Here is a 111,203-nt window from a genome sequence, read left to right as displayed (position 1 = left end):
CCTCTCCGGGCGGTACTTCCGGCGGACCGTCCTCCGGTGGCAACCCGCCCGCCCCGCAGACCCCGCCCCGTCCGGCCTCCTGCGGTGGCGCCAGCTGGGCCCGCATCGTCAGCGTCAAGGACGGCCGCCCGATCGGGATGCGCAACGACAACCTGAACGGCGACAACCCGATCGTCGTCGGCGGTGCCGACCAGTACGGCTGGGTGCGCTCGACCGATCCCGGCAGCTGGATCCTGTTCAACGCCTGCAACAACGGCGGCCCGCAGCTCGTGCAGACCATGGACGGCAAGGTCGTGCTGAGCAACGGGTTCAGCTTCCTGACCAGGTGGACGGTCCGCAACGGCAGCACCGCGGGCTCGTACACGCTGGCCGACTACCAGAACCAGTCCTGCATGACCGACAACGGGCCCGGCAACGAGATCACCATGGTCGCGTGCACACCCGGAAACACTGCCCAGGAATGGCGGTTCCAGTAATGACCCGGAACGACGGCGTGGTGCTCTACTGGCGCCCCCTGTGCTCCTACTGCATGAAGCTGCGCTTCGGCCTGCTCTTCACCCGGCTCCGCTACAGCCGGCGCTTCACCCGGGTGAACATCTGGAAGGACCCGGACGCCGCCGCCTTCGTCCGCTCGGTCGCCGACGGCAACGAGACTGTCCCGACGGTGACCGTGGCCGGCCGTCCGATGGTGAACCCCTCGCTCCGCCAACTGCTGGACGCCGCAGGGAAGTACGCCGAGTAAGCGGCCGTTCACCGGGCGGGCGGCGCTATCAGACCGCCGCCCGCCGGGCAAGGGTGGCCGGTGGCGGGACCTCGCCAACCGGGCGTCAAGGGTGTGTGTGGAAACTTCTACAGAGATGTAAAAGTCGATCGGTCGGTGATCGATTCCGATCGGCGGACCGGCGCCCATCGGTTGATCGGCCGTCAGTGCAGGCGGTCGGCCCTGGTTCGACCGGGAACCCCGTGCAAAGCGCTGCGGATTGCCCCGATTTGACCACCACTTGAATTCCTTTACCTTCTGGCGGGACCTGGCCAATAACTGAGGCAGACCTGTCAATTCACCTGCTGGATTGTCATGCTTCTGGTCACCCCCCAGCGGTAGCCCCCCACCCCCACCCCTCGGTGGCGAGCCGCTCGACCGCGCGGGGTTCCAGCACGTCAGCGCCCGTCCCGCCCCACAGGTGCCGACCCCGGCCCCCGGGACGCGGTGCGACCGCGCCCACACGCGGCTTCCCGGAAGGACTCGTACGTGAAGCGAAAGCTCGCTGCTGTCGCCGTACTCTCGGCCACGGCCATGCTGACCGGTGTGATCCAGGTCGCCACCACCGCCCAGGCCGCCCCCGCGGCCCCCTCGCTGCAGGCGCAGGCCGCCCAGCAGCACGAGGCCGTGCTCGCGGTGGCCAACGGTCAGTCCGCCCCGCTGGCCCAGGCGCTCGGCCTCGGCGGCCAGGAGAAGCTGGTGACCAAGGACGCCGTCGTCGACAAGGACGGCACCCGGCACCTGCGCTTCGAGCGCACCTACGCCGGCCTGCCGGTCATCGGCGGCGACCTGGTCGTGCACCAGAAGGCCGACGGTGCGGTCAAGTCGGTCGACAAGGCGGTCTCCGCCCGGATCGCGCTGCCGAGCCTGACCCCGAAGATCCCGGCGGACAAGGCCGCCGACCAGGCCTCCGGTGCGGTCAAGGCCACCGTCGGCCAGACCATCGACTCGGACGAGTCCCCGCTGGTGAACGTCCACCAGACCGGCCAGGCCCAGCTGGTGGTCTGGGCCACCGACGGCAACCCGCGACTGGCCTACCGGACCACGGTCGAGGGCACCCGCGCCGACGGCACCCCGAGCGCGCAGGTCCTCGTCACCGACGCGGCCAACGGCCAGGTGCTCTCCACCCACGAGAAGATCGAGACCGCCGCCGGCACCGGCAAGGGCATCTTCGTCGGCCAGGTCCCGCTCAACACCAACGAGAACGGCGGGCAGTTCGAGCTCAAGGACGCCAGTCGCGGCGGCCAGTCCACCACGGACATGAGCAACGGCCAGTCGGGCAGCGGGTCGCTGTTCGCCAACCCGAACAACAGCTTCGGCGACGGCACCAACAACAACCGCGAATCCGCCGCCGTGGACGCCCAGTTCGGCGCCGCCACCACCTGGGACTTCTACAAGAACGCCTTCGGCCGCAACGGCATCCGCAACGACGGCGTCGGCGCCCTCAGCCGGGTGCACTACGGCTCGAACTACGTGAACGCGTTCTGGAGCGACGACTGCTTCTGCATGTCGTACGGCGACGGCAGCAACAACAGCGCGCCGCTCACCGAGATCGACGTGGCCGGCCACGAGATGAGCCACGGCGTCACCGCGGCCACCGCCAACCTGAACTACTCGGGCGAGTCCGGCGGCCTCAACGAGGCCACCTCGGACATCATGGGCACGATGGTCGAGTGGTACGCCAACCTGCCCTCCAACCCGCCGAACTACTGGATCGGCGAGCTGATCAACCTGCGCGGCGACGGCAGCCCGCTGCGCTACATGGACCAGCCGAGCAAGGACGGCTCCTCGGCGGACTACTGGGACGCGAACGTCGGCAACCTGGACGTGCACTACTCGTCCGGCGTGGCGAACCACTTCTTCTACCTGCTGTCCGAGGGCAGCGGCGCGAAGTCGATCAACGGGTTCGACTACAACAGCCCGACGGCCGACGGCTCCTCGCTCGCCGGCATCGGTCGGGACAAGGCCGCGCAGATCTGGTACCGCGCGCTGACCGTGTACTTCACCTCGACGACCGACTACGCGGGCGCCCGTGCGGCCACCCTCAGCGCGGCGTCGGACCTGTACGGCGCGAACAGTGCCGAGTACAACGCGGTCGCGGCCACCTGGACCGCGGTCAACGTCAACTGACTCGGGCCTGAACCGGGCCGGGCCTGAGTTGGGCAGGCCCGTCCGGTATGCGCCCGAGCGGGGCCCGGTCGGACTGTGGGTGCCGAACGGTCGGGCCTGACGGCGGGGGCGACGGTGCGCGGACCACCGTCGCCCCCGCCGTCCTTCGTTCAGGACCGGTCAGGACACCTCGGATCAGGGCACGGCGGTAGAGGTCGCGTCACGACCAGGACGGCAGGTGCCGCTGACGGTGAATCAACTCGCGCTGCCGCCATGGCGTTCCTGGGCGGCCAGGACGGCGTCGCCGTGCACGGCCGCCCAGGCGCCGAGGGCGCGGACCGGCACGAGCAGGGCGGTGCCCGCCCCGGTCAGGGTGTAGTCGACGCGCGGCGGGGCCTCGGCGTAACGGCGGCGCTCCACCAGCCCGTTGTACTCCAGCCGGCGCAGCGTCTCGTTGAGCACCTTCGGGCTGAGCCCGCCGATCCGGTCGAGCAGGGCCCGGGGACGCATCGGCCCGCCTTCGCCGAGGACGTACACCACCACGCTGTCCCAGCGGTTGGCGATCACCTCGAAGGCCAGCCGGGCACGGCAGTCCGCGGCGAACAGCCCGCCGCCCAGGTCGTCGCCCAGCCCGCCGCCCAGGTCGTGGTCCGTCCGGTCCTCGCTGACGTCCTCGGTCCGCATGCGTCCATCCTGCCCGATCCGTTGCCTACCGGGCGGTGTGCATCGGCCCCTCTAGCGTCCGGAGCACGACATCGGACGTGATGAGGAGTGGATGCACCATGCGGATCGGCATTCTCGGTACGGGCTCCATGGCGGCCGCACTCGGCGGGGCGTGGGTGCGGGCCGGGCACGAGGTGCGGGTGGGCGGGCGTGACGCGGCGGTGGCCCGGAAGCTCGCCGCGCAGATCGGTGCCGCGGGCGGCGGCGAGGCGGCGGAGGCCGCGCGTTTCGGTGAGGCGGTGCTGGTCGCGCTGCCGGCCGGGGCGGCGGTGCCGGTGGTCGGGTCACTGGCCGGTGAGCTGGCCGGACGGGTGCTGCTGGACTGCACCGTACCGATGGCTCCGGGCCCGGACGGGCCGGCCCTGACCACGGCGGGGGCGACGGACTCCGTCGCCCGGCAGCTCGCCTCGGCGGCTCCGGCGGCGCGGGTGGTGAAGGTGTTCGGCATCTGCCACGAGAGCATCTGGTCGCTGCCGCGGCCGACCTTCGAGGGTGCGCCGCTCGGGGTGCCGTACTGCGCGGACGACCGGGGCGCCGCCGACCTGACCGCCGGTCTGGTGGGCTCGATGGGCTGCGTCCCGGTGCACTGCGGCGGCCTCGACCGGGCCGGGCTGCTGGAGGCGACGGCGGTGTTCGCGATCGGGGTGTGGTGGTCGGGCGGTGAGGCCCGGCACGTCTTCCCCTCGCCGGCGCTGGCGCCGGGGGCGGTGGATGACGCGGAGTAGGGGCGCGGGGAGGGTCGGGGGGCGGATGACGCCCGCCGTCACGCCAGGTCCGTCCGGATCCGGTCCAGGATCAGCCCGGCCCCCGTGTAGCCGATGCCCAGCATCCACAGGTTGTCGTCCACCTGGAAGACCCGGCCGTTGCGGACGGCGTCCAGGTTCTTCCACAGCGCGCCCCCGGTGATCCTGCCGCGGTCGGACTTCGCCTCGTCCCCGTACACCGAGTAGAAGATGACGTCGGCCGCCGCCTGGTCCACCTGTTCCGGGCTGATCTCCAGCGAGAACCCGGACCTGTCCTGGTTGGCCGGGCGGCCGAGCCCGAGGTCCTTGAACAGCGAGCCGACGAAGGTGTCGTCGAGGTAGAGCCGGGTGGGCGCACCGGCCAGGAAGCGGGCCATCTCGACCCGGGTGGCCGCCGCCCTGGCCGGTCCGCCCAGCGCGGTGACCACGTCCCGGAGCTTCGACCGGTACGCCGCGTCCGCCGCCGCGGCCTCGCCCTGGCGGCCCATCGCCTCCGCGTGCAGCCGGACGTTCTCCTTCCAGGTCGGCCCGGTGGTCCTGGACAGCACCGTCGGCGCGATCTCGGACAGCTGGTCGTACCGCTTGTCGTCGCGGACCTGGTTGCTCAGGATGAGGTCCGGCCGCAGCGCCGCGATCGCCTCCAGGCTGGGCTGGCCGATCGCGCCGACCGCCTTCGTCCCGGCCAGCTGCTCGGCGGGCAGGTACCCGGGGAACGGAGCGCCCTCGCTGACCGTGCTGGCGCCGACCGGGCTCAGCCCGAGGGTGACCGCCGAGTCCAGGGCGTCGGTGTCCAGCACCACCACCCGGCTCGCCCGGGCCGGTACGGCGCTCTCCCCGCGCGCGTGCCGGACCGTCCGGGTACCGCCGAAGCCGGACGGACCGCCGTCCGGCGCGGAGGAGCCGGACCCGCAGGCGGCGAGGGCGAGGCCCGGGGCGAGCCCGGCGGCGAGGCCGAGCGCGGTACGGCGGCTGAGGGTTCGGGGCACCGGCGACTCCTCCAACGGACGGACACCTCCAGCGGGCGGTCACCCCGGCGGACGGACATCACCACGGGCGGTCACCCGCCGGGAGCGGGGCGCGGCCCGCCGACGGCCGGACGGGGCGCCGGAACTCTGCCCGCCCGGCCGCCCCGCTACGCCTCGGAGCCGGACTCCCGTCGCTGGCGCAGCAGTTCGGCGTACTCGGCCTGCACCCGGCGGTCCATCGCCAGGGTGAACTGGGCGTCGGCGACCGTGCGGGCGAGCGGCCGGACCCGCAGGATGCGCTCGGTGAGCCGGGCCGCCTCGCCGGGCGGCAGCGGGGTGTCGCCGGAGAGCGCGCTGAGCAGGTGCTCGCTGACCACCTCGATGAAGATCTCGGCGATGGCGTCGACGTACTCCCAGGTTCGCCGGCTGGCGTCCAGGACGGCCGCGAGCGGTACGCCCTCGGCGACCAGCTCGGTGGTGGCGTCCATCAGCCGCCGGCTGATGTGGGTGATGCCGTCGTCCTCGATCGAGATGTAGCCCTGGGCGATCGCCTCGGCGGTGTTCTCCTCGGTGAGCTGGTCCCCGAACGCGGTCTTCAGCTCCTCCCAGTCCAGCCGCACCGGGGTCTCGTCCGACCACGGGGCGACGATCGCGGCCTCCAGCCCGATCAGCCCGGCGACGTCCCGGCCGCTCTCGCCGGCGCCGATCAGTTCGGCGATCCCGCCCAGGGTGTGGCCGCGTTCGAGCAGCTCGCCGATCATCCGCAGCCGGGCCAGGTGTTCCTCGCCGTACCAGGCGATCCGGCCCTCCTTGCGGGGCGGCTGGAGCAGTTTGCGCTCGCGGTAGAAGCGCAGGGTGCGGGTGGTGATCCCGGCCGCTTCGGCCAGTTCCTCCACCCGGTACTCGCGTTTTCTGTCGCCCGCAGCAGCTCTGACCTTGTCCACGGCGATCAGCATAGGTCCGTCACCCCGACGGGGGAGCCTCCGCAGGCCCGGGGAACATCCGGTGAATCCGGGCCGTCGCGCTTCTTCCATCCGGTGTCAGCAAGGGCTACCCTGCCAATCGCGCCAGTGATTACTGGCGCGATTGGCAGGGTTCCGAGGACGGTCCGGGAGGCCCCGGGGCCGCGACCCCCGGAAGTGCGTGACGACCACCGCCCCACCCTTCAGGAGGAGGCCGCATGGCATCCAGCAGCAAGCGCCCCCGCTCCGGCGCGTCCGCGGCGACCGACACCGGTGCCGCGACGGACGCCGGTGCCGCGACGGACGCCGGTGCCGCGACGGAGACCGTACCCCACGTGCGGGTGGCGGTGATCGGCTCCGGCTTCGGCGGCCTCGGAGCGGCCGTCCGGCTGCGCCGCGCCGGGATCACCGACTTCGTCGTCCTGGAGCGCGCGGACTCCGTCGGCGGCACCTGGCGCGACAACAGCTACCCCGGCTGCGCCTGCGACGTGCCCTCGCACCTCTACTCCTTCTCCTTCGCGCCCAACCCCGACTGGCCGCGCAGCTTCTCCGGCCAGCCGGACATTCGCGCCTACCTGGAGAAGGTCGCCACCGTCTTCGGGCTCCGCCCACACCTGCGCTTCAACACCGAGGTGCTGGAAGCCCGTTGGGACAACGAGCGGACCCACTGGCGGATCACCACCTCGGCCGGCCGGTGGACCGCCGACGCCCTGGTCTCCGCCGCCGGACCGCTCGCCGACCCGCAGATCCCCGACCTGCCCGGCCTGAGCACCTTCCCCGGCAAGGTGTTCCACTCCTCCCGCTGGGACCACGACTACGACCTGACCGGCAAGCGCGTCGCCATGGTCGGCACCGGCGCCTCCGCCGCCCAGATCATCCCGTCGATCCAGCCGAAGGCCGGAAAGCTGACCGTCTTCCAGCGCACCCCGGCCTGGGTCCTGCCGCGCCGCGACCGGGAGATCACCCAGCTGGAGAAGTGGCTGCACGGCAGGCTGCCGGTCACCGCCAAGATCCGCCGGGGCACTCTGTTCGCGCTCCGCGAGCTCCAGGTGGACGCCTTCGTGCGCCGCCCCGGACTGCTGCGCCTCGTCCAGCAGCTCGCCGAACGCCACATCGCCCAGGGCGTCCCCGACCCGGCGCTGCGCGCCAGGCTCACCCCGGACTACCGGATCGGCTGCAAGCGCATCCTGCTCAGCAACACGTACTACCCGGCGCTCGCCGCGGCCAACACCGAGGTCGTCTCCTCCGGCCTGCGCGAGCTGCGCGGCTCCACCCTGGTCGCCGCCGACGGCAGCGAGCACGAGGTGGACGCCATCGTGTTCGGCACCGGCTTCCACGTCACCGACATGCCCATCGGCACCCGGGTGTTCGGCGCGAACGGGACGAGCCTGGCGGAGGAGTGGAAGGACGGCATGGAGGCGCTGCGCGGCTCGACCGTGCACGGCTTCCCCAACCTGTTCTTCGTGATCGGCCCCAACACCGGCCTCGGCAACAGCTCGATGATCCTGATGATCGAGTCCCAACTGAACTACATGGTGGACGCGTTGACCACGCTCCACTCGATCGGCGCCGCCGCCATGCAGCCCACCGTCCGCGCCCAGCGGCAGTGGAACCTCGAACTGCAGCACCGGATGGACCGCACCGTCTGGACCACCGGCGGCTGCCGCAGCTGGTACCTGGACCCGAGCGGCAAGAACACCGTGCTCTGGCCCGGCTCCACGACCTCCTTCCGGCGCGCCACCCGCAAGGTCGACCTCGGCGAGTACGAGCTGATCATGCGCACCGCCCCGACCACCGCCCGAACCGTCCAGGAGGCCGCCGCATGAGCTCCGTCCAGCTCCCCGCCGAGTACGAACCGCCCACGCCCGTCGAGGAGTTGAGCATCCGCTCGGCGGACGGCGTCCGGCTGCACGTCGAGGTGCACGGCCGACCCGGAGCGCCCACCGTGGTGCTCTCCCACGGCTGGACCTGCTCGACCGCGTTCTGGGCCCCGGTGATCCGCCGACTCGCCGACCGCTACCGGGTGGTGGCCTACGACCAGCGCGGCCACGGGCACAGCGAGGTCCCGCCCAGCCGGGCCCGCTACTCCACCCGGGCGCTCGCCGAGGACCTGGCCGCCGTGCTCGCCCGGACCGTTCCGGCGGGGGAGCGGGCGGTGCTGGCCGGGCACAGCATGGGCGGGATGACCATCATGGCCGCCGGCGGCCGACCCGAGGTGGCCGAGCGCACCGCCGCCAACGTCCTGATCTCCACCGGTCCGAGCGAGCTGGTCGCCGAACTCACCGTCCTGCCGGACGCCGTCCGTGCCCCGGGCCTGCGGCGCTTCCTGCACCGGCAACTGCTGCGCTCCCGGCTGCCGCTCGGCCCGGTCTCGGCGGTCAGCCGGGCGGCGCTCAAGTACGCGACGATGGGACCGGCTTCACCCGCCGGCCAGGTCGAGGCGACGGCCCGGATCGTGCACGCCTGCCCCACCGGGGTGCGCTTCCACTGGGCCGGGGTGCTCGACCGGCTGGACGTCCGGGCCGGGCTCGGTCGGATCAGCGCGCCCACCGCGGTGGTGGTGGGCACCGCGGACCGGCTCACCCCGCCGGTGCACGCCCACCGGATCGTCGCCGAACTCGCCGACCCGCAGGGGCTGCTGCTGCTTCCCGGAGTCGGGCACATGGCGCCGCTGGAACGGCCGGAGGAGGTCGCCGCCGAGATCCACCGGATGGCCGCCGCGCACCTGACCGGTGCCGCCCCCGCTTCCGTCCCGGCTTCCGCCCCCGCTTCCGTCCCTGCCCCCGCCGTCGCCGTCGAGAGGACCACCGCCGCATGAACGCCATCCCGCCGTTGTCCGCGCAGGTCGTCGTCGTCACCGGGGCCGCCCGCGGGGTCGGTGCCTCGCTGGCCCGCAAGCTGGCCCGGCGCGGGGCCAAGGTCGCGCTGCTGGGCCTGGAGCCGGAGGAGCTGAAGGCCGTCGCGGCGCAGTGCGGCGCGGCCGCCACCGCCTGGGAGGTGGACGTCACCGACCTGGAAGCGCTCAACGAGACCGCCGACCGGATCAAGGAGCACTACGGGCGGATCGACACCGTGGTCGCCAACGCCGGGATCGCGATCGGCGGACCGCTGGCCGACAGCGACCACCGGGCGTTCAGCCGGGTGATCGAGGTCAACCTGCTCGGCAGCGTCGCCACCGCCCGGGCCTTCCTGCCGGCACTCGTCGAGAGCCGCGGTTACCTGCTGCAGATCGCCTCGCTCGCCGCGCTGACGCCCGCACCGCTGATGAGCGCCTACTGCGCCAGCAAGTCCGGGGTGGAGGCCTTCGCCCACTCGATCCGCGCCGAGGTCGCCTACCAGGGGGTCAAGGTCGGTGTGGGGTACCTGAGTTGGACCGACACCGACATGGTGCGCGGCGCCGACGAGGACACCGTGCTGAAGCAGATGCGCGGCCGGCTGCCGTGGCCGGCCAACAAGACCTATCCGCTGGAGCCCGCGGTGGACCGGATCGTCGCCGGGATCGCCCGACGGTCCGCCCACGTGTACGCCCAGGCCTGGCTGCGCGGCATGCAGCCGGTGCGCTGGCTGCTGCCCAGCCTGATCGCGGTGGTCGGCTCCCGTGACGTGGCCAAGCTCGCCCCGCAGCTGGCGGCCACCGCCGCCTCCCGCCTGCGTGCCGTCGGGGCCGGCGGCGCCGCCGACACGGCCGCGCGCGGGAGCCGGGCGGGGGCGGACGGGTGACGGGTGGCGGCGGACCGCTGACGGCGAACAGATGACAGCTGACAGGTAACAGCGAACAGATGACAACTGACAGATGACAGATTTCAGATTTCGAAATCTGTCATCTGTCAGTTGTCACTTGTCATTCGTCGGCGGTCAGCCGTCCGCGATCCCCGCCAGCACCCGCAGTGCCCACGCCAGGACCGGCAGCGGCGGCGAGGCCAGCCCCACCCGCACCGCGGACGGCGTGCTCCGCGGGTCCACCGCGAAGGCCGACGCGGGCGTCACCGAGATCCCCGCCCGCGCCGCCGCGGCGACGAAGGTCTCCGCCCGCCAGGCGCCCGGCAGTTCCCACCACAGGTAGTACGAGCACGGGTCCGCCCGCACCCGCTGGCCCGCGAGAGCCTCCCGGGCCAGCGCCTGTCGCGCCGCCGCGTCCGTCCGCTTCGCCGCCGTCACCGCCGCCAGCGTCCCGTCCCCGATCCAGCGAACCGCCGCCTCCAGCGCGAAGCCGCTCGGCGTCCATCCGCCGGTCCGCAGCGCGCCCGCGACCCGTTCGCGAAGCCCGTCGGGGACGACCGCGAACCCGGTGGTCAGTCCCGGTGCGAGCCGCTTGGAGAGGCTGTCGACCAGCACCGTCCGCTCGGGCGCGAGCGCGGCGAGCGGCGACGGTCCGGGGCGCAGGAAGGACCAGACGGCGTCCTCGACCACCGGCAGGTCCAGCCGCCGCAGCTCCGCCGCCAGCGCGACGGCCCGTTCGGGCGGCAGGCTGACACCGAGCGGGTTCTGCACCCGGGGCTGGACGTACACCGCGCTCAGCGGCGCCGCCCGGTGGGCCGTCGCGACGGCGTCCGGCCGCAGCCCGTGCTCGTCCACCGCGAGCGGCACCAGCCGGATGCCCAGACGCTCCGCCACCGCCTTGACCACCGGGTAGGTCAGCGCCTCGACCCCCAGCCGCTGCCCGGGCGGCACCAGCGCGGCGAGCGCCCCGGCGACGGCCTGCCGCCCGTTGCCCGCGAACAGCAGCCCGCGCGCGTCGACTTCCCAGCTGCCCTCGCCCGTGGCGAGCAGCCCGGCGAAGGCCTGCCGCGCCGCGTCCGTCCCGGCCGCGCCGACCGGCCGCAGCGCCTCGCCCAGCGCGTCCGCCCGTAGCAGCGGCGCCAGTCCGCGGGCCAGCAGCTCCGCCTGCCCGGGCGCGCTCGGGTAGTTGAGTTCCAGGTCGATCGGCGCGGCGGCCGGTTCGGCGAGCGCGATCCGCCCGTCCTCCGCGGACCGCCCGGCCCGGACGAAGGTGCCGCGCCCGACCTCGCCGACGGTCAGCCCACGCCGGACCAGTTCGCGGTAGACCCGTCCCGCCGTCGAGGCGGCGATGCCCCGGCTGCGGGCGAAGGCGCGCTGGGTGGGCAGCTGCTGGCCCGGCCGCAGCCGTCCACCGGTGATGTCGGCGGCGACCTCGTCCGCGATCAGCCGGTAGTCGTCCATCACGTGCCAACCCCTCATCCACCTGCGACCAGCATTGCACCGAGCGCAAAGTCATCATTGCATCGAGATCGCCCCGCGCCCTAGCCTCGACGCATGGACGAGCTGAAGAACGCCGCGGACGCCCTGGATGCGGTGGACGGCCACGCGGTACTCGGCATCACGGCCGTGGCGCTGGGCATGGTGCTGTCGCCGGGGCCGAACATGATCTACCTGGTCTCGCGCTCGATATCCCAGGGCCGCCGTGCAGGGCTGGTGTCGCTGACGGGAGTCGCCGTCGGGTTCCTGGTCTACCTGGTCGCGGTGACGGCCGGGGTGGCCGCGGTCTTCTCGGTGGTCCCCGTCCTCTACACCGCGATCAAGCTGGCCGGCGCCGGCTACCTGCTCTGGCTGGCCTGGAACGCGGTCAAGCCCGGCGGTACGGCGGTCTTCGCCCCGCAGCAGCTGCCCCCGGACCCGCCCCGCCGCCTGTTCACGATGGGCTTCCTGACCTGCCTGCTCAACCCCAAGATCGCCGTCATGTACATCTCGCTGCTGCCCCAGTTCGTGGTGCCCGGGCGCGGCCACGTCGCGGCGCAGAGCCTGGTGCTGGGCCTGACCCAGATCGCGATCGCGGTCGGCATGAACGGCCTGATCGCGATGAGCGCGGGCAGCATCGCCGGCTTCCTCAACCGCCGCCCGGCCTGGCTGCGCGTCCAGCGCTACGTGATGGGCACCGTCCTGGCCGGCCTCGCGGTCCGCATCGCCGCCGACCGCGCCAAGGCGGTGGCGGTCTAGGACTGGCCCAGGATAGGCCGAGGACCGGTCCAGGACCTGTCCAGGTCCTGTCCCCGGGGCGGCGCCCTCAGCCGCCCCGGGCGGCGGCCCGCAGCAGCTCGTACCCGGCCTGGACGAGCCGCCCGTCCAACGCCGGTGCCGTGTTGGCCAGGACGGCGACGGCGGCCGGGCCCTGGGCCGAGAAGCCGACGAAGCTGGTGAATCCGCGGGTCCCGCCGGAGTGGAAGTAGAGGTCCCGGCCGCCCGAGCGGCGGTGCATCCAGACGAGGCCGAGCCGGTCGGCCGAGCGGGGCAGCCGCAGTCGAGGTCGCTGGACCTCCCGCAGCGCGGCCCCCAACGCGCCCTCCGCGCCACGGGTGTGGGCGCCGAGGTAGCGCAGCAGGTCGGCCCCGGACGACCGCAGGGCGCCCGCGCCCGGCAGCCCGGGGATGCGCCAGGGCGGCAGCGGCCGTCCGCGGCGGTGTCCGACGGCCAGGCGCGGCGCATCCGCAGCGCATGTCGTGGAGTACAGCCCGAGCGGTCCACAGACGCGCTCGGCGAGCAGTTCCCCGTACGGAAGGCCGCCCGCCTCGGCGAGCACGCGCCCGAGGAGGCCGAACCCGTAGTTGGAGTAGCAGTACCGGCTACCGGGTCTGCCGCGCACCGTGGTTCGGGCCAGGCCGCGTTTCAACTGTTCCTCGCCGTAAGCGGCGTACGGATTGGTGAACCAGGACGGCGCGGCGCTCGCGAGCAGTCCCGGCGGCAGCCGGGGCAGCCCGGAAGTGTGGGTGGCCAGGTGCAGCAGCCGGATCGGTTCGTCCGAACGCACGGCGGCCGGGCGCCAGTCGGGCGGCAGGTGGTGCTCCAGCGGGTCGTCCAGGGCGAGTTCACCGCGTGCGGCCATCTCCGCCAGCAGCAGCGCGGTGAACGTCTTGCTGACCGAACCGAGTTCGAAGACCGTGTCCGGCTCGCACCCGGCCGCCGTCCGCCCGTGCCCGAGCCGCCCGTGGCAGCGCACCTCCTCGCGCTCCCCGTGTGCCACGGCGACCGTCACGGCGGTGGCGTACGGCCCGGCCGCCCGTGGCGTCGCCGCGAGCGCGGTGGTCAGCTCGCTCATGCGACCACCGGTGTGCCGCCGAGCGCGCGCGAGAGCGCGACGGTGGCCGCCACCACGCCCACCACGGCGGTGTGTTCGTGCTCGCGGAAGGTGTCCTCCGGGTCTGTGTCGACGGGTGTGGTGCCGTCACGCGGGATCAGTCCGTCCGCGTGCTGGATCGCGTCCAGGGCCTCCCAGCCGGTCCGGCCGGTGACCGGCTCGCCGATGCACGAGTCGACGATGAGCAACTCGCCGGCGAGGTCCCACTGCTCGGTCTCCAGCCAGACGTCGAGCCAGACCGGCAGCCAGTCGCTCAGGTAGTCGCGCACCGGTTCGGGCAGGCAGTCGGGCCGCGAGCCCCAGTCGGTGAGGTGGAACACGGTGTGGGTGACCTGGTAGCCGATCGCCCAGGCGATGGTCCACGGCTCGGGGCGGGCGCCGAGCCAGGTGTGCCGGGCCAGGGCGGCCCAGTCCGGCCGGTGTTCGAGTCCCGCGATCCGCCAGGCGTTGGCGAGGGCGAGCCGGCGGCTCCCCTGCATTTCGAGGGCGTGGACGGCCCGGAGGCGGCCGAGCGAGTTCAGCAGCTCCTCCAGGGCGGCGTGGCGGTAGCCCGCCCGGGCGAAGTGGGCGTAGGTCTCCAGCGGGTCGGTGATCACGACGTGGCGCAACTGTCGGTCGTAGAGGAGGTCGCCCCCGCGCAGTTGGGCCCAGGCGGTGTCGAGGAGTTCCTGCGCCGCCCGGGTGTCGCGGGGGCCGGCGACGCCCTCGCGGAGCACCAGGGACGCGGCCAGCGCGGCCTCGCAAAGCGGCTTGTAGGCGTCGTCCGGATCGGCCAGGTCGATGACGGTGCTGTCCGTGAGCCGTCCCCTGCCGTCGGTGTAGTGCGCGTGCAACCAGGCCAGCGCCCGGGTGCCGAGCCGTTGGGCGATGGTGAGCACCTGGCTGTCGGTCATCGCGAGGTCCTGCCCAACAGGCTCTGGGCCACGACGAGTTCGAGGCCCGTGCGGGCGCTGCCGGGGCCGGCCAGGCGGATCCGCTCCAGCACGGGGGCGACCTCCAGCCGGACCGGCCGGCCGTCGGCCCGGGCCCAGGCGAGCCAGCGGGCGAGTCGGACGGCGGTGGTGAGGTCGTTCCGGAGCATGGCGCGGGCCGTGCCGCGGGCGAGGCCCAGGGTGTGGCTGCGGGCGTCGTCGTGGACCGGGCCGTCCAGGCCGGGCAGTGCCAGGACGGACAGCTGTGCCATCCGTACGGACCAGGCCTGCCATCCGGCGGTTTCCGGGCCGGGCGACGGCGCGGGGAGCGTGGGCGGCGGAGGGGAGGGCGAGGCGGCCGCACCGAACGGTGTCCGGGCCAGCACCCGTTCGGCGGCCCAGTCCTGCCAGCCGATCACCAGCGCCGCTTCCCCGGATCGGGCCGCCGGAGGGGGAAGGGTGCGCCGGGCCTCGGCCAGCAGTTCGGCGGTGGGGCCGTCGGGTTCTGCCCCGGTGAGCAGTTGCGGGGCGAACAGATCCGGGCCGAGCACCCGTACGGCGGCCAGCAGCGGGCGGGGCGCGGGGGTGTCACGGGTCGTGAGTGCGGCCGGACCCCCGCCGTCCCGGAGGGCGTCGAGGGTCCGGCCCGCCACTCGCTCGACCGCTGCGGCGTACTCGTCGCGCAGTGACGTGTCGGCGAACGGCATGCGGAGGGTCCCTCCTTCGGGCATCCGAGAAGTGGTACTGGGCGCGAGCCCCTGGGCGGAGCGGCCCGGCTACCGGGCCGGCTTCTCCTTCGGCGCCTTGGGCGCCTTGGGGGAGAGGGTCAGCAGCCCGGCCAGCAGCAGCAGGCCCTGGGCTTCCGGCAGGTAGGCGGGCGCGTCGGACACCACGGCCTCGTCCTCCACCATCAGGCTCGCGAGGGTCTCGGCCTCGGTGGGCGTCGCACTGCGTGACGCCGAGGCGGTCTCGGTCCGGAGCTGGGTGAGCATCAGGTGTGCCTCCTCGTCTGGAACGCACCGCCCGGCCGGGCGATGCCCTCGTCCGACGGTACGAGCACGATCGATGGCCGGCATCCGCAGCCCGCCGACCAGGTGAGTCGCCCTGGGTGTGGGCGTGGCTGCGGTGAGTCGGTACCGTCAGGGGCATGACCACAGCCTTGATCACCGGCGCGACCGCCGGCATCGGAGCCGCCTTCGCCCGCCGGCTCGCCCGCAGCGGCTACCGGCTCGTCCTGGTGGCCCGGGACACCGAGCGCCTGGAGCGTTCGAGCGCGGACCTGCACGCCCGGTACGGCACCGAGGCGGAGGTGCTGACCGCCGACCTCGCCACCGACGAGGGCATCGCCGCCGTCGAGGCCCGGCTCGCCGACGCCGAGCGCCCGGTGGACCTCCTGATCAACAACGCCGGGTTCGGCAACAAGGGCGCCTTCGGGACCGTCCCGCTCCAGGGCGAGCTGGACATGCTGAAGGTGCACATCGAGGCCGTCCTGCGGCTGACCACGGCCGCCCTCCCGGGGATGCGCGAGCGCGGCCGGGGCGCGGTCGTGAACGTCGCCTCGGTGGCGGCCTTCCTGCCGCGGGGCACCTACGGGGCGAGCAAGGCGTGGGTGGTGAGCTTCACCCAGGGCGTGCTGCGCGACCTCGGCGGGACGGGCGTGCGGATGATGGCGCTGTGCCCGGGCTTCACCCGGACCGAGTTCCACCAGCGGGCGGGCATGGGCACCGGCAACATCCCGTCCTGGTCCTGGCTGTCGGCCGAGCGGGTGGTGGACGAGGCGATGCGTGACCTCGCCCGCGGCCGTTCGGTGTCCGTGCCGGGCAAGCGCTACAAGCTGGCCGTGGCGATCGCCCGGGTGCTGCCGTCCGGCAAGCTCGGCGGCCTGTCCTCGAAGGCTGCGCGCACCTACCGGACGAACTGAGGCGCGCGGCGGTCGGCCGGGCCGGCACGGCGAGGGGGAATAGAGCAACCCTCACTATTAGCTTGCCTAACTATGAGCTACTCTCGCTATGCTGAAGCCCGACCGACCGCCATGCCCGCCGCCGCGGCCACGCCCCCGCGCGCCCGATCCAGGGAGGCCCGTTCTTGAGGCCCGCCGCCATCGACTGGACCCCGCCCGAGCGCACCGAGGGCGACCCCCGCCCGCCGGCCCAGTGGCGGCGCATCCTCGCGCTGTTCCGCCCGTACCGGGGCCGCCTCACCACCGTCGGACTGCTGGTCGCCGCCTCGGCCGTGGTGTCCGTCGTCTCGCCGTTCCTGCTCAGGGCCGTGCTGGACACCGCCATCCCGCAGGGCCGCACCGGGCTGCTCAGCCTGCTCGCGCTCGGGATGATCCTCACCGCCGTGGTGAACAGCATCTTCAACGTGCTGCAGACGCTGATCTCCACCACCGTCGGCCAGCGGGTCATGCACGACCTGCGCACGGCGGTCTACGGCCACCTCCAGCGACAGTCGCTGGCCTTCTTCACCCGCACCCGCACCGGCGAGGTGCAGTCCCGGATCGCCAACGACATCGGCGGCATGCAGTCTACCGTGACCTCCACCGCGACCAGCCTGGTCTCCAACCTCACCGCGGTGATCGCCTCGATCGTCGCCATGGTCGCCCTCGACTGGCGGCTGACCGTCGTCTCGCTGCTCCTGCTGCCGCTGTTCGTCTGGATCAGCCGGCGGGTCGGCCGGGAGCGCAAGAAGATCACCACCGAGCGGCAGAAGCAGCTGGCCGCGATGAGCTCGGCGGTCCAGGAATCGCTGTCGGTCAGCGGCATCCTGCTCGGCCGCACCATGGGCCGATCCGACTCGCTCGCCCGGGAGTTCACCGAGCAGTCCGACCAGCTCGCCGGCCTGGAGGTGCGGGCCAGCATGGCCGGGCGCTGGCGGATGAACACCATCATGATCGTGATGGCCGCGATGCCCGCGCTGATCTACTGGGCCGCCGGGCTGACCTCGGCCGCGGGCGCCCCGATCGTCTCGGTCGGCACCCTGGTCGCCTTCGTCACCCTCCAGCAGGGCCTGTTCCGCCCGACCGTCAGCCTGCTCTCCACCGGCGTGGACGTGCAGACCTCGCTCGCGCTCTTCCAGCGCATCTTCGAGTACCTCGACCTGCCGGTGGAGATCGCCGAACCGCCGCGGCCGGTCGACCTGACCGACATCCGCGGCGAGGTCCGCTTCGAGGCCGTCGACTTCCGCTACGACCCCGAGCAGGAGCGCCCGACCCTGGCCGGCGTCGAGCTCAAGGTCCCGGCCGGGACCTCACTGGCGGTGGTCGGCGAGACCGGCTCCGGCAAGACCACCCTCAGCTACCTGGTGCCGCGGCTGTACGACGTCACCGGCGGCCGGGTCACCCTGGACGGCGTGGACGTGCGCGAGCTGTCCTTCGACACCCTGGCCCGCGCGGTCGGCGTGGTCTCCCAGGAGACCTACCTCTTCCACGCCTCGGTCGCCGACAACCTGCGCTTCGCCAAGCCCGGCGCCGACGACGCCGAACTGGTCGAGGCCGCCCGGGCCGCGCAGATCCACGAGACCATCGCCGCCCTCCCGGACGGCTACGACACCCTGGTCGGCGAACGCGGCTACCGCTTCTCCGGAGGCGAGAAGCAGCGCCTCGCGCTCGCCCGCACCATCCTGCGCAACCCGCCCGTGCTCATCCTGGACGAGGCCACCAGCGCGCTCGACAACCGCACCGAGCGCGCCGTCCAGCAGGCCGTGGACACCCTGGCCGCGGGCCGCACCACCATCACCATCGCGCACCGGCTCTCCACCGTCCGCTCCGCCGACCAGATCGCCGTGCTCGACCACGGTGAGGTGGTCGAACTCGGCACCCACGAGGAGCTGGTGGAGCTGGACGGCCGGTACGCGGCGCTGCTGCGCCGGGAGGCACCGGAGGTCGCGGCCCTGGCGGACGCCGCCGCGCTCGGTCACGCGTGACCCCGTGGGCCCCGGCTGTCGGCCGACCCGGTCGGGCACCGACGGTGCGTGGCCCCGCGGCCGTCGGCCGCGCGGGACCGGGCCGAAGGGCGGTCAGGCCGCCTTCGGGATCTCGTTGTAGCTCTCCACGACCTCCTGGCCGGAGAGCCGCTGGATCGCCGCCATCACCTCGTCGGTCACCTGCCGACGGGCCTTCAGCGAACGGGCCTGCCCGTGAAGCTCGTCGAAGTGCAGCGGCTCGCCGAAGCGGACGGTGACCTTCTTGATCCGCGGGACGCGCTTGCCGATCGGCAGGATGTGCTCCGGGCCCTCAAGGGCCACCGGCACCACCGGGACGCCCGCGGTCAGCGCGAGCCAGGCGACGCCCGTCTTGCCGCGGTAGAGCCGGCCGTCCAGCGACCGGGTGCCCTCGGGGTAGATGCCGAAGGCCTTGCCGGCCTCCAGGATCTCCAGCGCCGACTCCAGCGAGGCCTGCGCGGAACGGTAGGTGCCGCGCTCGACCGGCACCGCGCCGATCGCCTCGAAGAAGCCCTTGGAGACCCGGCCCTTGAGCCCGGTGCCGGTGAAGTACTCGGCCTTGGCGAGGAAGTGCACCCGGCGCGGGGCGGTGAGCGGGATCACCACGCTGTCGATGAACGACAGGTGGTTGCTGGCCAGGATCACCCCGCCCTTGCGCGGCACGTTCTCGATGCCCTCGATGACCGGGCGCCAGATCCCGCGTGAGACGGGTTTCAGCACCAGCCTGGTGGCGAGGTCGAGCACGGTTCCCTCCCTGGACGAACGACCGCCCGGGAGGAGCCCGGGTCAGCAATCAGACCCGCAGACTACGACACCCACCCCGGCGCCCGTCCACTCCCGGACACCGTGGCGCACACCACGGCCGGGTAGGGTACGGCCGTCCGAACCGCGCAAGACCCCGCAGTGCCCAGGAGGAAACGATGGAGAGCGTCGAGGCCATCAAGGAGATGTTCGACCGCTTCGACAAGAACGGCGACGGCAAGATCACCGCTGCCGAGTACGCGCTGGCCGCCAACGAGATGGGCGACCACAGCGTCACCATCTCGATGGCCGAGGCACTGATCCACGCGATGGACACCCGTCACCAGGGCTTCCTGGACTTCGAGGAGTTCCTGGCGGCCCGCCAGCGCTGAGTCCGCGCGGACGTGGCCGGGGCCGCCGACGGGGCGGTCCCGGCCTCGGCCGTCGGTGGCCCCGGTCCCGCCCGTCGGCGGGCCCCGGTCCCGCCCCGCCCGGCGGCCGCTCCGCTACCGTCCCGGGCCCACCGGGAACACCCGGCGCACCACCCGCTCCGCCGCCCCGCCGTCGTCCCAGACGCAGAACTTCGCCCGGAACCGCTCCCGGGCCCCCGGCTCCGGATCGCCCGCGCGCAGCGCCCGCGCCAGCCCGTCCAGGTCCACCGTGACGGCGCCCGGCGGCTCCGCGAACAGGTCGAAGTAGACGCCGCGTTCGCGCTGGTACTCCTCCCAGTCCGGGGCGAATATCACCACCGGCCGGTCCAGCACCGCGTAGTCGAACATCATCGACGAGTAGTCCGTCACCAGCGCGTCCGCCGCCAGGTAGAGGTCCTCCACGACCGGGTGCGCCGACACGTCCACGATCCGCGCCGCGTCCTCACCGGCCGTCAGGTCGCCCGGGCCGCCGGTGTGGAAGTAGTGGGTGCGCACCAGCAGCGTGAAGCGCGGGCCGAGGCGCCGGGCCAGCTCCGCCACGTCCAGCAGCGGCACGTAGCCGCCCTTGCCGCCGCGGTGCGTCGGCGCGTACAGCACCGCCGTGGTGCCCGGGCGCAGCCCGAGCCGCTCGCGCATCGCCCGGACCTCCTCCGGGGTGGCGTTGGCCAGCCGGTCGTTGCGCGGGTAGCCGGTGTCCAGCATCTCGTACCGGCCGGGGAAGGCCCGGGCGAAGTGCTCGCTGGTGTGCGGGTTGGAGGAGACCAGGAAGTCCCAGCGGTCGATGGCCTCCTGGAGCCGGTCGAAGTCCATCCCCTCGGCCGCCTCGGGGCGGCCCCGCAGGTCCATGCCCATCGCCTTGAGCGGGGTGCCGTGCTGGGTCTGGACGTGCACCGTGCCCTGGCGCTTCGCCATCGTGCGCGGGAAGTTGACGTTGTTGACGAAGTACTTGGCGGTCGCCATCGCCTTGAGGTAGGCGGGTGTGTTGACGATCACGTACGGGACGCCGGGCGGCATGGTGTCGGCCTGCCGGCGGTTCTCCACCACCCACACGCCGCGGATCTGCGGGGCGAGTTCCTTCGCCTTCTCGTAGATCGCCGCCGGGCTGCACGCGTAACCGCGGTGCCAGTACGCGGCGTAGACCGCCAGGTGCTCGTCCAGCGGGAGCCGGCGGAAGGCGTTGTACGCGGTGAACCGGGCGCCGCTGCGCACGCCCTTCTTCACCGCGGGCGCCACCGCCCTCGCCCCGCGCTTGAGTTCGCGCGGCAGCCGGCCGGTGCGGCGCAGCTCGGCGTAGGCGACCCGGGCACCGCGGGCGGCCAGCCGGTACTGCACGCCGCGCACCCCGCCGGGGAAGCGGTAGTCCGCCGGGCGGTGGCGTTCGAAGTGCAGGGCGATGCGGTGGAAGTAGTCCTTGCGCCGGGCGACGGGGACCAGCCCGGGGGTGTCGTAGATGTTCAGCGCCTGGCGGACGGTCCGGTCGAAGACCAGGGTGCGCAGTGACTCCGGGACGGGCCTGCCGGGGCGGTCGGAACGGTTGATGAAGGCGAAGATCGCGTCGTACTGGGCGAACACGTCGGCGTGCTTGGGGGAGGAGGTCGCGGTGATCGCGCCGTCCCGGCCGCGCCGGTAGAAGTAGCAGGGGCGGTCCAGGTAGCGCAGCCGCTCGGCGGCCAGCAGGGCGGGGTAGGTGACCGAGATGTCCTCGTAGTAGCCGCGGCCGAAGGCGACGCCGAGGCCCTCCAGGAACTCGCGGCGGAACACCTTGTTCCAGACCGACATCACGGTCTGGAACAGCGCCGGGTGCTCGGCCAGGGTGCAGCCCTCGACCAGCGGGGAGCCGACCAGCACGTGCCGCCAGGGGTTGGGCTCGCTCCCGCCGTCCGGATAGACGTGGGTGAAGTCGGTGAGCAGCACGTCGGCGGGCACCTCGCGGCGGCGCTCCTGGGCCAGCTCGTCGAGGATCACGCCGACCGTCCGCTCGGGCAGCCAGTCGTCGCTGTCCACGAACCAGACGTACTCGCCGCGCACCTGCGGCAGGGCGGCGGCCCGGGCGCCGCCGAGGCCCTGGTTCTCGGTGAGATGCATCACGCGCAGCCGGGGGTCGCGGGCGGCGTAGGCGTCCAGGATCGCGCCGGAGCCGTCGGGGGAGAGGTCATCGACCGCGATCACCTCGAAGCGGGTCTCGGCGGCGGGGGTCTCGCCGAGGATCGAGTCGAGGCAGCGCGGCAGGTACCGCTCCACGCCGTGGACCGGGAGCACGATGCTGAGGAGGAGGGACACGCTGGCCGAGTCTACCGATCCACGGGGTGCGACCTGCGGGGACGTCCGGCCGCGGAGGCCGGGCGGTGCGATCGGCGGGTGACCGGCCCGGAACCGCCGGTGCCGGGCCCCGAGCGGGGCGGCACCGGCAGTCTGGTGGCGGCCCGGCCGACCCTCTACGGCCGGCCGCCGGTCCGGGCACCGCGCGGGCCTGGCCACCGCAGCGTCGAGGTGGCCGGGCAGTGGCCCGCAGGAGCCGGAGTTCCTCATCGAGTCGTTTATCACTCGAACACGCGCATGGTGCGGTGCGGGCACCTGGGCGTGCGCATCAGATATTGCTTGGAGGATAGGCGGGAGTCAATCCCCCGAATGCGTTCACTTCATGAAGTCGGATGAAGTCGGACGGTGACGCGGGTGATCGCTTTGTCGACGTGGCGGCTGTCCCCTATATGGGGAGCCGTGCCGGAGCCGTGCTGGAGTGGCGCCGGAGTGACTCCGGAGTGGTAGGCGGGGCTGGGGGGAGGGGCAGCGGAAGGGGCTTGGGAAGGGGCACGCGAGGGGCCGGCGTCGGCGGTGCCACGGGCTTCCCGGCGGTGCCTCCGGAGGCGATTCGTCGACACGGCGGGCGCACCGTGCGCCCGCCGCGGTGCGCCCGGCGCGTGCCGCGGGTCCGGGCGCCGGGCCCGCACTTCCCGGCCCTGATGACGGGCGGCCGGTCGTGCACCATCATTGATGCCTAGTCGTGACCGCCCTGGCGGCCCCTGGTGCATCGTCAGTTGACGTCGCACGGTACGGTGGCACAACACCGAGGACGGTTGCGCGAAGGCCGTGCCTCACGGATAGTCTTCGCCTCACGGCCCTGGCGCCTCGTAGGGGTGGGAAAACTGATGGAACACATGCAAGTGCGGACTCGGCCCCGTGTGCCGGCGGTCCAGTGCGGTGTCGGCGCGACCGGCCACCGGATCGACCGACACCTGGCCGTGCTCGGCGCGCCCGCGCTCTCGGCGGTGGACACCGCCGAGGCGCTCGGGCTGATAAGGGAGCTGACGCCGCGCGGCGCCGACGCCCCGGCGGCGGCCCGCCGTCGCCACACCCGCGTCTCGTTGCTGGCGCCGCTGCGCCGGCTGCGGCGGAGCCTCTTCGGCGGGCGCGGCTAGCACCCGGTCCCGGGGGCGGGGTGTGCCCCGGGCCCGGCGGCCGGTCCCTGAACGACCCGTCGGACCATCCGGTCCGTCGGGTCGTCGGTGTATCCGGAGACCGGGACCGCTGATTTTGGTCTGAACCTCTCACCCTACGCGAGCTCGGCACCCCGGCGCGGGCAGTCGGCGAGGCATTACGCCCGACCCGCTGACCTGGGTGAGGATGGCGCCATGGCGGACAACAACCACTCCACGTCGGCCGGGTCGACCGGCGCCTTCCAGAGCACCACCCTGGAGATCACCACCGGCAACCGCGAGGTCGCGCTCGACATCACCGACCGCTGCGTCGCTTTCCTCAACGAGCGGGCCGCCGGGCGGGACGGACTGCTCAACGTCTTCGTCCCGCACGCCACCGCCGGGATCGCCGTCCTGGAGACCGGCTCGGGCAGTGACGACGACTTCCTCGCCATCCTGCGCGACCTGCTCCCGGCCGACGACCGCTGGCGCCACCGGCACGGCAGCCCCGGACACGGACGGGACCACGTGGTGCCCGGCCTGGTCGCCCCGCACGCGACCCTGCCGGTGCTCGGCGGCCAACTGGCGCTCGGCGTCTGGCAGTCGGTGGTGCTGATCGACACCAACGGGGACAACCCGCGCCGCACCGTCCGGCTGTCCTTCCTCGGCTGAGCGGTGCTGCGGCCGGCGGTCAGCGGTCGGCAGCGACGTGGCCGGCCACGGCGGCGAGGTAGCGCTCGATCGCCAGGTGCTGGCAGAGCAGCGCGACCGGGCGGCCCAGCCGGGCGTACCAGGCGGACAGCCGGGAGAACGCGGCGACCTCGAACCACACCTCGCCCTCGGCGTCCATCGACACCAGGAACGACTCCTCGCCGCACTCCGGATGGCCGGGCAGCGTCCCGTAGGCGAAGCCGATCCGGTCCGGCTCGGCCACCGTCCACACCACCCGGCAGGGGATCACCAGCCGCGGCCACCGGGTGCCCGGCAGGCTCAGCCGCAGCAGGACGGTGGCCCCCTCCCGGGCGGGGCCGCCGGGGTGCACCGCGAACCCGGTCCCCAGCTGACTGCCCCACCCGAGCACGTACCGCCCGGCCCGCTCCAGCACCTCCGGCCCGTGCCCGAGGTGCACCCGCCGCCGCAGGTGCGCGTACCCGCCCGGCAGCCGGCCGTGGCGGGTGGCCCCGACCTCCGGATAAGTGGGCCCGGCGGCCCGGGCGGCTCGCAGTCGCTGTTGAAGATCGCCAACCATGGCGGCCACGGTAGCCGGGGACCGGGAGAGCGCTTCGGGCGGGGGCTGCGGGGGGCGGAAACGGGCGGGGCCCGTACGGTGAACGGCCCGGCCGGGGGCGGCTTGCGGTCGGGTGGGGGCGGGGAGTAGGAAGGCGGGATGAGCGATACCGCGACGAACGACGGCGCTTCGGACGAGGACGCGGCGGTCTGCGAGTTGGCGCCCGCGGACTCGGCGGAGGCGGCGCTGCGCGAGGATCCGGCCGCGACCGGGCCGCGTGCCGACTGCGTGCTGTGCGGCGAACCGACGGTGCTGCCCGCCGATCAGCCGGGCAGCACCCTGTGCCCGACCTGCGCCTGGCAGCAGGCCCAGCGGATCGCCTGTTCGGGCTGAGGCGCCCGGGGCCCCGGGGCGTCCGACAGGACCCGACGGCGTTCTTCCGCCGCTACGCGTCCTCCCGTCCGGCCAGGGCGAGGGTGGAGCCGCGCCGCCCCTTGCGGACCAGCAACTGCGCGGGGATGCGGCTGCGCAGATCGGCGACGTGGCTGACGATGCCGACCGCGCGGTCCCGCTCGCGCAGGCCGTCGAGGACGTCCATCACCTCCTCCAGGGACTGCTCGTCCAGGGTGCCGAAGCCCTCGTCGATGAACAGGGTGTCCAACGGCATCCCGCCCGCCTCGTCGGTGACCACGTCGGCCAGGCCGAGGGCGAGGGACAGCGAGGCGAAGAAGCTCTCGCCGCCGGAGAGCGTCGCGGTGTCCCGCTCGGTGCCCGTCCAGGCGTCGACCACCCGCAGGGCCAGGCCGGAGCGCTTGTTGCCGGTGCCCCGGTCGTCGCTGTGCACCAGGGTGTAGCGGCCCCCGGACATCCGGACCAGCCGGTCGCTGGCCGCCGCCGCGACCTGCTCCAGCCGGGCCGCCAGCACGTACGACTCCAGGCGCATCCGCAGCCGGTTCTCGGTGGAGGTGCCGGCGGCCAGCGCGGCGAGCCGGTTGATCCGCCCGTACCGCTCCAGGGCAGGGGCCAGCTCGGCGGCGAGGTCCCCCAGCTGCCGCCCGATCCCGGCGAGTGCCGCGCAACGCTCCTGGGCCGCCGACCGCGCCGCGTGCGCCCGGCCGAGCCGGTCGGTGGCGGCGGAGAGCGCGGCCGCGGCGGCGGGCAGGTCGACCGGCGGCAGGGCCGCGGCCTCGACCAGTTCGGGCAGCGCCAGCTCGTGCCGGACGGCGGCCGACTCCGCGCGGTGCCGCTCCAGCCGGGCCTCCAGCCGTTCCCGCTCCTCGCGAGGCAGCAGCACCGCGAGCGCCGCCCGGGCGTCCGGGAAGCCGGCAGCGGTGGCGGCCTCGCCGAGTTCCTCCTCCGCCGCGTCGAACCGGGCCCGTGCCTCCGACGCCGTCCGGACGGCCGCGGCGGCCGCGGCGACCGCCTCGGCGAGCCCGGTCAGAGACGCGGCCCGGTCGGCCACCGAGGCGGCCTCGCCCCGGGCGGCCGCGACCCTGGCGCCCAGCTCGCGCTGTTCCTCGTCCAGCTTCGCCAGCCGGTCGGTGAGCACGGCGGCGTGCTCCCTGGCCTCGTTCAGCTCCCTCAGTCGGTGTGCGCGGTCCTCGGACAGCCGGGCGATCTCCTGGCCGACCCGGCCGAGCTCCTCCGCTTCGTGCAGCGCGGTGCGGTGCTCGCGCTCCAGCTCGGCGAGCGACCGTGCGAGCACCTCGGTGCTGTCGGGCCCGGCCGCACCGGCGGCGGCCGCCTCGCGCACCCGCAGCGCGGTCAGCGCCTGGTCGGCCTCGTCCCGGAGCCGCTCGGCGGCGGCCTGGGCCCGGCCGGCCCGTTCCTCGTCCTCGGCGCTCACCCGCTCGCCCTCGGCGGCCTCGGCGGGTGCCGGGTGCTCCGGCGAACCGCAGACCCGGCAGGCCTCGTGCGGGCGCAGCTGTTCGGCCAACTCGGCGGCCATGCCCGCGAGGCGGCGGTCCCGCAGGTCCAGGCTGAACTCTCGGGCGTCCAGTGCGGCGGTGCGCAGCTCGGCGACCTTCGGCTCGGCGGCGGCGATCTGCGCCCGCAGGTCGTCCCGCTCCCGGGCCGCGCTCAGGCGGGCCGTCAACTCGCGGCGCTGGGAATCCAGTTGCTCGACCCGGGCGCTCGCCGTCCGGGCCCGCGTCTGCTGCTCCTCCAAGCGGCCCAGTTCGCCGTCGAACTCGGCCAGCCAGTCCTCGGCCTCCTCGGCCAGATCCTCGGCGCCGCGCCGGTCCCGGGTCAGGGCACGCTGTGCGCGGGCGAGTTCGGCGCAGCGCCGCTCGTCGTCCCGGGCCGTCTCCAGCCGGACCACCTCGGCGCGCAGCCGCAGCTCGGCCGCGGCCAGCTCGGCGGCGTCGGCTCCGGCCCCGGTCGGCAGCTGCCCGTCGCCGTCCGCCCGGGCGACGGCCTCCAGGCACCGCTGCTCCGCCTGGCGCGCCCGGCCGAGCGCCTCGGCCGCGCCGTCCCGCAGGCGCAGTGCCGACTCCACGCCGACCGCCTCCTGCGCGGCAGCCAGGCGCCGGCGGTCCCGGGCCGCGGCCTGCTCGAACCCGGCCAGCCGCTCGGCCTCGGCCAGCGCCTCCCGGTGCCGGCGCTGCCGCCCGGCCAGCTCCTCGGCGGCCTCACGACCGTGCTGGGCCGTCCGCTGCGCCGCCTCGGCACCCGCGAGCGCCGCCTCGGCGACGGCGAGCTGCTCGGCCGCGCCGCTGCGCAGGATCGCCGCCCAGCCGAGCACCCCGGCCGTCAGGTCCGCGTCGCCGTCCTCGGCCGGCACCCAGTCCCCGGGTGGCTCGGCCGCGGGCCCGGCCGCCTGCTCGGCCTTGCTGGCGAGATCGCGCAGCCGGCGCCGGCCGGACTGGACGGCGCTCTCCTGGGCGCGGCGCTGCTCGGCGAGCCAGGACTCGACCAGCCCGTAGCGCTCGGTGTCGAACAGGCGGCGCAGCAGCTTGCCGCGCTCCTCCGAGTCGCCCTTGAGGAAGCGGGCGAAGTCGCCCTGGGGTAGCAGCACCACCTGGCAGAACTGCTCCCGGCTCATGCCGATCAGCCGGTGGATCTCCTCCCCGGCCTCCTGGTGCGACGTGCTGACCGGCCGCCAGCCGGGCGTGCCGTCGCCCGCGTCGGCGGCCCACTCGCGCAGCAGGGTCTGCGGGCGCTCGACGGTGGTGCCGGTGCCGACCTTCTTCGGCCGGCGCTGCTCCGGCAGCCGGGTGATCTGCAGCCGCCGCCCGCCCAGCGTCAGCTCCAGCTCCACCTGGGTCAGCCGCCCCGGGTCGGCGTGGTCGCTGCGCAGCCGGTTGGCCCGGCGGGCGTTCGGCGTCTCGCCGTACAGGGCGAAGCAGACCGCGTCCAGCACGCTGCTCTTGCCCGCGCCCGTCGCACCGCGCAGCAGGAACAGCCCGCCGGCGGCGAGCGCGTCGAAGTCCACCGTCTCGGTGCCCGCGAACGGGCCGAAGGCGGTGACGGTGAGCCTGTGCAGCCTCATCGGGGCAGGTCCGCCTTCCGGTCGGCACCCTCGCGGACGCGCTCGAAGCCCTCGCGCAGCCAGCCGAGCTCGTCCGGCTCCGGCTCGGCACCGGGGCGGACGTGCCGCAGGAAGCCCTCGGCGATCTCCAGGTCGTCCCGGCCGCTGACCCGGGCCGCGTACGACCGGGACGGCTCGGCCCCGCCGTCCTCGGGGTCGAACAGCAGCTGGAGGGTGTGGGGGAAGCGGCGGCGCAGCTTCTCCATCGGCTCGCCGGGACGGGCCGGGTCGGTGAGCGTCACCTGCACCCAGGACTGCTCGTGCTCGGTGTAGCCCTCGTCGGTGAGCAGGGCCTCCAGCGTGCCGCGCAGGGTGGCGAGCGGGCGGGGTTGCGGGCAGTCGACCCGCTCGGCCGCCACCGAGCCGTCGGCGGCGAGGTCGACCAGCCACATGGTCTTGCGCTGGCGGACCTCGGAGAAGGAATAGGCGAGCGGGGATCCGCTGTAGCGCAGGTGCGGGGCAAGGGTCTGGCAGCCGTGCAGGTGGCCGAGCGCGGCGTAGTGCACCCCGTCGAACACCGAGGCGGGTACGGCGGCGACCCCGCCGACCGCGATGTCCCGTTCGCTGTCGCTCGGCGCACCGCCGGTGACGAAGGCGTGCGCCAGCACCACCGCCCTCGTCCCCCCGGGGCGCGTCGCGAGGTCGGCCCGGACCCGGTCCATCGCCGCGCCGAGCACCGCCGCGTGCCCGCCCCTGGCCAGCCCGAACCGCTCGCGCACCAGCGTCGGCTCCAGGTACGGCAGCCCGTACACCGCCACCGGGCCGTGCTCGTCCGCCAGCAGCACCGGCTCGGCGCACTCGCCCGGGTCCGTCCGCAGGTGGATCCCGGCCTGGCCGATCAGTCCGGCGCCGACCCCGAGACGGCGGGCCGAGTCGTGGTTGCCGCTGATGAAGACCGTCGGTACGCCGAGGTCGGCCAGCCGGTGCAGCACGTCGTCGAAGAGTGCGACCGCGTCCAGGCCGGGCAGGGCCCGGTCGTACACGTCCCCGGCGACCAGCACGGCGTCCACGCCCTCGGACCGGACCACCGCCACCAGGTGGTCCAGGAAGGCGCGCTGGGCGTCGTGCAGGCTCTCCCGGTGGAACGAGCGCCCGAGGTGCCAGTCGGAGGTATGCAGCAGTCGCATGGTCCCCGACCCTAACGCCCGCCACTGACACTGACGGACGGCTCAGTGGTCACGGAGGTGCCGGGGTGCCGTGGCTGCCGTCGGTCCGGGGGCGCAGGGGATCGCGGGGGTGGCGGCGGGGTCGGGTCCGCGCCGGGCTCAGCTGACGGTCCGTCGGTCGGGAAGGGCGCATGGTGTTCCTCCGTGGGGGAGGGAGGCAAGGGCGGTTCGGGTGGGCTTGGGGGGCCAAGTTTGCTCCTCGGAGCGGCATCGACTGCCGGTGTTCGATTACTCGGGGTCGATTGTCAGTGGCTCTGTGTATGTTCCGTGGCGTCGGCGGCTCCGGGAGTCGGGGCGGTCGGTGCTGGTTCGTGTTGTTTCGTGCTTCGTCGTGCTGGTCGAGCGAACGGGAGGAAACCCATGGCTGTGCGGGAGTCGGTGTACGAGGTGCTGGGCGTCGTGGTGGTGCGGCGCCGGTCGTTGCGGGAGGCGCGGGCGTTGGCGGCGCCGAGGGCGGTTCGGGGCCCCCGGGCGTGGCTGTCCGGCGGCCGCGGGCCCGGGGCCGGAGTCGGCGGGTTGCCGGTCGGCGGGCCCGGCGGGGCGGCGCCGCCCGGCGGGGGCCGACCGCCGGGCGGACGGGTCGCCGGGGCCGTCGGATCCGGTGGGGCCGGGGCCCGCGGGCGCCGGCGCGGTGGCCGGGCCAGGGGCGCGCCGCCGCAGCCGGTGGCGGTGGCGCTGGCCGTGGAGGCGGCCGACTTCGCCGGGCTGGCGAAGTACGGGCTGTTCGGCGCGCTCGGGCACCAGGAGTACCTGCTGCGGGTGGAGGAGCAGTTGACCGGCCTGTACCAGCAGGGGCTGGAGGTGCACCTGCGCGTGCTGGAGGCGGCTGACTTCGAGGACTACTGCTCGGCGCTCGGGCTCGATCCCCGGGCCCCGGCCGCCCGGGTCGCGTACGCGGGGGATCCGGAGCTGGCCGGGGAGCCCTTCGTCTACGCGGGGGAGCCGCTGGCGGACCTCGTGCCGGTGCTGCTGGACGACCACCGGGCGCGGGTGCGGATGTCCGTGGCCTGCGCGGCGCTGCTGGGCGCGGTGGGCGACGACCCGGCGGGGCAGCGGCGGATGGCGGCGGTGATGCGGTACGTGACCTCCGTCTACCTGGCGCTGGCCGAGGGCGCGGGGGAGGGCTGCCATCTGCTGACGCTGCGCTGCCACGGTCCGGAGGACGGCGAGGAGCTCACCTCCGCGGTGGACGTCTGCGTGGAGCGGGGGCGCCTGCACCCCGCCGGGCGGGACGCGGAGGCGTTCTGCGTCACGCTCGCGGCCGGGGTGGCCTCCGGCGGCGAGGGCGCGCTGCTGCTGCACGGCGATCCGTCCACGACGTCCGGAGACGCGTCGCCCGACGGCTCACCGGGGAGGTCGCCCGACGGGCCCTCGGGCGGACCGCCGGGCGGATCGCCGGGCAGCGCGAGGCCGGGGCCGCGGGTGCGGGGCTGGGCGCTGGCCGGTGGGCGGCTGCGGCCGATGACCGCCCACGAGGTGTTCGACGAGCTGGCCGACGACGCGGCGCGCGGGCTGCCCTTCCCGCCCGGCGTGGTCCCGCAGCCGGGGTTCCCCCTGCCGGGCTTCCCGGAGGCCGGGGGCGGGGGTGGGCCGCTGGGGTGATCAGGGCGTTCGCGGCCTCCGCATCCACCATGCGGCGCTGGGGACTGTTCATCGACCGCCTGTTCGGGGAAGATCGGAGAAGATCAACAGCAGGAGCGCGCGGTACCCCACGCCGCCGCTCCGGCCGCTCCGTTCCGAACCGTGCTCCGCAGGTCCGGCGAGCCAGACAGCGAGAGGGGGGACGTGCGGCATGGGCCGGATCGAGTTCACGGCGGAGATCGCCGAGCTGCTCGGGAAGGTGCGCCGACGTCCCACGGCGGGCTGGCCGTGGCGGCCGGGCGAGCAGGTGCCGGACGGGCTGCCGACCAAGCAGTCCTGGGGGTGGCTCTTCGCCCCGGACGGGCGGGTGCTGACCCTGGTGAACCCCAGGGACGGGATCTGCTCACTGCCCGGCGGCTCGCTGGAGCCGGAGGACGACGGCGACCCCGCGGCCGCGCTGGCCAGGGAGGCGGGCGAGGAGGCCCAGGCCGTGATCGGCCGGCCGTACTACCTCGGCTACCTCTACGACCGGGTGGGTTCGGCGAACGGCGGGCACGAGTGCGCGCGGGTCCGGATGGCGGCGGCGCTGCGGGCGGTCGGGCCGAGCGAGGCCGACCCGGCCTCGGGTCGGCACTACCGGCGGCTGCTGGTCGCGCCCGGGCTCGCGGTCGAGCTGCTGGGCTGGGGTGCGCCCGGGCTGCGCCAGGCCCGGGCGGCGGTCGCCACGGCCGTCCACTGGCTCGGCGTGCCCGCCGCCGCGAACGAGACGATCGAGGAGCTGCCGGTCGAGGGCTGCACGGTCTTCCCCGGCCCCGTGTACCCGGGCGGCGGGCGCGCGCCGGGGCGCTGAACCGCGCCCTCGGAACACCGTCCGGCTCTTCGGCGCAACTTCCCTTCCGCGGCGGGGAGCTGACGCACGGGCGGCCACCCGCCGACCCCCGGCTGACGGTGAGCTGACTTCTCGAAACTTTTTTGTCTACACGCGATGACCGATGCGCGTCGACATACACCCACACCCACCTGCGTGAACTCACGCTCCGTCGGGGCAAGTTCACTTTTCCGCTATCAGACTGACCGTCAATGTCCTTGGCATGAGCGCTTCCCCGCGCGGCTACCGCCTGGTATCCCTTCTGTGACCCGCGTCATACCAGGAGGTTCAATGCTCCGCCCTGCTCGTGCCCTGTCCGTCGCCGCCATGGCGGCCGGTCTCACCATGACGACGCTCTTCACGGCGTCAGCCGCCAACGCGGCCGGCGTCAACTACGTGGCCCTCGGGGACTCCTATTCGGCCGGCGTCGGTGCCGACAGCTACCTGAGCGACAGTGGTAGCTGCAAACGCAGCACCAACGCCTACGCCTATCTGTGGAAGAACGCGCACAAGCCGTCCTCTTTCGCCTTCGTGGCCTGTTCGGGCGCGAGAACCGGGGATGTCCTCAACAGTCAGATCGCCGCGCTGAACAGTTCCACCACGTTGGTCAGCCTGTCGGTCGGCGGCAACGACGCGGGCTTCGCCGACACCATGAAGACCTGCGTGCTGGGCTCCGACAGTGACTGCCTCAACGCCGTCAACGCGGCGAAGAGCTACGCGACCAACACCCTGCCGGGCCAGCTCGACCGGGTGTACTCGGCGATCAAGTCGAAGTCGCCGCGCGCGCACGTCGTGGTGATGGGCTACCCGCACCTCTACAAGGTCGGCGGCGACTGCCTCTTCGGCATCGGTGACACCAAGCGCGCCGCGATCAACGGCGCGGCCGACGCGCTCGACGGCGTGATCGCCAAGCGGGTCGCCAACGCGGGCTTCACCTTCGGTGATGTGCGCAGTGCCTTCGCCGACCACGAGATCTGCGGCGGGCTGGACACCTGGCTGCACAGCACCACCCTGCCGATCGACGAGAGCTATCACCCGAACTCGGCCGGCCAGGCCAGCGGCTACCTCCCGGTCTTCAGCCGCTCCTGAGCGGCTCGGCCATGACGGCCGTCCGTCGTCGGCGGGCCGTCCGCCCGGTCGCCCGCTCGGTCGCCGTGCCCGGTCGCCGTGCCCGGTCGTCTTGTGCGGCCGCGCCGAGGACAGTTCACCCGCCGACCGTCGACTGACCATCCGTCAGTTCCCTTGACGAGCAAGCTTCCCTGTTCGACTACCGCTTGGTATCTCTCTTCGTGACCCGCGTCATACCTGGAGGTGCGATGTTCCGCCCAGCTCGTGCTCTCTCCGTCGCCGCGACAGCGGCCGTCCTCGCCATGACGACGCTCTTCACGGCGTCGTCCGCCAACGCTGCCGGCGTCAACTACGTGGCGCTCGGGGACTCCTACTCGGCCGGCGTCGGTGCCGGCAGCTACCTGAGCGACAGCGGTAGCTGCAAGCGCAGCACCAACGCCTACGCCTACCTGTGGTCGAACGCGAACTCCCCGTCCTCCTTCTCCTTCGTGGCCTGTTCGGGCGCCAGAACCGGTGACGTCCTCAACAGCCAGATCTCCGCGCTGAACAGCTCCACCACGCTGGTCAGCCTGACGATCGGCGGCAACGACGCCGGGTTCTCCAGCACCATGCAGACCTGCGTGTTCGGTTCCGACAGCGACTGCCTCAACGCCGTCAACACCGCCGAGAACTACGCGACCAACACCCTGCCGGGCCAGCTGGACCAGGTGTACTCGGCGATCAAGTCGAAGTCGCCGCACGCCCACGTCGTGGTGATGGGCTACCCGCACCTCTACCAGATCGGCGGCTACTGCCTCTTCGGCATCGGCGACACCAAGCGCGCCGCCATCAACGAGGCCGCCGACACGCTCGACGGCGTCATCTCCAAGGAGGTCGCCAACGCCGGCTTCACCTTCGCCGACGTGCGCGACGTCTTCGCCGGGCACGAGATCTGCGGCGGGCTGGACACCTGGCTGCACAGCACCACCCTGCCGATCGACGAGAGCTACCACCCGAACTCGTCCGGCCAGGCCGACGGCTACCTCCCGGTCTTCAGCCAGTCCTGAGGCCGGGCCCGTCCCGCCCGGGTTGCACCGTCCCGCCGGGCCTCTGACGTGACAGCCGGCGTGACGTTCGGCGTGACATCCGGCGCCGTCTGCCCCTCCCCCGCCGTGGGAGGGGCAGACGGCGCCGCCGTGTCAGGGCCCGGTCGGCGGCCCCGGCCGCACCGGCGGGAAGGGGATCTCGGCGAGCGCCGGCAGCAGCTCCGCCTCCTCGTGGTCGAGGTGCGCCTCCAACTCGGCCGACATCCGGTCCAGTTCGGACCTGAGCCGGTCCGGCTCGGAGATCTCGATTCCGTCGAGCAGCGCCACCAGCTCCTCCTTGATCCGCCCGATCGCCCGGTGCTGCTCTCCGAGTCGCTCCAGCACTCCGGCGAGCTCGGGGTGGCTGCGCGCGAGGGCGGGGAAGATCGCGGCGTTCTCCCCGGTGTGGTGGTGGGTCAACCCCGCGCAGAACGCCAGGCAGTGCTGGCGCAGTTGGAGCCCGAGTCCGGCCGGGCGGCCGGGGGTGTGTGCCTGCGCCTCGGCCCGGACGTGGCGCAGCTGGGCCCGCAACCAGGTGTGCGTCTCCAGCAGCTTGTCGGCCAGGCTGCGCACCTCGCGAGGCAGGCCCGGTGGCGCCTCGGGCCGTTCCAGCACGACCACCGGCAACTCCCGCTCGGTGTGCGCCTGGTAGTCGCCGTACCCGGGTGCCGTACGGACGACGGCCTCGAACAGTCGCTTCCGGCGGTCGCCTTCGGCGGGCACGGCGATCGCGTCGAAGGTCTCGGTGCCGAGTTCGACCCGGACCACCGGATGGGCCAGCAGGTTGCGGTACCACTGCGGGTGCTCCGGGGCCCCGGCCGCCGAGGCGACGACCAGGAGCAGCCCCTCGGATCGGACGAACCCCAGCGGCACGGTGTGGGGTCGACCGGAGCGCACTCCGGTGGTGGTCAGCAACAGCAGGTCGCCGCCCTCGAAGGGGCCGCCGACCCGGCCGCCGTTCGCGCGGAATTCCTCGATGACGTTCAGATTGAAGGACATAAGCATGCGTGTGTGGTGAAGTCTCCTGAGAATTCGGGGGATTCGCGGCCACACGCGGTGCACGCAAACAGTCGGCGGACACCGCGGTGACCGCCTACGTCAGATCAGGGCAGCGGAGAAAGTACTCATCGCGCATCGTCCCCTTGGATATCAGGTGCTGGCTCGGCTGCCGGCCGGCCCACTGCTCTGTGGCCGACGCCGCGCTGCACGCCCTCATTAGAGCTATGACGCGGCCGCTCTGTCAACGAGCAAGATCACGGGCGAACGGGCGGGCGCGACCAGCGGGGCGCGAACGGCCGAGCGTGAACAGCCGAGCGCGAACAGATCACAGATGACAGCTGACAGATTTCATCATCTGAAATCTGTCAGCTGTCATCTGTCATCCGTGAACTGCCGGTCGTCCGCCCGCCGGGCCGTCAGCGCAGGTAGTCCACCAGCCCGGCCGGCTTGAGGCCCGCGGCCTCGGCGGCCGCGAGGGCGCGGGGCAGGTCGGTGGCGAGGGTGTCGGTCCAGTGCATCAGGACCACGTCGCCGGGCTGAAGCCCTCTCGGGTGCCAGATGTTGGAGGCGCCCCAGCTGAAGTCCGCGTCCGCGGTCAGCACCGTGCGGATACCGCAGTTGGCGGCGGCCCGCAGGGTGTCGGCGTTCCAGGCGAAGAACGGCGGGCGGAACACCACGGGCGGGGTGCCGAACAGGCGGGTCATCGCGTCGCGCGCGTCGCAGATCTCCACCTGCTGCTGCTCCAGCGGGAGTTTGCTGAGGTCGGAGTGCGAGACGCTGTGGTCCTGGACGGAGGAGCCGGGCGCGACGGTGACCCGCTTGAAGAACTCCGGGTCGGCGCCGGCCGGCATGGGCAGCGGGAAGGCGGTGATCGGCAGGTGGTGGTCGGCGATGAACCGTTCCGCCTCGGGGGTGCGCTGCCAGCCGTCGTCCACGGTGAAGAAGACGACCTTGTCGGCGGTCGGGACCGAGCCGGCCGCGACCGCCGGGGCGGGGGCCGGGCCGTCCACCCGTACGTCGTCCACCGAGAACGGTCCCTGCTGGTACCAGCCGTGCACGTAGAGCCGGATGCTGTGGGCGTCCGGGCCGGTGGTGAAGCGGGTGGTCAGTTGCTGCCAGCCGCCGGAGGTGGTCTCGGTCCAGGCGGGGGCGGTGTCGTGGCCGGTGCCGGTGGCGCCCAGGTGGACGAAGTCGCCGCGCACCCAGGCCGAGGCGGTGTACGTGGTGTCGGGCTGGACGGCGACGGTCTGCGCGCACTCGCCGGTGGAGTCGGCGTTCGCCGGGGTGACGGTCAGCGCCGAGGTGCCCGAGTGGGCGGCGGTGGCGGTGACGGCCGCCTCGGCCGAGCCGCCCGTGCAGCTCCAGCCGGGGATGCTGCCCCGGTCGGCGAGGTTGGGGGAGGGCAGCTCGAAGCCGGGGTTGGTGGCCAGGTTGACGGTCGGGGCGTCGGAACCGGTCACCCTGCCCGCACCGCCCGTACTGCCCGCACCGCCCGCACCGCCCCGACCTCCCGGGTCGGCGGAGGCCGTCGGAACGGCCAGGGCGGTGAGCAGCGCGGCGGAAGCGGCCAGCGCGGACAGGCGCGTGGACATCGACACGTGAGGACTCCAGCAGGTGGGGGCGCACCCGTGGGGAGGGCGCGAACGGGAATCTGGACCGTGGAACCGGGGCACTCCCGGAGGGGCGGGGAGCGGATGGCGCCGGTGCGCCGCACGCGGACCGAAGAGCAACAATGGACTGGACCAATCGGCCCGTCAAGGGAACGGCAGGTGAACCGGTGCCGCGAACGATCCATCGGTCAACCGGACAAGACAGGGCGTCAGAATCTCGTCGCGGCCACCGTGTTCAAGGGAGGTCAGGAGAGGTAGAGCTCCTCGATGTCCGTCGCGTAGTGCTCCGCGATGGCCGTCCGCCGCAGCTTGAGCGAAGGCGTCAGCAGTCCCTGCTCCAGGCTGAACTCCCTTGGCAGCAGACGGAAGGCGCGGATCGACTCGGCCCGCGAGACGGCGGTGTTCGCCGCCGCCACCGCACGCTGGATCTCGACGTGCAACTGTTCGTCCGTGAGCACCGCCCAGGCGTCCAACTGCTCCCGCCCGTGCGTCTTCAGCCAGTGCGCCAGCGCGGCCGGGTCGAGCGTGATCAGTGCCGCCACGTACGGGCGGTCGTCACCCACCACCAGGCACTGGGAGACCAGCGGATGGGCCTCGACCCGCTCCTCAAGTGCCGCCGGGGCGAGGTTCTTCCCGCTGCTGGTGACGATCAGGTCCTTCTTGCGCCCGGTGATGGTGAGGTAGCCGTCCTCGTCCAGCCGGCCCAGGTCGCCCGTCCCGAACCAGCCCTCGACCAGTGATTCGGCCGTGCACTGCGGGTGATTGAGGTAGCCGCCGAAGACCGAGCCGCCGCGCACCCACACCTCGCCGTCGTCGGCGATCGCCACCGAGGCGCCCGGCACCGGCTGCCCGACGGTGCCCAGCTTCTGCCGCCCGGCCGGGTTGGCGGTGATCGCGGCGGTGGTCTCGGTGAGGCCGTAGCCCTCGTACAACTGCAGTCCGGCGCCGGTGAAGAACAGGCCCAACTCCCGTCGCAGCCCGGAGCCCCCGCACATCACCGTGCGCACCCGGCCGCCGAGCACGGCGCGAAGCCGGGGGTAGACGGTCCGCTCGTAGGCGAGGTGGCGCAGGCGCAGCGCCGCTCCCGGTCCCGGCCCGCGGCCGAAGGACTTCTGCTCGCGGGCGGCGGCCCAGTCGACGGCCACCTGCCTGGCCTGCTCGAAGAGTTCACCGCGCCCGGCCTCCTCGGCAGCGCGCCTGGCCCGCTGGAAGATCTTCTCGAAGACGTACGGGACGGCGTGCAGGAAGCTCGGCCGGAAGCTCGCCAGAGCGGGCAGCAGCGCGTCGGTGGAGACCTCCGGGATGTGGCCGATCCGGAAGCCGCCGCGGACGGCCGCGATCTGCACGGCCCGCCCGTAGACGTGCGCCAGCGGCAGGAACAGCAGGGTGGCGGGCTGGCCGCCGCCGGTGTCGCGGAGCACCTCGCCCCAGCCGGCCAGCAGCGAGTCGGCCTCGGCGGCCAGGTTGGCGTGGGTGATCAGGCAGCCCTTGGGGCGGCCGGTGGTGCCCGAGGTGTACACCACGGTGGCGACGTTGGCGGCGGCGACGCCCAGCCGCTGGCGGTGCACCAGCGCGTCGGGGACGTCCCGGCCGTCCTCGGTGATCGCGGCGACGCAGTCGCGGTCGAGCTGCCAGATCCCGGTCAGGTCGGGCAGGGCGTCGCAGACCGCGCCGACGGTCATCGCGGCGTCCTCGTCCTCGACCAGGCAGGCCACCGCCTGGGTCTCGGCGAGGATCCAGCGCACCTGCTCGGGCGCGGCGGTGGGGTAGACCGGGACGGTGATCGCGCCGATCGACCAGAGCGCGTAGTCGAACAGGGTCCACTCGTAGCGGGTGCGGGACATCAGCGCGACCCGGTCGCCGTAGCGCACGCCGTGGGTCAGCAGGCCCTTGGCGAGGGCGAGGACCTCGTCGCGGAACTCCCGGGCGGTGACGTCCTGCCAGCCCCCGTCGCCGGTCCGCCGGGCCAGTTGGACCAGGTCGGGGGTGCGTTCGGCGGTGTCGTAGAGGGAGTCGGCGAGTCCTCCGGTGGCCTCGGGCCCGGCCGGGGCAGGGGTGGTGAACTCGCGCACGGTCCTCCCCAGTTCGCGTCTCGCGGCGCAGTCCGCCGATCCCGGCGCACGGGCACCGGGGCGGCGGCGCCCGGTCGTGCGGGTGGAGCGAAACTATCGGATCGGCCTGTCACTGCCCAGGGTTGTGACGGTGGCGCGACGAGATCGGCACCGGTCCGTGGGAATGGTGTCGCAACTGCGGAGGAACCGGGAAGGGCCGCCGGGGGCGCCGCGGCCCGCCGGTCCACGGAGCGCCGACCGGACGCGGACTGAGCGGCGAGGGAGCCCCGAGGGAGCACCGAGGGAGGCCCGAGAGAGCGCCGAGGGAGCCCCGAGGGAGCCCCGAGAGAGCCCCGAAGGATTGGCGAAGGAGTGCCGCGGGAGCGCCGGTGGCGCGCGAGTGGTGCGCCGGTGGTACCGGCCGGACCCCGACCGGCTTCTGACGTGTCCTGGGCAAGGTGAAGAAGCGGAATGGTTCGACCCTCGAACGTGTGGTCAGGGCGTAGTAGAGTCTCGCAGACCTGTGGCCGGGAGGCTTCCCCAGCTTCCCTCCCAGGCCTCCCCAGTGTCCCGCCGAACCCGACCTCCCCAGCACCCCGGAATCCCCTCCGTACCGCTCCCCGTCCGCGCCTGGCACTTCCCGACCGAGGACTCCATGCGTCTGCGCAGCAGCTCGATCCGCGCGAAGATCATCGCGCTGCTCCTGGTGCCCATCGTCGCGCTCATCGCCCTGTGGGCGTACGAGACGATCGCCACCACCGGGGACGCCTGGAACCAGCTGGCGATCAGCCGTACGTACAAGGACTACGGAACGGCCGTGGACCAGTACGCGGCCGACCTGCAGAACGAGCGCCGCGCCGCCGTCCAGCACCTGGCCGACCCGAACTCGCCGGTCGCCCGGGACGCCTTCTCCCGCGCCACCGACGCCACCGACCGCAGCCTCGCGGTGCTGCGGCAGAAGAAGGACGCGGCCGGAGACCGGCTCTCCACCGCCCAGCGGGCCCGCCTGGTGCAGATCATCGCCGCCGCCGACCAGATCGGCCCGCTCCGGGCCCAGGTCGGCCGCCTGGCGCTCAACTGGGAGTTCGCGCTCGGGCAGTACAGCGACCTGGTCCGGCCGGTGTTCGGCTTCCGGTCCGCGTACGTCGCCCGGCAGAGCGGTCAACTGCCGCGCCAGGGGACGATCCTGATCGAGCTGGTGCGTGCCCGCGAGTACCTCTCCCAGGAGGACGCGGCGATGGAGGGCCTGCGCACCGGTGCGACCAAGCCCACCCCCGAGCAGTACCAGACCGCACTGGACGCCCTGCACAACCAGCAGGCACTGTTCACCGTCTACATCGCCGAGCTCGAACCCACCGACCAGGCCGACTACATCGCCCTGCGCGGCGGCGAGGCCTGGGCCGCGCTGGCCCGCGCCGAGGCGGACTTCGTCGGCGCCGGCGGCCCCGATCGGGTGGTCCAGGCGCTCAACGTCGACAACTGGCGGGAGACCGCCGACCGTTCGCTCGGCGACCTCTCCTCCATCAACTCCCGGATCGCCGCCGGGCTGGACGATCGCGGCCGCTCCGCCGCGATCGCGGCCCTGTGGCGCGGTGGAATCGCCGGCGCGATCGGCCTGGTCGCCGTCCTGCTGTCAGTGATGATCTCCTTCCGGATCGGCCGCGGCCTGGCCCGTGAGCTGATCAACCTGCGCAACGCGGCCAACGAACTCGCCTCCACCCGGCTGCCCGCCGTCATGCTGCGGCTGCGCCGCGGTGAGGCGGTGGACGTGGCCGCCGAGGCGCCCGAACTGCACTTCGGACAGGCCGAGATCGGGCAGGTCGGCCAGGCCATCAACGCCGTCCAGCGGGCCGCCGTCGAGGCCGCCGTCGAGCAGGCCGAACTGCGCCGCGGCGTCTCGGCCGTCTTCGTCAACCTGGCCCGGCGAAGCCAGGTGCTGCTGCACCGCCAGCTCACGCTGCTCGACACCATGGAGCGCCGCACCGAGGACCCGGCGGAGCTGGAGGACCTCTTCAAGGTCGACCACCTCACCACCCGCATGCGCCGCCACGCCGAAGGTCTGATCATCCTGGCCGGCGGCTCGCCCGGCCGTGCCTGGCGCAAGCCGGTCCGGATGGTGGACGTGGTCCGCGCGGCGGTCGGCGAGGTCGAGGACTACGCCCGGGTGATCGTCCGGCCGTTCCCCGGCACCGGCCTGCTCGGCAGCGCCGTCGCCGACGTGACCCACCTGATCGCCGAACTCGTCGAGAACGCCGCGGTGTTCTCCCCGCCCAACACCCAAGTCACCGTCCAGGGCGAGGTGGTGGCGCACGGCTTCGCGCTGGAGATCGACGACCGCGGGCTCGGACTGGGCGAGCAGCTGCTCGCCGAGATCAACGAACGCCTGGCCGTGGAGCAGGAGTTCGACCTCGCCGACACCGACCGGCTGGGACTCTTCGTGGTCAGTCGGCTCGCCCGGCGGCATGGCATCCGGGTCCACCTGCGGCCTTCGCCGTACGGCGGGACGACGGCCGTGGTGCTGATCCCGCGCGAGCTGCTGGCGGAAGCGCCGGACGGCCTGCCGGAGCCGCCCGCCGCCGGTGCGGGCGCGCGCCGCCCGGCCGGACGGACGGCTGGGCGCACGGCGGGGCGCACGGCGGGGCGGCGCGACCTGGTAGCGGTGCCGGACCCGGCCCCCGGCGCGGCCCCGGACACTCCGGCGGGAGCTCCCGCCGGAGCGAACCCGGTCCGGTCCTCCGGCGCGGATGCGGCGGCGGGCGCGGCGGGCGCGGCGGGTACGGGCGGGCGACACCGGGGGAGCGGCGGGCCCCGGCCGTCCGTTCCGGAGGCGGGGCGTACGGCCAACGGGCTGCCGCGCCGGGCGGCGCGGACCAAGGACGGGCCGGTCCTGGTAGCAGCGCCCGGACCGGACGCCGAGGACGCGCCGGCAACGGGGCGGCACCGGCGGGAGGCGGCGGAGGCCGCGGCGCTCCACGGGCAGGTGGACATCGCGCCGGTGGACCGCGATCCGGTGGACGTCGGCGGGGCCGGAACCGTCGCGGCCGAAACCGCCGCCGTGGAGGCCGCTCCGGTGGAGTCGGCGCTCCGGACGCCGGGCGGTCTGCCCCGGCGGGTCCGGCAGGCGAACCTCGCGCCACAGCTCAAGGAGCAGGCGAAGGAGCGGCTCCGCGGTGGTGCCGGGACCGAGGACCGCGCAGGCGGGTCGTCGGGCGAGGTGGCCGCCGACGCCCGGGACGCCCGGGAACGCTCCCCGGAGGAGGCCCGGGCCACCTTCGCCTCATTCCAGCGCGGCTTCACCCGTGGACGCGGGACCACCACCGTCCCTCGGCAACACGGCACCGCTCCGGGTCGTGCCGCCGCCGATGCCGACGCCCCCGCTGCGGCGAACCGTCCGGCCGCGCCCGGCACCCGCCCCACGGCCGTACCGGCCTGGCAGCCGCCGGACCAGTCCCGGCGGGCGATCGGCCCGGCGCCGGCTCCGGCGGCGCTGCCCGGTCCCGCCCCCGAGGACGCCGACCGGGCACCGCTCGCCCGCCGGATCCGGCCCGGCCAGCCGGTGCGGCGGAACCCTGCGGGCGGCTCGCCCGTACCTCAAGTGAGACCCGCAGCACCCGCAGGACCCTCAGCACCCGCTGCACCCGCAGCACCCGCTGCACCCGCAGGACCCTCAGCACCGGCAGTACCCGCACCACCCGCTCCAGCGGAAGGAACTGATTCATGACCACTTCGACGCAGCCGTCCGGGGACCTCAACTGGCTCCTGGACGACCTGGTGGGCCGGGTCGCGGCCCTGCGGCACGCGGTGATCCTCTCCAGCGACGGGCTGGCCACCGGTGCCTCGCGCGACCTTGAGCGGGAGGACGCCGAGCACCTCGCCGCCGTCGCGGCCGGGTTCCACAGCCTGGCCAAGGGTGCCGGCGGGCACTTCAAGGTCGGCGGCGTCCGGCAGACCATGGTCGAGCTGGACGAGGCGTTCCTGTTCATCACGGCCGCCGGCGACGGCAGCTGCCTGGCCGTGCTGAGCGAGGCCGAGGCGGACATCGGCCAGATCGCCTACGAGATGGCCCTGCTGGTCAAGCGGGTCGGCGAGCACCTGGCCGCCGAGCCGCGCACCGAAGCCGCCGCGCCGAGGGGCTGAGCGGTCCGATGGCGGATCCGAAGGCGGACGGGCCGGGCGGCTCTGCGGCACCGGAGGGCTCGACGGCACCGGGGGGTCCGGCCGGGGCGGACGGCGTGGAGCAGGCACCGGGGTCCCCGGACGGACCCGAGGTCGACCTGTTCCAGCCGCGCACCCCGGTCGACGACCGGTGGTTCGACGACGAGGCCGGCCCGGTGGTGCGGCTCTACTCGATGACCCGGGGCCGCACCCGGCCGGTCGAGGAGGGCCTGTTCGACCTGATCTCGCTGGTCACCGCCAAGGACCCCGGGCCGGACGCGGGGGCCGTGCCCGCGCACGTCCTCGACCCGGAGCACCAGACCCTGCTGGCCTGGTGCCGTCACGAGCCGCTGTCCGTCGCCGAACTCGGCTCCTACACCGACCTGCCGGTCAGCGTGGTGCGCGTGCTGCTCGGCGACCTCTACGACGCCGACCTGATCAGCGTCACCCGACCCGTTCCGCTCGCCGAGCTGCCGGACGAGCGCCTGCTGCGAGACGTGATCAATGGACTCCGTGCGCTCTGACCACACCCCGCCGAGCACGCCCGGGAACGCTCCCGGCGGTGCCGCGCCGAAACCGTTGGGGAGCGACGGCGACCCGCGCTGGCGGGGCGGTCCGGGCGTCGCGGTGAAGATCCTGGTGGCGGGCGGGTTCGGCGCGGGCAAGACCACGCTGGTCGGCTCGGTCAGCGAGATCCGTCCGCTGCGCACCGAGGAGGAGCTCAGCGAACTGGGCCGCCCGGTGGACGACACCTCGGGCGTCGAGGCCAAGCGCACCACCACGGTGGCGATGGACTTCGGCCGGATCGACCTGCGGCCCGGCCTCGCGCTCTACCTGTTCGGGACGCCCGGGCAGGACCGGTTCTGGTTCGTCTGGGACGAGTTGGCGCGCGGCGCGCTCGGCGCCGTGGTGCTCGCCGACACCCGGCGACTGGCCGACTGCTTCCCCTCGGTGGACTTCTTCGAGCAGCGCGGCATCCCGTTCCTGGTCGCGGTCAACTGCTTCGAGGGCACCGAGCGTTTCGCGCCGGACGAGGTCCGGGACGCGCTCGACCTCGACCCGGGGATCCCGGTCGTGCTGTGCGACGCGCGACTGCGGGAGGACGGGAAGGAACTGCTGGTGGCGCTGGTCGAGCACGCCGCCGCACTCCGCCGACGGGCCTGAGCCTCTACCTGAGGGGCCGGCCCGAGGAGCTGACCCGAGGGGCGACCCGAGTCTCGACCTGAGGGACCGTGGGATCGGTGCTGGTCAGGGGCCCTTCGTACATCCGGCGTCTCATTCGGTTGTCCACATGGCGGACGTCCGGCGTTCGGAAGGTTGCCTAGACGGGCTCGGGCGTGGAAGGCTCTGTGGACGGAAGCCGTTCCGGCCGTGCCATCGCACGGGCCGTCGGAACGAAGCAGGACGAAGGGGGAGGGCAGCAGGGATGACCGTCGACCAGCGACGCATCGCCGCCGTGCCCGGTCCCGTCATGCCGGTGCTCACCGCCCGCCGCTACATCGACCACGCGCTGATCTGCAGCGCCTGTTGTCGCTGACCGGTCCAGCCCCGACCCGGTACATCCCCGGCACCTCCGGCCCACGCCCGGCCGCCGCCCGGCGTACCACCGAACCCGTCGACCAGGCCGCAGCGGATCGCCCGTCAGGTGCACCCGCGGCCCGCCTCAACCGGCCCCGTTCCGCGGAGAAACCACCAGTGAACACCGTCCGCCTCAGCAGTCCCACCGGTCGGACCGGTCGGACCGGTCCCGACCCGGACCGCCGACGGGGTCGCCACGACCTCGAACCGTTCTGGCCGTCCCGGCAACCGCACCTGTTCGACCAGACGTGTCCGGGCTCGCCCAGCGCGTCCCGGCCCTCCGCCCGCTGAGCCCGACTCCACCCGGTCCAGCTCCGGCAGTACGCCCGGTCGACGCGCAGACGACTCCACCCCGTCCGTCACGCGCGAAATGAGCGGCACACCATGTCTTCCTCCTCCACGGCCACCCTGCCCCTGCCCACCGCGACCCCGCACCTGCGCGCGGTCCGGTCCGTCCCCTCCGTCTCCTCGATTCCCTCCACCGTCCCGACCGTCCCCCTGCCGTCCGGCTCCCCGGTGGTCGGACCGGGCCGGCCGGGACCGGCCCCGGCCGCCGGGCCGCAGCCCGGTGCGGTCCTTCCTCCCGCGCCCGCCTCGCTGCTCGCCGCGCTGCCGGAGGGGGCGACCGTCGTCGCCGCCCTACCGCAGGGCGCCCTGCCGCAGGGACTGCTCGCCCAGTACGGTGCGCAGCCCGGCGGGGCCGCGGGCCACCCGATGGTCGGCTACCTGGTGCTGGTGCCGGCCGAGAACCCGGCGCCGGCACCGGGGCCGGTCGGTCTGCCGGGCGCCGGTGCACCGGGCGCCGTCCGGTCGGTCCGGCCGGCCGGACGCGGCATCACCGTCGACGCCGAGCGGCGCAACGCCTACGTCGACGGGCGGCTGCTCGACCTCACGTACCTGGAGTTCGAGCTGCTGGCCCACCTCACCGAGCACCCGCAGCGGGTGCACACCCGGGACCACCTGGTCTCGGCGGTCTGGGGCTACGGCCACGTCGGGGACGGCCGCACGGTCGACGTGCACGTCGCCCGGCTGCGCCGCAAGCTCGGACCGGCCTACCGCGAGTCGATCGTGACGGTGCGTCGGGTCGGGTACAAGTACACGCCGGTCCACTGACCGCGGGACCGGGGTCCGGCTGACGGGCAACAGATAACAGCTGACAGATTTCAGAATCTGTCAGCTGTTATCTGTCATCTGAAATCTGTCGGCTGTCATCTGTCCGCCGTCAGCTGTCAGTCGTCCAGCTGGCAGTCGTCACCGGTCACCCTCAGGCGCTCAGTCGGTCGATCTCCGCCAGCTCCTCCTCCGTCAGCGGCCCGCCGGCCAGCGCGTCGAGGTTCTGGTCCAGCTGGGACACGCTGCTCGCCCCGATGATCACCGAGACCACCCGCGGGTCCCGGAGCACCCAGCACAGCGCCAGCTGCGCGAGGCTCTGCCCGCGCCCCTCGGCGACCTTGTTCAGCGCCCGCAGCTGCTCCAGCTTCCGACCGGTCAGCACCTCCTCGGTGAGGAACTTCCCGACCGACATCCGCGACCCGACGGGCACCTCGCCGGAAAGGTAACGGTCCGTCAACAGACCCTGGGCGAGCGGGGAGTAGGCGATCAGGCTGGTCTGGGTGTCGCCCACCGCGTCCAGCACGCCCGCCTCCTCCACGTGCCGGTCGAGGATCGAGTACGCCGACTGGTTCATCAGCACCGGCGTGCCCAGCTCGCGCAGGATCGCCACCGCCTCGCGGTGCTGCTCCGCAGGGTAGTTGGAGATCGCGGCGTACAGGGCCTTGCCCGAGCGCACCGCGCTGTCCAGCGCCCCCATCGTCTCCTCGATCGGGGTGTCCGGGTCGTAGCGGTGCGAGTAGAAGACGTCGACGTAGTCCAGGCCCATCCGGCCGAGCGACTGGTCGAGGCTGGCCAGCAGGTACTTGCGGCTGCCGCCGTTGCCGTACGGGCCGGGCCACATGTCCCAGCCGGCCTTGGTCGCGATGAAGAGCTCGTCGCGGTACGGCCGGAAGTCCTGCGCGAACAGGTAGCCGAAGTTGCGCTCCGCGCTGCCGTACGGCGGGCCGTAGTTGTTCGCCAGGTCGAAGTGGGTGACGCCGCGGTCGAAGGCCCGGCGCAGTACCGCCCGTTGCACGTCCAGCGGTTGGGCGTCACCGAAGTTGTGCCAGAGGCCCAGGGACACGGCGGGCAACTGCACGCCACTGCGGCCGGCCTTCCGGTAGGTCATCGAGGCATAGCGGTCATCCGCGGCGAGGTAGCTCATGGCGGACATCTTGCCAGCCGCCCCGGCGGTCCGGCGCGAACTCCCCTGGCCGCCCGCCCGCGCAACGCGCCGCGCACCCCCTGTCCCGCGTGATGCCCGCCACCGTCCGTGACGTGACGCGCGCCACCGGCCGTGGCGGAATGCCCAATGCCAGCAAGGGGGATGACGAACGGTCGAGGGGCCGTGGCCGCCGGGGGGCGGCGCACGGCCCTCGGTCCTCCGGCGTCGGTCATTCCTGGTCCGGGAAACCCCTTCCTCACTGTACCTACTGGTATGTACAGTGATCCGCATGAGCACCCAGGACCGTCTCATCGAGAGCACCCAGGCCCTCCTCTGGGAGCGCGGCTACGTCGGCACCAGCCCCAAGGCCATCCAGCAGCGCTCCGGCGTCGGCCAGGGCAGCATGTACCACCACTTCAACGGCAAGCCCGACCTCGCCGCCGCGGCCCTGCGTCGCAGCGCCGAGCAGATGCGGGGCACCGCCGAGGCCGACCTCGCAGCCCCCGGCACCGCGTACGACCGGATCGCCGCCTACCTGAACCGCGACCGCGAGGTGCTGCGCGGCTGCCGGATCGGTCGGATGGCCCAGGACCCGGACGTGGTCGCCGACCCGCAGCTGCGGGCCCCGGTCGAGGAGACCTTCGACTGGCTGCGCGGCCGGATCGCCGAACTGGTCGCCGAGGGCCAGGCCCACGGCGAGTTCGCCCCCGGCCTGGACCCGGCGGACACCGCCGCCGCCGTGGTCGCCGTCGTCCAGGGCGGCTACGTCCTGGCCCGCGCCGCGGACAGCGCGGCGCCCTTCGACCAGGCCGTCCGCGGCGCCCTCGGTCTGCTCGCAGTCCATCGACGGCAGGCCTGACGGACGACGTCCGGCGTCCACCGCGCAGCACCCCCCCGCGGCCCTTCCAGGCCATCAGACGTACGAGTCCAGGAGTTCCGCCGTGCACGCCATGCAGTACGAGATCACCCTCCCCGCCGACTACGACATGGGCATCATCCGCAAGCGCGTGGCCGACAAGGGCCACCTGCTCGACACCTGCCCCGGCCTCGGCCTGAAGGCGTACCTGGTCCGTGAGCGCGGCCGGGACGGTTCGCCGGTCAACCAGTACGCGCCGTTCTACCTCTGGCGCACCGCAGAGGGCATGAACGGCTTCCTCTGGGGCCCGGGATTCCGTGGACTGAGCGCCGACTTCGGCCGCCCGGTTGTCCACCACTGGCTCGGCGCGGGCCTGGTCGAGGGCGCCCGGACCGACGCCCCGACCACCGCCACCCGCGCCACCGTACGGCTCCCGGAGGCCGCGGACCCGGCCGAGGCCGTCGAACAGGCCGTCGCCGAGCTCGCCCAACTCGCCCGGCTCACCGACCCCGCCGTACCTGCCGAACCCAGCGAACCCGCCGGACCCGCCGGGATTTCCGGACGTCCCCGGCGGTCCGCCCTGCACACCGCCGCCGTCGCGGTGGACCCGAGCCGCTGGGAGCTGCTCACCCTCGCCCTCTGGCACGGCCCGGCCCCCGAGGACGCGCCCGGCACCCGCTACCAGGTGCTGCACCTGTCCCGCCCCGAACTCGACCGGCTGCCGGCCGGCCGCCACTGGTGAAAGGCCCAGCCGCCATGCCCCGCGCCACCGAGACCACAGCGACCACGCCCTCCGCCACCATGACTTCCGCGATCACGCCCCCCGCCGTCACGCCCCCCGCCACCATGACCCCCGAGGCCCTCACCCCCGACGCCCTCACCCCCGCCCCGCTCGACCGCGAAGCCGGCTACGCCCTGCTCGCCGAACTCGCCGGCCCGGTCGCCGCCGCCACCCTCGGGGGACTGGACGGGCTCGCCCCCGGCTTCGCCGACTGGATCGTCACCAGCCTGTTCGGCGGCACCTACCAGCGCCCCGGCCTCGCCCTGCGCGACCGCCAGATCGCCAATCTGGCCGCACTCACCGCCCTGGGCGGTGTCGAGCCCCAGCTCGCCGACCACGTCCGCAACAGCCTGCGGATCGGCATGACGCGGGAGGAGATCACCGAGGTGATCGTCCACCTCGCCCCGTACGTCGGCGTTCCCAAGGCCCTGGCCGGCCTCCGGGTCGCCACCGCCACCTTCACGGCGGCCGACACCCCGACGACGGAAGCCCCGGCAGCGGCCGAGACCCCGGCGGAGGCCCGCGCATGACCACCGCCCCCGCCACCCGCACCGTACGGACCGTGCTGGGCGACATCGACCCCGCCCAGCTGGGCGTCACCGACTCCCACGACCACCTGTTCATCCGCAGCCCCCGCTTCCCCGGCCAGGAGCTGGACGACCCGGCCGCCGCCGCGGACGTGCTGCGCGCCTTCGCCGCCGTCGGCGGCCGCAGCCTGGTCCAGTGGACCCCGTGGGGCATGGGCCGGGGCGCGGACGCCCTGGCCGAGCTGTCCCGCGCGAGCGGCGTCCACGTCGTCGCCGCCACCGGCGCGCACCAGACCGCCCACTACGCCCCGGGCCGCTTCCCCGCCTCGGACGTCCCGACCCAGAGCCTCACCGCCCCGTACGCGGACCTCGCCGAACGCTTCGTCACCGAGCTCACCACCGGGCTCCCCGGCGCCCCCGAGGGCATGCGACCCGGCCTGATCAAGATCGCCGACGACGCGGGCCCGCTCACCGGGCACACCGGCCGGACGATGGCCGCCGCGGCCGAGGCGCACCACGCCACCGGCGCCCCGATCGCCGTCCACCTCGAACCGGACGGCGACCCGCACGGCGTCCTGCGCCGGCTCCACGGGCGGCACGGCGTCCGTCCCGACCGGATCGTCCTCGGCCACCTCACCCGCTTCACCGACCGGGCGCTGCACCGCAGCCTCGCCGCCGAGGGCGTGTTCCTCGCCCTCGACAGCCCCTCCCGGATCGGCCACCCCGCCGACCTCCAGGCCTTCGACGTCATCGCCGATCTGGTCGAGGCCGGCCTCGCCGACCGGCTGCTGCTCGGCGCCGACACCACCACCCGTACGGCCCGGGAGCTCGGCGGCCCGGCCCGGCTGCTCACCGACCTCGCCCCGCGGCTGGACCGCACCTTCGGGCCCGAGCTGCGCGACCGACTGCTGGTCGCCAACCCTGCGGCGGCCTTCGCCGCGGACTGGCGCAGTCCCTAGGACGGGTCCGGCCCGGAGCCGCCCCGACCCCTCCTGTGGCCGGGTCCGCCCGCCGGCGTTTGAATCCGAGCAGCCCCTGCCCGGACCACGCCCCAGTTCCTCGACCCCGCCCGGCACGGCGGTTACGGCCGGATCGCGGGGGCGTGCTTCCTGCCGGCGGTGGCCCTCCTGCTGGTCGGCGCCGCGATCGCCGCGGTGGGCAACGCCCGCGCCGCCCACCGGGACGCCCGCCGGGCCGCGGCTGATCCCCGCCGGCCGCGAGCGGTCACCTAGCGCCCGCCAGGTGCGGTCCGAACGAGAGGACCGCCGCGGGCGGGGAGGGCCCGCGGGGCCTGTGCCGTACAGCCGTACAGCCGTACAGCGGACGGCACAGGCCCCGCGCCCGACCGGCCGACGGAGGGGTCACATGTGGGTGCCGCCGTCGATGCGCAGCTCGGTGCCGGTGACGAAGGCGCCGTCGTCGGAGGCCAGCATGGCGATCACGCCGGCGACCGTCTCCGGGCCGGCGAAGCCCTGGCCGAGGGCGGGGGAGAGCTTGGCGAGCAGGCTGAAGTCGGCGTCGGCGGGCAGGCCCGGGTTGTTGGTCATGCCGCTGTCGATGCTGCCCGGCGCGACGCAGACCGCGCGCAGGCCCTGCTTCGAGTACTCCGAGGCGATCGCGTGGGTGAAGGACTGGATGCCGCCCTTGGTCGCGGCGTAGGCGGCCATGTAGGGGTGGGCGAAGGTCGCGGAGGTGGAGCTGAAGTTGACCACCACGCCCCGGCCGGTCGTGAGCAGCGCGGGGAGCGCCTCGCGGGTCATCAGGAAGGTGCCGGTCAGGTTCACCGCGAGGAGCTTGTTCCAGAACTCCAGGGTGGTCTCGTGGGTGTGCGAGGAGCGGAGGATGCCGGCCGCGTTGACCAGGACGTCCAGACCGCCCAGCGCCGCTACCGCCTCGGCCACGCCCGTGACGACGGCCGCCTCGTCCGCGATGTCCAGCACCTGGAGGGTCAGGCGGTCGGCGGTGCCGTCGGAGGTCGCGCGGTCCAGCGTCCTCTTCAGGCCGTCCTCGTCGACGTCGACGGCGACGACCTTCCCGCCCTCGGCGAGGATCCGGTGCACGGTGGCCTGGCCGATGCCAGAGCCGCCGCCGGTGATCAGGACGTTCCGTCCGCTGAAGCGCTCCATGGTGGTCTCCTTCGTTCGCTGTCTCTCGACTCAGGGGCACGGTACGCCCGAGTGGCACGTCGCGCCAAAAAGGCTCGATGTGCCATCTCGGCGGGACGTGTCGAGGCGGCACGCGGATGCGTACGCTGATCCCTGTGACCGGACGCCCGACCCTGACCCAGCGCCGCCGTGACGCCACCCGGCTGGACATCGCCCGCACCGCAGCCGCGCTCTTCGCCGAGCAGGGGGCCGAGGCGACCACCGCCGAGCAGATCGCCGCCGCCGCGGGCCTCTCGCTGCGCACCTTCTACCGCTACTTCTCGGTCAAGGAGGACGCCGTCGCCCCGCTGCTGGCGGCGGGCGGACAGCGCTGGGTGGACCTGCTGGCCGCGAGCCGGGCCGACCTCCCGCTGCGGGAGGCGCTGGAGCGCTCGGCGGTCGAGTCGCTGACCCCGGCCGACGACGAGGCCGTCGAGGCCATGCACTGGACCCGCAGCCTGCTGCGCGACCCGCGGCTGGACGGCACCTGGCAGCGCGTCCACGCCGGATCGGAGGAGCGGCTGCGGTCCGTGCTGGCCGCCCGCTGCCCGGACGGCACGGACCCGCTGGAGATCCGGCTGGCCGCCGCCGCGGCCACGGCGGCGATCCGGGTGGCCCTGGAGCAGTGGGCCGGTTCGGACGCCCCGGTCGCCGGCCCGGGTTCTCCGCAGGACCTCGCCGCCCGCTGCATGCGCGAGCTCACGGCGGGGCTGCGGCTTCTCACCCGACCCCCAGCCGCCGGTCAGCTGCCTCACAGCTCCCGCTAGGGTGGGTCCTCGCGCCCCGGCGGGGGTACCGGGGTGACCTCCTGGGATGTCCCTGAGCGGAGGGGGCGCGGAGTTCGAGGCGTGGGAGCAACTGGAACATGGGTCTGACGAGCCACAAAGTGCTGGCGCTGGCCGTACTGCTTGCGGTCGTGACGATGGTCGGCACGGTCTGGCTGTGGCCCAGACTCGCCAGGAAGAGCTGGCAGGCGGTGCTCGGCCGAATAGGCACGCTGCTCGCCACCCAGGTCGCGGTGCTCGCCGCACTCGGCCTGGTGGCCAACAACTACTTCGCGTTCTACAGCAGTTGGGACGACCTGCTGGGCACCGGCAGCACCGGCCCGGTGGTGATCCACAACAAGGCGGACGCCTCCGGGCGCCTTGTCGTCGAGACCATCGGCCGGGCCTCGGTGAAGGGCGGCGGCGCGATGGGCCGCGAGCCCAGCCAGTCCGGCGAGATCCGCAAGGTCCGGATCGACGGCAAGGAGAGCCGGCTGTCGACGGAGGGGTACGTCTACCTGCCGCCGCAGTACTTCCAGCCGGAGTACGCGCAGAAGCAGTTCCCGGCGGTGATCGTCAGCACCGGGTTCCCAGGAATCGCCGAGAACCTGATCACCCGCTTCAACTACCCGGGTGCCGCCCTCAAGCTGCTGCAGGAGGGCCGGATGCAGCCGACCGTCATGGTCCTGATGCGTCCCTCGCCCGCCCTGCCGCAGGACACCGAGTGCGAGGACATCCCGGGCGGCGCCCGGTCCGACACGTACTTCACCAAGGACGTCCCCTCGGCGATCGAGGCGAGCTACCGGGTCTCGGCCGACCCGAAGGCCTGGGCCTTCATGGGCAACTCGACCGGCGGCTACTGCGCCGTCAAGCTGGCCATGCGCCACCCGGACGTCTTCCCGACCGCCGTCGCCCTCTCCGGGTACTACGAGGCCGCCGACGACCCGACCACCGGTGACCTCTTCGGCGGCAGCAAGCAGCGCCGCGACGAGGCCAACCTGATGTGGCGGCTGAAGAACCTGCCGCAGCCGAACGTCTCGGTCCTGCTGGCCGGCACCAAGAAGGGCGACGGCAGCTACAAGCAGGACACCGAGGCGTTCATCGACGCGGTGCACAGCCCGATGAAGGTCTCGTACAGCATGCTGGAGAACGGCGGCCACAACTTCGAGACCTGGAGCGCACTGCTGCCCTCCTCGCTGGAGTGGCTGTCCCAGCACCTCAAGGTCCCGGACCAGCCGGGTCAGCCGGGCCAGTCGGGCCAGTCGGGTCAGCCGGGTCAGCCGGGTCAGAGCGTCTGACGGACGACTCCGCCGGACCGGAACGCACGGAACCCCCGGGACCGGCCACGGCCTCGGGGGTTCGTCGCGTCGTCACACCGCTCAGGCCACCCGCTCCAGCGTCCCGGTGTGCAGCTGGCCGACCCGGCCGCCCTCGCCCTCGAAGGTCCAGAAGGCCCGCACGGTCAGTGCGTTGAGGTCCATCACGTGGCTGACGGTGATCCCGCTCTGCTCCGTCCAGCTGACGAAGTAGATCCCCGGAGCGATCTCGGCGACGTGCAGCCGCACGTCCTCCCACTGGCCCGCCGACTCGCCGAGGCCCTCCCAGCGCAGCCGCGCGCCGTCGGCCGAGTAGGTGTTGCGGAAGGCCGCGCCGTTGTCGACCCGGAAGACGTAGGTACGGCCGGCGAAGGCGGGCAGGGACGCGGTCATGGTGGGGCGGAACCTCTTCTCGGGAGCGTGGGACGGACCGTACGGACCGGGCACACCGGAGTCGGCGCACTTGTGCACCGCGGAAAATGCCAGGGTTCCAATTTATCCGACCGGGCGGACTCGGGCGGCCCCGCGCCACGGTGCGGTCTGCCACCGTCACGCCGCGCGCGGTGTGCGACCGGCACATGGGCGCGACCGCGGACCGGTCCTACCGTGCACGCCCATGAGACGTACCCCCACCCGACGACGCGTCCCCGCCGCCCTCTCCGCCCTCCTCCTGAGCCTCACCGCCCTCCTCCTCGGCGCCCCCTCCGCCGGAGCGGCCACCATCCCGAAGGCCACCTCCGCCGCAACGGCCACCACCGCCGCAACGGCCACCACCGCCGCAACGGCCGCCGCCCCCCTCGCCCTCGAAGCCACCTTCCCCGCCCCCGGCAACGGCTGGGCCAAGGTCGAGCGCTACCTCGACCCCACCCCCGGCTTCCGCACCGAGCAGTTCCCCGCCGACGGCCGCGGCGACCAGGACGGCCCCCGCCGCACCTACTTCGGCACCGGCGAGCCGTACTCCGGCCGCTTCCTGCTCTACTCGGCCCCCGGCTGGGACGCCGGCGGCACCGGTACCCCCGTCCTGCTGGTGCACGGCGCCAACGACAACGCCGACCGCGCCTGGGTGAACCCGGGGGAGGGCGGCATCTGCGGCGCCGCGAGCTGCCCGTCCACCGGCCTCGCCCAGTACCTGGCCGGGACCGGCCACCGGGTGTTCGCCGTCGGCTTCGCCCACAAGCACGGCGACAACCTGCTCCAGGCCCAGGCCGTCGGTGACGCGATCGCGCTGATCCGCGCCCGGCTCGGCGTCCCCCAGGTCGACGTGGTGGCCTGGAGCAAGGGAGAGGTCGCCGCCCGCGCGTACGTGTCCTCGGTGCGGCCCTCCTGGGGGCGGCCGTACGCGGGCGACGTGCGCCGCCTGGTCACCCTCGGCGGGCCGAACGGCGGGCTCGACTACGTCTACGCGCACGGCTGGGACTTCGACCTGGCCACCTGGCCGGCCTGCGGCGGCACCGCCAACGCGCCGTCCCCGCACCTCTACATGACCTGCTACGGCACGTACACCGCCCAGCCCTGCCTGGGGGTGCTGCCGACCGGCGGCAGCGACTGCTACCCGGGCCAGCGCCAGCTGCTCGCCCGCTGGGACGCCGTCTACGGGGTGGACACCACCGCCCAGGACTGGTGGACCACCTACTACGGCGGCCAGGGCCTCCACGCCTCCGGCCAGGGCATCCAGGCGGCCGTCGACGCGGGCTCGCTGATCGCCCCGCTCCGGCGCGCCGGGATCCCGGCCTCGGTGCCCACCTACCTCCTCGCGGGCGGCTCGGCCGACATCCCGGGCGTGCTCGACGAGAACCGCGGTCCCAGCGACGGCATCGTGTTCACCGCGAGCGCCCTGGACACCACCGGCATCGCGACCGTCGGCGGCACCCGGCTGCTCAGCGGGCTCAACCACCTGGAACTGGCCTGGTCGCCGGAGGCCGAGAGCCAGGTGGCCGCCTGGCTCGGCTGAACCGCCGGGCCTCGACCCGCGAACCCCCGGCCGCGGCGCCGGGATCGATCAACTCGGCGGCCACGCAGCGTCGTTGATCGACACCACTGTGAGCTGCGCGACAACCGGCCGGATGGAGTTGTCCGTTCACGCACAGCCTGCCTAGCCTGCAACGGGTCGTCCGCCCTCGCGGACTCCGCCGCCGGGACGCCGAGTCCTGTCCACCCGTCGGCGGGCAGCCGAGCACGACAGCGGACGGGAGCGGGGGAACCAAGGTCAGCGCCCGGCCCGTACGCACCAGCGTGCGGGCTCCGGCTAGGGGTGAAGCCGCTCCCCGGGCGGCCGGGCAACTGCAGCCCGAATCCGACAGCTCACCTCGCAGGCGTCGCAGAGGACTCCCATGCCCCAGCCTGCCGGGCGCGGTCGCGCGCCCCGTCACGCCCGTCCGTCCCACCGCGGACGCAACGCCGCCCTCGCCGCCACCGGTGCGCTCGCCATCAGCGGCGCCGGCCTGCTCGGGCTGCCGGCCGTCGCCGGTGCCCAGGCCGCCACCGGCCCGACCGTCACCCAGGACCGGCTCGCCCCCGCCACCATGGTCGCGGGCAAGGCCACCACCGCCTCGCTGAGCCTGCACTCCTCGTCCTGCTTCGTCGCCAGGACCGTCGGCGTGGGCGTCCGCGACGCGCACGGCACCAACCTGGACTTCCCGGGCAACGCCGGCAACGTGCAGCTCTGCCCGAGCGGGTTCTCCTTCACCAGCGGCGCGCGCACCCTGCCCGCCGGGACCTACACCCAGTTCGGCTTCTGGCAGGACCTCGGCGGCGGCTGGCACAACCTGCCCTCGCAGCAGCTGGTGGTCTCCCGGGCCGGCACGTCGACGCCCGCCCCGGCCCCGACGGCCACCCCCACCGCCAAGCCGTCGCCGACCACCGCTACCCCCACGACCGCCGCGCCCACCACCGCCGCGCCGACCACCGCCAAGCCGACCCCGACGGCCACGGCCACCACGCCGCCGACCGTCGCGCCCACCACGGCGCCGACCGCGAGCCCGAGCGCCACCTCCAGCCCGAGTGCCACCGCGAGCCCGAGCACCCCGGCGCCGGCCTCCCCGATCGCCGGGAAGTCGCTGACCTGGTCCGACGAGTTCAACGCCCCGATCGACTGGGGCCGGCGCTGGGTCGGCGACAAGAGCACCGCGTACAAGTACGGCAACCACAACCCGGACGACAACAAGCTCGACTGGCTGAACAAGAACAACGTCAGCGTCGCGAACGGCGTCGCCACCTTCACCGCCACCCCCGGTGGCCCCACCCTGGAGAACGGCCAGCAGTCCTGGAACACCGGCTTCCTGACCACCGAGGGTTCCGCCGAGGGCTTCCAGGTCAAGACCGGCGACTACGCCGAGACCCGGGTCAAGCTGCCCTCCGGCACCGGCGCCTGGCCCGCCCTGTGGACCTGGAAGAACGGCAACGGGGAGGTCGACTCCTTCGAGTACCACCCCGACAACCCGGACCTGCTGGAGCTGACCAACCACGTCAACCCCGGCAACGCGGACTACTACACCGACGCCAATGCCGTCGCCAAGGACCAGTGGGTCACCATCGGCACCTACTACGGCGCCAACTCGGTGGACTGGTACGTCAACGGCGTCAAGGTGTTCTCGGACGGCAAGGGCGTGGGCGCCGACTTCTCGGCGTACCTGATCCTCAACCTCTCCGTCGGCGCCGGCAAGTACCACCCGGCGCCGCAGGGAAACACTCCGATCACCTTCGCCGCCGACTACGTGCGCGTCTACCGCTGACCGCGGACGCCGACCGCGGACGCCGACCGCGTGTAGCCCGCAGACCAGCCGCTCTCAGGAACCGGCAGCCGTCTCGACCACTTCGATGGCGAACGGCTGCCGGTTGTTGCTTCCGTCCCGGTCGTCCGGGCTGTGCACCTCGACCGCCCCGCCCTCCAGCACGCCCAGCGGCACGTCGGGGGAGATCCGCACCGGGACGAGCGCGGTCGCGCTGCGCCCCTGCTTCAGCCCGGCCCCGAAGACGCAGCGCACCGTACGCCCGCCCCCCGGCACCGCGCAGTCGGAGGGGAAGTACGGGCCCTGCGGTGTCACGCCCCGCGGCAGGACGACGACCACCGTGAACGGCGAGCCCGTGGTGTCCGGGCCGCGGTTCGCGACGAAGGCACGGACCGTGGTGGTGCCGCCGGGCGGGGCGGCCGCCGGATCCTGCCGGACCACCTCCAGGTCGGAGTCGGACCGCACGGCGGCCGGGCCCACCGACGCGACCCGCGGCTTCGGCCGGGGCACGGGACCCGGGGCCGCAAAGGACGGTCCGGCGGCCAGCAGCGCGACCGCGCAACCCGCCGCCGTCACCGCCGTGGACGGCGCCCCACCGGATCCGACCCGAAGCTCCCTGCGCCTGTCCTGCCCGCGTGCCATCGCCGCTCACCGCTCCCTCGCGCTCCGGCGGCCCGCTCGGGCGCGGGCCGCGTCCGCACCAGGGTGGTGGCACCGGCCCCGCGGACCCGGAGCAACCCGCCCACGCGTCCGTCGAACGGAGGACGGTGGGGGAGGGATCCGACGGCATCTCCACGTCACATGATCCACACGTCACATGGTCCCCACGTCGCATCCCGCTCAGAAGGATTGACGGTCCGTCAGGGAGCGAGGACCTGCCCGAGACGGGAGGCGATCTGGTGCATCACCGGCACCAGCGAGGACGCCCCCGCCTGCTCCTCCAGCGCCCGGATCCGGGCCTCCGGGCCGGACACCGACAGGGCGGTGGGCGTCGGCGCGCCCGGTACCGCGAGCGCGATGCAGCGGACGCCGATCTCCTGCTCCTGGTCGTCGACCACGTACCCGCGCTCGCGCGCCTCGGCGAGCTGGTCCATCAGCTCCTGCGGGTCGGTCACGGTGTACTCGGTGTGCGCGGGCAGCGGGTTGGGGCCCAGGATCGCGCGCGCCTCGTTCTCGGGGAGCTGGGCGAGCAGCGCCTTGCCGACGCCGGTGCAGTGCGGCTGCACCCGCCGTCCGACCTCGGTGAACATCCGCATCGAGCGCCGCGACTGCACCTGCCCGACGTACACCACCTCGCCGCCCTCCAGCACGGCCAGGTTGGCGGTCTCGCCGGTGGCCTCCATGAGCTCGGCCAGGTAGGGGCGGGCCCAGCTGCCGAGCAGGCGTCCGGCCGTCTCGCCGAGGCGGATCAGCCGGGGGCCGAGCGTGTAGCGGCGCGCGGTGTCCTGGCGGACGTAACCCTGCTGGACGAGGGTACGAACCAGTCGGTGGATGGTCGGCATCGGGAGGCCGGAACTGCCGGAGAGCTCGCTGAGGGTGGCCACCCCGCCGGAGTCGGCCAGTGCCTCCAGGAGTTGGAAGGCGCGCTCGACGGACTGAACGCCGCCGCTCGCGCGGTCGGCGCCTGTCGTCGATGCTGTGTCGGGGGTCGCAACCACCGGCGTTCCCTTCGCTGTCGGGGAGGAGTAGAGTCCCGGCGACCTCTTCAACAAACCGTTGAAATTCTGTATCGCGGAAACTAGTCTCCACCTTACAGAATCGAACTCGCCGACAGGCGGGTAACGATCGAGGAAGTTCCCGAGGAAGTTCCCACCGGAGCTCCCTTGCCAGGCTCAACCGTCTTAGGAGTGTCCTGCTCATGGCTGCAGATCAGGGGCCCGTCGGCGCCTCCCCCGCCGCTCCGGTCGTCACTGTCGCCGGTCCGCGCGTCCACCGGGCGGAGGAGGTGCTCACTCCGGAGGCGGTCGCCTTCGTCGTCGGCCTCCATCGCGCCTTCGAAGGGCGCCGGCAGGAGCTCCTGGCCAGGCGGAAGACCCGACGGGCCGAGATCGCCCGCACCGGCACGCTGGACTTCCTCCCCGAGACCGCCGACGTCCGGGCCGGGGACTGGAAGGTCGCCGAGGCGCCGCGCGCGCTCCGAGACCGCCGGGTCGAGATCACCGGCCCCACCGACCGCAAGATGGTCATCAACGCGCTCAACTCCGGGGCCAAGGTCTGGCTCGCCGACTTCGAGGACGCCACCTCCCCGACCTGGGAGAACGTGGTCAGCGGCCAGGTCAACCTGATCGACGCCTTCGAAGGCCGGATCGACTTCACCAGCCCGGCCGGCAAGGCCTACACCCTCAAGCCCGCCGCCGAACTCGCCACCGTCGTGGTCCGCCCGCGAGGCTGGCACCTGGACGAGAACCACCTGCTGGTCGACGGCGTCCCGGTGGCCGGAGCGTTCGTCGACTTCGGCCTGTACTTCTTCCACAACGCGGCCCGGCTGCTCGCCAAGGGTGCCGAGGACCCGAACTCCGGCCCCTACTTCTACCTGCCGAAGACCGAGAGCCACCTCGAAGCCCGGCTCTGGAACGACGTGTTCACCCACGCCCAGGCCGAACTCGGCATCCCGTACGGCACCGTCCGGGCCACCGTGCTGATCGAGACCATCACCGCGGCCTTCGAGATGGACGAGATCCTCTACGAGCTGCGCGACCACGCGGCCGGCCTCAACGCCGGACGCTGGGACTACCTGTTCTCGATCGTCAAGAACTTCCGCGACGCCGGTGCGCACTACATCCTGCCGGACCGCAACAGCGTCACCATGGCCTCGCCGTTCATGGCCGCCTACACCCGGCTGCTGGTGCAAACCTGCCACAGGCGGGGCGCCCACGCGATCGGCGGCATGGCCGCGTTCATCCCCAGCCGCAAGGACCCGGAGGTCAACGCGGCCGCGCTGGAGAAGGTCAAGGCGGACAAGGACCGCGAGGCCGGAAACGGCTTCGACGGCTCCTGGGTCGCCCACCCGGACCTCGTCCCGGTCGCCCGGGCCTCCTTCGACGCGGTGCTCGGCGATCGGCCCCACCAGAAGGACAACCCCGGCCCGTCGGAGCCGGTCACCGCCGCCGACCTGCTCGACATCGCGGGCGCCGGCGGCACCTGCACCCACGCCGGGCTGCACAACGCCGTCCAGGTCGGCATCCGCTACATCGAGGCGTGGCTGCGCGGGCTCGGGGCGGTCGGCATCTTCAACATGATGGAGGACGCCGCCACCGCCGAGATCTCGCGCTCGCAGATCTGGCAGTGGATCCACAACGGGGTCGTGCTGTCCGACACCGGCGAGAAGGCCACCGCCGAGCTGGTCCGAAGCCTGGTCGCCACCGAACTGGCCGAGCTCCGTGCCGAGTTCGGCGCCGAGGCCTACCAGGCCGGGCGCTGGCGCGAGGCCGCCCAGCTCTTCGAACAGGTCGCCCTGGCCGAGGAGTTCGCGGACTTCCTGACCCTCCCCGCGCTTCCCCTGCTGGGCTGAGCACCAATCTATCCACCGGCGCCACCGCTGCCGCCTGCCGGGCTGTAGCAGTTCCGCCCCCGTTTGCTCCGTTCCGTACGGCGACGAATCCACCTGTCCTCTCGTCGCCGTGCGGAACGGTCTTTTCTGTGTGAGGAGTTCACTGATGGCGCGCATCTTCTTCAACGGCCAGGCGATGGTCGGCGGACCGTTCCACGACAAGGTGGCCGACGCCCTGATCGGCCCGGTCCGCACCGCGCCCGGCTACCGCTTCTTCTCGATCGACCACAGCGGCGGTACGGACGTCTGCCCGGGGCTGCTGGCCGACCCGGGCGTCGACAGCGCGATCGAGGGCGAGCTGTACGACATCAGTCTGGAGCGCCTGCGGGACGTCATCCTGCCCGGCGAGCCGCGGGAGCTGGAGCTCGGCGTGATCGAGCTGGAGGACGGCTCGCCGTGCCTGTCCATGTTGCTCGCCCGGGGCGAGGTCGAGCGCGGGGTGCACCGCGAGATCACCCACCACGGCGGCTGGCGCGCCTACCTGGCGACGCTGGGACGCACGGCCTGACGGCCTGAACGGATTTCAGCGAACAGATGATGAAAGTTGTCATCTGTTCGCTGAAATCTGTTGGTTGAACTCTGTTCGCTGAACTCTGTTCGCGCCCACGCCGCGGCCCCGAACCCTCGCCGTGGGTTCGGGGCCGCAGTCCGCACACCCTGCCGGGCCTGCGGAGTCCGGGTCACGCACCGTCCCTGGGCGCCCCGGAGTCCTCGGTGTCAGGCCGTCACACCGGCCGGGAGGCGAGTTCCCTGGCCGCGCGGGCACAGGCCCGGGCGATCCGGTCCTCGTTGACGGTGGTCAGCTCGCCCTTCTCCACCACGGCGTTGCCGTTGACGAACAGCACCGCCAGTGGCGGCAGTGCGCCGAAGGTGAGGGCCGCGACCGGGTCGGCGATCGAGGAGTGCATGACGCCGTCGATCTTCCAGAGCGCCAGGTCCGCCAGCTTGCCGGCCTCGATCGAGCCGATCTCGTTCTGCCGCCCGAGCACCCGGGCCCCGCCCATGGTGCCGAGACGCAGCGCCTGGCGCCCGGTCAGCGCGGTCGGGGAGCCGTGGAGGCGGTTGATCAGCAGCGCGTTGCGCAGCTCGGTGCCCAGCTCGCCGGACTCGTTGGAGGCGGTGCCGTCGACGCCGAGCCCGACCGGTACGCCGGCCTTGAGCATGTCGGGCACCCGGGCGATCCCGGCGGCCAGGCGGGCGTTGGAGGACGGGCAGTGGGCGACGCCCGTACCCGTCTCGGCGAACTTGGCGATGTCGGAGTCGTTCATGTGGACGCAGTGGGCCATCCAGACGTCCTCGCCGAGCCAGCCCACCGACTCGAAGTAGTCGGTCGGCCCCATACCGAACAGCTCCTTGCAGAACTGCTCCTCCTCGGCCGTCTCCGACCCGTGGGTGTGCAGCCGGACGCCCTTGCGGCGGGCGAGTTCGGCGGACTGGCGGAGCAGGTCGGTGGAGACCGAGAACGGCGAGCAGGGCGCGATCGCCACGTGCAGCATCGAGCCGAACGAGGAGTCGTGGTAGCGGTCCACGGCGGCCTCGGAGGCGGCCAGGATGTCGTCGAGCTCCTCGACGGCGTGGTCCGGCGGCAGCCCGCCGTCCTTCTTGCTGCGGTCCATCGAGCCGCGCAGCGCGGTGAAGCGCAGCCCGAGCTCCTGGACGGCCTCGATCGAGGCGCCGAGGACGTCGCCGCCGTCCTTGGGGAAGACGTAGTGGTGGTCCGAGGCGGTGGTGCAGCCGGACTTGAGCAGGGCGGCGGCCGAGCCCTGGCTGGCGGCGTGCACGAGCTTCTCGTCGATCCGGGCCCAGGTCGGGTAGAGGGCGACCAGCCAGTCGAAGAGGATGTCGTCCTGGGCGAGCCCGCGGGTGATCCACTGGTAGAAGTGATGGTGGGTGTTGACCAGGCCCGGGGTGATCAGGTGGCCCTCGCCGTTGATGCGGCGCACCACGTTGTCCAGCCAGTTGGGGGCGGGGCCGTCCCCGACCGACTCGATGCGGTTGCCGAGGATGACCACGTGGCCGCGGGCGTACTCGGTGTCGGCGGCGTCGACGGTGGCGATCGCGACGTTCTCGATCACGATCCGCTGGTCGGCGGGTGGGGGCTGGACTGCCATGGTGTCACTCCTATGGGGGAGGGCCAGGAGGGGCGCGCACCTCAGGGTGCGCGCCCCCGCCCGGACCGGTCAGGACGGTGTCGCCGTCGGCACCGTCGCGCCGGGGGTCTGGCCGGGCAGGGATTCCGATCCTGACCGGCGGGTGGTCCCGACGTGGTGGAAGAGCAGGTTGAGCAGGACGGCCATCACGCAGCCGGCGGATATCCCCGAGTGCATCAGGGTCCGGACGGCCTCCGGGAAGGAGTCGTAGAAGTTCGGTACGGCGATCGGGATGATGCCGACACCGAGCGAGACCGACACCAGGATGGTGTTGGCGCTGGACTCCATGCCGGCCTCCGCGAGGGTGCGGATCCCGCTCGCCGCGACCGTGCCGAAGAGCACGATCCCGGCGCCGCCGAGCACGGGCTGCGGCACGAGGGAGACGACCGATCCGAGCACCGGGAAGAGCCCGAGCAGGATCAGGATGCCTCCGCCGGCCGCGACCACGAAGCGGCTGCGGATCTTCGTCAGCGCCACCAGCCCGATGTTCTGGGCGAAGGCGCTGGCGGCGAAGCCGTTGAAGACGGGGCTGATCGCGGTGGCCAGTCCGTCGGCCCGGAGGCCGGCGGCGAGGGTGGGTTCGTCGGCCTCGCGCTCGACGATCTTGCCGAGGGCGAGCATGTCGGCGGTGGACTCGGTCATCGAGACCACCATGACGATGCACATCGAGACGATGGCGGCGGCGTCGAACGCGGGCGCGCCGAAGTGGAACGGGGACGGGAGCGCGAAGACCTTCGCGTCCTGGACCGCGCCGAAGTCGGCCAGCCCCAGCGGAAAGGCGATCAGGGTGCCGAACGCCAGACCGATGAGCAGGGACAGCTGCTGCCAGAAACCGCGCAGCAGCCGGTTGCAGAGCACCACCGCGACGAGGGTGATCGCGGCGAGGCCGATGGCCCGCATGGAGCCGTACCCGGGGGCGCCCGGCGAGCCGCCGCGCGCCCAGTTCACCGCCACCGGGAGCAGGGACACCCCGATGAGGGTGATCACGGTGCCCTGGACGACCGGGGGGAAGAACCGGATGAGCTTGCAGAAGTACGGCGCCGCGAGGAAGCACAGGGCCCCCGCGACGATCACCGCTCCGAAGATCACCGGGAGGGCGTCCTTCGGGCCCCCTGTCCTTTCGATGGAGCCCTTGGCGATGGCGATCATGGGCGCGACGCCCGCGAACGACACGCCGTTCACGAACGGCAGTCGCGCGCCGATCTTCCAGACGCCGAGGGTCTGGAGCAGGGTGGCCAGTCCGGCGGTGAACAGGCTGGCCGAGATGAGCAGGGCGAGGTCGGCGGCGGACAGTCCGACGCCGGCGCCGACGATGAGCGGGGGTGCGACGACCCCCGCGTACATCGCGGCGACGTGTTGGAGCCCGGTGGAGAACAGCTTCACCGGGGGCAGCACCTCGTCCACGGGGTGGATTCCGGGGTGGGTGCCGGGACGGGTCCCGGACCCGGACGGCTCGCCGGGGAGGCGGGTTGAGGCGCCGTCCGGACCTGGGTCTCTTGCTGGGGTGGAACCGCCGTCGTTACTGCTGGTGTTGCTGGGTGCCATGTCGAGCCCCTCTTGTGCCCGTGGCTCCCGGCGCGCCCGTGGCGCTGGAGACCCCCCGAGGGCGGGACGGCGGAGCAAGGATCCCTCGGGGTGCTTCTCCAGTGCCCCGGGCCGGCCGCCGTGAGGCAGACACGAACTCCGGTTGGTGGGGGTGGAGAAACAGGTGGTGCGGGTGGCGCGGTGGGGGAGGTCAGACCACCGGGATGACCGGTACGACGCCCTCGCGGTGCACGGTGCCCTCGATCAGGCCGTACATGCGGTCCGCGGCGTAGTAGACCTCGTTCTCGTTCTTCAGCCCGAAGGGCTCCAGGTCGACCAGGAAGTGGTGCTTGTTGGGCAGTTCGAGGCGCACCTCGTCGACCTCGGCGCGGTTGTTGAGGACCCGGGTGCCCATCGAGTGCAGGGTCTGCTGCAGCGAGTAGGAGTAGGTCTCGGCGAACGCCTCCAGCATGTGCCGCTTCACGTGGGTGTAGGAGCGGTTCCAGTTGGGCTGGGCCTCGCCGTCGCGACCGCTGTAGCCGTACTTCCAGCGGGCGGTGACCTGGGTGGCGAGGATGCGGTCGTACGCCTCCTGGAGGGTGGTGTACTTGTCCTTGATGTAGCCCCAGAACTCCGAGTTGGTGGAGTTCATCACGATCAGGTCCTTCAGGCCGGAGATGACCTGGACCTTCTCGCCGTCGTAGACGACCTCGGTGGTGCGGGTCTCCTGGCCGTTGCGGACGAAGGAGTGGCCGACCTCCTCCGAGCCGATGAAGCGGGCCGAGCTGTCCGGCGTCTTGATCCGGTCCCAGGCGTACTCCTCGATCCGGATCCGGGCGCTGTGCACGACGCCGCGCTCGGTGTCGTCGACGAAGTGCCGGGCCAGCAGGATGCCGAAGGCCTCGGCCGAGTCGATGCCGTACTCCTTGGCGAAGGCGTAGACGGTGTTCTTGGTGGTGTCGGTGGGGAGGCAGTTGGCGTTGGACCCGGTGAGGTGGACGTCCTCGAAGTCGCCCTGGAGGGAGACCGAGACGTTCAGGTCCTTGATCTCGTGCCGGGTGGAGTCGCGGTAGACCCGGACGATGCGGTTCTCCGCCTTGCCGTACTGGTTCTGACCGAGCACGTGGGCCATGACAGGCTCCTAAGCTTCAAGGTCGGTCTACTAGCTTCCGCGGTAGACCGAGTATCCGAACGGGTTCAGCAGCAGCGGCACGTGGTAGTGGTGCTGCGCGGGCGCGACCGTGAAGACGATCGAGACCTCGGGGAAGAACGGCGGCTCCTCGGACTTGCGCGCGTAGTACGCGGCGGTGTCGAAGAGCAGCCGGACGACCGAGCCCGCCTCCACGGCCGGCAGGTCCTTGACCCGGCCGTCGGAGTCCGTGGCGGAGGTGCCGAGCACCTGCCAGCCACCCTCGGTGTGCAGTGCGAGCTCGACCGGGACACCCTCGGCCGGGCGGCCGAGGCTGGTGTCGAGCACGTGGGTGGAGATGCCAGTCATGGGTGAGGTGACCTTACTGATGGCAGAGGTGATGGTGCGTCGGTGAAAGGGAGAGGCGACGCACGGACGGTCCGGGGCCGCCCACGAAGCATTCTTGACGGTACGTCAGGAGGCGTCGAGGAGGCGGTTGAGCCGGATGTCGTTGATCTTGCGCAGTTCGCCCCGGACGGTCTCCGCCTCGGTGGCGGGATCGTTGGGGAGGCGCTCGCGCAGGGCGGCGAGCATGGTGGCCGCGGTGCGGCCGGTCGCGCAGATCAGGAACACGTGGCCGAACTTGGCCTCGTAGGCGGCGTTGGCCTCGCGCAGTTCGTCGAGGACCGCTTGGTCCACGCCCTGGATGCCGGCCTGTTCGCGCTCGGAGGTGGCGTCGCCCGCCTTGGGCTGTCCGATCCGGGCGTGTCCGGCCATCGCGTCGCGCAGGTCCGCGTCGGTCAGCTCGGCCATCGCCGCCGCGTTGGCGGCGAGCAGGGCCTCGCGGCTGGACCAGGGCTCGGCCTCCGCGACGGCGGCGGCCCAGCGGGGGCTGGAGCATACCTCCAGCAGGATCCCTTCGAGCTCCGCGGCATCGGCCGCGGCCAGGGCGTCAAGGGCGTGGGGGTGGTTGGTCACGGGTGGACCTCCTGAAGAGTGGTGCCACCCGGAAAAGCTAGATCGGCCCCACCCGGCCGTCAACAGTTTGTTGAACGGTTGGTGGTTACGTTTTGAACCGGCCCCCGGTGCGGGGCCCTTTCGTGTGCGATTGGCCAAGTGTGCCCCGCCGTGGGCCGATCCAGACTTCTCGGCACCGGCGGGGTCACCCGCTCGGCGGACCGCCCGGGGCGGCCCGGGGCCGCTCAGGAGGACTTCGAGCCGTCCTGGCGGTTCAGGTAGTTGTACACGGTGAAGCGGCTGACGCCCAGGGCCGAGGCGACCGTCTCGACCCCGTGGCGGACGGTGAAGGCGCCGCGCTCCTCCAGGAGGGCGACGACCCGCTGCTTCTCCCAGCGGTCCAGCTCGGCCAGCGGGCGGCCGTCGAACTGCCGGGTCATCTCGGCCAGCAGCCGGTCCAGCGCACTGCTCAGGTGCGGCAGCCGGACGGCCAGGGCCGGGGCGCCCTCCCATTCCAGGACGACGTCCTCGGCCTTCGCCTCGTCCAGCGGGACGGGCGTGGCGCCGACGGCGGCCAGCAGCGGCTTGACCGCCGCGGCCAGCGGGTGTTCCAGGTGCTGCTCGGTCACGGCGTACCGCCCTCCTCGTCCAGCAGGCTGACCTGGACCGAGATCCGGGTCGCCCCGGCGTCCAGGCTCTCCCGGAGCAGTCGGGTCACCGCGGCGAGGACCTGCTCGGCCTCACCCTCGGCGCCGGTCCCGAAGGGGCCGACCGACACGTCCAGGCCGGCCTCGTCGACGACCTTGCGGGCCGTCGCGGCGTGCTCCGGGAACGTGTCCAGTTCGAACGGTTCTGTCGTGAACTCCACCATCAATCGCACGTGCTCACTGTATCGAGCGGGGGTGGGCGGGGGCAGGGGCTGGGCGATCGAACAGCCGCGGGCGCTGGTGGCGGGCCCCTCCGGGCTACTTCAACAAAATGTTGCGGCAGCCTTGACACTCCCTCGCCGGGCCGGAGATGCTTCCACCACACAGAATCCCTCTTCCGGATCGTGGAAGTTGCGGATGAAGGAAGAGAGAGTGAGAGGTGATGGACGTGACGGCGGCTGCCAAGCACGGCTTCACGGTCAACCTGTCGATCCTGTTCGGCGAACTCCCGCTGCTGGAGCGCCCCGCGGCCGCGGCCGCGGCCGGCTTCACGGCCGCCGAGCTCTGGTGGCCCTTCGGCACCGAGCACGACCCGAGCCAGGCCGAACTGGACGCGCTGCGCAAGGCGTTCGGCGACGCGGGCGTCCGGCTCAGCGGCCTCAACTTCCTGGACGACCTGAGCCAGGGCGCCCGGGGCACCGTCGCGGTCCCGTCCGAGCGGGACCGGTTCCGCGCCAACGTCCCGGTCGCCGCGGAACTCGCCGCCTCGCTCGGTGCCACCGCGCTCAACGCGCTGTACGGCAACCGGATCGAGGGCGTCGACCCGGCCGAGCAGGACGCGCTCGCGCTGGAGAACCTGGTGCTCGCCGCCGAGGCGGCGCACGGGATCGGCGCGGTCCTGCTGGTCGAGGCCCTCAACAAGGCCGAGTCGCCGGACTACCCGCTGGTCTCCGCGGCCGCCGCGGTCGAGGTGGTCGACAAGGTCAACGCCGCCACCGGCCTGGGGAACGCCAGGTTCCTCTGCGACCTGTACCACCTGACCAAGAACGGCGAGGACCTGGCGGCGGTCATCGACACCCACGCCGACCGGATCGGCCACGTGCAGATCGCCGACACCCCGGGCCGCAACGAGCCCGGCACCGGCGAGCTGGACTTCGAGGACCTGTTCGCCCGGCTCAGCGCCGCGGGCTACACGGGCTCGATCGGCCTGGAGTACCGCCCCTCCACCGGCGTCAGCGCCGACAGCTTCGGCTGGCTGCCGCGTGAGCTGCGCGCGGCCCGCTAGCCCCGCAGCGCGACGCGACGCGGCATCCGAAGGCCGCCGGCAAGCCACCCCTCCCCCCCCGCACACGTAAGGAACCCGACGCGATGAGCGCCTCCCGCAAGATTGCCTTCGTCGGCCTCGGCATCATGGGCAAGCCCATGGCCGTCAACCTGGTCAAGGCCGGCCACCACGTGACCGGCTTCGACCTCTCCCAGGCCTCGATCGACACCGTGGTCGCGGCCGGCGGCCACGGCGCCGCCAGCATCGCGGACGCGGTGAAGGACGCCGAGGTCGTCATCACCATGGTCCCGGCCGACCCGCACGTCGAGGCGGTCATCCTCGGCGAGGGCGGCGTCCTGGAGAACGTCGGCGCGGGCACCCTGGTGATCGACATGTCCTCGATCACCCCGCAGACCTCCATCAAGGTCGGCAAGGCCGCCCGCGAGAAGGGCGTGCGCACCCTGGACGCCCCGGTCTCCGGTGGCGAGGCCGGCGCCGTCGAGGCGGTGCTGTCGATCATGGTCGGCGGCGAGGCGGCGGACTTCGCCGAGGCCAAGCCGCTGTTCGACGCGCTGGGCACTACGGTCGTCCACGTCGGCCCGGACGGCGCCGGCCAGACCGTCAAGGCCGCCAACCAGCTGATCGTCGCGGTCAACATCCAGGTGCTCGCCGAGGCCGTGGTGTTCCTGGAGAACGCCGGCGTCGACCTCGCCGCCGCGCTCGACGTACTCGGCGGCGGCCTGGCCGGCTCCACCGTGCTCAACCGCAAGAAGGCGAACATGCTGAACCGCGAGTTCTCGCCCGGCTTCCGGATCGACCTCCACCACAAGGACATGGGCATCGTCACCGACGCCGCCCGCGCCGTGGGCGCCGCCCTGCCGGTCGGCGCCGTGGTGGCCCAGCTGGTCGCCTCCGCCCGGGCCAACGGCGACGGCTCCCTCGACCACTCGGCGCTCCTGCGCGGCGTCGAGCGGCTCTCCGGCCGCGAGGTCAAGTGACCCGCCGGGTCACCTGACCCGCGAGACCACCCGACCCGCGAGGTCGAGTGATCCGCGAGGTCGAGTGATCCGAGAGGTCACCCGACCCGCGTGGTCGGGTGACCGAAGGGGCCCGGCGCCCCGACAGACTCCTCCTGGCGGCGTGTACCTGATCCGGTCGTGCCCGCGCCGCCAGGAGGCCCGTCCCGACCGGCGTGCGGGCAGGGGCTCATCCGCCCGCCCGCCGGTCGACCCAAGCCGGTGACGCGCACACCCTCCCCATGGGGGCACTTCGGTCGTGCCTGCTGCGTGTCGCCTGGCCCCCTCCCCGCCGAGGGGAGCCCCTCGTACGTCGGAAGCGGGACGAGGGGAACGGCGGGGAGGGGGTCGCACCACCCACCTCCCGCGGCCCTGGCCGCACCACCCGGGCGGGGTCGCGTTCCCCGGGCCACCGGACACATGCTTGTCGAACCACCGCCAGACCCCGTACGGAAGTGAGGACCACCGATGCCCCCCACCCCCCACCAGGGTCACGTGGTCGTAGCGCCGGACAAGTTCAAGGGCACCCTCGAAGGCGCCGAGGTCGCAGCCCGGATCGCCGCCGGCATCCGGCGCGCCGCGCCCGGCACCGAGGTGCGCGAACTGCCCGTCGCCGACGGCGGCGAGGGCACCCTGGCGGCGGCGCTCGCGGCCGGCTTCGACCGCGTCCCGGCCAAGGTCGCCGGGCCGACCGGCCTGCCAGTGGACGCCGCGCTCGCCGTCCGCGGCGACACCGCCGTGGTCGAGCTGGCCCAGGCCTCCGGACTCGCCCGGCTGCCCGGCGGCCGGACCGCCCCGCTCGCGGCCGGCTCCTACGGTGTCGGCCAGCTGATCGGCCGGGCGGTGTCCCTGGGCGCCAAGCGGATCGTCCTGGGCCTCGGCGGCAGCGCCTGCACGGACGGCGGCGCCGGCATGGTGCAGGCGCTCGGGGTCCGGCTGCGGGATGCCGACGACGTGGAACTGCCGCCCGGCGGCGCCGCGTTGCGCCGTCTGGAGCGGATCGAGCCCGGCCCTCTGGCCGAGCTGCTGACCGGCGTCGAGGTCGTGGTCGCCTGCGACGTGGACAACCCGCTGCTCGGCCCGCGCGGCGCCACCGCCGTGTACGGCCCGCAGAAGGGCGCCGACGGGGACGACCTGGTGGTCCTGGAGGAGGGGCTGACCCGTTTCGCCGACCAGGTGGCCGCGGCGACCGGACGGGACGTGCGGCAGGCCCCCGGCGCCGGGGCCGCGGGCGGGGTGGGCTTCGCCGCCCTCGCCCTGCTCGGCGCCACCATGCGACCCGGTATCGAGCTGCTGCTCGAACTGCTGGGTTTCGACGAGGCCGTGCGTGGGGCACGCCTCGTCGTCACCGGCGAGGGCTGCCTGGACGCTCAGACGCTCCACGGCAAGGCCCCCGCCGGAGTCGCCGCGGCGGCCGCTCGGGCGGGGGTTCGGGTGGCCGCCGTGGCGGGTCGGCTGGAGCTGTCCGAGCCCGAGTGGCGGGCGGCCGGCTTCACCGCCGCGATCGCACTCACCGACCTGGCCGAACAGCCGGGGGACAGCATGACCAGGGCCGGTGAGCTGGCCGAGCTGGCGGGGGAGCGGCTGGCCGGAGCGCTCCTGCCGGGCTGATCCCTCGTACGTTCCTCCATTGACGTTTTGTTGAAGGCGGGCCTAGGCTCCCGGCAATCCTTCGGTTCCCACCCACTCCGACCACCCGGCGAGCGCCTCCCCGGGCCGCGTGGTCCGGTGTGCCCCCCTTCCCAAATTCCCCCCAGTTCCAGGTTTCGGAGGTTCCCATGCCGTTCAGCCAGCCAGCGGTGATCCGCTCCCGCCGGGCCGTGCTGCCCGCCGGAGAGCGCCCCGCGGACGTGCTGATCCGGGACGGGAGGATCGAGCAGGTCGCCGCCCACGGATCGCTGGTGGTCGGCGACAGCGAACTCGTCGACCTCGGCGACACCGCCCTGCTGCCCGGCCTGGTCGACACCCACGTGCACGTCAACGAGCCCGGCCGCACCGAGTGGGAGGGCTTCGCCACCGCCACCCGGGCCGCCGCGGCCGGCGGCGTCACCACGATCATCGACATGCCGCTCAACTCGATCCCGCCCACCACCACGGTCGACGGGCTGGCCGTCAAGCGGAAGACCGCCGAGGGCCAGGCCTGGGTCGACCTCGGCTTCTGGGGCGGGGCCGTGCCCGGCAACGTGGCCGACCTCGAACCCCTGCACCGCGCGGGCGTGTTCGGCTTCAAGAGCTTCCTCGCCCCGTCCGGCGTCGACGAGTTCCCGCACGTCGAGGCCGCCGACCTGGAGGCCGCCCTGGCCGAGCAGGCCCGGATCGGGGCGCTGGCGATCATCCACGCCGAGGACCCGGCCGTACTCGCCGCCGCACCGCAGCAACCGGGCGTCCACTACCGGGACTTCCTCGCCTCCCGCCCCTCCGGCGCGGAGACCGCGGCGGTCGCCGACCTGCTCCGCACGGCCCGGCGCACCGGCGCCCGGGTGCACATCCTGCACGTCTCCTCCGCCGCCGTGCTGCCGCTGCTGCGCCGGGCGCGCGAGGACGGCGTACGGGTGACCGCGGAGACCTGCCCGCACTACCTGACCCTCGCCGCCGAGCAGGTGCCGGACGGCGACACCGCCTTCAAGTGCTGCCCGCCGATCCGCGACGAGGCCAACCGGGACGCGCTCTGGCAGGCCCTGGCCGACGGCGAGTTCATCGCCGTCGTCTCCGACCACTCGCCGTCCACCCCCGACCTCAAGCTGCTGCCCGAGTACGGCGGCAGCGGTGACTTCGCGGCCGCCTGGGGCGGCATCGCCTCGCTGCAGCTGGGCCTGCCCGCCATCTGGACCGAGGCCCGCCGCCGCGGCCACACCCTCTCCGACGTGGTGCGCTGGATGTCCGCCGGACCGGCCGAACTGGTCGGCCTCACCGGCACCAAGGGCGCCATCGCGGCGGGCTGCGACGCCGACCTGGTGGCCTTCGACCCCGACGGCGAATTCTCCGTCCGCGCCGGTGAGTTGCACCACCGCAACCCGGTGACCCCGTACGCGGGACGGACGCTGACCGGTGCCGTCCGCACCACCTGGCTGCGCGGCCGCGCGGTGGACACCGGCGCCGAGCCCTTCGGCCGGCAGCTCACCCGGCTCGCCGGGTCCCTTCCCGACCACGCTTCCTGAGCCGGAGCCGCTCCCCGGGCCGAAGAGCCGGAGAGCCGGAGCGGCCTCCGCGCCGACACCGCTTCTGAACCGACACGTCTTCCGAGGAGAGTCAGTGACCACTGCCGACACCCCCAGCGCTCCCTTCACCGAGCTGGTCAACCTGGCCTCCCGACTGCTCGGCGCGGGGGTCGTCGCCACCAACGAGGACACCTTCGCGGACGCCGAGAACCTGCTGGTGGCCAAGCCGGCCGAGTTCCGCCCGCACACCTTCGGCCACAAGGGCCAGATCATGGACGGCTGGGAGTCCAAGCGCCGCCGCGGCGTCTCCGCCGAGCAGCCGCACCCCACCGACCAGGACCACGACTGGACGATCGTGCGGCTCGGCGTCGGCGGGGTGATCCGCGGCGTGATCGTCGACACCGCCCACTTCACCGGCAACTACCCGGAGAGCGCCTCGGTCGAGGCCGCCTCCGTACCCGGGCACCCCTCGCCCGAGGAGCTGCGGGACGCCGAGTGGACCGTCATCGTGCCGCGCACCCCGCTCCGGGGCGACACCGCCCACGAGTTCGCCGTCCAGGACGACACCCGCTACACCCACGTGCGGCTCAGCATCTTCCCGGACGGCGGCGTCGCCCGGCTGCGGGTGCACGGCGAGGTGCTGCCCGACCCGCGCGAACTGGACGGCCTCACCTTCGACCTGGCCGCCCAGGAGTACGGCGGCGTGGCCGAGGCGGCGTCCGACCGCTACTTCTCCTCCCCGCACAACCTGAACGCTCCCGGCCGCGCCTCCGTCATGGGCGAGGGCTGGGAGACCCGGCGTCGGCGCGACAAGGCCAACGACTGGGTGCAGATCGCCCTGGCCGGGGGCGGCGAGGTCCTGGCCGCCGAGGTGGACACCACCCACTTCGTCGCCAACGCCCCCGGCTGGGCCGACCTGATCGGCTTCGACGCCTCGACCGGGCAGGCCGCGAACCCGCGGACACCGGCCGACGGCGAATGGTTCGAGATCCTGCCCCGCACCCGCCTCCAGCCCGACACCCGGCACCGCTTCCGGCTCGACGTCGGCCGCCCGGTGACCCACGTGCGGATCAACGTCTACCCGGACGGCGGGCTCGCCCGCCTCCGGCTCACCGGCCGCCTCACCGAGGCCGGCCGCGCGGCCCTCGCACTGCGCTGGTTCAACGCGGTCCCGGCCGCCGAGGCCGCGGCCGCCCTCGCCGACGCCGGACTGACCGCCGAGGAGGCCGAGGCGCTGGCCGCCGCCCGCCCGCTGGCGGACCCGGCGGCGGCCACCGCCGCGGTCGCCGGCCTCCGGCCGGCCGACGGCCCGGACGGCGAGCACTCCGCCCGCCGCCGCTCGGCGCTGTGGCGCCTGCTGGGCGTCTGACAGCCCCGCTGACACCCCGCTACCGGCCCGCTGTCGGCCCGTGCGCCCGCTCCACCTCTCCACGCACCGCCTTATCGACACCTGAAGGACCCTCCATGTCCAAGATCCTGACCACGGAGTCCGGCGCCCCGGTCGCCGACAACCAGAACTCGGCCTCGGCCGGCGAGTACGGCCCGCTGCTGCTCCAGGACCAGCACCTGCTGGAGAAGCTGGCCCGGTTCAACCGTGAGCGCATCCCGGAGCGCGTCGTGCACGCCCGCGGCTCCGGCGCGTACGGCTACTTCGAGGTCACCGACGAGGTGTCGAAGTACACCCGGGCGGCCTTCCTGTCCGAGGTCGGCAAGCGCACCGAGCTCTTCCTGCGCTTCTCCACCGTGGCCGGCAACCTGGGCGCCGGCGACGCGGTGCGCGACCCGCGCGGCTTCGCCGTGAAGTTCTACACCGAGGAGGGCAACTACGACCTCGTCGGCAACAACACCCCGGTGTTCTTCATCAAGGACCCGATCAAGTTCCCCGACTTCATCCACTCGCAGAAGCGCGACCCGTACACCGGCGTGCAGGAGGCGGACAACGTCTGGGACTTCTGGGCCCACTCGCCGGCCTCGGCCCACCAGATCACCTGGCTCTTCGGCGACCGCGGCATCCCGGCCTCGTACCGCCACATGAACGGCTACGGCTCGCACACCTACCAGTGGGTCAACGCCGAGGGCGAGGCCTACTGGGTCAAGTACCACTTCAAGACCAACCAGGGCATCCGCAGCCTGGACAGCCACCAGGCGGCCGAGGTGCTCGGCGCCGACGCCGACTCGCACCAGCGCGACCTCCACCAGGCCATCGAGCGCGGGGTGTTCCCCTCCTGGACCCTCTACGTCCAGCTGATGCCGGTCGCCGAGGCCGCGGACTACCGCTTCAACCCCTTCGACCTCACCAAGGTCTGGCCGCACGCCGACTACCCGCTGGTCAAGGTCGGCCGCCTGGTGCTCAACCGGAACCCGGAGAACGTCTTCGCCGAGGTCGAGCAGTCCGCGTTCTCGCCGAACAACTTCGTGCCCGGCATCGGCCCGTCCCCGGACAAGATGCTCCAGGGCCGCCTGTTCGCCTACGCCGACGCCCAGCGCTACCGCCTCGGCGTCAACCACACCCAGCTGCCGGTGAACGCCCCGCGCGCCACCGAGGCCAACAACTACGGGCGCGACGGCTACAACGCGCTCAACCCGGCCGGCCGGGGCAAGAACTACGAGCCCAACTCGTACGACGGCCCGGCCCAGACCGACGACGCGCTCGCCGCGCCGCTCAGGCTCGACGGCCACACCGGCACCTACACCACCCCGGCCCACACCAAGGACGACGACTTCTTCCAGGCCGGCGAGCTCTACCGGCTGATGTCGGAGGACGAGAAGACCCGCCTGATCAACAACCTCGCGGGCTTCCTCGCGCAGGTCACCCGGGACGACGTGGTCGAGAAGAACCTCGCCCACTTCCACGCCGCCGACGAGGAGTACGGCGCCCGGCTCGAAGCGGCCGTCGCCAAGCTCCGGGCGGGCGACGAGGGCTGACGCCGCGACCCCGCGCCGGACGACCTGTCCGCACCCCGCACCCTCAGGGCCGCCGGGGCCCGCACCCCGGCGGCCGTCCGACGGGCCTCTCCCCCTGGGCAGTGGGGGAGGGGCCCGTCGGCCGTTCCGGGGTCGGCCGTTCCGGGGTCGGCCGTTCCGGGGGGCGTGGGGCGTGCGGGTCGGGGCGCCGTCCGCGCGGCTCGGGGGCGCGGGCGGTACGGGCCGGTGCGCCCCTTCTACCAGGCGAGCGGCGGTTGCTCCACGGAATGTTCACGGATATTCACGGACGGCAGTCGACCGGGTTCCGGGGTGGATAGGCTGGAGACCGCCCGCGGTCGCTCCGTGGGGGGACATCGGAAGGGGACGACATGTCGACACCAGCCCCGGGTCGTCACGCCGCGCTGGACCCGGGCCCGACGGGCCCGTTCACCTCCCTGCAGCACGCCCTCAGACTGTTGGAGGCCGTCGACCGGCACCCCGACGGCGCCACCCTGGTCGCCCTCGCGCGGGAGACCTCGCTGGGCCTGCCGACCGTCCGGCGGCTCGCGGAGATCCTGGAGATCGAGGGCTACCTCCAGTGCCAGGACGGCGGTTGGGTGCTCGGCGGCACGTTCGCCCTGCTCGGGCAGTACAACCGCGAACAGCTCGTCAAGGCCAGGCTGAACCGCAAACTCGCCGAACTCCGGGACGAGTTGGGTGCTGCGGTGTACTTCGGCCGCTACCACGACGGCGAGTTGACGGTCGAGGCGGTCTCGGCGGCCGACTACGCGCCCGCCGTGCAGGAGTGGGTGGACTTCCGGGCCACCGCGCACGCCAGCGCGATCGGCAAGTGCCTGCTCAGCCAGCTCGACGCGGACGGCCGGCGGGACCACCTCTCCCGGCACCCGGTCGCCCGGCTCACCTCCCGTACGGTCACCGACGCCGACCAGCTGATGCACCGGCTGGAGCGCCAGCCGGCCACGGTGCCGGTGCTGGACATCCAGGAGTACGCGCTCGGCACGGTCTGCGCGGCGGTGCCGATCACGGCGGGCAGCACGGTCGGCTGCCTGGCCACCTCGATGCCGGTGGACAACATCCACAAGCTGAAGGCCGCCGCCGAGCTGCTGGCGGCCCGGGCGGCGCCGCTGATGCTGGCGATGGCGGTCTGAGGGGGCGTCGAGCCCCGGTGTTCCGAGGCCGAGGCCGCTCCTGACGGGCCCCGCCGGACGTGTCGCGTCCGGCGGGGCCCGGGTGTTTTCCGGAGGCGGCCCGTTCCGGGGGCCGGGGCCCTCCTCCGGGCGCGTCACTTATTAGACTCGATGTCGATAAGAGTTGTCCAAACCCTTGTCGCGGTCTCTACCGGCGAGTACGTTTCCCGGAGTCGAGCCGCCGCCGCCAGGTCAGGAGGGCCTGCCATGCCCCGCTCCACTCCCGTCCCCGCCCTCGCCGCCCCCGCCGCGCGCGTCCACGAGAGCCTCGTCCTGGAGCCCCGGGACGTCCGCTTCGACTGGGCCCGGCTGCCGCTGCACTGGATCCCGGACGAGCCGATGGCCACCCACGTGATCAACGTGCTGCACCTGCTGCTGCCCGAGGGCGAGCGCTGGTTCGTCAAGGTGTTCAAGGAGGCGCTGCCGCTCATCCGGGACGAGCAGCTGCGCGAGGAGGTGCTCGGCTTCATCGGGCAGGAGGCCATCCACGCCGAGGCCCACCAGGAGGTCCTCGACCACCTCCTCGGCCAGGGGCTCGACCCGCGCCCGTACGTCCGGCAGATCTCCTGGCTCTTCCAGCGCGTCCTGGGCGACAAGCCCGGCCTGACGCCCGCCCAGCGGCGGGAGAACGTCATCGAGCGGGTCGCCTTCGTCGCGGCGATCGAGCACTTCACCGCTTTCCTGGGCAACTGGGCGCTCAACTCCCCGGGGCTGGACCGGGCCAAGGCCGACCCGACGATGCTGGACCTGCTGCGCTGGCACGGCGCCGAGGAGGTCGAGCACCGCAGCGTCGCCTTCGACCTGATGGTCCACCTGGACCCGGGCTACCTCCGGCGGGTCCGCGGGATGGCCCTGTCGGGGCCGCTGCTGGTGCACCTGTGGGTGCGCGGCGCCCGCTTCCTGCTCGCCGCCGACCCGACGCTGGAGGGGCGGCTCAAGCCCACCTGGCGGGAGGCGAGCCGGATCGCCAAGCGCGGACTGCTGCCCGACCCGATCCGCTCCGTCCGCTCGGGGCTGCGCTACCTGCGGCCGGGCTACCACCCGACCCAGGAAGGGTCCTCCAGCCAGGCGCTGGGCTACCTCGCCACCTCACCGGCCGCCCGCGCGGCGGCGGCGCGCGGCTGACCACAAACGGCTGGGAGCTGACAGCTGACAACTTTCAGCCGACAACTTTCAGCGAACAGATTTCAGCAAACAGATTTCAGATTTCAGATGACGTCATCTGTTCGCTGACGCCCGAATCCCGCCGTCTTGAGCCCGCCCGCCTCCTCTCCCACGCCAAGGACCCGTCGGATGGACCTGTCCACCCCACCCCCCGACCTTTACGGCCGCCCCCGCGCCGACGCCTTCATCCGCCGGCTCACCGCCTTCGGCGACCGCTACTCCCCGGCCCTCGGCGGCCCCCTGTTGCGCCGCAACCCCCGGCGCCCGCTCAGCCGCCCCACCCCGCCGCTGCAGCTGGTGATCGCCGCCCGCCGCCAACTTACCTCCGACGTCGTCGAATTGACCTTCGCCGACCCTTCCGGTGGCCCGCTGCCGCCCTGGCAGCCCGGCGCCCACCTGCGCCTCGCCCTGCCCTCGGGCCGGGAGCGCCACTATTCGCTGAGCGGCGATCCCGCCGACCGCCACCGGTACCGCATCGCCGTCCGGCGACTGCCCGAGGGCGGCGGCGGGTCGGTCGAGGTCCACGACACCCTGCACCCGGGCACCCGCCTGACCGCCCGCCGCCCTCGCAACGGCTTCGCCTTCTGCGCCGAGCCCGCCGTGCTCCTGCTCGCCGGAGGCATCGGCATCACCCCGCTCCTCCCGATGGCCCGAGAGGCGCAGCGCCACGGCCTCGACTGGCGCCTGGTGCACGTCGGCCGCAGCGCCGACACCCTCCCGTACGCGGACGAGCTGCGCGCCCTCGACCCGCACCGCGTCGTGCTGCGCACCGACGGCGAGCACGGCGGCGTCCCCACCGGCGCCGAGTTGCTCGCCCACGCCCCGCGCGGAGCCGCCGTCTACTGCTGCGGCCCTGCCCCGATGCTCGCCGCCGTCCAACGGGCACTGGACGGATCCCCCGCCACCGCCCTGCACTTCGAGCGCTTCGGAGCCGCCCCGGTCACCGACGGCGAGCCCTTCGCCGTCCGGCTCGGCGCCGACGGCCCGACCCTGGACGTCCCCGCCGACCGCTCCGCGCTGGACGTGCTGCGCGAGGCCCGCCCCGACCTCCCGTACTCCTGCCACCAGGGCTTCTGCGGCACCTGCGAGGTGCGCCTGCTGGCCGGCCGCCCCGACCACCGGGACCGCCGCCTCACCCCCGAGCAGCGCGCCGCCGGCGCCCTGCTGCCCTGCGTCTCCCGGGCCGCCGAGGGTGAGACCCTCGTGCTCGACATCTAGAAGGAGAGCCCCTCGATGCCCCCGACGGCCCCGACGGTGAAAGCGACGCCCGCCTTCCCGTACACCGAGCGCGACCTCGCCCGCTTCCGCGAGACCCAGCAACTCGCCTACCACTGCGCCGAACAGGTCGCCGCCTGGATCGAACCGGGCGTCACCGAGCGGCAGGCCACCGCCGAACTGCGCCGCCGCCTGGTCGCCGCCGGGGTCCAGGACTTCTTCCACGTCCCCTTCGCCTGGTTCGGCGACCGCACGGCCTTCCGGCACTTCCACACCCCGCTGCAGTTCTTCGCCGGGAACCGCCGGCTGGAGGAGGGCATGCCGTACGTGCTGGACTGCGCGCCCGTCGTGGACGGCTACACCGCCGACATCGGCTACGGCGGCAAGATCGGCGAGAACCGGGTCTGGGACCGGCTGGCCGCCGACCTCAAGGTGTACCGCGAGCTGATCCTCGCCGAGGTGCGCGCCCGTCGGCCGCTCAACGAGGTGTACGCGGCGGTGGACGCGCAGATCGCCGCGCACGGCTACGACAACCGCCACCAGGTCTACCCGGGCCGGGTGATCGGCCACCAGGTCACCCGCACCACCGTGCGCGGCCCGGCCGGGGTGAACGTGTTCGGCTTCGGCGTGCGCACCCTGCAGACCCTCGGCCGGGAGCTCATCTCCGAGCGCCTGCACGGCCGTTCGCCGCTGTGGGCGGACGGCCGGTCGTCCCGGCACGCGCCCACCCCCGGCCTGTGGGCGGTCGAGCCGCACATCGGGTTCCGGGGCGTGGGCATCAAGTTCGAGGAACTGCTGGTGGTCACCGAGGACGACGCCTACTGGCTCGACGACGACCTCCCGCACGTCCGCCGCTGGAACGCCTCGACCGCCTCGACCGCCGCGACCGCCGCGACCACCGCGACCACCGAGCCGACCGAGCCCACCGGCGAACGGACCACCCTGGAGGCCACCCGATGACGCCCGCACCGACGCCCGCACCGACGCCCGCACCGACGCCCCCGGTCCGCCGCCGGACCGTCCGCTCCGGAGGCCTCCCGCTCGCCGTCTTCGAGCAGGGCGACCCGCAGGCCCCCACCGTCCTCCTGGTGCACGGCTACCCGGACACCCACACCGTCTGGGACGACATCGCCGCCGACCTCGCCCGCGACCACCACGTGGTCCGCTACGACGTGCGCGGCGCAGGCGAGTCGGCCGCCCCGGCGGACCGCGACGGCTACCGCCTGGAGCGGCTCGCCGACGACCTGTTCGCCGTCGCCGAGGCCGTCAGCCCCGACCGCCCGGTGCACCTGGTGGCCCACGACTGGGGCTCGATCCAGTCCTGGGAGGCCGTCACCGACCCCGGCGCCCGTCAGCGGATCGCCTCCTACACCAGCCTGTCCGGCCCCAGCCTGGACCACATGGGCTTCTGGCTGCGCCACCGGCTGCGCCGCCCCACCCCGCGCCACCTCAAGCAGCTGCTCCACCAGGGCCTGCACTCCTGGTACATCACCGCCTTCCACCTGCCCTACCTCGCCCCGGCTGCCTGGCGCCTCGGCCTCGCCCGGGCCTGGCCGCGGGTGCTGCGCGACCTGGAGCACGTCACCCCGCGCGCCGACCACCCGCAGCGCACCCTGCGCCGCGACGCGGTCCGCGGCATCGAGCTGTACCGGGCCAACTTCCGCCCCACGATGGGCAGTCCGCGTGAGCGGCGGACCGAGGTCCCGGTGCAGCTGATCACCCTCACCCGGGACCGCTACGTCGGCACCTACCTCTCCGAGGGCCTGGAGCGCTGGGTGCCCGATCTGACCCGACGCACACTGCACGCCGGCCACTGGTCGGCACTGCTGGAGAAGGGAGCCACCGTGGCCGGCATGGTCCGCGAGTTCACCGCCCGGATCGAGGCGGGACGGGCCCGGGAGGCCGACGGCGACGGCCGCCTGGTCGTGGTCACCGGCGGCGGCAGCGGCATCGGCCGGGCCACCGCGCTCGCCTTCGCCGAGGACGGCGCCAGGGTGGTGGTCTGCGACCTCGACCTCGCGGCCGCCGAGCGCACCGCCGAACTCGCCTCGCTGATCGGCCCGCAGGCGCACGCCTATCAGGTGGACGTCTCCGACGGCGCCGCGATGGACGCCTTCGCCCAGCGCGTCGCCGCCGAGCACGGTGTGCCCGACGTGCTGGTCAACAACGCCGGCATCGGCCACTCCGGGACCTTCCTGCAGACCACCGAGAAGGAGTGGCAACGCGTCCTGGACGTCAACCTGTGGGGCGTGATCCACGGCTGCCGCGCCTTCGGCACCCTGATGGCCGACCGCGGCCAGGGCGGCCACATCGTCAACGTGTCCTCGGCCGCCGCGTACCTGCCCTCGAAGGCGCTCACCGCCTACGCCACCAGCAAGGCCGCCGTCTTCATGCTCTCCGACTGCCTGCGCGCCGAGTTCGTCGGCCACGGCATCGGCGTCTCCACGATCTGCCCGGGCATCGTCAACACCAACATCACCCGCACCTCCACCTTCTCCGCCAGCACCGCGGCCGAGCAGTCCGCCAAGCAGGCCCGCGCCGCCAAGCTCTACGCCCGCCGAGGCTTTCCCCCCGAGAAGGTCGCCACCGCCATCCTCACCGCCGTCCGGACCGGCAAGCCCGTCGTCCCGGTCACCCCCGAGGCCAAGGCCGCCCGCCTCCTCTCCCGCCTCAGCCCCGGACTCCTCCGCCTCGCCGCCCGTCTCAACGTCACCTGATCAGGTGAATGTCACCCGATAGGCCCGGTTCAAGCCTGCGATATCGACTAGCATTGATTTTGATATCGCAGGCCCGTAGTCCTTCAGGAGGTCAGCCATGGCTCGCACCGTGATAGACGTCAACGACGCACTCCTGGCCGAGGCCGCCGAGATCCTCGGCACGACGACCAAGGTCGCTACTGTCAACGCAGCCCTTGAGGATCTCGTGAAGCGCCGGAAGCGCGAGAGGTTCATGGCCTGGCTCGCAGATGGTGGTCTGCCCGATCTCACCGGACCGGTGGAAAAAGGTGAGTGAGCGCTTCCTGATCGACAAGTCGGCCTTCGCCCGCTTCTCCAAACCGGCGGTCAGGTCGGTCCTCAGGCCTCGGATCATCAGGGGCGTGGTCGCGATCTGCGGCGCCGTTGAGCTGGAGATCATGCACAGCGCCCGCTCGAAGGCGGATGCCCTTGAGATCCGCGAGGGCCTGAGTGGCTTCGACTGGCTGCCCACACCCGACGAGGTGTGGGACCGGGCCATCGAGGTGCAGGCCCTCCTCACCGCCGCCGGCAACTGGCGGGCGCTGTCCGTGGCGGACCTCGTCATCGCCGCCACCGCCGAGCGCCACGGTGCGACCGTGCTGCACTACGACGGCGACTACGACATGATCGCCGCCGTCACCGGCCAGCCGACCGAGTGGGTCGTGCCCCAGGGAACGGCGGACTGATCAGCTCATCGGGCCTGTGGGAGCATCGGGGCCCATGGAGATGACAACCGCCCTGTGGTCCTTCGCCCTCGTCGCGGGGCTGCTCACGCTCACACCCGGGCTCGACACCGCGCTGATCCTGCGGACCTCCGCGCTCGGCCGGCGGCGGCAGGCCTGGGGAGTGGTGCTGGGCATCCAGACCGGGACGTTGATCTGGGGGACGCTGACCTCGGCCGGGGTGACGGCCCTGCTGACCGCCTCGCAGGTGGCCTACGAGGTCCTGCGCTGGGCCGGTGCCGCCTACCTGGTCTGGATGGGTGTCGGGATGCTGCGCAAGCGCGGCGCCGAGGCCGCCACCGAGGAGGAGGAGTCCGTCGATGGCGGCTTCGGGCACGGCTGGCGGCGCGGCACGCTGACCAACCTGCTGAACCCCAAGGTCGGGGTGTTCTACGTGGCCGTGCTGCCGCAGTTCATCCCCGCCGGTGCCCCGCACTTCGCCGTCGGCGTGGCGCTGACCTGCGTGCACGTCGTGGAGGGCCTGCTCTGGTCGACCGTGCTGGTCGGCTTCGCCCGGGTGCTGCGGGGCTGGCTGCGCCGCCCGGCGGCCCGGCGGGCGATGGACCGGGTGACCGGAGCGGTGGTGGTGGGCTTCGGCCTGAAGCTGGCGCTCGCCGACTGAGTCACCCGGTGACGGCCTGAGCCGACCTACCCGGTCACGCCGTCACCGGTTGATTCGACCCAACCCCTCCAGGAGCTCGTCGGCGTTCATGCAGATGTGGAGCTCGACCTTGGCGTTCAGCTGGATCCAGAACGGCTCCAGGAGGGACGGGATCGAGGCCTCGTCCGCTACGTCGACCACGAAGACCATCCCGCGGTGTCCGTTGCGGGTGAGGAAGTAGGCTGCTTCCGGCTTGAGTTGGGCCAGCGTCTGCTGGAGTCCCTCCGCCATCGAGCCGTCGCCGATCAGCTTGTTCGAGGTCGCGGTGTCGAGTTCGACCTCCAGCAGGGCGCGCATGGTCCCCGCTCCTTCCCCGGGCTCGGGGCGAGTCCGCACCTCCAGCCTCCCGCCGCCCCGGCGGCCACGCAACGTGACGTCGGAGCGGTCGGGACAGGCCCGCACGGGACAGGGCCGGACCGGGACCGGACCGGTTCGGCCGCCTCAGGCGGCGTGGGTTCGCCGTGCGGCCCGCGGCTCCGCCACGGGCGCCGCGGCGTCGTGGTGGATCGGCCCGTCCCCGGCGCTCAGCGGCAGGCAGCTGCCGCCGCGCCGGTGGGCGATGATCTCGGCGGCGACGGAGACGGCGGTCTCCTCCGGCGTGCGGGAGCCGAGGTCCAGCCCGATGGGGGAGCGCAGCCGGGCGAGCTCGGCGTCGGTGAGTCCGGCGTCGCGCAGCTTGGCCTGCCGGTCGCGGTGGGTGCGCCGGGAGCCCATCGCGCCGACGTAGCCGACGGGCAGCCGCAGGGCGCGTTCCAGCAGCGGGACGTCGAACTTGGCGTCGTGGGTGAGCACGCACAGCACGGTGCGCCCGTCGATCCGGCCGAGCTGGGAGTCCAGGTAGCGGTGCGGCCAGTCGACGACCACCTCGTCGGCGTCCGGGAAGCGCCGGGCGGTGGCGAAGACGGGCCGGGCGTCGCAGACGGTGACGTGGTAGCCGAGGAACTTGCCGATCCGCACCACGGCGGCGGCGAAGTCGATGGCGCCGAAGACCAGCATCCGCGGCGCCGGCACGTAGGACTCGACGAAGCAGGTGACCGTGCCCTGCCCGTCCTCGTCGCAGGGCCGCCCGTCGAGGCCGAGCAGGACCCGCCCGGTGCGTCCGGCGTCCAGCATGGCCCTGGCCTCCGCGACCAGGGAGCGTTCCAGGGCGCCCACCGTGGACGGTCCGACGGACAGCGCCCCGTGCTGCCCGGTGGCGGTGACGGCGATGGTGGCGCCGATCATCCCGGCCGGTCCGGCGATCACCCGGGCGAGGGCGACGGGCGTGCCGTCGGCGATGTGGGCGAGGCCGGCGTCCATTCCGGGGTCGGCCCCGGGGACGACCGGCTGGACGAACACGTCGAGGATCCCGCCGCAGGTCAGCCCGACGGCGAAGGCGTCCTCGTCGCTGTAGCCGAAGCGCTCCAGCACGGGCTGGCCGGTTTCGACGGCCGCCTGGCAGAGCTCGTACACCGCGCCCTCGACGCACCCGCCGGAGACGCTGCCGACCGCCTCGCCCGCGGCGTCGACGGCCAGGGCCGCCCCCGGGTCGCGCGGGGCGCTGCCGGAGACGCCGACCACGGTGGCCACGGCGAAGGAGCGCCCGGACGCGTGCCAGGCCTGCAACTGCTCGGCGATGTCCTGCATGTCGGAGGCTCCTTACACGGTTTCGACAGTAGCGGGAGACGCCGCCGTACGGGAAACGATCCCGTACGGCGGCGGTGGTGCACAAAGGTGGCGGCGGTGCCGGAGGTGCCGCAGGACCGGCTAGTGCACGCCCAGCCAGGACTTGATCGGGCTGAGTGCGAAGTACAGGACGAACACCCCGGTGAGGATCCACATCAGCAGCCCGGGCTCGCGCCACTTGCCCTGCCCGGCCTTGATCACCGAGTAGGAGATGACGCCGGCGGCGACGCCCGCCGTGATGCTGTAGGTGAACGGCATCAGCACGGAGGTCAGGAAGGCCGGGATGGCGACCTCGCGGTCGGACCAGTCGATGTGCCGGGCCTGGCTCATCATCATCGAGCCGATCACCACCAGGGCGGCGGAGGCGACCTCGACCGGGACGATGCCGGCCAGCGGCGAGAAGAACAGCATCAGCGCGAACAGGGCGCCGGTGACGGTGGAGGCGAGGCCGGTCCGGGCGCCGTCGCCGACGCCGGTCGCGGACTCGACGAAGACGGTCTGGCCGGAGGCGCCCGCCAGGCCGCCGACCGCGCCCCCGGCGCCGTCGATGAACAGGGCCTTGGACAGGCCGGGCATCCGGCCCTGCTGGTCGGCCAGTCCGGCCTCGGTGCCGACGCCGATGATGGTCGCCATGGCGTCGAAGAAGCCGGCCAGGACCAGGGTGAACACCGCGACGGAGGCGCTGATCGCGCCCATGCCCTTGGCGCCGAAGGCGCCGAACAGGTCGACGTGGCCGAACAGGCCGAAGTCGGGGGCGGCGACGGGGCTGCCGGGCCAGACCGGGACGGAGTTGGCCCAGGCCTTGGCGGGCACGTGGGCGAGCTTGTTGACGACGATCGCGACCACGGTGCCGCCGGCGATGCCGATCAGGATCGCGCCGCGCACGCCGCGCGCCATCAGCACGAAGATCGTGAGCAGGGTGAGGCAGAAGATCAGGACGGGCCAGCCGGAGAGTTCGCCGAACGGGCCGAGCGAGAGCGGGGTGGGGCCGCCGGTGTGCACGAAGCCGGCCTTGTAGAGGCCGATGATCGTGACGAACAGGCCGATGCCGATGGTGATCGCGTGCTTGAGCGGCAGCGGGATGCCGTTCATGATCTTCTCGCGCAGGCCGGAGAGCACCAGCAGCACGATCAGCAGGCCGTAGATCACGCACAGGCCCATGGCCTGCGACCAGGTGGTGTGCGGTACGACGAGCGCGGAGACCGCGCCGGAGACCGAGAGCCCGGCGGCCAGGGCCAGCGGCACGTTGCCGACCAGGCCCATCAGGACGGTGGTGACGGCGGCCGCGAGGGCGGTGGCGGTGGTCAGCGCGGCGTGGTCGAGCTTCACGCCGGTGACGTCCGCGCCGCTGAGGATCAGCGGGTTGAGCAGGATGATGTACGCCATCGCCATGAAGGTGGTGAGGCCACCGCGGAGTTCGTTGGCGAGGGTCGAGCCGCGGGCAGAGATCTTGAAGTACGCGTCCAGCGCGCTCTTCGGTCCTGGTGCCGGGGGCGAGGGGTGGGTCTCGTCCTCGGTGGGTCTGGCTGCTTCGGTGGTGCCGGGCTCCGTGGGGATCCTGGTCATGTCCACTCCCAAGTGTCAATGGGGGTTGGGGTGGGCGAGCCGACCTGACTGCCAGTCAACGGAGTTGGCACAGGGGGACGGGATCGGCTCACTGGTGGGGGCACTCGTCGGGGGGAGTGCCAGCGGTGCAGTTGAGGGTGGTGCGCACCACTGCGGAACCCCGGCGTGGGAGGGCAGCGGGTGGGGGTCCCCGGGGCGGCGGGGAAGACTCGTCGCCGCCCCGGGAAGTACTGCTCGGTCGTGCCGTTCAGCTCGTGCCGGCCGGCTGGTCCGTCGGTCCGAACTCCCGGGTTCAGCCGGGCTGTTCGGTGGTCAGGTGCTCCGGCCGGACCGGGATCCGGTTGAGCGCGAGACCGGTCGCGTTGCGGATGGCCGCCACGATGGAGGGGGTCGCCGACACGGTCGGCGCCTCGCCGACGCCGCGCAGCCCATACGGGGCGTGCGGGTCGGGCAGTTCGAGGACGTCCACCGGGATCGGCGGGGTGTCCAGGATGGTGGGGATCAGGTAGTCGGTGAAGGAGGCGTTGCGCACCTTCCCGTCGCGGACGATGATCTCCTCCATCACCGCGAGCCCGAGCGCCTGGGTGCAGCCGCCCTGGATCTGGCCGACCACGGAGAGCGGGTTGAGCGCCTTGCCGACGTCCTGGACGGCGGTGAGCTCGACCACCTTGACCAGGCCCAGTTCCACGTCCACGTCCACCACCGCGCGGTTGGCGCAGAAGGTGTACTGGACGTGGCCGAAGCCCTGGCCGGTCTCCTTGTCGAAGGCCTGGGTGGGCCGGTGGTGGTGCTCGCGGGTGAGGTCGATGGCCTCGTCGCCGAGCAGGTCCACGATGGGCACCAGCACGCCGGCGCTCTCCGAGACGACCTTGCCGCCGGCCAGCGTGATGTCCTGGTGGGTCCAGCCGTAGCGGCGCCGGCCCTTCTCGACCAGTGCCCGCCGGACGGCCTCGGCGGCGAGCTTGACGGCGCCGCCGGTCATGTACGTCTGGCGCGAGGCCGAGGTCGAACCGGCCGATCCCACCTCGGTGTTGGCCGGGTGGATGGTGACCTGCTCGACGCCCAGCTCGGTGCGGGCGATCTGGGCGTGCACGGTGACGCCGCCCTGGCCGACCTCGGCCATCGCGGTGTGCACCATGGCGACCGGCTCGCCGCCGATCACCTCCAGCCGCACCCGGGCGGTGGAGTAGTCGTCGAAGCCCTCGGAGAAGCCGACGTTCTTGATGCCGACCGAGTAGCCGACCCCGCGCACGATGCCCTCGCCGTGCGAGGTGTTGGACAGCGCGCCGGGCAGCGCGCGGACGTCCAGGTGCTCGGTGTCCAGCGGCGGCGGCAGCGGCATCTCCTTGGCGCGGCGCAGCAGTTCGGCCACCGGCGCGGGGGAGTCGATCTGCTGGCCGGTGGGCATGAAGTCGCCCTCCGACATGGCGTTCAGCTGCCGCAGCTCCACCGGGTCCATGCCGAGTTCGGCGGCCAGCTTGTCCATCTGCGACTCGTAGCCGAACGCCGCCTGCACCGCGCCGAAGCCGCGCATCGCCCCGCAGGACGGGTTGTTGCTGTAGAGCGCGATGGCGTGCATCCTCACGTTCGGGATCACGTACGGGCCGTGTCCGAGCGAGGCCGCGTTGCCGACCACGGCGGGGGAGGCGGAGGCGTACGCGCCGCCGTCCAGCACGATCCGGCAGTCGGCGAAGACCAGCTTGCCGTCGCGGGTGGCGCCGTGCTCGTAGTGCATCCTCGCCGGGTGGCGGTGGACGTGGCCGTAGAAGGACTCGTCGCGGGAGTAGACGATCTTGACCGGCTTGTTGGTGTGCAGGGCCAGCAGGCAGGCGTGGATCTGCATCGAGATGTCCTCGCGGCCGCCGAAGGCGCCGCCGACGCCGGCCAGCGTCAGCCGGACCTTCTCCTCGGGCAGGTCCAGCACCGGGGCCATCTGCTCCCGGTCCACGTGCAGCCACTGGGTGGCGATGTAGAGGTCGATGCCGCCGTCCTCGGCGGGCACGGCCAGGCCGGACTCGGGGCCGAGGAAGGCCTGGTCCTGCATGCCGACCTCGTAGTCGCCGCTGACGATGACGTCCGCCATCGCCCGCACCTCGTCGGTCACGCCGAGGCCGGAGACCAGCTTCTGCTCGTGGCAGATGTTGCCGTACGCGTGCGACTTGTACTCGTGCGGCTCGTGGACGTACCCGTGGGTCTCCGGGTCCAGGCACTGCTCCTCGGTGACGATCGGGGTGAGCACCTCGTACTCGACCTTGATCTTCTTCACCGCGCGCCGGGCCGTCTCCGGGTGGTCGGCGGCGACCAGCGCGATCGCCTCGCCGTGGTACCGGATCTTGTCGATGGCCAGGGCCGGCTGGTCCTGGATCTCCAGGCCGTAGTACTTGGAGCCGGGGATGTCCTCGTGGGTCAGCACGGCGTAGACACCGGGCACCTTGAGCGCCTCGGAGATGTCCACCGAGAGGATGTTCGCCCGCGGGTGCGGCGAGCGCAGCGCCATACCCCAGAGCATGTCCTCGTGCCACAGGTCGGAGGAGTACGCGAACTCGCCCTTGACCTTCAGGTTGCCGTCCGGGCGCAGCGGCGAGCCGCCGATGCCGTCCTTGGAGGCCTGGTTGATGTTCTGCAGGTTCTTCTGGCCCTGGATGGTGCGCGTGGTCATGACGACGCCTCCCCGGCGCACTTGCGGGCCGAGGCGAGCCGCACGGCGTCCATGATCTTCTCGTAGCCGGTGCAGCGGCACAGGTTGCCCGACAGTGCCTCGCGGATGTCGTTGTCGCTCGGCTGGGCGTCCTTCTCCAGCAGGGCGTCGGTCTGCACCAGCAGGCCCGGGGTGCAGAAGCCGCACTGGACGGCCCCGGCGTCGACGAAGGCCTGCTGGACGAGGCCGAGCTCGCCGGTCTCCTCGGCGAGGCCCTCGACGGTGCGCACCTCGCGGTCCTGCACCTGACCGGCCGCGACCAGGCAGGAGCAGACCGGAACGCCGTCCAGGTAGACGGTGCAGGAACCGCACTCGCCCTGCTCGCAGGCGTTCTTCGAACCCGGCAGGCCGACGCGCTCGCGCAGCACGTAGAGCAGGCTCTCGCCCTCCCACACGTCGTCGGCCTCGACCGGCTTGCCGTTGGCGGTGAACGTGACCCTCATGCCGCGCTCCTGATCTGCTTGCTGTAGTCGTTCCAACACCAGGTGAGGGTGCGGCGGGCCATCACGGCCAGCGCGTGCCGCCGGTAGTCGGCGGTGCCCCGGACGTCGTCGATCGGGGAGGCGGCGGCCTTCACCAGTTCGCCGAAGCGCTGGACCACCTCGGTGCCCAGCAGTTCCCCGCTCTCCCACAGCCCGCGCTCGGCCAGCACTCCCTGGAGGTACTCCTCGGCCTCGACGGCGCGGCGCGGCGTGGGGGCAGCCGAACCGATCCCGGTGCCGACGGTCCCGTTCTTCGGGTGCAGGGCGAAGCCGAAGGCGCACACCGCGATCACCATCGCGTTGCGGGTGCCGATCTTCGAGAACTGCTGCGGGCCGTCCGCGACCGGCACGTGCACGGCCCGGATCAGCTCGTCCGCCTCCAGGCAGTTGCGCTTGACCCCGACGTAGAACTCGTCGATCGGGATCATCCGGGTGCCGCGCACCGAGGCCGCCTCGACGTACACGTCCCGCCCGGCCGCCAGCAGCGCCGGGTGGGAGTCACCGGCCGGGGAGGCCGCGCCCAGGTTGCCGCCGACGCCGCCGCGGTTGCGGATCTGCGGCGAGCCGACGGTGTGGGCCGCCAGAGCGAGCCCGGGCAGCGGCGCGGACAGCTCCGAGATGATCCGGGCGTACGGGACGGAGGCGCCGAGCCGGACGACGCCGCCGTCGTTCGTCCATTCGGTGAGCTCGGTGACACGGTTCAGGTCGAGAATCGCGGATGGCCGGTGCACGTCGAAGTTCAGCTCGACCATGACGTCCGTGCCGCCCGCGATGGGCAACGCGGTCGGGTACTCAGCCTTCGCCGCGAGAGCCTCGTCCCAGGTGGCGGGCCGAAGGAACTCCATGCGGGTGTCTCCTCAAGTCTTCGCCGGCCGGGTGTCCGGCGGCGTGTCGCCCAGTGAACCCCTGTGACCGGGGCCACTGGCAGTCACCGATGGCATGAAGCCCCGGCTGTGAGCCCGCCCGGCATCCTGTACGTTCCTCTAAGCAGGAGAATCCCGCAGCCCAGGTGTTCGCCGGATGCTACCTACGACCGTAATCCGGTCGTGATTCGCGGGCTACGGCCCCGTGACCCGGTGACCCCGCTGGTACGTAACGCCGAGCACGGATGTTCGGGCACACTGTCACCGCCGGAGCGCGCGCCCGCCCACCCCCACCCCCTCGATCCGGCCCCCCGATCCCGTTTCCAGTCCCTGGCCCACCCCCTTGGCCCCACCCCCGTTAGGAGTCCGCGGATGCGTGTCCGTGACCTGCTCGCCCCCGGCGCCCCGCGACTGCGCCTGCTCGCGGCCGAGGAGGAGCTGGACCGGCAGGTCAGCGGCGTGATGACCACGGACCTGCACGACCCCGGCCGCTACCTGCACGGCGGCGAGCTGGTGCTCACCGGCATGCTCTGGCGGAGCGGTCCGGCCGACTCCGAGCGGTTCGTCCGGACCATCGCGGCCGGCGGCGCGGTCGCCCTGGCGGCCGGCGAGGCCGAGGTCGGCCCGGTGCCCGAGGACCTGGTCGAGGCCTGCCGCCGCCACCGGATGCCGCTGCTGGCCGTCCCCGACGACATCGCCTTCGGCACCGTCACCGAGTTCATCGGCCGTCAGGTCTCCGCCGACCGCGCCGCCGACCTCGCCGCCCTGGTCGACCGTCACCGGCTGCTGGTCTCGGCGGCCGGCGGCGGCGGACTGGACGCGGTGCTGGACCTGCTCGGCGGCGACCTCGACCTGGACTGCTGGGTGCTCGCCCCGACCGGCGCGGTGATCGCCGGCCCGGCCGACCGGCTCACCGCCGAGGACCGCGACCAGCTGGTCCGCGCCCACCTCGCCGCCCAGCGCCAGCGCCGCCGCCCCCCGCACCGGGCCCGGCTGGCCGGCGGCGCCTACTCGCTGCTGCCCGCCGGCGCCTCCGCCGGGCCCGAGGCGCCCCGGACCGGCTCGCTGCTGGCCGACTGGGTGCTCGCGGTGGCCGGCGACGTCACCGAGTGGACCACCAAGCGCCAGCAGCTGGCCGAGAACCTGGCCCGCCTGGTCGCCGCCGAGCGCCACCGCCGGGACGAGGGCCGCCGGCTGCGCCGCCGGCTGGCCGACGAACTGCTCGCCCTGCTGCGCCGCGACGCCGACCCGGCCGAGATCAGCCGCACCCTGTACGCGTCCTCCGCGATGGCCGCCCGCTACGAGAGCCCCGAGCCCAAGTCCCACCCGCAGGACGCCTCCTGGCTGGTGCTCAGCGCCGAGGGCACCGGCCTGCCGGAGGGCACGGTGCGGGCCGTCCTGGAGGAGGCGCTCGGCGGCACCACCGACCGCGCCCTGGTCGCCGGGGCCGGCAACGGCGCCGTGGTGGTGCTGCCCGTGCTGGACACCCCGGTGGCCGCCGACACCCTGCGCGAACTCCTCGCCCCGCTGGAGGCCGGGCTCGGCTCGGAGGGGCGGATCACCCTCGGCGTCTCCGCCCCCGCCTCCGAGGCCGGCGGCCTGCGCGGCGCCCTGGAGGAGGCCCGGCACGCCCGCCGGATCGCCGCCGCCCGGGTCGGCCGGGTCTGCGTGGCCGGCCCCGAGGAGCTGGCCTCGCACGTGCTGCTGCTGGCCGCCGTCCCGGACGAGGTCCGCCGCGCCTTCCGCAGCCGGCTGCTGGACAAGGTGATCGCGTACGACATCGAGCACCAGGCGGACCTGGTCCGCACCCTGGAGGCCTTCCTGCGCTCGGACGGCTCCTGGACCCGCTGCGCCGGGCAGCTGCACGTCCACGTCAACACCCTGCGCTACCGGATCGGCCGGATCGAGGAGCTGACCGGGCGGGACCTGTCCCGGCTGGAGGACCGGGTGGACTTCTACCTGGCGCTGGAACTGGCCTGACCGGGAGCCTGCTCGGGGGCCTGAACAGTGGCCTGACCGGCGGTCTGACCGACGGTCTGGTGGTCTTCTGTCAGTGCCGGTCGGATCTCGGTCGATCCTGATCGTGTCCGGACAGTTCCTGGGAAAACCCTGGCAAAGCCGGAAACGGCCGAGGGCCCGCCGCGAACATGCGCGGCGGGCCCTCGGCCGTGACGGCCGGTCATGGAAACCGGCCGGCCGTGACGGTCGGTCACTGGGCCGGGATGATCCCGGTCAGCCACTCGAAGGCGCTCGGGACCATCTTCTTCCACATCTCGGTGGTGTGCGGGCCGGTGCTCTCCTCGACCTGGATCTTGGTCGGCTCCTTGGCCACGGCGGCGAGCGCCTGGCCGTCCTCGTAGCCGTCGCCCTTGGCGCCGCTGACCAGCAGGGCGACCTTCGGCGGCTGCTGGGCGGTCTTGAGGATGTTGACCGGGTTGTTGGCCTCGCGCAGCTTCGCGTCCTTGCCGACCAGCGAGTCCGGCTCGACCCCGGGGTCGTTGTAGCCGGACATCGCGATGCCGGCCCGGTAGCGGTTGGGGTGGGCCACCGACAGCTTGGCTGCGCAGTGGGCGCCGGCCGAGTAACCGGCGATCGCCCAGCGGTCCGCGGACGGGTCGGCGCGGAAGTTGTCCATCACCATCTGCGGGACGTCGCGGGTGATCCAGGCGTCCGCGTTGATCTTGCCGGGGATGTCGGTGCAGCCCGCGTCCTGGTGGTTGCCCAGCAGCAGGGTGCGCGGCGAGACCAGGATGAACGGCGCGACCTTGCCCTGCTGCATCAGCGGCTTGAGCTGCTCGGAGACCTTGAGGGTGCCGTACCAGGTGGAGGAGGAGCCCGGGTAGCCCGGGATCAGCTCGACGACCGGGAACTTCTTGTCCTTGAACGCCGGGTCGTTGTACTGCGGCGGCAGCCAGACCAGCACCTCGCCGTCGACGCCGGACACCTGGCCCTTGAGCTCGGTCTTCTGGACGTCGCCGGGCACCGCCGGGTCGTTCACCCCGCCGAACTTCTGCAGCACCTTCGGGGGCTGCTTGGCGGCGTCGCCGGACTGGCCGTTGCCCGCCGGGTCCACCGGCGGCACCGAGGGCACCGCGCGGACGTGGTCACCGGTGCCGAGCAGGTCGTCCCAGTTGCCGTAGATCAGGTTCGCGTTGTTCACCATCACGAAGACCATCAGCACGGCCGTGACCTGACAGAACATGATCATGACGATCCGGGACAGGGTGCGCACCGGCTGGGGACCGCGCACCTTCCCCCAGAACAGCAGCGCCACTGTGATGGACACCGGTACAAGGATGACGGTGAGGATGAAGAATGGCGTACCTGTCAGTTCCATCGAGTTCTCGTATCCGGGTCGCTCGCCGCCCGGGCCCCAGTCGCCCGAACGCACGTCAATGGCATCAGACGGCTGAGAACCGATGATCGGTTGCCGTCCGAATCTGTGCGGAACCTGAGAGGAACATCACGTTTCCGAGCTGTTCCCGCTTCGGGTCGGCGCCTAGTCTGTCACCCGGACGGCGGTGCTCCGGACCAGATGTTCAGCGAATATCCAGGAAGGTCCCCCGGGGCACCTTACCGCCCGGCCGGTTCGCGCCGCCGGGCGAGGCGGTGCGATCCCGCGCGACCGGGCCAGAGAGACTATGGGGATGAGCACTACCCGCTTTCGCCCGTCCCGCCGCTTCTGGCCCGTGTGCGCCGTCCTGGCCCTCGCGGTCACCGCGGCCGGTTGCAGCAGTACCGGAGGCAGACGCGCCGAGGAGGCCCGCGCCAAGGCCGCGGCCGCCGGTGGCAGCGCCGTCACCACCCCGCGCTGGAAGGTCGCCATGGTGACCCACGCCGGCGCCGGGGACGCCTTCTGGGACAGCGTGCGCAAGGGCGCCGAGCAGGCCGCCGCCAAGGACAACATCACCTTCCTGTACTCCAACGACGCGCAGACCCAGAACCAGGTCCAGCTCGTCCAGGCCGCGATCGACCAGAAGGTCGACGGCCTGCTGGTCACCCTCGCCAAGGGCGACGCGATGGCCGACGTCCTCGGCAAGGCCAAGGCGGCCGGTATCCCGGTGATCACGATCAATTCCGGTCAGGAGTTCTCCGCGAAGTTCGGTGCGCTGACCCACATCGGTCAGGACGAGTCCTCGGCCGGTCAGGCGGCGGGGGCCGAGCTGGCCTCCCGCGGCCGCAAGAACGTGCTGTGCGTGATCCACGAGCAGGGCAACGTCGGCCAGGAGCAGCGCTGCTCCGGCGCCCAGTCCAAGGCCGGCGGCGGCTTCCAGGTGCTCTACGTGAACGGCGTCGACATGCCCGACGCCCGGGCGGCGATCTCCGCCAAGCTCCAGGCCGACCCCACCGTCGACACCGTGCTCACCCTCTCCGGCCCGATGGCCGCCACCGGGCTGCAGGCCGTCCAGGACGCCCACCGGAGCGTCGAACTGGACACCTTCGACCTGGGACCGCAGGTGGTGGCCGGGCTCAAGTCCGGCAGCGTCGGCTTCGCCGTCGACCAGCAGCCCTACCTCCAGGGCTACGAGGGCGTCGACCTGCTGTGGCTGTACAAGTCCAACCTGGACATGCTCGGCGGCGGCAAGCCCGTCGCGACCGGCCCGCAGATCCTGACCAAGGACAACGCCGACGCGCTCGCCGAGTACGTCGCGAGGGGGACCAGGTGAGCGCCTCCACCACCCCCGACCTGCTCGTCCAGGACCGCCCGGCGGCCCTGCGGCGGCTCCTCGCCCGCCCCGAGCTCGGCTCGCTGATCGCCGCCGTCGCGGTGTTCGCGGTCTTCGCCGGCGCCGCCGAGCCGTTCCTGCGGGTCTCCTCGCTCGGCACCGTCCTCTACGCGGCCTCCACCATCGGGATCATGGCCGTGCCGGTCTCGCTGCTGATGATCGGCGGCGAGTTCGACCTGTCGGCCGGCGTGCTGGTCACCACCGCCGCGCTGACCTCCTCGATGGTCTCGTACCAGTTCACCGCCGTCACCTGGGTCGGCGTCCTGGTCTCGCTGGCGACCACGCTGGCGGTCGGCTGGTTCAACGGCTGGATGCTCGGCCGCACCAAACTGCCCAGCTTCATCGTCACCCTGGGCACCTTCCTGATGCTGACCGGCGCCAACCTCGGCGTCACCAAGGCCGTCTCCGGGACGGTCTCCACCAAGTCGATCGCGGACATGCAGGGCTTCGAGAGCTGCCGTCGGCTGTTCGCCTCCGAGGTGAACATCGGCGGGCTGGCGGTCAAGGCCACCGTCTGGTGGTGGCTCGGCCTGCTCGTCATCGGCAGCTGGGTGCTGCTGCGCACCCGCTTCGGCAACTGGATCTTCGCCGTCGGCGGCGACGCCGCCGCCGCCCGCGCGGTCGGCGTGCCGGTCGCCCGGACCAAGACCGTGCTCTACCTCGGCGTCGGCTTCGGCGCGTGGGTGCTCGGGCAGCACCTGCTGTTCTCCTTCGACACCGTCCAGTCCGGCGAGGGCGTCGGCAACGAGCTGATCTACATCGTCGCGGCCGTCATCGGCGGCTGCCTGATCACCGGCGGCTACGGCTCGGTGGTCGGCTCCGCACTCGGCGCGCTGATCTTCGGCATGGCCAGCAAGGGGATCATCTACGCCCAGTGGAACCCGGACTGGTTCAAGTTCTTCCTCGGCGCGATGCTGCTGCTGGCCGCGCTGCTCAACGCGTACGTCAAGCGCCGGGCCGAGCGGGGGCCGCGATGAACGAGGAGCTCCTGGCGCTGGAGGGCGTCGGCAAGTCGTACGGCACGGTCCGGGCGCTGCAGGACGTCTCGCTGACCCTGCGGGCCGGCGAGATCAGCTGCGTGCTCGGCGACAACGGGGCCGGCAAGTCCACCCTGATCAAGATCATCGCGGGGCTGCACCGGCACGACGAGGGCACCTACACCGTCGGCGGCGAGGAGGTCCGGCTGGACTCCCCGCGCCAGGCCCTGGACCTCGGCATCGCCACCGTCTACCAGGACCTCGCCGTCGTCCCGCTGATGCCGGTGTGGCGCAACTTCTTCCTCGGCTCCGAACGGGGCATGCGCCGCTGGGGCGGCCTGCGGCTGGACGCCGACGGCATGCGCGCCACCACCCGCGAGGCGCTCGCGAGGATGGGCATCGACCTGCACGACGTCGACCGGCCGATCGGCACCCTCTCCGGCGGGCAGCGGCAGTGCGTGGCGATCGCCCGCGCCGTGCACTTCGGCGCCAAGGCGCTGATCCTCGACGAGCCGACCGCCGCGCTCGGCGTCAAGCAGTCCGGGGTGGTGCTCAAGTACGTCACCGCGGCCCGCGACGCCGGGCTCGGAGTCGTCCTGATCACCCACAACCCGCACCACGCCTACCTGGTCGGCGACCACTTCACCCTGCTCAAGCGGGGGCGGATGGCCGGCAGCCACCCGCGCGCCGAGATCGGCCTGGAGCAGCTCACCACCGAGATGGCCGGCGGCTCCGACCTCGCCGAACTCTCGCACGAGCTGGCCCGGCCGTCCGCCGCCGAGCCCCTCGATTCCCCCGTTCTCCGTGAAACCCGTGAGACCCGCGAGACCCGTGAGGAGCGTCCGCAGCCGTGACCAGCCCCCAAGGCACCACCCGGCCGGCCGTCCTGCCCACCCTGCTCGGCCTCGGCCCGCGCGCCGAACGCCGCCGCCGCGCCCTGCCCGCGGGGATACTGCGGCTGCCCACCATCGGCGTCGACATCGGCGGCACCAAGGTGGTCGCGGGGGTCGTCGACGGCGAGGGCAAGGTGCTGGAGAAGCTGCGCACCGACACCCCGCACAAGAGCAGGAGCGCCAAGGTCGTGGAGGACGTCATCGTCGAGCTGGTGCTCCAGCTCGCCGACCGGCACGACGTCCACGCGGTCGGCATCGGCGCGGCCGGCTGGGTCGACGCCGACCGCTCCCGGGTGCTCTTCGCCCCGCACCTCAACTGGCGCAACGAGCCGCTCCAGCAGGCGCTGAGCGAGCGGCTGCGCTTCCCGGTGATCGTGGAGAACGACGCCAACGCCGCCGCCTGGGCGGAGTGGCGCTTCGGCGCCGGGCGCGGCGAGGACCACATGGTGATGCTCACCCTGGGCACCGGCATCGGCGGCGCGGTCGTCCGGGACGGCTACGTCGACCGCGGGAAGTACGGTCTGGCGGGCGAGTTCGGGCACATGCAGGTGGTGCCCGGCGGGCACCGCTGCCCGTGCGGCAACCGTGGCTGCTGGGAGCAGTACTCCTCCGGCAACGCGCTGGTGCGGGACGCCCGCGAACTGGTCGCCGAGGAGTCCCCGGTGGTGCAGCCGCTGCTCGCCCGTGCCGGGGGGACGGTCGAAGGGATCACCGGCCCGCTGGTCACCGAGGCCGCCCGGGACGGCGATCCGACCGCCGTCGAGCTGCTCTACGAGGTCGGCACCTGGCTCGGCGTCGGCATCGCCAACCTCGCCGCCGGCCTCGACCCGGGGCGCTTCGTCATCGGCGGCGGCGTCTCCGAGGCCGGCGACCTCCTCCTCGGCCCGGCCCGGGACACCTTCCGCCGCACCCTGACCGGGCGCGGCTTCCGGCCCGAGGCCACCATCGTCCACGCCGCCCTCGGCAACGAGGCCGGACTGGTCGGCGCGGCCGATCTGGCGCGTCAGGTGGCGCGGCGGTTCCGCACCATCAAGCGGCGCCGGGTGGAGCGCAGCGCGCTGTAGGGGGAGTGCGGCCCGGGCCGGCCTGGGGCGGGGCGCCTGACGGCTGACAACTTTCAGCTGACGGAGTTCAGCGAACAGATTTCAGCGAACAGATGACGTTATCTGTTCGCTGAAATCTGAACTCTGTTAGTTGTCAGCCGTCGCCCGTCAGCCGGCAGACTTCCAACGGTCCCGGCCGTCGCTGGCGGGTCCGCAGACCATCGGGGTGCCCTTCACGGTGATGCCGGTCGCGCCGGCCGGGGCACAGAAGGCTCCCGGGTGCACGGTCCCGGCGGAACCGCCCCCCGAGCTTGCTCCGCCCGAGCCGGACCCTCCAGACGTCGAGCCTCCCGAGCCGGACCCTCCAGTGCTGCTCCCGCCCGAGCTGCTCGCGCCGCCGCCAGTGGACGAGCTGCTCCCGCCATCTGTGCTTCCATCCGTGCTCCCACCGCTGCCCGGATCGGCCGGCTGGGCGGTGGGGTGCGGGGCGGGCTTGGGTGCGGGCGGGGCCGGAGCCGGCGGCTCGCTGTGGTTCTGCGGGGCCTGGGTCGGCGCGGGCGGTTCGGGGGTGGGCGTCGCCGTCGGGGTCTCGACCGGGGTGGGCGTCGGCGTGGCGGACGGCGTCGGTGTGGCGGACGGCGTCGGCGTGGCCGTCGGGGTCGGTGCGGGGGACGGGCTGGCCGTCGCCGCGACCGGCGCGGGGGCGGGCGCGGGGGTGGTCGGCTGGGGGCCGACCAGCGTCCCGAGCCACACCAGGCTGCAGAACGCCGCCACCACCGTGCTGGTGAGCTTGCGCCAGAGCGGTCGGGGCCAGGTCCAGGCGATCGCGAAGGCCGCGACCGGGAACACCAGGAAGCTGGCGAGGTGCACCCCGCGGCGCTGCCACCAGGGGCGGTGCGGCGGAACTGCCGGTGGCTGGGAGGGCGGGGGCGGGGGCGGTGACGAATGCACGGAGGATCCGGGTCCTTCTTGTGGCGGGGACGTGGCGGACCGTCACACCGTATATGGATCAGATAAAGAGATGTTCCGGATCGTGCGGAACCGAATCCGGAACGTGACCCGACGTGACCTTCGAGAATGCCCGGGTCATCGGGATGTCAACTACCCGTGAGTAGTAGTGCGATGTGGTTGTCGGATTACCGCTCCTGTGGAACAACTGGTGAGTTGACGTCGACTCAGGAGGACTCGGATGAGGGCTCTGGCCCGTCTCGCGCCGTCACTGCTGCTCGCCACCGCACTGGTCTGGGCCACCACCGGACCCGCCGGTGCCGCGGCGCCGCCACCGAAGGCGCCGGAGGCGGTGGGGTGGGGCGGGGCGGTGGCGTCCGTGGACGCCGACGCCACCGCGGCCGGGATCGAGGTGCTGCGCAAGGGCGGGAACGCGGTGGACGCGGCGGTGGCCGTGGCCGCGGCGCTCGGGGTGACCGAGCCGTACTCGTCCGGGATCGGCGGCGGCGGGTACTTCGTCTACTACGACCACGCCACCGGACGGGTGCACACCATCGACGGCCGGGAGGTGGCCGGCCACACCGCCGACAGCGGACTGTTCCTGGAGGACGGCAAGCCCCTCGCCTTCGCCGACGCCGTCACCAGCGGCCTGTCCGTCGGCGTCCCCGGCACCCCCGCCACCTGGGACTCCGCACTGCGCCAGTGGGGCACCCGCTCGCTCGCGCAGACCCTGGGGCCCGCCGAGCGGATCGCCGAGAACGGCTTCGTCGTCGACGACACCTTCCGGGGCCAGACCGCCGACAACTACGGCCGGTTCAAGGACTTCCCGGCCACGGCCAAGCTCTACCTGCCGAACGGCAAGCCCCCGGAGGTCGGCTCCGTCCTGCGCAACCCGGACCTCGCCGCGACGTACAAGCTGCTCGCCAAGGACGGCGTGAAGGCCTTCTACCAGGGCGAGTTGGCGAAGGACATCGTCAACACCCTGCAGCACCCCCCGGTCGACCCGGCCTCCGGCCGCAACGCCCGACCGGGGAAGGTCGACACCGCGGACCTGGCCGCCTACCAGGTCCGCCGCCAGGCGCCCACCCACGTCGCCTACCGCGACTACGACGTCTACTCGATCGCCCCCTCCAGCTCCGGCGGCACCACGGTCGGCGAGGCGCTCCACATCCTGGAGGACGGCGACCTCTCGGACTACAGCAGCACGCAGTACTACCACCACTTCCTGGAGGCCTCGCGGATCGCCTTCGCCGACCGCAACCGCTGGGTCGGCGACCCGGCCTTCAACGACGTCCCCACCAAGCAGCTGCTCTCCGAGCGCTACGCCGCCTCCCGGGCCTGCCTGATCAGCCCCGACCACGCCCTCACTAGCCCGCTCGCCCCCGGCGACCCGCGCCACCCGGCCGACTGCGCCGACACCGGCCAGGGCGTCGCCGAGCCCTACGAGGGCCCGAACACCACCCACCTCACGGTGGCGGACCGCTGGGGCAACATCGTCTCCTACACCCTCACCATCGAGCAGACCGGTGGCAGCGGCATCACCGTCCCCGGCCGGGGCTTCCTGCTCAACAACGAGCTGACCGACTTCGACTTCGCCCCGCTCACCGCCGGCGTCCCCGACCCCAACCTGCCCGGTCCGGGCAAGCGCCCGCGGTCCTCGATGTCCCCGACCGTCGTGCTGCGCGACGGTGAGCCGCTGCTGGCCACCGGCAGCCCCGGCGGCGCGACCATCATCACCACCACCCTCCAGGTGCTGCTCGGCCGCCTCGACCGGGGGCTGACCCTGGAGCAGGCCATCGCCGCGCCGCGCGCCAGCCAGCGCAACACCGCCGCCACCCAGGCCGAGCCGGGCTTCCTGGCACTGCCGGAACGGGCCGGGCTGGAAGCCCTCGGGCACCGGTTCACCACCGGCGGCGAGATCGGCGCCGCCACCGGCGTGGAACGGCTGCCGGACGGCCGCTGGGTCGCCGCCGCCGAACCGGTGCGGCGCGGCGGCGGCTCGGCCGCGGTGGTGCGCCCCGCGGGCTCGCGCTGATCCGTGCGGACGCCCGTCCCGGCGGCTGATCGGGCCGGGTTGTCAGTGCCGGGCGGTATGTTCGGGGTGGGCCTCCTTCCGGGGCGGCCCACCCCCGTCCGCACCGACCGAACCACCGGGAAGGCCGCCCGCCGTGACCGTCCGCATCGCCACCTGGAACATCAACTCCGTCACCGCGCGGCTGCCCAAGCTCCTGGAGTGGCTGGAGAGCGCCAAGCCCGACGTGCTCTGCCTCCAGGAACTCAAGTGCGCGGCCGACGCCTTCCCGTACGAGCAGGTCCGCGAGCTCGGCTACGAGACGGCCGCGCACGGCACCGGCCGCTGGAACGGCGTCGCGGTCGTCTCCCGGCTCGGCCTGGAGGACGTCGTGCGGGACCTGCCCGGCCAGCCCGGCTACCTGGCCGACGACGCCCTGCTGCCCGCCGTCGAGCCGCGCGCCATCGCCGCCACCTGCGGCCCGGTCCGGGTCTGGTCGGTCTACGTGCCCAACGGCCGCGAGGTCGACCACGCCCACTACCGCTACAAGCTGGAGTGGCTGGAGGCGCTGCGCAAGGCCGCCGCCGAGGACGCGGCCGGCCCGCGCCCCTTCGCCGTCCTCGGCGACTTCAACATCGCCCCCACCGACGAGGACGTCTTCGACGTCGCCGCCTTCGAGGGCCTCACCCACGTGACCCCGGCCGAGCGCGCCGCGCTGGAGGCCCTCGGCGAGATCGGCCTGCACGACGTGGTGCCGCGCCCGCTGAAGTACGACCGCCCCTTCACCTACTGGGACTACCGCCAGCTGGCCTTCCCGAAGAACCGGGGCATGCGGATCGACCTCACCTACGCCAACAAGCCCTTCGTCGACGCCGTCACCGACAGCTACGTGGACCGCGAGGCCCGCAAGGGCAAGGGCACCTCGGACCACGCCCCGGTCGTGGTGGACCTGGACCTCTGAGGCACCGCGGCTCCGCGCTTCGTCGTGACAGTGCGTGACGGGCCGTCGCTCGAACGGCTCTGAGCGGTGGCCGGGCCCGGAGGCCCTGCCTACCGTCGGTGAATGACCGGGTGCAGTTGAAACACCACGTGGACATGGGAGTCCCCGGCTGCGCCCGAGAATCCCGGAGGTTCCGGCATGCGCCCCATGCGTACGGCCGCCGCCGCCCTGATCGGCGCGACGGTGCTGACCGGTCTGACGGCCCCCCTCGCGGCAGCCAGGGACGGTGCGGCCTCGGTCAGCCCGTCCCAGGCCGCACCGGGCCAGACCGTGACGGTCACGGTCTCCTGCGAGAAGTCGGACAAGCCCGACGCCAAGACCATCTCGGCCCACTCCGCCGCCTTCGAGGGCGGCCCCGCGACCCTCACCCTGGGAGCCGACGGCAAGCACACCGGCTCCGCCCGACTGGCCTCCCAGTACAACGGCAGCAGCAAGGTCGACGGCACCTGCCCGGACGGCGGCACCTTCTCCACCAGCGTCACCGTGACCACCGTCGCCGCCTCCAGCACCGACAAGGGCCTGGGCGACTGGGGCAAGGCGGCCGGGGAGTGGGCCGGCTCGCTCGGTCAGTCCGGCGCCGGGAGCCAGCAGGTCGCCCCGCACGGCGCGGTGAAGACCGGTCTCGGCGGCTCGGTCGCGGCGGACCCCGCGGAGCTGGCCGGAGGGCTGGCCCTGGTCGCGGGCGGCCTCGGCGGCTTCTGGCTGCTCCGGAGGCGCAGTGCCTGACGGCCCCGGCCCCTCCGCACCAGCGCGTCGCGCCGCCGGACCCTGACGGGACGGCGGCGCTTCGACGCGTCAGACGGCCGGTCGCGCCCGCAACCGCGTGTGGTCCTGCTGCTCCTCGTGCCGCTCCTCGTGCCGCTCCTGCCGGAGGATGCCGCTGGCCAGCAGGTACTGGGCCAGCACGTACGTCGCCATGATCCAGAACTGATGCCCCGGCAGCTCGCGCCACTTCGCCAGTCGGGTCGCGATCAGCGTGTCGGACAGCAGGAACAGCGCCCCGCCCAGTCCGGTCCGCCAACCCAGCCCGGCCGAGGTGACGGCCGTCGAGGTGAGCAGCAGGCTGTACCCGGCCACCGGGACCTTCAGCTCCCCGAGGTCCGGCCAGAGCTGACCGACCAGGCCCACCCAGGCCGCCGCGTACGCGGCCGCGACCACCAGCGCGCGCCGGCGGTCGGTGAACGCCCCGCGCTGGACGAACATCGTGACGTAGCAGACGTGCGCGGCCGCGAACGAGCCCATGCCGGCCAGGAACGCGGTGTCGTCCTTCAGCTGCAGCAGCACGTCCCCGCCCGCGCTCGCCAGCAGCGCCGGGGCCAGCAGCTTCGGCGCCTCCCGTCCGGCGGCGGTCGCCGCCGACACGCTGTGCGCGGCCAGCAGCGGCATCAGGGCCGGCTTGGTGGCGTTCTGCAGCACCGAGGCCCCGGACAGGATCGAGCCCAGGTGCGCCGCCGAGGTGGCCGCGAAGCCGCCGAGCAGGCCGGTGGCCGAACGCAGGCGCGCGCCGAGACCGGTGGCGCGGGTGGTCGTGCGGATGCTCATGCGGGGACTGCCTCCGAGGTCGCTCGGCTGGGGAGATCCACCGACCCTACGGGAGCCGTTCGGGCGGGGGAAGACCGGGTTACCGGTGCGTAACCCGGGCGGGGCGCGGGCGGTGACGGCCCGGCCGGGAGAGCGGAGGGCGGGCGGCCGGTTCGAGGGCTCCTGCGGAGACTTCCTCAGGAGGACGGTTGCTGCCACCGGGTGACCCGGTCACCGTCTAGTCTTGACCCCGACATGGAGCAGCAGGAGTACGCGGTCGGCGCCATTCGGGTGGCCGCCGGCAGGCCGGACGGACGCACGGGCGGGGCGGGCCGGGGAAGCGCCGACGCCGTCCTCGCCGTACGCGGAGCCGGATGCGAAGCCGGTTGCGAATCCGCACGCGGGTCCGACGGCGAGGCCGGCCCCGTCGACGCCCTGGCCGGGAGCGGAGCTGACGACCCGCAGGCCTCCGCCGAAGGACTCTCGCCCGACCCGGGACTGCTTCGGCTCGCCCACTGGTTCGCCGCCGCCACCCCCGGCACCGCGGACGACCTGTGCACCGCCTCCTTCGGCCTCTACCCCGCCCGCCACCTCGGCGCCGCGGCCGTGCCCGCCGAGCCCGCCGTCAGCTGGTGGCACGGCCCGACCGCCCACGCGGGCGCCGTCCCGCGCGCCCGCGAGGCCCGCGCCGACGGCGGCCTGCGCCGCGCCCGCCGCGACGCCGCCGCACTGCCCGTCGTCCGGTCAGGCGCCAAGCGGGGCCGGCCCGGCAGGCACCGCAGGCCGGAGCGCAGCCGTGCCCTCCCGGAACTGTCCTGCGACGTGCAGGATCGTTCCGGTGGAGAACTCCCGGACGCCGAACGCCGCATCGCCGCCCGGCTGCTGCTCGCCCACCCGCTGGTCACCGCCTCCGGCCCGCACGCCGACGGCTTCCCCCTGATCCGCCGTCACCGCGACTGGCTCACCGAACGCTTCGACACCCTGCTCGGCTACCGCCTCGTCGTCGGCCCCTGGCACGCCCGGCTCTGCAAGGCCGGCCTCGGCCCCGGCGCCGCCCGCCGCCTCGAACACCCCGCCACCGGTGCCCCGTTCACCCCGGCCGGCTACGCCCGGCTCGCACTCGCGCTCGCCCTGCTCGTCGACGCCCCCGAGCAACTCCCCTACGGGCGGCTGCTCCAGGCGATGCGGGCGGCCGCGCCCGAGCTGATGGCCGGGGGCGGGGGCGGCGAGGGAGTCGACGTGGGGCTCGACGTGGGGCTCGACACGTCACTCGACATGGCGTTCGCCGCGCTGGCCGACTGGCAGGTGCTGGGCGAACTGCCGGCCGACCCGGGCGACACCGCCTTCGTGCTGACCGTCGACCGCGAACTCGCCCGCGCCGTCCCGGCCGGCCCGCCCGCGCTCGCCGACGACGCCGCCGACCTCATCCGCCGCGCCGCCGAGGCCGAGCCCGGCACCGCCGTGCGCCGCCTCCTCGCCGAGACGCCGGCCGTCCTCGCCGCCGACCTCCCCGAGGACCAGCGCGAATGGCTGCGCGAGCACCGGCTCAGCGGCCCGGCCGCGCTCGCCGAATTCCTCGGGCTGGAGGCCGAACTGCGCGCCGAGGGCGTCGCCCTGCTCGACCCGGCCGCGGAACTCACCGACCTCGCCCTCCCCGGTGCCGGCACCCTCGCCCAGGCCACCCTGCTGCTGGTGGAACGCCTGGTCGAGGAGGTCCGCCCGCTGCCGGGCGAGGACACGGGCGGCGACGTCCCGATCCCCGACGCACTGATAGACGGGGTCCTCGGCGACATCGCCGACGACCACGACCTCCCCGCCCGCTACCTCGCCGACCGCACCGCCCTGCGCCGCGACGCCCTCGACCTCCTCCACCGCCTCGGCCTGATCACCCCCACGCCCCGCACCACCTGGCTCCTCCGCCCCCCGGCCGCCCGCTACGCGCCGGCCCCGGACCTCCACCCCACCCCCGGCACCGGCCGCCACTCCCGCCCCGCCGGCCCGACTGCGCCCCCGCCCCGTGAGGGCCCGCACATCTAGCGACGCCCCTGGTCACCGGGCCCGCGCTCCGCCCCGACCTTCCGCGCCGATCCAAGCACCTGCCGCGCCCGACGCGTGTGGTCCCTGCAGCTGGTGCCGTGACCGCACGGGTTCGCCGGGTTGCCGGTCGGGACGCTGTGGACCGGTGCGCTCTCGGCGCGGTAAGGGCACGGTCGTCAGCCCGGCCGCGGCTGAAGCCGGTCCCCCCTGCTACGACCGAGCCGGACCGGGGGCTAGCCGGGAATGAGGGCGTCCCACTGGTCGCGGGTGGGGCCGTCGTGGTGCGGGGTGAAGTGGGGGCGGGCGGCGAGCCAGGTGGTGACGGCGTGGTCGACCTCCTCGGTGGCGTACGCGACGTCGGGGGTCCGTACGAGGTGGCGTACGTGGGCGCGGGCCCGCATGACGACCGGGTCGTCGAAGGCGCAGGCGGCGAGGGCGGCGGCGCGGTGGTCGGGGAGGGCCGAACCGTCCTTGAGGCGTTGTTCGTTGGTGCGGTCGGCGGTCACCTGGGCGTCGAACCAGGGGCGGATGGTCCCGGTGGTCCAGGCGTGGTAGCCGGCGGGGTCGGTGGCGACCTGCTCGGTGTGGCCGGCCAGGTACTGGGCGGCGCGCAGGCCGAGGGCCACGCCGTGGCCGAGGGTGGGGTTGGTGTGGACGAGGCTGTCCCCGGCGTTGACCAGGCCGGTGACGACGGGGCCGACGTCGTCGGTGAGGGAGGTCCAGCGGTTGTCCAGGCCGGCCATCGCCAGGACGGGCGACCGGGGTTCGGGGTCGAGGTCGAGCCAGGCGGCGCAGGCGGGGAAGTGCCGGAGGAGGGCCTCGAACACGGCGGGGTCGGTGAGGGCGCCGCGGGTGGGGTCGCCCGTGGAGAGCACCATGCTCAACGCGAAGGTGTCGTTGTCGGACGGGAAGACGCCGGCGAGCGCGAACCCGGCGGCCGATCCGGTCCTCACCCGCCCGGGGTCGCGCGGGCCGTCGGCGCGCAGGCGGTACCAGCGGCACACGTAGGTGATCCCGGTGCGGTGGCTGTCCACCACGGGCGGGCGGCAGCCGGCCTCGACCAGCCAGGCGGGGACCGGTGAGCGGCGGCCGGCCGCGTCGACGACGAGGTCCGCCGGGTGGGTGTCCGTGTCCGTCCGCACGCCGGTGACCCGGGGCGGGTCTCCGGCTTCGACGGTGAGGCCGCTCACCCGGGTGCCCCGCCGCACCTCGACGGTGGGTTCCCGCCGTACGGCCGCGGTGAGCGCGGCTTCCAGCACGATGCGGCGGGTGCGCAGGGTCACCAGCTCCTCGTCGCCGGCCCGGTGCGGGGGGTGCTCGTCGAACCAGTCGAAGTCGTGGTACTCCCGGGCCCCGCGGGCCAGCAGGTCCGCGTAGACGTCCGGGGCCTCGGCGCGCAGCACGCTGCGTACGGGCGCGAGGAACGAGTGGGGCTGGTCGGCCTGCGGGACGCGGGGCCGGTTCCAGTGGTAGAAGTCCTGGTCCAGGTCGCCTTCGGCCTGCCGGGTGTCCTGTTCGAACAACGTGACCGGGTGGCCGCGTCGGCCGAGCATGAGTGCTGTCCCCAGCCCGCTGATACCGCCCCCGATGATCGCAACCCGCGCCACTGGCTCCCCTTCGCGTCGTGTTGCGGGAGGATCCTAGCCCTTGATGATCTTCGATCGGGCGCCGGCCCCCGGACCGGGCGCGGGAGGCGGCGGCTACTTGCTCGCGGTGGCGGTGGCGAGCGGGCCGTGCTGGACGGTCTCCACGGTGGCGCCGACGCCGAGGGTGCCCAGGGCGATGGAGGCCAGGACGGCGGTGCAGGCGAGGAGGCGGCGGTGGCGCTGGGGGAGCGGGAAGCGCGGTTCCTGGTAGGGCGCCTGAGGGCTGGCGTTCATGACAGGGAGGGTTCCAGGGCGGTGTGAACGGTCGGTACGCGCGGGTGAAGTCCGGGCGGGGCTTGGGCGTCGATTGGCCGCATACGCCCCACCCGACCCGCGGGCGGGGCGTATGCGCTGGTCAGCGAGGCCGTCCGCGTTCGGGGAGGGCCTCGCCGACGGCGTCCCGTACGGCGTCCCGTAGGGCGTCCCGTCAGGCCGCCTGCTCCTCGATCGGTGCGTGCGCGGTCGCCAGGTAGTGGGAGAGCACCCGCCGGCTGCGGGTGAGGTCCTCGATCCGGGCGTCCAGGTCCGCGAGCTCGCCGCGCAGGGTGGCGAGCAGGTCCGGACAGGCCGTCAGGGCGGGCACCGGTCCGGTGGCGCAGGGCAGGATCCCGGCGATGATCCGGGTGGGCAGACCGGCCGCGAGCAGGCTGCGGATCTGCCACACCCGTACGGTGTCCTCCTCGACGTACTCGCGGTAGCCGGCCGCGGTGCGGGCGGGCCGGAGCAGGCCCTGCTCCTCGTAGTAGCGGAGCAGGCGGGCGGAAACCCCGGTCAGGCGGGCGAGTTCTCCGATGCGCATGATCGGGTCAACGCGGGCTGCCATAGGGGTTGTTCCCGGCCACGCCCGTTCCCGGCCCGGATCCCCTCGGCTCAGTTCTTCAGGAACTCCAGTACCACGTCGCGCAGTTGGGGAAGTGCCTCGACCATCGGCAGGTGCCCGGAGGGGAGTTCGACGAAGCGGGCGCCGGGAATACCCTCGGCCAGCAGGCGGTGCTGGGACGGCTGGACGAGCATGTCCTCGGCGGCGCCGACGACCAGTGCGGGCACGGCGATCGAGGCCAACTCCGCGCGGACGTCGACCCGGGCGGCCAGCCGGAACTGCTGGGGGAAACCGGCCGGCAGCGGGGAGCGGAGGCCCTCGCGCAGCGCCGCGAGCTGGTCGGCGGGCAGCGCGTCCACCCAGCTGTGGCCGAGGACGACGGTGAGCATCACCTCGGCGAGGTCGGCGGGCCGGTCGCGGAGCCCGACCATGAGCTCGGACAGGGCGCTCTGCCGGGCCGACCCGCCGGCCACGCCCGCGATCAGCAGCAGCGAGCGGACCCGCCCGGGGTGGCGGGTGGCGATCCGGACGGCGACGGCGGCGCCCAGTGAGAAGCCGGCCAGGTCGAAGGTGTCGAGGCCCTCCTCGTCGGCGGCCGCGACCAGCCGGTCGGCGTACTCGTCCAGGGTGGGTTCGCCGGGCTCGTACGGGCTGTCGCCGGAGCCGGGGTAGTCGGGGGCGACGACGGTGCGGTGCGCGGCGAGGTCGGGCAGCAGCGGTCCCCAGTTGTCCCGGGCGCTGCCCGCGGCGCCGTGGGCGAGCAGCAGGCCGGGGCCCGAGCCCTGGACGATCCGGGCGAGCGGGGCGGGGATGGTGGCGGTGGACGGCACGGGTGCTCCTCGGTGCTTCCTCGGTGGTACGGACGGACGGGCTGCATCGTCGGTCGGGCGGCCCGGCCGGGCGGGCGCTCGTTCCGACACCGGGAACGCTAGGTATTCACACCGGTGAGAAGGTCAACCGCGAAGTCCGGGCGTCCGCACCGGTCACGGAAAGCGCCGGGACCCCTACGCTGGGGTGTGGAGCGCCATCCGGACAGTGCCGTCCGGATACCGCTGCGCTCCGCCGCCGGGGCGCCCACCGTGCCCGCGTCGGCCGCTCCGGTGTTCGCCCCGGGCCGGGCGGCCGCCGAGGAGGTGCCCAGGCCCGTGTCCGGAAGCGTCAACGTGCCCGGAATCGTCAAGCCGCTGCCTGCCCAGTGGTTCGTCCAGCGCGACACCAACGCCGAGATGCGCTGGGAGGCGCTGCGCGACGCCGACGGCCGGGCCGCCGTCGGCCGTCATGTCCCGGTGGAACGGTTCTTCGTCCGCAACCACACCAGCACCCCGCTGATCGACCCGGCCGGCTGGCGGCTCAAGCTGTTCGGCAGCGGCCTGTCCGGCGCCCCGGCGCCGGAGCGGGCGGTGGAGTTCACCCTGGACGACCTGCGGGCGCTGCCCGCCACCCGGATCCACGCGCTGATCGAGTGCGCCGGCAACGGCCGCAGCTACTTCCACCGCCAGCAGGGCCGGCTCACCCCGGGCACACCGTGGACGCTCGGCAGCATCGGCTCGGCGAGCTGGCGGGGCGTCCGGCTGGCCGAGGTGCTGCGGGCCGCCGGGCTGACCGGTGCCGCGGTGGACGTGCTGCCCACCGGGCTGGACCCGGACTACATCGTCGACGGCACCAACTACGGCCCGGTGCGCCGCCCGCTGCCGATCGCCAAGGCGCTGGACGACACGCTGCTCGCGTACGAGATGAACGAGGAGCCGCTGACCCCCGACCACGGAGCGCCGGTGAGGCTGGTGGTGCCCGGCTGGGTCGGCATCGCCTCGATCAAGTGGGTCGGCAGCATCGAGGTCGCCGACCACCCGCTCCACTCGCCCTGGAACACCGTCTTCTACCGGATGTTCGGCCCGGGCCACCCGCCCGGCGGCGGGGCCGCGCTCACCACCCAGGTGGTCAAGTCCGCCTTCGAACTGGCCGAGGGCGCGCGGCTGGAGGCCGGGCGCGAGCACCGGCTGCACGGGCGCTCCTGGTCCGGCAGGGCACCGGTGCGGCAGGTGGAGGTGAGCACGGACGGCGGGCTGAGCTGGCGGACCGCCGAGCTGGACGAGGAGCCGTGCGCCGGCGACTGGACGCGCTGGAGCACCGTCTGGCGCCCCGAGCGGCCCGGACGTTACGAACTGCGCGCCCGCGCGACGGACCGCCGGGGCGCCACCCAGCCCGAACGGGAGGCCTTCAACCGCGAGGGTTACCTGTTCGGCGCGGTGGTGGCGCACCCGGTGACGGTGGTCTGAGCGCCCCCGACCGGGCTCAGCCGGTGGACTGGACCTCGTACGGGGCCGGGTAGTGGGTCTCGTACGGGGTCAGCACCAGCCGCACCACGTCCTCCAGCCGCCGCCGGGCGTCCCCGAGCGTGGTGCGGCCGGTCACCCACGCGGTCAGTTCGCCCTGCCAGGCGTGCGCGACGATGTGCCGCACCAGGTCGCTGGCGGCGGCCGGCACCTCGGCCGTCACCGCTTGGAGGGCGGCGCTGTCGGCCCGGGCCATGCCCTGCAGCGCCTCGCTGGCGAAGGGGTCGGTGGAGGCGGCGACGGCCACCCGTAGCCGGGCCAGCTCGGGCTGGCGCTGGTAGGCCCGCATCCCGCCGCGGACGAACCGCACCGCCCGGTCCGTGGCCCCCAGTCCGGCGCGCGGTCCCCGCAGTTCGGCCACCAGGTCCGCCAGCAGCAGACGGTGCCACTCGGCGATCGCCGCTGCCAGGAGGTGGTCCTTGGAGGAGAAGTATCGGTACGCCGTCCCCAGGGCGACTCCGGACCGCTCGCAGACCTGCTTCATCTGCAGCCGCTCGACGCCGATCTCGTTCACCAGGGCGAGCGCGGCCGCGATCAGGCTTTCGCGGCGTTCGAGCTGACGCGGAGACATCGCCTCCACCGGCCGTGGTGACAGGTCAACCTTGGTCACCCGCACCATGATACGGGCCGGGGCCGCTCAGGAGTATGACGCCGACCGGCCCCCTTCCGTTCGCCCGGCGGCAACCGGGCTCCCTCCGGAGCGTGCCGGGGCGTCCGGCGGCTCCCCGGGCGGCTGTCGGAGCGCCGGAGCGCCGGAGTGCTGGAGTGCTGGAGTGCCGAGACGCGCCGCCCTACGGCAGCCTGCGGATCAGCGCCTCCTGGACGGCCGAGGCCACCAGCAGGCCGTCCCGGTCGTAGAACTCGCCGAGCGACAGGCCGCGGCCGTCCGAGGCGGACGGGCTGCGCTGGGCGAACAGCAGCCACTCGTCGGCCCGGAACGGGCGGTGGAACCACATCGCGTGGTCCAGCGAGGTCATCAGCAGCCGGGGCGGCTCGGTGCGCTGGAAGAAGTTCGCCTGCTCGTGCAGACCGGCGGTGGAGGCCAGGGTGAGGTCGGACAGGTAGGTGAGCGCGCAGGCGTGCAGCAGCGGCTCGGTGGCCGGCAGCGGGGTGGAGATGCGCAGCCAGACGAACTGCTGCGGCATCCCGGGGACGGCCGGCGGCACGCCCGGGGCGTCCGGCGGCACGAAGCGCAGTTCGAGGTCGCGGAAGCCGTCGGAGCTCTTGATCGCGGCGCGCAGTTCCTCGTCCCAGTGGGAGAAGGCGTCGGGCAGGCCCTCCGGGGCGGGCAGCGGGGGCATCGCGCGGTGGCGGTCGTCGGCGGTCGGCTCGGGGAGCTTGAAGGAGGCGGTGAGGTTGAAGATCTCCTTCCGCTCCTGCACCGCCCGGACCCGGCGGGTGGTGTAGGTGAAGCCCTCGCGCAGCCGCTCGACCTGGTAGTCGATCGGCCGGGTCGGGTCGCCGGGCAGCATGAAGTAGCCGTGCAGCGAGTGCACCGCGCGCTTCGCGGGGCAGGTGCGTCCGGCGGCGGCGAGGGCCTGGGCGGCGACGTGGCCGCCGAAGGCGCGCATCGGGGCACCGGCGTGGCAGTGGCCCCGGAACGTGTTCCCGTCCAGCTGCTCGATCTCCAGCAGTTCGGCGAACGGGGCGGCCGGATCGGGCGCCTGATCGGTCGGCCTCTGCTGTTCTGTCAGGTCGGTCACGGCCCCATAGTGGCAGAAGCCAACCGTGCGACGGTGTGACCTGGGTAACGCTCCGGTCGAGTAGAACGTGTTTCATTGATGTCGCGGCACGACGGGCTGTCAGAGCCGTCACCTAGTGCCACATCAGGCAACGTTCGCCCTGGTAACGACTTCGCGTAGGCGCTCGTCGGCGGCGTGCTTGTTCCGCCAGATGATGTAGCGGCGGA

Annotated in this window: 100 protein-coding genes, 1 pseudogene and 1 riboswitch (1 of these 102 running past the window's edge); of the genes and pseudogenes, 57 read left to right on the top strand and 44 right to left on the bottom strand. The window is 73.3% G+C overall.

What is annotated here, in order from left to right; genetic code table 11:
• The 3 genes from ACZ6Z8_RS15835 to ACZ6Z8_RS15825 all read left to right on the top strand — a co-directional run.
• Window positions 1-476: the 3' portion of a serine/threonine-protein kinase gene (locus ACZ6Z8_RS15835; protein ID WP_465610039.1), read on the top strand. 1,501 nt of this gene lie to the left of the window's left edge; the window shows 476 of its 1,977 coding nt (coding positions 1,502-1,977); its start codon lies off the left edge, out of view; it ends in the stop codon at window positions 474-476.
• Entirely contained in the window at window positions 476-742 is a 267-nt protein-coding gene (locus ACZ6Z8_RS15830; protein ID WP_465610037.1) for a glutaredoxin domain-containing protein, read from the top strand. The genes ACZ6Z8_RS15835 and ACZ6Z8_RS15830 overlap by 1 nt, the downstream gene beginning before the upstream one ends.
• A 552-nt stretch (window positions 743-1,294) precedes the next feature.
• Complete coding sequence (locus ACZ6Z8_RS15825) at window positions 1,295-2,890, top strand: M4 family metallopeptidase (RefSeq protein WP_465610534.1); 1,596 nt, start codon at window positions 1,295-1,297, stop codon at window positions 2,888-2,890.
• Between the two features lie 234 nt (window positions 2,891-3,124).
• Here ACZ6Z8_RS15825 and ACZ6Z8_RS15820 read toward each other — a convergent pair whose 3' ends face one another.
• Complete coding sequence (locus tag ACZ6Z8_RS15820; RefSeq protein WP_465610036.1) at window positions 3,125-3,553, bottom strand: winged helix-turn-helix transcriptional regulator; 429 nt, start codon at window positions 3,551-3,553, stop codon at window positions 3,125-3,127.
• Window positions 3,554-3,651: 98 nt separating this feature from the next.
• Here ACZ6Z8_RS15820 and ACZ6Z8_RS15815 point away from each other — a divergent pair, with 98 nt between their 5' ends.
• Window positions 3,652-4,317: an NADPH-dependent F420 reductase gene (locus ACZ6Z8_RS15815; protein ID WP_465610034.1), complete on the top strand. Its 666-nt coding sequence runs from the start codon at window positions 3,652-3,654 to the stop codon at window positions 4,315-4,317.
• Between the two features lie 38 nt (window positions 4,318-4,355).
• Here the strand turns inward: ACZ6Z8_RS15815 and ACZ6Z8_RS15810 are convergent, their stop codons facing one another.
• Together ACZ6Z8_RS15810 and ACZ6Z8_RS15805 are read right to left on the bottom strand one after the other, a co-directional pair.
• The gene (locus tag ACZ6Z8_RS15810) at window positions 4,356-5,321 is read right to left on the bottom strand and encodes an ABC transporter substrate-binding protein (RefSeq protein WP_465610032.1); all 966 of its coding nucleotides are present in this window, start codon (window positions 5,319-5,321) and stop codon (window positions 4,356-4,358) included.
• A gap of 146 nt (window positions 5,322-5,467) precedes the next feature.
• The gene (locus ACZ6Z8_RS15805; RefSeq protein ID WP_465610030.1) at window positions 5,468-6,244 is read right to left on the bottom strand and encodes a MerR family transcriptional regulator; all 777 of its coding nucleotides are present in this window, start codon (window positions 6,242-6,244) and stop codon (window positions 5,468-5,470) included.
• A 236-nt stretch (window positions 6,245-6,480) separates the two neighbouring features.
• Here ACZ6Z8_RS15805 and ACZ6Z8_RS15800 point away from each other — a divergent pair, with 236 nt between their 5' ends.
• Genes ACZ6Z8_RS15800 through ACZ6Z8_RS15790 form a run of 3 tightly spaced genes read left to right on the top strand, consistent with a single transcriptional unit; the run spans window position 6,481 to window position 9,982 of the window.
• Entirely contained in the window at window positions 6,481-8,088 is a 1,608-nt protein-coding gene (locus ACZ6Z8_RS15800) for a flavin-containing monooxygenase (protein WP_465610028.1), read from the top strand.
• Window positions 8,085-9,080 carry an alpha/beta fold hydrolase gene (locus ACZ6Z8_RS15795; RefSeq protein ID WP_465610026.1) on the top strand — a complete coding sequence of 332 codons (996 nt, stop codon included), beginning with the start codon at window positions 8,085-8,087 and terminating at the stop codon, window positions 9,078-9,080. Before ACZ6Z8_RS15800 ends, ACZ6Z8_RS15795 begins: the two co-directional genes overlap by 4 nt.
• Entirely contained in the window at window positions 9,077-9,982 is a 906-nt protein-coding gene (locus tag ACZ6Z8_RS15790) for an SDR family oxidoreductase (protein ID WP_465610024.1), read from the top strand. Before ACZ6Z8_RS15795 ends, ACZ6Z8_RS15790 begins: the two co-directional genes overlap by 4 nt.
• Window positions 9,983-10,117: 135 nt before the next feature.
• Here ACZ6Z8_RS15790 and ACZ6Z8_RS15785 read toward each other — a convergent pair whose 3' ends face one another.
• The gene (locus ACZ6Z8_RS15785) at window positions 10,118-11,443 is read right to left on the bottom strand and encodes an aminotransferase-like domain-containing protein (protein WP_465610532.1); all 1,326 of its coding nucleotides are present in this window, start codon (window positions 11,441-11,443) and stop codon (window positions 10,118-10,120) included.
• 93 nt (window positions 11,444-11,536) lie between these two features.
• On the opposite strand from ACZ6Z8_RS15785, the gene ACZ6Z8_RS15780 reads away from it, so the two are divergent.
• Window positions 11,537-12,217, top strand: a complete 681-nt coding sequence (locus ACZ6Z8_RS15780; protein ID WP_465610022.1) for a LysE family translocator — start codon at window positions 11,537-11,539, stop codon at window positions 12,215-12,217.
• A 67-nt stretch (window positions 12,218-12,284) separates the two neighbouring features.
• On the opposite strand, the gene ACZ6Z8_RS15775 is transcribed toward ACZ6Z8_RS15780, so the two are convergent.
• The 4 genes from ACZ6Z8_RS15775 to ACZ6Z8_RS15760 all read right to left on the bottom strand — a co-directional run bounded on the left by ACZ6Z8_RS15775 (window position 12,285) and on the right by ACZ6Z8_RS15760 (window position 15,255).
• Complete coding sequence (locus tag ACZ6Z8_RS15775; protein WP_465610020.1) at window positions 12,285-13,313, bottom strand: serine hydrolase domain-containing protein; 1,029 nt, start codon at window positions 13,311-13,313, stop codon at window positions 12,285-12,287.
• The gene (locus ACZ6Z8_RS15770) at window positions 13,310-14,245 is read right to left on the bottom strand and encodes a DUF6895 family protein (RefSeq protein ID WP_465610018.1); all 936 of its coding nucleotides are present in this window, start codon (window positions 14,243-14,245) and stop codon (window positions 13,310-13,312) included. Before ACZ6Z8_RS15770 ends, ACZ6Z8_RS15775 begins: the two co-directional genes overlap by 4 nt.
• Window positions 14,242-14,970, bottom strand: a complete 729-nt coding sequence (locus ACZ6Z8_RS15765) for a hypothetical protein (protein ID WP_465610016.1) — start codon at window positions 14,968-14,970, stop codon at window positions 14,242-14,244. Before ACZ6Z8_RS15765 ends, ACZ6Z8_RS15770 begins: the two co-directional genes overlap by 4 nt.
• Before the next feature lie 69 nt (window positions 14,971-15,039).
• Complete coding sequence (locus ACZ6Z8_RS15760; protein ID WP_465610014.1) at window positions 15,040-15,255, bottom strand: hypothetical protein; 216 nt, start codon at window positions 15,253-15,255, stop codon at window positions 15,040-15,042.
• A 155-nt stretch (window positions 15,256-15,410) separates the two neighbouring features.
• Here ACZ6Z8_RS15760 and ACZ6Z8_RS15755 point away from each other — a divergent pair, with 155 nt between their 5' ends.
• Window positions 15,411-16,184 (top strand): SDR family NAD(P)-dependent oxidoreductase, encoded by a 774-nt coding sequence (locus tag ACZ6Z8_RS15755; RefSeq protein WP_465610012.1) that lies wholly within the window; start codon window positions 15,411-15,413, stop codon window positions 16,182-16,184.
• Between the two features lie 164 nt (window positions 16,185-16,348).
• Window positions 16,349-18,187, top strand: coding sequence for an ABC transporter ATP-binding protein (locus tag ACZ6Z8_RS15750; RefSeq protein ID WP_465610010.1), 1,839 nt, complete (start codon window positions 16,349-16,351; stop codon window positions 18,185-18,187).
• A 93-nt stretch (window positions 18,188-18,280) separates the two neighbouring features.
• Here ACZ6Z8_RS15750 and ACZ6Z8_RS15745 read toward each other — a convergent pair whose 3' ends face one another.
• The gene (locus ACZ6Z8_RS15745) at window positions 18,281-18,949 is read right to left on the bottom strand and encodes a lysophospholipid acyltransferase family protein (RefSeq protein WP_402815148.1); all 669 of its coding nucleotides are present in this window, start codon (window positions 18,947-18,949) and stop codon (window positions 18,281-18,283) included.
• Between the two features lie 176 nt (window positions 18,950-19,125).
• Between ACZ6Z8_RS15745 and ACZ6Z8_RS15740 the strand changes: the two genes are divergently transcribed.
• Window positions 19,126-19,338 carry an EF-hand domain-containing protein gene (locus tag ACZ6Z8_RS15740; RefSeq protein ID WP_030283062.1) on the top strand — a complete coding sequence of 71 codons (213 nt, stop codon included), beginning with the start codon at window positions 19,126-19,128 and terminating at the stop codon, window positions 19,336-19,338.
• Between the two features lie 114 nt (window positions 19,339-19,452).
• On the opposite strand, the gene ACZ6Z8_RS15735 is transcribed toward ACZ6Z8_RS15740, so the two are convergent.
• Complete coding sequence (locus ACZ6Z8_RS15735) at window positions 19,453-21,657, bottom strand: bifunctional glycosyltransferase/CDP-glycerol:glycerophosphate glycerophosphotransferase (RefSeq protein WP_465610008.1); 2,205 nt, start codon at window positions 21,655-21,657, stop codon at window positions 19,453-19,455.
• A gap of 866 nt (window positions 21,658-22,523) precedes the next feature.
• On the opposite strand from ACZ6Z8_RS15735, the gene ACZ6Z8_RS15730 reads away from it, so the two are divergent.
• A complete protein-coding gene (locus ACZ6Z8_RS15730; RefSeq protein ID WP_465610006.1) occupies window positions 22,524-22,793 on the top strand; it encodes a hypothetical protein in 270 nt (89 codons plus the stop codon).
• A gap of 213 nt (window positions 22,794-23,006) precedes the next feature.
• Window positions 23,007-23,462 (top strand): YjbQ family protein, encoded by a 456-nt coding sequence (locus ACZ6Z8_RS15725; RefSeq protein ID WP_465610004.1) that lies wholly within the window; start codon window positions 23,007-23,009, stop codon window positions 23,460-23,462.
• Between the two features lie 19 nt (window positions 23,463-23,481).
• Here the strand turns inward: ACZ6Z8_RS15725 and ACZ6Z8_RS15720 are convergent, their stop codons facing one another.
• Window positions 23,482-24,039 (bottom strand): DUF1990 family protein, encoded by a 558-nt coding sequence (locus ACZ6Z8_RS15720; RefSeq protein ID WP_465610002.1) that lies wholly within the window; start codon window positions 24,037-24,039, stop codon window positions 23,482-23,484.
• 138 nt (window positions 24,040-24,177) lie between these two features.
• Here ACZ6Z8_RS15720 and ACZ6Z8_RS15715 point away from each other — a divergent pair, with 138 nt between their 5' ends.
• On the top strand, window positions 24,178-24,411 hold the full coding sequence (locus ACZ6Z8_RS15715) for a hypothetical protein (protein ID WP_465610000.1): 234 nt from the start codon (window positions 24,178-24,180) through the stop codon (window positions 24,409-24,411).
• A 52-nt stretch (window positions 24,412-24,463) separates the two neighbouring features.
• Here the strand turns inward: ACZ6Z8_RS15715 and ACZ6Z8_RS15710 are convergent, their stop codons facing one another.
• Together ACZ6Z8_RS15710 and ACZ6Z8_RS15705 are read right to left on the bottom strand one after the other, a co-directional pair.
• Window positions 24,464-27,508 carry an AAA family ATPase gene (locus ACZ6Z8_RS15710; RefSeq protein WP_465609998.1) on the bottom strand — a complete coding sequence of 1,015 codons (3,045 nt, stop codon included), beginning with the start codon at window positions 27,506-27,508 and terminating at the stop codon, window positions 24,464-24,466.
• Entirely contained in the window at window positions 27,505-28,674 is a 1,170-nt protein-coding gene (locus tag ACZ6Z8_RS15705; RefSeq protein WP_465609996.1) for an exonuclease SbcCD subunit D, read from the bottom strand. The genes ACZ6Z8_RS15710 and ACZ6Z8_RS15705 overlap by 4 nt, the downstream gene beginning before the upstream one ends.
• 399 nt (window positions 28,675-29,073) lie before the next feature.
• Between ACZ6Z8_RS15705 and ACZ6Z8_RS15700 the strand changes: the two genes are divergently transcribed.
• From ACZ6Z8_RS15700 to ACZ6Z8_RS15685, 4 genes are all read left to right on the top strand, one after another.
• Window positions 29,074-30,315 (top strand): hypothetical protein, encoded by a 1,242-nt coding sequence (locus tag ACZ6Z8_RS15700; RefSeq protein ID WP_465609994.1) that lies wholly within the window; start codon window positions 29,074-29,076, stop codon window positions 30,313-30,315.
• Window positions 30,316-30,505: 190 nt separating this feature from the next.
• On the top strand, window positions 30,506-31,144 hold the full coding sequence (locus tag ACZ6Z8_RS15695; RefSeq protein ID WP_402815122.1) for a hypothetical protein: 639 nt from the start codon (window positions 30,506-30,508) through the stop codon (window positions 31,142-31,144).
• A gap of 309 nt (window positions 31,145-31,453) precedes the next feature.
• Complete coding sequence (locus ACZ6Z8_RS15690; RefSeq protein WP_465609992.1) at window positions 31,454-32,251, top strand: SGNH/GDSL hydrolase family protein; 798 nt, start codon at window positions 31,454-31,456, stop codon at window positions 32,249-32,251.
• Window positions 32,252-32,478: 227 nt separating this feature from the next.
• Window positions 32,479-33,276: an SGNH/GDSL hydrolase family protein gene (locus ACZ6Z8_RS15685; protein ID WP_465609990.1), complete on the top strand. Its 798-nt coding sequence runs from the start codon at window positions 32,479-32,481 to the stop codon at window positions 33,274-33,276.
• A gap of 132 nt (window positions 33,277-33,408) precedes the next feature.
• Here the strand turns inward: ACZ6Z8_RS15685 and ACZ6Z8_RS15680 are convergent, their stop codons facing one another.
• From ACZ6Z8_RS15680 to ACZ6Z8_RS15670, 3 genes are all read right to left on the bottom strand, one after another.
• The gene (locus ACZ6Z8_RS15680) at window positions 33,409-34,299 is read right to left on the bottom strand and encodes a nitroreductase/quinone reductase family protein (protein ID WP_465609988.1); all 891 of its coding nucleotides are present in this window, start codon (window positions 34,297-34,299) and stop codon (window positions 33,409-33,411) included.
• A 410-nt stretch (window positions 34,300-34,709) separates the two neighbouring features.
• Window positions 34,710-35,885, bottom strand: a complete 1,176-nt coding sequence (locus ACZ6Z8_RS15675) for a polysaccharide deacetylase family protein (protein ID WP_465610530.1) — start codon at window positions 35,883-35,885, stop codon at window positions 34,710-34,712.
• Window positions 35,886-36,148: 263 nt separating this feature from the next.
• The gene (locus ACZ6Z8_RS15670) at window positions 36,149-37,975 is read right to left on the bottom strand and encodes an AMP-dependent synthetase/ligase (RefSeq protein ID WP_465609986.1); all 1,827 of its coding nucleotides are present in this window, start codon (window positions 37,973-37,975) and stop codon (window positions 36,149-36,151) included.
• Between the two features lie 634 nt (window positions 37,976-38,609).
• On the opposite strand from ACZ6Z8_RS15670, the gene ACZ6Z8_RS15665 reads away from it, so the two are divergent.
• The 5 genes from ACZ6Z8_RS15665 (at window position 38,610) to ACZ6Z8_RS15645 (ending at window position 44,800) form a co-directional block, all read left to right on the top strand.
• Entirely contained in the window at window positions 38,610-41,675 is a 3,066-nt protein-coding gene (locus tag ACZ6Z8_RS15665; RefSeq protein WP_465609985.1) for a sensor histidine kinase, read from the top strand.
• Window positions 41,672-42,091 (top strand): roadblock/LC7 domain-containing protein, encoded by a 420-nt coding sequence (locus ACZ6Z8_RS15660; RefSeq protein ID WP_465609983.1) that lies wholly within the window; start codon window positions 41,672-41,674, stop codon window positions 42,089-42,091. The genes ACZ6Z8_RS15665 and ACZ6Z8_RS15660 overlap by 4 nt, the downstream gene beginning before the upstream one ends.
• A 212-nt stretch (window positions 42,092-42,303) precedes the next feature.
• Window positions 42,304-42,633: a DUF742 domain-containing protein gene (locus ACZ6Z8_RS15655; protein ID WP_232543114.1), complete on the top strand. Its 330-nt coding sequence runs from the start codon at window positions 42,304-42,306 to the stop codon at window positions 42,631-42,633.
• Complete coding sequence (locus tag ACZ6Z8_RS15650; RefSeq protein WP_465609981.1) at window positions 42,614-43,273, top strand: GTP-binding protein; 660 nt, start codon at window positions 42,614-42,616, stop codon at window positions 43,271-43,273. The genes ACZ6Z8_RS15655 and ACZ6Z8_RS15650 overlap by 20 nt, the downstream gene beginning before the upstream one ends.
• Window positions 43,274-44,071: 798 nt before the next feature.
• Window positions 44,072-44,800 carry a winged helix-turn-helix domain-containing protein gene (locus tag ACZ6Z8_RS15645; protein WP_465609979.1) on the top strand — a complete coding sequence of 243 codons (729 nt, stop codon included), beginning with the start codon at window positions 44,072-44,074 and terminating at the stop codon, window positions 44,798-44,800.
• A 151-nt stretch (window positions 44,801-44,951) separates the two neighbouring features.
• Here the strand turns inward: ACZ6Z8_RS15645 and ACZ6Z8_RS15640 are convergent, their stop codons facing one another.
• Window positions 44,952-45,944 carry an aldo/keto reductase gene (locus ACZ6Z8_RS15640; protein WP_465609977.1) on the bottom strand — a complete coding sequence of 331 codons (993 nt, stop codon included), beginning with the start codon at window positions 45,942-45,944 and terminating at the stop codon, window positions 44,952-44,954.
• 289 nt (window positions 45,945-46,233) lie between these two features.
• Between ACZ6Z8_RS15640 and ACZ6Z8_RS15635 the strand changes: the two genes are divergently transcribed.
• The 4 genes from ACZ6Z8_RS15635 (at window position 46,234) to ACZ6Z8_RS15620 (ending at window position 49,067) form a co-directional block, all read left to right on the top strand.
• Window positions 46,234-46,803, top strand: coding sequence for a TetR/AcrR family transcriptional regulator (locus ACZ6Z8_RS15635; RefSeq protein WP_465609975.1), 570 nt, complete (start codon window positions 46,234-46,236; stop codon window positions 46,801-46,803).
• 82 nt (window positions 46,804-46,885) lie between these two features.
• Window positions 46,886-47,542: a DUF4865 family protein gene (locus ACZ6Z8_RS15630; protein ID WP_465609973.1), complete on the top strand. Its 657-nt coding sequence runs from the start codon at window positions 46,886-46,888 to the stop codon at window positions 47,540-47,542.
• Window positions 47,543-47,556: 14 nt separating this feature from the next.
• Window positions 47,557-48,111 carry a carboxymuconolactone decarboxylase family protein gene (locus ACZ6Z8_RS15625; protein ID WP_465609971.1) on the top strand — a complete coding sequence of 185 codons (555 nt, stop codon included), beginning with the start codon at window positions 47,557-47,559 and terminating at the stop codon, window positions 48,109-48,111.
• The gene (locus tag ACZ6Z8_RS15620; RefSeq protein WP_465609969.1) at window positions 48,108-49,067 is read left to right on the top strand and encodes a phosphotriesterase family protein; all 960 of its coding nucleotides are present in this window, start codon (window positions 48,108-48,110) and stop codon (window positions 49,065-49,067) included. The genes ACZ6Z8_RS15625 and ACZ6Z8_RS15620 overlap by 4 nt, the downstream gene beginning before the upstream one ends.
• A 402-nt stretch (window positions 49,068-49,469) precedes the next feature.
• Here ACZ6Z8_RS15620 and ACZ6Z8_RS15615 read toward each other — a convergent pair whose 3' ends face one another.
• Window positions 49,470-50,234 (bottom strand): SDR family NAD(P)-dependent oxidoreductase, encoded by a 765-nt coding sequence (locus ACZ6Z8_RS15615; protein ID WP_465609967.1) that lies wholly within the window; start codon window positions 50,232-50,234, stop codon window positions 49,470-49,472.
• A 134-nt stretch (window positions 50,235-50,368) separates the two neighbouring features.
• On the opposite strand from ACZ6Z8_RS15615, the gene ACZ6Z8_RS15610 reads away from it, so the two are divergent.
• A complete protein-coding gene (locus tag ACZ6Z8_RS15610; protein ID WP_465609965.1) occupies window positions 50,369-51,019 on the top strand; it encodes a TetR family transcriptional regulator in 651 nt (216 codons plus the stop codon).
• A gap of 98 nt (window positions 51,020-51,117) precedes the next feature.
• A complete protein-coding gene (locus ACZ6Z8_RS15605) occupies window positions 51,118-52,314 on the top strand; it encodes an alpha/beta hydrolase (protein ID WP_465609963.1) in 1,197 nt (398 codons plus the stop codon).
• A gap of 81 nt (window positions 52,315-52,395) precedes the next feature.
• Here ACZ6Z8_RS15605 and ACZ6Z8_RS15600 read toward each other — a convergent pair whose 3' ends face one another.
• Window positions 52,396-52,725, bottom strand: coding sequence for a MoaF-related domain-containing protein (locus ACZ6Z8_RS15600; protein ID WP_046386777.1), 330 nt, complete (start codon window positions 52,723-52,725; stop codon window positions 52,396-52,398).
• Window positions 52,726-52,948: 223 nt separating this feature from the next.
• Between ACZ6Z8_RS15600 and ACZ6Z8_RS15595 the strand changes: the two genes are divergently transcribed.
• Both ACZ6Z8_RS15595 and ACZ6Z8_RS15590 read left to right on the top strand, forming a co-directional pair.
• The gene (locus ACZ6Z8_RS15595) at window positions 52,949-54,283 is read left to right on the top strand and encodes an esterase/lipase family protein (RefSeq protein ID WP_465609961.1); all 1,335 of its coding nucleotides are present in this window, start codon (window positions 52,949-52,951) and stop codon (window positions 54,281-54,283) included.
• 264 nt (window positions 54,284-54,547) lie between these two features.
• Window positions 54,548-54,655: riboswitch (cyclic di-AMP (ydaO/yuaA leader) on the top strand.
• Between the two features lie 7 nt (window positions 54,656-54,662).
• A complete protein-coding gene (locus ACZ6Z8_RS15590; protein ID WP_465609959.1) occupies window positions 54,663-56,063 on the top strand; it encodes a glycoside hydrolase family 16 protein in 1,401 nt (466 codons plus the stop codon).
• Between the two features lie 54 nt (window positions 56,064-56,117).
• Here ACZ6Z8_RS15590 and ACZ6Z8_RS15585 read toward each other — a convergent pair whose 3' ends face one another.
• Window positions 56,118-56,525 carry a hypothetical protein gene (locus ACZ6Z8_RS15585; RefSeq protein ID WP_465609957.1) on the bottom strand — a complete coding sequence of 136 codons (408 nt, stop codon included), beginning with the start codon at window positions 56,523-56,525 and terminating at the stop codon, window positions 56,118-56,120.
• Between the two features lie 395 nt (window positions 56,526-56,920).
• On the bottom strand, window positions 56,921-57,718 hold the full coding sequence (locus ACZ6Z8_RS15580) for an IclR family transcriptional regulator (protein ID WP_465609955.1): 798 nt from the start codon (window positions 57,716-57,718) through the stop codon (window positions 56,921-56,923).
• Window positions 57,719-57,918: 200 nt separating this feature from the next.
• On the opposite strand from ACZ6Z8_RS15580, the gene aceB reads away from it, so the two are divergent.
• The gene (aceB, locus tag ACZ6Z8_RS15575) at window positions 57,919-59,571 is read left to right on the top strand and encodes a malate synthase A (protein ID WP_465609953.1); all 1,653 of its coding nucleotides are present in this window, start codon (window positions 57,919-57,921) and stop codon (window positions 59,569-59,571) included.
• 145 nt (window positions 59,572-59,716) lie between these two features.
• Window positions 59,717-60,118 carry an allophanate hydrolase-related protein gene (locus ACZ6Z8_RS15570; protein WP_465609951.1) on the top strand — a complete coding sequence of 134 codons (402 nt, stop codon included), beginning with the start codon at window positions 59,717-59,719 and terminating at the stop codon, window positions 60,116-60,118.
• Between the two features lie 217 nt (window positions 60,119-60,335).
• On the opposite strand, the gene ACZ6Z8_RS15565 is transcribed toward ACZ6Z8_RS15570, so the two are convergent.
• The 7 genes from ACZ6Z8_RS15565 to ACZ6Z8_RS15535 all read right to left on the bottom strand — a co-directional run bounded on the left by ACZ6Z8_RS15565 (window position 60,336) and on the right by ACZ6Z8_RS15535 (window position 66,241).
• The gene (locus ACZ6Z8_RS15565; protein ID WP_465609949.1) at window positions 60,336-61,721 is read right to left on the bottom strand and encodes an 8-oxoguanine deaminase; all 1,386 of its coding nucleotides are present in this window, start codon (window positions 61,719-61,721) and stop codon (window positions 60,336-60,338) included.
• 69 nt (window positions 61,722-61,790) lie between these two features.
• Window positions 61,791-63,305: a nucleobase:cation symporter-2 family protein gene (locus ACZ6Z8_RS15560; protein ID WP_465609948.1), complete on the bottom strand. Its 1,515-nt coding sequence runs from the start codon at window positions 63,303-63,305 to the stop codon at window positions 61,791-61,793.
• A gap of 190 nt (window positions 63,306-63,495) precedes the next feature.
• Window positions 63,496-64,416 (bottom strand): factor-independent urate hydroxylase, encoded by a 921-nt coding sequence (gene pucL, locus ACZ6Z8_RS15555; RefSeq protein WP_402815059.1) that lies wholly within the window; start codon window positions 64,414-64,416, stop codon window positions 63,496-63,498.
• 30 nt (window positions 64,417-64,446) lie between these two features.
• On the bottom strand, window positions 64,447-64,782 hold the full coding sequence (gene uraH / locus ACZ6Z8_RS15550) for a hydroxyisourate hydrolase (protein WP_030282979.1): 336 nt from the start codon (window positions 64,780-64,782) through the stop codon (window positions 64,447-64,449).
• A gap of 105 nt (window positions 64,783-64,887) precedes the next feature.
• Window positions 64,888-65,391 (bottom strand): 2-oxo-4-hydroxy-4-carboxy-5-ureidoimidazoline decarboxylase, encoded by a 504-nt coding sequence (uraD, locus tag ACZ6Z8_RS15545; protein WP_465609945.1) that lies wholly within the window; start codon window positions 65,389-65,391, stop codon window positions 64,888-64,890.
• Window positions 65,392-65,615: 224 nt separating this feature from the next.
• Window positions 65,616-65,999, bottom strand: coding sequence for a helix-turn-helix domain-containing protein (locus ACZ6Z8_RS15540; RefSeq protein ID WP_465609943.1), 384 nt, complete (start codon window positions 65,997-65,999; stop codon window positions 65,616-65,618).
• Window positions 65,996-66,241 carry a thiamine-binding protein gene (locus ACZ6Z8_RS15535; RefSeq protein ID WP_465610528.1) on the bottom strand — a complete coding sequence of 82 codons (246 nt, stop codon included), beginning with the start codon at window positions 66,239-66,241 and terminating at the stop codon, window positions 65,996-65,998. The genes ACZ6Z8_RS15540 and ACZ6Z8_RS15535 overlap by 4 nt, the downstream gene beginning before the upstream one ends.
• Window positions 66,242-66,459: 218 nt before the next feature.
• Between ACZ6Z8_RS15535 and ACZ6Z8_RS15530 the strand changes: the two genes are divergently transcribed.
• The 14 genes from ACZ6Z8_RS15530 (at window position 66,460) to ACZ6Z8_RS15465 (ending at window position 82,025) form a co-directional block, all read left to right on the top strand.
• Entirely contained in the window at window positions 66,460-67,302 is an 843-nt protein-coding gene (locus tag ACZ6Z8_RS15530; RefSeq protein WP_465609941.1) for a hydroxypyruvate isomerase family protein, read from the top strand.
• 83 nt (window positions 67,303-67,385) lie between these two features.
• Complete coding sequence (locus ACZ6Z8_RS15525; protein WP_465609940.1) at window positions 67,386-68,279, top strand: 2-hydroxy-3-oxopropionate reductase; 894 nt, start codon at window positions 67,386-67,388, stop codon at window positions 68,277-68,279.
• Between the two features lie 486 nt (window positions 68,280-68,765).
• Window positions 68,766-69,908, top strand: coding sequence for a glycerate kinase (locus ACZ6Z8_RS15520; RefSeq protein ID WP_465609938.1), 1,143 nt, complete (start codon window positions 68,766-68,768; stop codon window positions 69,906-69,908).
• 167 nt (window positions 69,909-70,075) lie between these two features.
• Window positions 70,076-71,455: an allantoinase AllB gene (gene allB / locus ACZ6Z8_RS15515; RefSeq protein ID WP_465609936.1), complete on the top strand. Its 1,380-nt coding sequence runs from the start codon at window positions 70,076-70,078 to the stop codon at window positions 71,453-71,455.
• 94 nt (window positions 71,456-71,549) lie between these two features.
• Window positions 71,550-72,824, top strand: a complete 1,275-nt coding sequence (gene alc / locus ACZ6Z8_RS15510) for an allantoicase (protein WP_465609934.1) — start codon at window positions 71,550-71,552, stop codon at window positions 72,822-72,824.
• Between the two features lie 95 nt (window positions 72,825-72,919).
• The gene (locus ACZ6Z8_RS15505) at window positions 72,920-74,380 is read left to right on the top strand and encodes a catalase (RefSeq protein WP_465609932.1); all 1,461 of its coding nucleotides are present in this window, start codon (window positions 72,920-72,922) and stop codon (window positions 74,378-74,380) included.
• A gap of 368 nt (window positions 74,381-74,748) precedes the next feature.
• Entirely contained in the window at window positions 74,749-75,528 is a 780-nt protein-coding gene (locus ACZ6Z8_RS15500; RefSeq protein ID WP_465609931.1) for an IclR family transcriptional regulator, read from the top strand.
• A 246-nt stretch (window positions 75,529-75,774) separates the two neighbouring features.
• Window positions 75,775-76,692 carry a metal-dependent hydrolase gene (locus ACZ6Z8_RS15495; RefSeq protein ID WP_465609929.1) on the top strand — a complete coding sequence of 306 codons (918 nt, stop codon included), beginning with the start codon at window positions 75,775-75,777 and terminating at the stop codon, window positions 76,690-76,692.
• 168 nt (window positions 76,693-76,860) lie between these two features.
• The gene (locus ACZ6Z8_RS15490; protein WP_465609927.1) at window positions 76,861-77,949 is read left to right on the top strand and encodes a PDR/VanB family oxidoreductase; all 1,089 of its coding nucleotides are present in this window, start codon (window positions 76,861-76,863) and stop codon (window positions 77,947-77,949) included.
• Between the two features lie 15 nt (window positions 77,950-77,964).
• The gene (locus ACZ6Z8_RS15485) at window positions 77,965-78,906 is read left to right on the top strand and encodes a M24 family metallopeptidase (protein WP_465609925.1); all 942 of its coding nucleotides are present in this window, start codon (window positions 77,965-77,967) and stop codon (window positions 78,904-78,906) included.
• Complete coding sequence (locus ACZ6Z8_RS15480; protein ID WP_465609923.1) at window positions 78,903-80,663, top strand: SDR family oxidoreductase; 1,761 nt, start codon at window positions 78,903-78,905, stop codon at window positions 80,661-80,663. Before ACZ6Z8_RS15485 ends, ACZ6Z8_RS15480 begins: the two co-directional genes overlap by 4 nt.
• A gap of 97 nt (window positions 80,664-80,760) precedes the next feature.
• On the top strand, window positions 80,761-80,958 hold the full coding sequence (locus ACZ6Z8_RS15475) for a type II toxin-antitoxin system VapB family antitoxin (protein WP_465609922.1): 198 nt from the start codon (window positions 80,761-80,763) through the stop codon (window positions 80,956-80,958).
• Window positions 80,951-81,367, top strand: a complete 417-nt coding sequence (locus ACZ6Z8_RS15470) for a PIN domain-containing protein (protein ID WP_465609920.1) — start codon at window positions 80,951-80,953, stop codon at window positions 81,365-81,367. Before ACZ6Z8_RS15475 ends, ACZ6Z8_RS15470 begins: the two co-directional genes overlap by 8 nt.
• A gap of 34 nt (window positions 81,368-81,401) precedes the next feature.
• On the top strand, window positions 81,402-82,025 hold the full coding sequence (locus ACZ6Z8_RS15465) for a LysE family translocator (protein ID WP_465609918.1): 624 nt from the start codon (window positions 81,402-81,404) through the stop codon (window positions 82,023-82,025).
• A gap of 42 nt (window positions 82,026-82,067) precedes the next feature.
• Here the strand turns inward: ACZ6Z8_RS15465 and ACZ6Z8_RS15460 are convergent, their stop codons facing one another.
• The 6 genes from ACZ6Z8_RS15460 to ACZ6Z8_RS15435 form a co-directional block, all read right to left on the bottom strand.
• Entirely contained in the window at window positions 82,068-82,361 is a 294-nt protein-coding gene (locus ACZ6Z8_RS15460) for a hypothetical protein (protein ID WP_465609916.1), read from the bottom strand.
• Between the two features lie 144 nt (window positions 82,362-82,505).
• A complete protein-coding gene (locus ACZ6Z8_RS15455; protein WP_465609914.1) occupies window positions 82,506-83,690 on the bottom strand; it encodes an XdhC family protein in 1,185 nt (394 codons plus the stop codon).
• Window positions 83,691-83,810: 120 nt separating this feature from the next.
• Window positions 83,811-85,295 (bottom strand): NCS2 family permease, encoded by a 1,485-nt coding sequence (locus ACZ6Z8_RS15450; RefSeq protein WP_465609912.1) that lies wholly within the window; start codon window positions 85,293-85,295, stop codon window positions 83,811-83,813.
• Window positions 85,296-85,587: 292 nt separating this feature from the next.
• A complete protein-coding gene (gene pucD, locus ACZ6Z8_RS15445; protein WP_465609910.1) occupies window positions 85,588-87,954 on the bottom strand; it encodes a xanthine dehydrogenase subunit D in 2,367 nt (788 codons plus the stop codon).
• Window positions 87,951-88,436, bottom strand: a complete 486-nt coding sequence (locus ACZ6Z8_RS15440; protein ID WP_465609909.1) for a (2Fe-2S)-binding protein — start codon at window positions 88,434-88,436, stop codon at window positions 87,951-87,953. Before ACZ6Z8_RS15440 ends, pucD begins: the two co-directional genes overlap by 4 nt.
• Entirely contained in the window at window positions 88,433-89,320 is an 888-nt protein-coding gene (locus tag ACZ6Z8_RS15435) for an FAD binding domain-containing protein (protein ID WP_465609907.1), read from the bottom strand. The genes ACZ6Z8_RS15440 and ACZ6Z8_RS15435 overlap by 4 nt, the downstream gene beginning before the upstream one ends.
• Window positions 89,321-89,710: 390 nt before the next feature.
• Between ACZ6Z8_RS15435 and ACZ6Z8_RS15430 the strand changes: the two genes are divergently transcribed.
• Window positions 89,711-91,318 carry a PucR family transcriptional regulator gene (locus tag ACZ6Z8_RS15430; protein WP_465609905.1) on the top strand — a complete coding sequence of 536 codons (1,608 nt, stop codon included), beginning with the start codon at window positions 89,711-89,713 and terminating at the stop codon, window positions 91,316-91,318.
• 229 nt (window positions 91,319-91,547) lie between these two features.
• Here the strand turns inward: ACZ6Z8_RS15430 and ACZ6Z8_RS15425 are convergent, their stop codons facing one another.
• A complete protein-coding gene (locus ACZ6Z8_RS15425; RefSeq protein ID WP_465609903.1) occupies window positions 91,548-92,624 on the bottom strand; it encodes an alpha/beta hydrolase in 1,077 nt (358 codons plus the stop codon).
• Between the two features lie 361 nt (window positions 92,625-92,985).
• On the opposite strand from ACZ6Z8_RS15425, the gene ACZ6Z8_RS15420 reads away from it, so the two are divergent.
• The 4 genes from ACZ6Z8_RS15420 to ACZ6Z8_RS15405 are packed head-to-tail and all read left to right on the top strand — an operon-like array spanning window position 92,986 to window position 96,999.
• Window positions 92,986-94,005: a sugar ABC transporter substrate-binding protein gene (locus ACZ6Z8_RS15420; RefSeq protein WP_402815004.1), complete on the top strand. Its 1,020-nt coding sequence runs from the start codon at window positions 92,986-92,988 to the stop codon at window positions 94,003-94,005.
• Window positions 94,002-95,042, top strand: a complete 1,041-nt coding sequence (locus ACZ6Z8_RS15415; RefSeq protein ID WP_465609901.1) for an ABC transporter permease — start codon at window positions 94,002-94,004, stop codon at window positions 95,040-95,042. Before ACZ6Z8_RS15420 ends, ACZ6Z8_RS15415 begins: the two co-directional genes overlap by 4 nt.
• Window positions 95,039-95,896 (top strand): ATP-binding cassette domain-containing protein, encoded by an 858-nt coding sequence (locus ACZ6Z8_RS15410; RefSeq protein ID WP_465609899.1) that lies wholly within the window; start codon window positions 95,039-95,041, stop codon window positions 95,894-95,896. Before ACZ6Z8_RS15415 ends, ACZ6Z8_RS15410 begins: the two co-directional genes overlap by 4 nt.
• Window positions 95,893-96,999 carry an ROK family glucokinase gene (locus ACZ6Z8_RS15405; protein ID WP_465609897.1) on the top strand — a complete coding sequence of 369 codons (1,107 nt, stop codon included), beginning with the start codon at window positions 95,893-95,895 and terminating at the stop codon, window positions 96,997-96,999. The genes ACZ6Z8_RS15410 and ACZ6Z8_RS15405 overlap by 4 nt, the downstream gene beginning before the upstream one ends.
• Before the next feature lie 147 nt (window positions 97,000-97,146).
• On the opposite strand, the gene ACZ6Z8_RS15400 is transcribed toward ACZ6Z8_RS15405, so the two are convergent.
• On the bottom strand, window positions 97,147-97,848 hold the full coding sequence (locus ACZ6Z8_RS15400; protein ID WP_465609896.1) for a hypothetical protein: 702 nt from the start codon (window positions 97,846-97,848) through the stop codon (window positions 97,147-97,149).
• A 319-nt stretch (window positions 97,849-98,167) separates the two neighbouring features.
• Here ACZ6Z8_RS15400 and ggt point away from each other — a divergent pair, with 319 nt between their 5' ends.
• The 3 genes from ggt to ACZ6Z8_RS15385 all read left to right on the top strand — a co-directional run bounded on the left by ggt (window position 98,168) and on the right by ACZ6Z8_RS15385 (window position 101,663).
• Window positions 98,168-99,961: a gamma-glutamyltransferase gene (gene ggt / locus ACZ6Z8_RS15395; protein ID WP_465609895.1), complete on the top strand. Its 1,794-nt coding sequence runs from the start codon at window positions 98,168-98,170 to the stop codon at window positions 99,959-99,961.
• Between the two features lie 133 nt (window positions 99,962-100,094).
• Window positions 100,095-100,898 (top strand): exodeoxyribonuclease III, encoded by an 804-nt coding sequence (locus tag ACZ6Z8_RS15390; RefSeq protein WP_465609893.1) that lies wholly within the window; start codon window positions 100,095-100,097, stop codon window positions 100,896-100,898.
• A gap of 177 nt (window positions 100,899-101,075) precedes the next feature.
• Window positions 101,076-101,663 (top strand): hypothetical protein, encoded by a 588-nt coding sequence (locus ACZ6Z8_RS15385; protein ID WP_465609891.1) that lies wholly within the window; start codon window positions 101,076-101,078, stop codon window positions 101,661-101,663.
• Window positions 101,664-101,732: 69 nt separating this feature from the next.
• On the opposite strand, the gene ACZ6Z8_RS15380 is transcribed toward ACZ6Z8_RS15385, so the two are convergent.
• A complete protein-coding gene (locus ACZ6Z8_RS15380) occupies window positions 101,733-102,479 on the bottom strand; it encodes a lysoplasmalogenase (RefSeq protein ID WP_465609890.1) in 747 nt (248 codons plus the stop codon).
• 234 nt (window positions 102,480-102,713) lie between these two features.
• Here ACZ6Z8_RS15380 and ACZ6Z8_RS15375 point away from each other — a divergent pair, with 234 nt between their 5' ends.
• Window positions 102,714-104,495, top strand: coding sequence for a DUF2398 family protein (locus ACZ6Z8_RS15375; RefSeq protein WP_465609888.1), 1,782 nt, complete (start codon window positions 102,714-102,716; stop codon window positions 104,493-104,495).
• Window positions 104,496-104,728: 233 nt separating this feature from the next.
• Here the strand turns inward: ACZ6Z8_RS15375 and ACZ6Z8_RS15370 are convergent, their stop codons facing one another.
• From ACZ6Z8_RS15370 to ACZ6Z8_RS15355, 4 genes are all read right to left on the bottom strand, one after another.
• The gene (locus ACZ6Z8_RS15370) at window positions 104,729-106,102 is read right to left on the bottom strand and encodes an FAD-dependent oxidoreductase (protein ID WP_465609886.1); all 1,374 of its coding nucleotides are present in this window, start codon (window positions 106,100-106,102) and stop codon (window positions 104,729-104,731) included.
• Window positions 106,103-106,195: 93 nt separating this feature from the next.
• The gene (locus ACZ6Z8_RS15365) at window positions 106,196-106,375 is read right to left on the bottom strand and encodes a hypothetical protein (RefSeq protein ID WP_380414412.1); all 180 of its coding nucleotides are present in this window, start codon (window positions 106,373-106,375) and stop codon (window positions 106,196-106,198) included.
• A gap of 193 nt (window positions 106,376-106,568) precedes the next feature.
• Complete coding sequence (locus ACZ6Z8_RS15360) at window positions 106,569-106,964, bottom strand: MerR family transcriptional regulator (protein WP_465609884.1); 396 nt, start codon at window positions 106,962-106,964, stop codon at window positions 106,569-106,571.
• A gap of 47 nt (window positions 106,965-107,011) precedes the next feature.
• Complete coding sequence (locus tag ACZ6Z8_RS15355; RefSeq protein ID WP_465609882.1) at window positions 107,012-107,791, bottom strand: alpha/beta fold hydrolase; 780 nt, start codon at window positions 107,789-107,791, stop codon at window positions 107,012-107,014.
• A 186-nt stretch (window positions 107,792-107,977) separates the two neighbouring features.
• Between ACZ6Z8_RS15355 and ACZ6Z8_RS15350 the strand changes: the two genes are divergently transcribed.
• Window positions 107,978-109,237, top strand: coding sequence for a sulfite oxidase (locus tag ACZ6Z8_RS15350; protein ID WP_465609880.1), 1,260 nt, complete (start codon window positions 107,978-107,980; stop codon window positions 109,235-109,237).
• Between the two features lie 16 nt (window positions 109,238-109,253).
• Here the strand turns inward: ACZ6Z8_RS15350 and ACZ6Z8_RS15345 are convergent, their stop codons facing one another.
• From ACZ6Z8_RS15345 to ACZ6Z8_RS15335, 3 genes and pseudogenes are all read right to left on the bottom strand, one after another.
• Window positions 109,254-109,904 carry a TetR/AcrR family transcriptional regulator gene (locus ACZ6Z8_RS15345; RefSeq protein ID WP_350512702.1) on the bottom strand — a complete coding sequence of 217 codons (651 nt, stop codon included), beginning with the start codon at window positions 109,902-109,904 and terminating at the stop codon, window positions 109,254-109,256.
• 181 nt (window positions 109,905-110,085) lie between these two features.
• Window positions 110,086-110,997, bottom strand: a complete 912-nt coding sequence (locus ACZ6Z8_RS15340; protein WP_465609878.1) for an acyl-CoA thioesterase — start codon at window positions 110,995-110,997, stop codon at window positions 110,086-110,088.
• Window positions 110,998-111,120: 123 nt separating this feature from the next.
• A pseudogene (locus tag ACZ6Z8_RS15335) lies at window positions 111,121-111,203 on the bottom strand (transposase); the annotation flags it as partial.

It is taken from the genome of Kitasatospora sp. NPDC101108, from assembly GCF_055584725.1.
Note: the sequence above shows the minus strand (reverse complement) of the source record. Positions and strands in the feature narration are given on the sequence as shown.

Bases quoted from the DNA above. Each gene is read 5' to 3' on its own strand.
- ACZ6Z8_RS15495 (WP_465609929.1), top strand. From the start codon at position 75,775: ATGCCCCGCTCCACTCCCGTCCCCGCCCTCGCCGCCCCCGCCGCGCGC.
- ACZ6Z8_RS15380 (WP_465609890.1), bottom strand. From the start codon at position 102,479: ATGAGCATCCGCACGACCACCCGCGCCACCGGTCTCGGCGCGCGCCTG.
- ACZ6Z8_RS15765 (WP_465610016.1), bottom strand. From the start codon at position 14,970: ATGCCGTTCGCCGACACGTCACTGCGCGACGAGTACGCCGCAGCGGTC.
- ACZ6Z8_RS15785 (WP_465610532.1), bottom strand. From the start codon at position 11,443: ATGGACGACTACCGGCTGATCGCGGACGAGGTCGCCGCCGACATCACC.
- ACZ6Z8_RS15500 (WP_465609931.1), top strand. From the start codon at position 74,749: ATGTCGACACCAGCCCCGGGTCGTCACGCCGCGCTGGACCCGGGCCCG.
- ACZ6Z8_RS15520 (WP_465609938.1), top strand. From the start codon at position 68,766: ATGCCCCCCACCCCCCACCAGGGTCACGTGGTCGTAGCGCCGGACAAG.
- ACZ6Z8_RS15485 (WP_465609925.1), top strand. From the start codon at position 77,965: ATGCCCCCGACGGCCCCGACGGTGAAAGCGACGCCCGCCTTCCCGTAC.
- ACZ6Z8_RS15505 (WP_465609932.1), top strand. From the start codon at position 72,920: ATGTCCAAGATCCTGACCACGGAGTCCGGCGCCCCGGTCGCCGACAAC.
- ACZ6Z8_RS15705 (WP_465609996.1), bottom strand. From the start codon at position 28,674: ATGCGACTGCTGCATACCTCCGACTGGCACCTCGGGCGCTCGTTCCAC.
- ACZ6Z8_RS15675 (WP_465610530.1), bottom strand. From the start codon at position 35,885: ATGTCCACGCGCCTGTCCGCGCTGGCCGCTTCCGCCGCGCTGCTCACC.
- ACZ6Z8_RS15410 (WP_465609899.1), top strand. From the start codon at position 95,039: ATGAACGAGGAGCTCCTGGCGCTGGAGGGCGTCGGCAAGTCGTACGGC.
- ggt (WP_465609895.1), top strand. From the start codon at position 98,168: ATGAGGGCTCTGGCCCGTCTCGCGCCGTCACTGCTGCTCGCCACCGCA.
- uraH (WP_030282979.1), bottom strand. From the start codon at position 64,782: ATGACTGGCATCTCCACCCACGTGCTCGACACCAGCCTCGGCCGCCCG.
- ACZ6Z8_RS15685 (WP_465609990.1), top strand. From the start codon at position 32,479: ATGTTCCGCCCAGCTCGTGCTCTCTCCGTCGCCGCGACAGCGGCCGTC.
- ACZ6Z8_RS15530 (WP_465609941.1), top strand. From the start codon at position 66,460: ATGGACGTGACGGCGGCTGCCAAGCACGGCTTCACGGTCAACCTGTCG.
- ACZ6Z8_RS15660 (WP_465609983.1), top strand. From the start codon at position 41,672: ATGACCACTTCGACGCAGCCGTCCGGGGACCTCAACTGGCTCCTGGAC.
- ACZ6Z8_RS15775 (WP_465610020.1), bottom strand. From the start codon at position 13,313: ATGAGCGAGCTGACCACCGCGCTCGCGGCGACGCCACGGGCGGCCGGG.
- ACZ6Z8_RS15695 (WP_402815122.1), top strand. From the start codon at position 30,506: ATGGGCCGGATCGAGTTCACGGCGGAGATCGCCGAGCTGCTCGGGAAG.
- ACZ6Z8_RS15570 (WP_465609951.1), top strand. From the start codon at position 59,717: ATGGCGCGCATCTTCTTCAACGGCCAGGCGATGGTCGGCGGACCGTTC.
- ACZ6Z8_RS15760 (WP_465610014.1), bottom strand. From the start codon at position 15,255: ATGCTCACCCAGCTCCGGACCGAGACCGCCTCGGCGTCACGCAGTGCG.
- ACZ6Z8_RS15475 (WP_465609922.1), top strand. From the start codon at position 80,761: ATGGCTCGCACCGTGATAGACGTCAACGACGCACTCCTGGCCGAGGCC.
- ACZ6Z8_RS15625 (WP_465609971.1), top strand. From the start codon at position 47,557: ATGCCCCGCGCCACCGAGACCACAGCGACCACGCCCTCCGCCACCATG.
- ACZ6Z8_RS15480 (WP_465609923.1), top strand. From the start codon at position 78,903: ATGACGCCCGCACCGACGCCCGCACCGACGCCCGCACCGACGCCCCCG.
- ACZ6Z8_RS15700 (WP_465609994.1), top strand. From the start codon at position 29,074: ATGGCTGTGCGGGAGTCGGTGTACGAGGTGCTGGGCGTCGTGGTGGTG.
- ACZ6Z8_RS15800 (WP_465610028.1), top strand. From the start codon at position 6,481: ATGGCATCCAGCAGCAAGCGCCCCCGCTCCGGCGCGTCCGCGGCGACC.
- ACZ6Z8_RS15605 (WP_465609963.1), top strand. From the start codon at position 51,118: ATGGGTCTGACGAGCCACAAAGTGCTGGCGCTGGCCGTACTGCTTGCG.
- ACZ6Z8_RS15635 (WP_465609975.1), top strand. From the start codon at position 46,234: ATGAGCACCCAGGACCGTCTCATCGAGAGCACCCAGGCCCTCCTCTGG.
- ACZ6Z8_RS15565 (WP_465609949.1), bottom strand. From the start codon at position 61,721: ATGGCAGTCCAGCCCCCACCCGCCGACCAGCGGATCGTGATCGAGAAC.
- ACZ6Z8_RS15420 (WP_402815004.1), top strand. From the start codon at position 92,986: ATGAGCACTACCCGCTTTCGCCCGTCCCGCCGCTTCTGGCCCGTGTGC.
- ACZ6Z8_RS15440 (WP_465609909.1), bottom strand. From the start codon at position 88,436: ATGAGGGTCACGTTCACCGCCAACGGCAAGCCGGTCGAGGCCGACGAC.
- ACZ6Z8_RS15590 (WP_465609959.1), top strand. From the start codon at position 54,663: ATGCCCCAGCCTGCCGGGCGCGGTCGCGCGCCCCGTCACGCCCGTCCG.
- ACZ6Z8_RS15645 (WP_465609979.1), top strand. From the start codon at position 44,072: ATGTCTTCCTCCTCCACGGCCACCCTGCCCCTGCCCACCGCGACCCCG.
- ACZ6Z8_RS15385 (WP_465609891.1), top strand. From the start codon at position 101,076: ATGCGCCCCATGCGTACGGCCGCCGCCGCCCTGATCGGCGCGACGGTG.
- ACZ6Z8_RS15825 (WP_465610534.1), top strand. From the start codon at position 1,295: ATGCTGACCGGTGTGATCCAGGTCGCCACCACCGCCCAGGCCGCCCCC.
- pucL (WP_402815059.1), bottom strand. From the start codon at position 64,416: ATGGCCCACGTGCTCGGTCAGAACCAGTACGGCAAGGCGGAGAACCGC.
- ACZ6Z8_RS15820 (WP_465610036.1), bottom strand. From the start codon at position 3,553: ATGCGGACCGAGGACGTCAGCGAGGACCGGACGGACCACGACCTGGGC.
- ACZ6Z8_RS15365 (WP_380414412.1), bottom strand. From the start codon at position 106,375: ATGAACGCCAGCCCTCAGGCGCCCTACCAGGAACCGCGCTTCCCGCTC.
- pucD (WP_465609910.1), bottom strand. From the start codon at position 87,954: ATGACCACGCGCACCATCCAGGGCCAGAAGAACCTGCAGAACATCAAC.
- ACZ6Z8_RS15560 (WP_465609948.1), bottom strand. From the start codon at position 63,305: ATGGCACCCAGCAACACCAGCAGTAACGACGGCGGTTCCACCCCAGCA.
- ACZ6Z8_RS15680 (WP_465609988.1), bottom strand. From the start codon at position 34,299: ATGCTTATGTCCTTCAATCTGAACGTCATCGAGGAATTCCGCGCGAAC.
- ACZ6Z8_RS15795 (WP_465610026.1), top strand. From the start codon at position 8,085: ATGAGCTCCGTCCAGCTCCCCGCCGAGTACGAACCGCCCACGCCCGTC.
- ACZ6Z8_RS15650 (WP_465609981.1), top strand. From the start codon at position 42,614: ATGGACTCCGTGCGCTCTGACCACACCCCGCCGAGCACGCCCGGGAAC.
- ACZ6Z8_RS15830 (WP_465610037.1), top strand. From the start codon at position 476: ATGACCCGGAACGACGGCGTGGTGCTCTACTGGCGCCCCCTGTGCTCC.
- ACZ6Z8_RS15435 (WP_465609907.1), bottom strand. From the start codon at position 89,320: ATGGAGTTCCTTCGGCCCGCCACCTGGGACGAGGCTCTCGCGGCGAAG.
- ACZ6Z8_RS15640 (WP_465609977.1), bottom strand. From the start codon at position 45,944: ATGAGCTACCTCGCCGCGGATGACCGCTATGCCTCGATGACCTACCGG.
- ACZ6Z8_RS15430 (WP_465609905.1), top strand. From the start codon at position 89,711: ATGCGTGTCCGTGACCTGCTCGCCCCCGGCGCCCCGCGACTGCGCCTG.
- ACZ6Z8_RS15815 (WP_465610034.1), top strand. From the start codon at position 3,652: ATGCGGATCGGCATTCTCGGTACGGGCTCCATGGCGGCCGCACTCGGC.
- ACZ6Z8_RS15525 (WP_465609940.1), top strand. From the start codon at position 67,386: ATGAGCGCCTCCCGCAAGATTGCCTTCGTCGGCCTCGGCATCATGGGC.
- ACZ6Z8_RS15465 (WP_465609918.1), top strand. From the start codon at position 81,402: ATGGAGATGACAACCGCCCTGTGGTCCTTCGCCCTCGTCGCGGGGCTG.
- allB (WP_465609936.1), top strand. From the start codon at position 70,076: ATGCCGTTCAGCCAGCCAGCGGTGATCCGCTCCCGCCGGGCCGTGCTG.
- ACZ6Z8_RS15360 (WP_465609884.1), bottom strand. From the start codon at position 106,964: ATGGCAGCCCGCGTTGACCCGATCATGCGCATCGGAGAACTCGCCCGC.
- ACZ6Z8_RS15665 (WP_465609985.1), top strand. From the start codon at position 38,610: ATGCGTCTGCGCAGCAGCTCGATCCGCGCGAAGATCATCGCGCTGCTC.
- ACZ6Z8_RS15460 (WP_465609916.1), bottom strand. From the start codon at position 82,361: ATGCGCGCCCTGCTGGAGGTCGAACTCGACACCGCGACCTCGAACAAG.
- aceB (WP_465609953.1), top strand. From the start codon at position 57,919: ATGGCTGCAGATCAGGGGCCCGTCGGCGCCTCCCCCGCCGCTCCGGTC.
- ACZ6Z8_RS15730 (WP_465610006.1), top strand. From the start codon at position 22,524: ATGGAACACATGCAAGTGCGGACTCGGCCCCGTGTGCCGGCGGTCCAG.
- ACZ6Z8_RS15740 (WP_030283062.1), top strand. From the start codon at position 19,126: ATGGAGAGCGTCGAGGCCATCAAGGAGATGTTCGACCGCTTCGACAAG.
- ACZ6Z8_RS15600 (WP_046386777.1), bottom strand. From the start codon at position 52,725: ATGACCGCGTCCCTGCCCGCCTTCGCCGGCCGTACCTACGTCTTCCGG.
- ACZ6Z8_RS15595 (WP_465609961.1), top strand. From the start codon at position 52,949: ATGAGACGTACCCCCACCCGACGACGCGTCCCCGCCGCCCTCTCCGCC.
- ACZ6Z8_RS15710 (WP_465609998.1), bottom strand. From the start codon at position 27,508: ATGAGGCTGCACAGGCTCACCGTCACCGCCTTCGGCCCGTTCGCGGGC.
- ACZ6Z8_RS15715 (WP_465610000.1), top strand. From the start codon at position 24,178: ATGAGCGATACCGCGACGAACGACGGCGCTTCGGACGAGGACGCGGCG.
- ACZ6Z8_RS15615 (WP_465609967.1), bottom strand. From the start codon at position 50,234: ATGGAGCGCTTCAGCGGACGGAACGTCCTGATCACCGGCGGCGGCTCT.
- ACZ6Z8_RS15655 (WP_232543114.1), top strand. From the start codon at position 42,304: ATGACCCGGGGCCGCACCCGGCCGGTCGAGGAGGGCCTGTTCGACCTG.
- ACZ6Z8_RS15620 (WP_465609969.1), top strand. From the start codon at position 48,108: ATGACCACCGCCCCCGCCACCCGCACCGTACGGACCGTGCTGGGCGAC.
- ACZ6Z8_RS15535 (WP_465610528.1), bottom strand. From the start codon at position 66,241: ATGGTGGAGTTCACGACAGAACCGTTCGAACTGGACACGTTCCCGGAG.
- ACZ6Z8_RS15790 (WP_465610024.1), top strand. From the start codon at position 9,077: ATGAACGCCATCCCGCCGTTGTCCGCGCAGGTCGTCGTCGTCACCGGG.
- ACZ6Z8_RS15725 (WP_465610004.1), top strand. From the start codon at position 23,007: ATGGCGGACAACAACCACTCCACGTCGGCCGGGTCGACCGGCGCCTTC.
- ACZ6Z8_RS15720 (WP_465610002.1), bottom strand. From the start codon at position 24,039: ATGGTTGGCGATCTTCAACAGCGACTGCGAGCCGCCCGGGCCGCCGGG.
- ACZ6Z8_RS15490 (WP_465609927.1), top strand. From the start codon at position 76,861: ATGGACCTGTCCACCCCACCCCCCGACCTTTACGGCCGCCCCCGCGCC.
- ACZ6Z8_RS15690 (WP_465609992.1), top strand. From the start codon at position 31,454: ATGCTCCGCCCTGCTCGTGCCCTGTCCGTCGCCGCCATGGCGGCCGGT.
- ACZ6Z8_RS15450 (WP_465609912.1), bottom strand. From the start codon at position 85,295: ATGACCAGGATCCCCACGGAGCCCGGCACCACCGAAGCAGCCAGACCC.
- ACZ6Z8_RS15780 (WP_465610022.1), top strand. From the start codon at position 11,537: ATGGACGAGCTGAAGAACGCCGCGGACGCCCTGGATGCGGTGGACGGC.
- ACZ6Z8_RS15770 (WP_465610018.1), bottom strand. From the start codon at position 14,245: ATGACCGACAGCCAGGTGCTCACCATCGCCCAACGGCTCGGCACCCGG.
- ACZ6Z8_RS15755 (WP_465610012.1), top strand. From the start codon at position 15,411: ATGACCACAGCCTTGATCACCGGCGCGACCGCCGGCATCGGAGCCGCC.
- ACZ6Z8_RS15455 (WP_465609914.1), bottom strand. From the start codon at position 83,690: ATGCAGGACATCGCCGAGCAGTTGCAGGCCTGGCACGCGTCCGGGCGC.
- ACZ6Z8_RS15375 (WP_465609888.1), top strand. From the start codon at position 102,714: ATGGAGCAGCAGGAGTACGCGGTCGGCGCCATTCGGGTGGCCGCCGGC.